Genomic DNA, 115,343 nt, shown 5'->3' with positions numbered 1-115,343 from the left:
GTTCGTCGGTGCCCTGCTCGGCCTGCAGGGCGGACGCCTCGGGGTAGTCCATGCCGTAGACGGTCGCCGGGTCCTGCGACAGGCGGTAGCGGGCGCGCAGCAGTTCGAAGAGGCGGTCGGGCCCGTCGTGGACGAGGGGGCGGAAGACGCCCACCCGGTCGACCTGGCGGGTCAGGAGTTCCATGACCCCCAGCTCGACGACCTGGCGGCCGTCGCCGCGGTCGATACCGGTCACGTACACGCTGCGCGTCACGCGTGCTCTCCGTTCCGTCTTGAGCGGGAAGTGCGAGTGTGGGGGCTCATAAAAATCGCCCACCGAGGTGAGCAGAACCCTCTTGACAATACCTCCGGCGCTGGTTAAGGCGCCCGTCAGGACAGAGGATCGGAAAGGGCGGATCGGGACGCACAGGACGGAAGCGACATCGTCCTCCGGGGCATGAAAGAATCGGACCGGCTCACCGGTCTCAACAGCGAGCAGGAGACACAGCACGATGCGCATCGGAGTTCTCACGGCAGGCGGCGACTGCCCTGGCCTGAACGCAGTGATCCGGTCGGTCGTGCACCGAGCGGTCGACAACTACGGCGACGAGGTCATCGGCTTCGAGGACGGCTACGCGGGCCTGCTCGACGGCCACTACCGCACCCTCGACCTGGACGCGGTCAGCGGCATCCTGGCCCGCGGCGGCACCATCCTCGGCTCCTCCCGCCTGGAGCGCGACCGGCTGCGCGAGGCCTGCGCGAACGCGCTCGACATCGCGCGCGACTTCGGCATCGACGCGCTGATCCCGATCGGCGGCGAGGGCACGCTCACCGCGGCGAAGATGCTGGCCGACGCGGGCCTGCCCGTCGTCGGCGTCCCGAAGACGATCGACAACGACATCTCCTCGACGGACCGCACCTTCGGTTTCGACACGGCGGTCGGGGTCGCCTCCGAGGCGATGGACCGGCTGAAGACCACCGCCGAGTCCCACCAGCGGGTGATGGTCGTCGAGGTCATGGGCCGGCACGCGGGCTGGATCGCGCTGGAGTCCGGCATGGCGGCCGGCGCGCACGGCATCTGCCTGCCCGAGCGCCCCTTCGACCCGGCCGACCTGGTCAAGATGGTCGAGGAGCGCTTCGCCCGCGGCAAGCGGTTCGCGGTCGTCTGCGTGGCCGAGGGCGCGCACCCGGTCGAGGGCTCCATGGACTACGGCAAGGGCGAGATCGACCCGTTCGGCCACGAGCGCTTCCAGGGCATCGGCACGGCGCTGGCGTACGAGCTGGAGCGCCGGCTCGGCAAGGAGGCCAAGCCGGTCATCCTCGGCCACGTCCAGCGCGGCGGCGTACCGACCGCGTACGACAGGGTGCTCGCCACCCGATTCGGCTGGCACGCGGTGGAGGCCGCGCACCGCGGTGAGTTCGGCAGGATGACGGCGCTGCGCGGGACGGACGTCGTGATGGTGCCGCTCGCGGAGGCGGTGACCGAGCTGAAGACGGTGCCGAAGGACCGGATGGACGAGGCCGAGTCGGTGTTCTAGGCGGCTGTCCCGGCGGCGCCCGCACGGTGGGGGCGCCGCTAACCGGTGTTGTTCTCCACGTTCGTCCAGAAGCGCTCGATGATCCGGTCGAGGAAGTCGCGGCCGGCGTCGCTCGACGCGCTCGCCGCCCTGCCGCCGCCCCAGTTGAGGGTGGCGGCCATCTGCCCCTGGTAGTCCTGGTGCAGCTCGTGGAGGGTGTCCTCCAGGAGACGCCGGTCCAGGGGCACGGCTTTCGCGATCGGCCGGACGTACGCCTGCCAGCGTGTGGTCACGGCACTGCGCAGGAGTTCGGCGAGCCGCGCGTCGCGTCCCGTGACGCTGACGAAGTCGGGGAGCGAGAGGTCGAGCAGCCGGGCGAGCGCGGCGGACTGGCGCTCGGTGCCGCGCCACTCGTCGTTCTCCTCCATGTGGAGATACGCCAGGAGTTCCAGGCCGACGATACGGGCGACGTCCTCCGGCGCCAGGCCGTGGGCGAGGCGGTGCTCGCGCAGGGTGCGCGGTCTGCCGATGAGTTCACCGGGGGAACACCACAACACGCCTGCCAGGGCGGTCAGTTCGAGACCGGCGGGCGCGGTGGTCCCGCGCTCCCAGCTGATCACGAGGCCCGGGGTGACATGCGAGAGCCCGTACGAGGCGCGCATGCCGTAGGCGACGTGCTCGGGTTCCATGCCGAGGGCGGTACGGAGTCTGCGGGCGGCGGGGGCGTCGAAGGGGGGAGCGGGCTGGTTCGGCGGAGCTGAAGGTCGGCGCACGGGCCACAAAGTAGGCGCGACGGGACGCGGTGACTACGGTCTGTTCGGCCAGGATCACGCATTGTAGGAACGTACGGTTCCGGCCGTGCGCGGCGTTTGGCCGGAGATCGTCCGTCGGCCGGGTGGGCGGCTGTCGAACAGGCTGACGGACCGCCTCGCGGGTCCCCGGAGAGGGGTGCGTTCTTCGCGCAACCGGCGAATGGCAAGGTAGAGCGGCATATTCGCGAGCGTCCGGCGGTGTCCGGCCGCGGGCGGTTCGCACCGGCCGGCTCCGGCGCGACGCCGCTGGTGTCGCCCACGGGGGCGGACCTCGAAGGGGCGTACGGCCGTCCGGTACGGCGATGGGGTGCCCGGGGGGCGGGAAAGCGCGGCGCGAATTGAACCCTCCGCGTCCCGCCCGTGGCCCCGGCCGGGTCCGGATCGGCTCCCCACCCCTTGACCGCGCCCCCCGACACGTCGTGCTCGCCCGCTCGTCGGGCGGCGAGGAGGGGGGGATCAGCTCGGCGGCAGGACTTCTCGCGGGCTCACCTCGTCGCGGCCGGGAGCCCGCTCAGCGGCTCGGTCCCGGGGCCCGGACCCACCGGTACACCAGCTCGGGTCTGCCCACCTGCCCGTAGAGCGGCTTCCGTTCGGCTCGGCCCGCCTCCACCAGGTGTTCCAGGTACCGCCGGGCCGTGATGCGGGAGATTCCCACCGTCTCCGCGATCCCCGCGGCCGTGTACCCCTCCGAGCGGTCCCGCAGGGTCACCGTCACCCGCTCCAGGGTCGGCGCGCTCAGTCCCTTCGGCAGGGCCGCCGGGCCCGGTGCCCGGAGGGTCGCCAGCGCCCGGTCGACCTCGTCCTGGCCGCTGGCCTCGCCCGCGGCCGCGTGGAACTCCGCGTACCGGATCAGCCGGTCGCGCAGCGTGCCGAACGTGAAGGGCTTCAGGACGTACTGGACGACGCCCAGCGACACGCCCTCCCGCACAACCGTCAGATCACGGGCCGAGGTCACGGCGATCACGTCCGCCTGATGACCCGCCGCCCGCAGCGAGCGGGCCAGCTGGAGACCGTGCACGTCCGGCAGGTGCAGATCCAGGAGCAGCAGGTCCACCGCCGTCCGCTCCAGCGCGCGGCGCGCCTCCGCGCCGGTGTGGGCCTTGCCGACCGCCACGAACCCCGGCACCCGGCCGACGTACAGCACATGGGCGTCGGCGGCGACGGGATCGTCCTCGACGACCAGAACGCGGATGGGCTGCTCGGTCGTCATACGTCGCCTCCAGAGGCATGACCGCCCACGGCGGCGCCGTCGGCCGCGCCGGGCGTCACGGCGGGTTCCGCGGTCACGAGGGTGGTGCGGCCGTCGGCCGTCCCGGCAGCCCCCGCCGACTCCGCGTCCCCGCCCAGTCCCAACCGGACCTCGAACCGCGCGCCGCCCTCTTCGGCCGACGTGACCGACAGGGTTCCGGCATGGCGGTTCACCGTCTGGCGGACCAGCGCGAGGCCCAGGCCCCGGCCGCCCGGTCCCGCCGGTTTCGTCGAGAAGCCCCGCTGGAAGACCGTCTCGGTGTGGGCCGGGTCGACGCCCGCGCCCGTGTCCGACACCCGCAGCACCAGCGAGGAGGCGTCCGCGTACGCGGTCACCGTCACCCGCGCCCGCCCGCTGCCCTGCGCCGCGTCCACCGCGTTGTCGATCAGGTTGCCGAGGATCGTGACCAGGTCCCGGGCGGGCAGCGAGGCCGGGAGCAGGCCGTCGTCCAGGCTGCTCTCCTGCGACACCACCAGCTCCACGCCCCGCTCGTTGGCCTGGGCGGTCTTGCCGAGCAGCAGGGCCGCGAGCACCGGCTCGCCCACCGCCGCGACCACCTGGTCGGTCAGGGTCTGGGCCAGTTCGAGTTCGGCGGTCGCGAAGTCCACCGCCTCCTCCGCGCGGCCCAGCTCGATCAGGGAGACAACCGTGTGCAGGCGGTTCGCCGCCTCGTGAGCCTGTGAGCGGAGCGCCTGGGTGAACCCGCGCTCGGAGTCCAACTCACCCATCAGTGACTGGAGTTCGGTCACATCGCGCAGGGTGACGACCGTGCCGCGGCGCTCTCCGCCGGACACCGGTGAGGTGTTCACCACCAGCACGCGGTCCGCCGTCAGATGCACCTCGTCCACCCTCGGCTCGGACGCCAGCAGCGCGCCCGTCAGCGGAGCCGGCAGCCCGAGGTCCGCGACGGACGTGCCCACCACGTCGTCGCTCACCCCCAGCAACTCCCGTCCACCGTCGTTGACCAGCGCCACACGGTACTGCGCGTCCAGCATCAGCAGTCCCTCGCGTACGGCGTGCAGCGCGGCCTGGTGGTAGTCGTGCATGTGGCTGAGCTCGGCCGCGTTCATGCCGTGCGTGTGGCGGCGCAGCCGGGCGTTGATCACGTACGTGCCGATCGCGCCCAGCGCGAGGGCGCCGGCCGCGACGCCGAGCAGCGCCGTCACCTGGCCCTGTACCCGCTTGCTGATCGCCTCGACCTTGATGCCGGCGCTGACCAGGCCGATGATCTGTTCGTGGTCGTCCTCGATGGGGGTGACCGCCCGGACCGACGGGCCGAGGGTGCCGGTGAACGTCTCGGTGAAGGTGTCGCCGCGCAGCGCCCGGTCGATGTTGCCGCGGAAGTGCCGGCCGATCTGGTCGGCCTCCGGGTGGGTCCAGCGGATGCCCTGCGGGTTCATGATCGTGACGAAGTCGACCTCGGTGTCCCGCTGGACCCGCAGCGCGTACGGCTGGAGGGCGGCCGTGGGATCGGGGGTGCCGATCGCCGCCCGTACGGAGGGGGCGTCCGCGACCGACCGGGCCACCGCCACCGCCTGGCGGCCCGCCGCGTCCTCGGCCTGGCTGCGGTCGCTGACGTAGGTGAACAGCGCGTACCCGGCGACGAGGACCGCTATCAGCACGGCCTGCATGGCGAAGAGCTGGCCGGCCAGGCTGCGGGGTCTCGGGACGGGGAGGCGCATGCGGTCAGTCTGCCTCCGATGTCGGCGTGAACTAAATGAACGGAAGGGTGACCGCCTTCACACACCGCGGGATAGTCACGGCATTCCCCTAAACCCCCGGACGTGAGCCGCACGCCGGTAAGGCCGACGACGTCGTCAAGGAGGGCCTCCGTGACCAGCGCAGCCGATACGGCATCCGCCGCACCCCGCGCCAAGCGGGACCGCACCCACTATCTCTACATCGCGGTGATCGTCGCGGTGGCCATCGGCATCACCGTCGGTCTGGTCGCCCCGGACTTCGCGGTGGAGCTGAAGCCCCTGGGCACGGGCTTCGTCAACCTGATCAAGATGATGATCTCGCCGATCATCTTCTGCACGATCGTGCTGGGCATCGGCTCGGTACGCAAGGCCGCCAAGGTCGGCGCGGTCGGCGGTATCGCGCTGCTGTACTTCACGATCATGTCGCTGGTCGCGCTGGGCATCGGCCTGGTGGTCGGCAACATCCTGGAGCCGGGCACCGGCCTCGCGGTGACCGACGCGATCAAGGACGTCGGCCACGCGCAGGTCGACGCCGAGGCCAAGGACACCACCGAGTTCCTGCTGGGCATCATCCCGATGACGATCGTCTCCGCCTTCACCGAGGGCGAGGTGCTGCAGACCCTGCTCGTCGCCCTGCTCGCCGGCTTCGCGCTGCAGGCCATGGGCCCGGCCGGACAGCCGGTTCTGCGCGGTGTCGAGCACATCCAGCGGCTCGTCTTCCGCATCCTCGCCATGGTGATGTGGGCCGCTCCGATTGGCGCCTTCGGCGCGATGGCCGCCGTCGTCGGCTCCGCGGGCGTCGACGCCCTCAAGAGCCTCGCCGTGCTGATGCTCGGCTTCTACGCCACCTGCTTCCTCTTCGTCTTCATCGTGCTCGGCACGCTGCTGCGCCTGATCGCGGGCCTGAACATCCTCACCCTGTTCCGGTACCTGGGCCGTGAGTTCCTGCTGATCCTGTCGACCTCCTCCTCCGAGTCCGCGCTGCCGCGGCTCATCGCGAAGATGGAGCACCTGGGCGTCAGCAAGCCGGTGGTCGGCATCACGGTCCCGACGGGCTACTCCTTCAACCTCGACGGCACCATGATCTACATGACCATGGCGTCCCTGTTCATCGCCGACGCCATGGGTACGCCGATGTCGGTCGGTGAGCAGATCCCGCTGCTGCTCTTCCTGTTCGTCGCCTCCAAGGGCGCCGCCGGTGTCACCGGTGCGGGTATGGCCACGCTGGCCGGCGGCCTTCAGTCGCACAAGCCCGCCCTGGTCGACGGCATCGGCCTGATTGTCGGCATCGACCGCTTCATGAGCGAGGCCCGCGCCCTGACGAACTTCGCGGGCAACGCCGTCGCCACCGTCCTGATCGGGACCTGGACGAAGGAGATCGACCGCGAGCGCGTCGACCAGGTGCTCGCCGGACAGATCCCCTTCGACGAGAAGACGCTCCTGGACGACGGTCAGGACGCCCCCGTCGAGGTGCCCGAGCAGGGCGGCGAGAAGGAACTCGCCCGAGCCTGACCCCCGGGCGGGCCGCGTCGGGCCCGGCCCGCCGGTCTCCACCCCGCCGGTCCCGCCCCGCCAGTCTCCGGGCGGCTGAGTACTCCCCCGTAGCTCAGCCGCCCGGTCTCCTCTCCGCACCGCACGGGTTTCCCGGGCCGCTCGCCTCTTCGGCGGGCGGCCCTTCCGCGCGTCGCCGCTGTTGCCTTGACGTCGGGGTCAAGGCTTACGTTCGTACGCATGCGAATCGGCGAGCTGGCCGCACGGGCCGGGACCACGACGCGGACGCTGCGGTACTACGAGTCCCGGGGGCTGCTGCCCGCACGGCGGGGCGGCAACGGGTACCGGACGTACGACGAGGACGACCTGAAGCTGCTGCGGCAGATCAGGACGCTGCAGGACTTCGGGTTCGACCTGGAGGAGACGCGGCCGTTCGTGGAGTGTCTGCGGGCGGGGCATCCCGAGGGCGACGCGTGTCCCGCCTCACTCGCGGTCTACCGGCGCAAGCTCGACGAGCTGGACGCGCTGATCGGGGAACTGCACGCGGTGCGGGCGAAGGTCGGCGAGCAGCTGGTGCGGGCCGAGCGGGCGCGGGACGAGCTGGCCGCCGAGGCGCTGGCTCCGGGAGGTCCGGAGCCCGGGTGTGAACTGGGAGGGCGGAAACAGTGATCAGGGCGGCCGGCGTGACCGAGGTGACGGACGCGGACTTCGAGACCGAGGTGATCGGGGCGGATATACCGGTACTGGTGGAATTCACCGCCGACTGGTGCCCACCGTGCAGACAGATGGGGCCGGTGCTCACCGCCCTCGCCGCGGAGGAGGGCGAGCGGCTCAAGGTCGTACAACTGGACGTGGACACGAATCCGACGACGACGAACGCGTACCAGGTGCTGTCGATGCCGACGTTCATGGTGTTCAGAGCCGGCGAGCCGGTGAAGTCGATGGTGGGGGCGCGGCCCAAGCGGCGGCTGCTCGAGGAGCTGTCCGACGTCCTCTGACATGACTCCGAGCCCCGCCCGGAAATAAAGAAATCCCCCGAGCAATTGCGCTCGGGGGATTTCTCTGCGTATATTTAATGGTTCGCGACTTCACGGGAGTTCAGTCGCAAAGAAGTTCAGTGACCACAGTATATCCGGGCGGGAGCGGAATTGTCAAACACCGGCTTTCCAGACAGTGAATTGCAGCGCGAGCAGGAATTCGTCGACGGGCTGTACGCCCGTGTGGACGCGCTGCGCGGCGACACCGAGGGCGCCGTCACGGACGCGCTCGCCCAGGGCAACACGCCCATGCAGGCCCGCCTGGAACGGGACATCCTGGTCGCCGAGCGGTCGGGCCTGCTCGCCGCGCTGAACGCGGTGGACGGCTCGCTCTGCTTCGGCCGCATCGACCTCACCTCGGGCGTCAGCCACCACATCGGCCGCATCGGCCTGCGCGGCGACGACACCGAGCGCACCCCGATCCTGATCGACTGGCGGGCCGACGTCGCCCGCCCCTTCTACCTCGCCACCGGCCACACCCCGATGGGCCTGCGCCGCCGCCGGCACCTCACCACCGAGGGGCGCCGGGTCACCGCCCTGCACGACGAGATCCTCGACCTCGGTGACGCCACCCGCACCGGCCACGAGGACCCGACCGGCGACGCCGTGCTGCTCGCCGCGCTCGACTCGGCGCGCACCGGCCGGATGAGCGACATCGTGCAGACCATCCAGGCCGAGCAGGACGAGATCATCCGGGCCCCGCATCGCGGGGTGCTGGTGGTGGAGGGCGGCCCGGGCACCGGCAAGACGGCCGTCGCCCTGCACCGGGCGGCCTACCTGCTGTACGAACACCGGGAGCTGCTCGCCAAGCGGGCCGTCCTGATCGTCGGTCCCAACCCCGCCTTCCTCGGCTACATCGGGGAGGTGCTGCCCTCGCTGGGCGAGACCGGCGTGCTCCTCGCGACGGTCGGCGAGCTGTTCCCCGGCGTGAAGGCGACGGCGACGGACACGCCGCGGGCGGCCGCCGTCAAGGGCCGCGCCGCCATGGCGGACGTCCTCGCCGAGGTCGTACGGGACCGGCAGGAGTTGCCCGACCCGGTGATCGCCATCGAGCACGACCGTGAGGTCCTGATGCTCGACGACGGCCTGGTGAACGTCGCCCGCGAACGCACCCGGGAGGCGCGGCTGCCGCACAACGTGGCCCGCGAGCACTTCGAGGGGCACATCCTCAACACGCTCACCGACATGGTCGCCGAACGCATCGGCACCGACCCCTACGACGGCACGAACATGCTCGACCCGAGTGACATCACCCAGATCCGCGACGAACTCGCCGAGAACCCCGAAGTCTGGTCCGCCATCGACCGGTTGTGGCCGCGGCTGACCCCGCGGCGGCTGGTCCGGGACTTCCTCGCCGCCCCCGAGGGGTACCTCGGCGAGGACGACGCGGCCGCCGTCCGCCGTCCGGTGACGCGGGCGTGGACCGTGGCGGACGTACCACTGCTGGACGAGGCGGCCGAACTGCTGGGCGAGGACGGCCGGGTGGCGCGGGCGCGCGCGGAACGCGAACGCGAGACGCAGGTCGCCTACGCGCAGGGCGTCCTCGACGTCTCCTTCGCCTCCCGCACCTACGAGTTCGACGACAAGGACGAGGAGGACTCCGAAGTCCTGTCCGCGCACCACATCATCGACGCCGACCGCTTCGCCGAGCGCCACGAGGAGGACGACCACCGCAGCGCCGCCGAGCGTGCGGCCGCCGACCGCACCTGGGCGTTCGGGCACATCATCGTCGACGAGGCGCAGGAACTGTCACCGATGGCCTGGCGGCTGCTCATGCGGCGCAGCCCGACCCGCTCGATGACCCTGGTCGGCGACCCCGCGCAGACCGCGGAGGCGGCCGGTGTGGGCTCCTGGGCGGACATCCTCGAGCCCTATGTCGGCGGCCGCTGGGAGCACACCCGCCTCGGCGTCAACTACCGCACCCCCGCCGAGATCATGGACGTGGCGGCGGCGGTGGTCCGCGCGGAGAACCCCGGCTTCGAACCGCCGAGTTCGGTGCGGTCGACGGGGGTACGGCCGTGGGTGCGCGCCACCGACGACCTGCCCGGCGCGGTGGCCAAGGCCGTCGGGGAACTGACCCCGGCCGAGGGCCGGCTCGCCGTGATCGCCCCGCGCGACCTGCACCGGAAGCTGGCCGCACGGCTGGACGGCGTGACGGCGGGCGCCGAGCCGGACCTCACCCGGACCGTCGTCCTGCTCGACCCACGGCAGGCCAAGGGGCTGGAGTTCGACTCCGTGCTCGTGGTGGAGCCGGGACGGTACGGGACCAGCGACCTGTACGTGGCGCTGACACGGGCCACGCAGCGGCTGGGGGTGCTGCACACCGGGACGTTGCCGAAGGCGCTGGCCGACGCCATGGCCTAGCGACGTGACGGTTCCGGTCACCATCACCGTCTGCGCACGGCCGGTGCGGTGAGCGTCTCGTTCGGGGAGCGGTGAGGGTTCTCGCCCCCGCCGCCCCTTCCCTTCCCGTCCCTGGGGGCTGCGCCCCCAGACCCCGCTTCGGCCCGAAGGGCCTCGTCCTCAAGCGCCGGACGGGCTTCCTCAAGCGCCGGACGGGCTGAAAGCGGCCCTTACGCCGGGCGCAGCCACACCGTCGACAGTGGGGGCAGGGTGAGCCTGATGCTGGCCGGGCGGCCGTGCCAGCCCTGCGGTTCCGGTTTTATCGGGTCGGGGTTGTGGACGTCGCTGCCGCCGTACCTGCCGGTGTCGGTGTTGAGGGCCTCGTGCCAGGCCGGGATGTCGTCGGGGACGCCGAGGCGGTAGTCGTGGCGGACGACCGGGGCGAGGTTCGACACCGCCAGCAGCGGGGTGCCTTCCGTGTCGTAGCGCAGGAACGCGAAGACGTTGTCCTCGGCGGCGTCGCCCACCACCCACTGGAAGCCGGCCGGATCGGTGTCCTGCTGCCACAGGGCCGGCGTGTGCAGATAGACGGTGTTGAGGTCGCGGACCAGGTCCCTGACGCCCCGGTGGTCCGCCTCCGCCCCGTACTCGGGGTCGAGCAGCCACCAGTCCGGGCCGCGCGCCTCGGACCACTCGGCGCCCTGGGCGAACTCCTGCCCCATGAAGAGGAGTTGCTTGCCGGGATGGGCCCACATGAACGCCAGGTACGCCCGCAGGTTGGCCCGCTGCTGCCACCAGTCGCCGGGCATCTTCGACACCAGCGAGCCCTTGCCGTGCACGACCTCGTCGTGCGAGATGGGCAGGACGTAGTTCTCGCTGTACGCGTACACCATCGAGAACGTCATCTCGCCGTGGTGGTACTTGCGGTGCACCGGCTCGTGGCTCATGTAGTCGAGCGAGTCGTGCATCCAGCCCATGTTCCACTTCAGCCCGAAGCCGAGACCTCCGAAGCCGCCCGGGCCCATGTGGTGGGTGGCACGGGTGACGCCGTCCCACGCCGTGGACTCCTCGGCGACCGTCACCACGCCCGGAACCCGCCGGTACACGGTCGCGTTCATCTCCTGAAGGAACGCCACCGCGTCCAGGTTCTCCCGGCCGCCGTGCTCGTTCGGCACCCACTGGCCCGGCTCGCGCGAGTAGTCGAGGTAGAGCATCGAGGCGACGGCGTCCACGCGCAGGCCGTCGATGTGGAACTCCTCGCACCAGTACACGGCGTTCGCGACGAGGAAGTTGCGTACCTCGCGCCGGCCGTAGTCGAACTCGAGGGTGCCCCAGTCCGGGTGGGCGGAGCGCAGCGGGTCCTCGTGCTCGTACAGCGGGCGGCCGTCGAACTCGGCGAGCGCCCAGGCGTCACGCGGGAAGTGGGCCGGCACCCAGTCCATGAGCACGCCGATGCCGGCCCGGTGGAGGGCGTCGACCAGGTACCTGAAGTCGTCGGGGTCGCCGAGCCGTGCGGTGGGGGCGTAGAACCCGGTGACCTGGTAGCCCCAGGAGCCGCCGAAGGGGTGCTCGGCGACCGGCATCAGCTCCACGTGCGTGAAGCCCAGATCCCGTACGTACGCGGGCAGTTCCTCCGCCAGCTGCCGGTACGTCAGTCCCGGCCGCCAGGAGGGCAGGTGCACCTCGTACACGGAGAAGGGCGCCTTGTGGGCCGGCCGGTCGGCGCGGCGGGCCAGCCACTCGTCGTCCTGCCACGTGTAGCGCGAGGTGTGGATCACGGAGGACGTCGCGGGCGGCACCTCCGTACGGCGCGCCATCGGGTCGGCGCGCAGGGTCTTGGAACCGTCGGGCCGGGTGATCTCGAACTTGTACAGCTCGCCCTCGCCGACGCCGGGCACGAACAGCTCCCACACACCGGTCCCGCCGAGCGAGCGCATGGGATGCCCGGTGGCGTTCCAGAAGTTGAAGGTGCCGGCCACCCGCACGCCCCGCGCGTTCGGCGCCCACACCGTGAAGCGGGTACCGGCCACGCCCTGGTGCGTCATCGGCTCGGCGCCCAGCGCCTTCCACAGCTCCTCGTGCCGGCCCTCGCCGATCAGGTGCAGGTCGAGGTCGCCGAGCGCGGGCAGGAAGCGGTACGCGTCCTCGACCTCCTGGGTCGTCTCCTCGTACGTCACGAGGAAGCGGTACTCGGGGACCGACGCGAGCGGCAGCACCCCGGAGAAGAAGCCGTCGCCGTCGTTGTCCAGCTCGTCCCGTGCGTCCCCGACGACGACGGCCACCGACAGCGCGTACGGCCGGAACGCCCGGAAGACGACCCCGCCACCCGGCGCCGGATGCGCGCCGAGCACGGAGTGCGGAGCGTGGTGCGCCCCGTCGAGCAGCCGCCAGCGGTCGCCGACGTCGAGGGCGGGGGAGAACGGGGGCGCCGCGGCGCCGGGCTCGCCGGACTCCACGACGGGCGTGGACGCGGCGGCGGCAGGGGTGGTGGCAGCGGTCGTGGCGGGTGCCTCCGCCGCCGTCACGGCCCCCGCTTCCGGAAGCGCCACAGCCGGCTCGGCTGCCGCCTTCCTCGCCACCGCCTTCCTCGTGGTCGCCTTCTTCGCGACCGTCTTCTTCACCCCGCCCTTGTCACCCGCGGTCTTCCTGGCCACCGCCTTCTTCGCGGTGGGCTCCTTCGCCGCGGACTTCTCCGGCGCCGCCTTCTTCTTCACGGCCTTCTTCGCGACGACCGTCCTGGTCTCCGGTGTGCCGGAGACAGCCGCCGTCCTGGCCACCGACTTCTTGGTCGCCTTCTTCGCGGCGGTCTTCTCCGGTGCCGTCTTCTTCGCCGCCGCCGTCTTCCCGGCCGTCTTCGCCGGGGTCTTCTTCTCCCCGGTCGCCGCCTCGACCGTCTTGCCGGCGGCCTTCTTCACGGCCCTGACGGCCGTCTCCGCGGTCTTCTCCACACGCTTCTCGACGGCCTTCTTCGCGGACCTCTTCTTCTGCTCGGCGGCCGGCTGCGCGGCTGTGCCTTCCTCGGCCGTCTTCTTCGGATCCGGACCACTGGACGGGGGGCGGGGCGTCACGGGTGGTGCCTCCTGGGCGCGGGGTGAGGTCAGGACAGGTCGGGTGAGGCGAGGCGGCGTACCGCGGACAGCGGCACCGGGAGCCAGTCTGGACGGTGCCGGGCCTCGTAGAGCACTTCGTAGACGGCCTTGTCCGTCTCGTAGGCGCGCAGCAGCACCGGGTCGGTGCGTGGATCGCGCCCGCTCACGTCCGCGTACCCGGAGCAGTACGCGGCACGGCAGGTCTCGGCCCAGCCCGGTACGGGCGCGTCCGCGGAGTGGGCCGCGTAGTCGAAGGAGCGCAGCATCCCGGCGATGTCCCGCCCGGTCGGCTGGGGCATCCGGCGCTCGGCCAGCGGCTTGGACGGCTCGCCCTCGAAGTCGATCAGGGACCACTGCCCGGCCGCCGAACGCAGGCACTGGCCGAGGTGCAGGTCGCCGTGGATGCGCTGGGCGGTCCAGGTGCGGCCCTCTTCGGCCAGGTCGGCCAGGGCGGTGAAGGCGGAGCGCAGTCCGGGGGCGTACGGCCGTAGCGCGGGCACCGCCTGTGCGGCGAGGTCGAGGCGTTCGATCATGCCGTCGACCAGCATCCGTAGCCGACCGTGGCCGAGGGTGACGGTGGGCAGTACCCGGGCGAGTGCCGTGTGCACCTCGGCGGTGGCCCGGCCGAGTTCGCGTGCCTCGGCGCCGAAGTCCTCGCCCTTGGCCAGTTCGCGCAGCGCCAGCTCCCAGCCGTCGGAGGCGCCCTGCACGAAGGGCTGCATCACCCCCAGGGTGTACGACTGTCCGGCCAGCTCCGCCCGCAGCCAGCCCGTCGGCGCGGGCACCCGCGGGCAGCCCTCCCGGGCCAGCGCCAGCGGCAGTTCCAGGTCGGGGTTGACGCCGGGCACGATCCGGCGCAGCAGCTTGAGGATGAACGTATCTCCATAGACGACCGACGAGTTGGACTGCTCGGCGGTCATCAGGCGGGGCACCAGCCCGTCGCGTATCTCCTGGTGCGGGTCCCGCTCGAAGCGCAGCCCGCCGATCCTGGCCCCGGTGCGCAGGGCCTCCAGGAGCAGTTCGGCGGGCCGGGAGTCGTGCAGGGCGTCGTACACCGTGTGTCCGGCGAACGGGCCCTTCTGTGCGTGTCCGATCAGCGCGGGCGCCAGCCGAGGTGGCAGCGCCTCGCGCTCGCCTATCAGGAGCTGGTAGCAGTCACCCGGGTGCGCGGAGCCGCCCAGCATGTCCGGCTGATGGGCACGCACCAGCAGGTGGTGCAGGCTCAGCTTTCCGCCGGCCGGCACCAGCTCCGTGGCCGCGACCAGCGAGAACTCGGTGACCGGACGTCCCTTGCCCGCGAACCAGCGCTGCCGCGGCAGCCACTCCCGCAGCAGTGGATCCAGAGACGCCAGGAGGCCGGGACTGGCGGTGGCGGTATGGATGACGGCTTCCGACATGGGCGTCGCGTCCTTTCCCCGGGGGGTCGGGGTGTTACTGATGCGGTGCCCCGGGCGGGGCGGCGGAAACCGCCCCGCCCGGGTTCGGCGGGCGTGCTACGCGGTGTCCCTGCGCAGCCGGAACCAGTAGAAGCCGTGGCCCGCGAGGGTCAGCAGGTACGGCAGGTCACCGATGGCGGGGAACCGGACCCCGCCGAACAGCTCGACCGGATGCCGCCCGTTGAACGCGCTCAGATCCAGCTCCGTCGGCTGTGCGAACCGGGAGAAGTTGTGCACGCACAGGACCAGGTCGTCCTCGTACTCGCGCAGGAAGGCGAGGACGGCGGGGTTGGAGGAGGGCAGTTCGGTGTAGGAGCCGAGGCCGAAGGCGTGGTTCTGTTTGCGGATCTCGATCATGCGCCGGGTCCAGTGCAGGAGCGAGGAGGGCGAGGACATCGAGGCCTCGACGTTGGTGACCTGGTAGCCGTAGACCGGGTCCATGATGGTGGGGAGGTAGAGCCGTCCGGGGTCGCAGGAGGAGAAGCCGGCGTTGCGGTCGGGGGTCCACTGCATGGGGGTGCGGACGGCGTCGCGGTCGCCGAGCCAGATGTTGTCGCCCATGCCGATCTCGTCGCCGTAGTACAGGATCGGCGAGCCGGGCAGGGACAGCAGCAGCGCGGTGAACAGCTCGATCTGGTTGCGGTCGTTGTCCAGCAGGGTGGCCAGCCGCCGGCGGATGCCGATGTTGGCGCGCATGCGGGGGTCCTTGGCGTACTCGGCCCACATGTAGTCGCGTTCCTCGTCGGTGACCATCTCCAGGGTCAGCTCGTCGTGGTTGCGCAGGAAGATGCCCCACTGGCAGCCGGAGGGGATGGCGGGGGTCTTGGCGAGGATCTCGGAGACGGGGTAGCGCGACTCGCGCCGTACGGCCATGAAGATGCGTGGCATGACGGGGAAGTGGAAGGCCATGTGGCACTCGTCGCCGCCGACCTCGAAGTCGCCGAAGTAGTCGACGACGTCCTCGGGCCACTGATTCGCCTCCGCCAGCACCACGGTGTCCGGGTAGGAGGCGTCGATCTCCTTCCGGACCCGCTTCAGGAAGTCGTGGGTCGCCGGAAGGTTCTCGCAGTTGGTGCCCTCCTCCTGGTAGAGGTACGGCACGGCGTCGAGCCGGAAACCGTCGATGCCGAGGTCCAGCCAGAACCGCAGCGCGGAGATCATCTCCTCCTGGACGGCCGGGTTCTCGTAGTTGAGGTCCGGCTGGTGGGAGAAGAAGCGGTGCCAGTAGTACTGCTTGCGGACCGGGTCGAAGGTCCAGTTGGAGGCCTCGGTGTCGACGAAGATGATCCGGGCGTCCGGGTACTGCTTGTCGTCGTCGGCCCACGTGTAGTAGTCGCCGTAGGGCCCGTCGGGGTCCTTCCTGGACTCCTGGAACCACGGGTGCTGGTCGCTGGTGTGGTTCATGACGAAGTCGATGATGACGCGCATGCCACGGTGGTGGGCCGCGTCGACGAACTCCACGAAGTCGGCGAGGTCGCCGAACTCGGGCAGGACGGCGGTGTAGTCCGAGACGTCGTAGCCGCCGTCCCGGAGGGGTGACTTGAAGAAGGGCGGCAGCCACAGGCAGTCGATGCCCAGCCACTGCAGGTAGTCGAGCTTGGCGGTCAGGCCCTTGAGGTCACCGACGCCGTCGCCGTTGCTGTCCTGGAAGGAGCGGACCAGGACCTCGTAGAAGACGGCGCGTTTGAACCAGTCGGGGTCGCGGTCCTTGGCGGGGGTGTCCTCGAAGGTGTCCGGGACGGGCTCGTTGAAGATCATATTGCGGGTGACCCTCCGATCTGCGGGCTGGACGGTCGCAGAACCGTGAAGACGTGAGCGGGTCGGGTACCCGGTTCGAGGCGTACATAGTTGGCCCTGCCCCAGTGATAGGTCTCACCCGTCAGCTCGTCGCGCACCGGCACCGACTCGTGCCAGTCCAGGCCGAGTTGCGGCATGTCCAACGAGACCGTGGCCTCCTGGGTGTGGTGGGGGTCGAGGTTGGCGACCACCAGAACCGTGTTCGAGCCCCGCCGCTTCGAGTACGCGATCACTGCCTCCTGGTCCACGTGATGGAAGTGCAGATCGCGCAGCTGGCGCAGGGCCGGGCTGGCCCGCCGGATGGTGTTCAGCCGGGTGATGAGGGGGGTGATGGTGCGGCCGGCGCGTTCGGCGGCGTCCCAGTCGCGGGGTTTGAGCTGGTACTTCTCGGAGTCGAGGTATTCCTCGCCGCCCTCGCGCAGCGGGGCGTTCTCGCACAGTTCGTAGCCGCTGTAGACACCCCAGGTGGGGGAGAGGGTGGCGGCCAGCACGGCCCGGACCTCGAAGGCGGGCCGGCCGCCGTGCTGGAGGTAGCCGGGCAGGATGTCGGGCGTGTTCACGAAGAAGTTCGGCCGCATGTAGGCGGCCGCCTCACCCGACAGCTCGGTCAGGTACTCGGTCAGCTCCTGCTTGCTGTTGCGCCAGGTGAAGTACGTGTACGACTGCTGGAAACCGATCTGCGCCAGCGTGTGCATCATCGCCGGCCGGGTGAACGCCTCCGCCAGGAACACCACGTCCGGATCCGCGCCGTTGATCTCCGCGATCACCCGCTCCCAGAACACCACCGGCTTGGTGTGCGGGTTGTCGACCCGGAAGATCCGCACCCCGTGCCCCATCCAGTACCGCAGCACCCGCACCGTCTCCGCGACCAGCCCGTCCATGTCGGCGTCGAAGGCGATCGGATAGATGTCCTGGTACTTCTTCGGCGGGTTCTCCGCATACGCGATGGAGCCGTCGGCACGGTGATGGAACCACTCCGGATGCTTGTGCACCCAGGGATGGTCCGGGGAACACTGCAGCGCGAAGTCCAGCGCCACCTCCAGACCCAGACCGCGGGCCCGGGAGACGAACCAGTCGAAGTCCTCGATCGTGCCCAGCCGCGGATGGACCGCGTCGTGGCCGCCCTCCGGCGAGCCGATCGCCCACGGCACCCCGACATCCTCCACACCGGCCGACAGGGTGTTGTTGCGGCCCTTGCGGAACGTCGTGCCGATCGGATGGATCGGCGGCAGGTAGACGACGTCGAAACCCATCCCGGCGATCGCCGGCAGCCGGCGGGCCGCGGTACGCAACGTGCCGTGCGGCTGCTCGAGAGTGCCCTCCGAACGCGGGAAGAACTCATACCAGGCGCCGTGCAGCGCCCGCTCCCGCTCCACCAGCAGCTCCCGCGTCTCGGAGGCACTGACATGCTCCCGCAGCGGATACCGCGCCAGCACCGCGTCCATCTCCGGCGTCAACGCCGCCGCCAGACGGGAGGCGGTGGGGCGGGCCTCGTCCCGCAGCGCGTCGACGGCGGTGAGCAGCACCGCCCGGTCGGCGCGCCCGGGGACGCCGGCTGCCGCCCGCTCGTACAGGCGCGCGCCGTCCTCCAGGACCAGGTCCGTGTCCAGTCCTGCCGGGATCTTGATCTGCGCGTGGTGGCGCCAGGTGGTGACCGGATCGCCCCAGGCCTCCACGAGGTAGGTCCAGCGGCCCGGACCGTCGACGGTGACGGTGGCACCCCAGCGGTCGGTGCCCGGGGCGAGTTCCCGCATGGGGGTCCAGGGGCCGGTCCGGCCCCGGGGATCCTTGAGTACGACGTTGGCGGCGACGGCGTCGTGCCCCTCGCGGAACACGGTCGCCGAAATCTCGAATGTCTCTCCGGTCACGGCTTTGGCCGGCCTGCGCCCGTGCTGGACGACCGGGTGGACGTCGAGGGCGGGGATGCGCCCGATGCCGGCGGTGTCGCCCGCGGAGGGTTTCTCCGGGGCCGGCGGTCCGGCGTCGACCGGGCGCACGGCGGGTGCGTCGGTGCTCGGTGTCGGGGGTGGTGACGAGTGGTGCGTGGCGGGCATGACCGCTCCTGTCCGCGTCAACGTGGGTGGGCGGATGGCTGTGGGGAGGTGGGTCCTGCGGGGGGTGTTCCGGCGGAGCACCTGGGGGGCGTACCGGGGGAGCCTTCCCACCCTATTCGGGTGAGCAATCCGGCACGTTGCTAACTACTCACGTGTATGTGTACACACGAGACCGGCCCCATTCAGGACGAAGGGGCCGGTTCCCGCGCTCTGTCCCTACGCGCCCGGCACTTGCAGGAGTTTGTCCGGCGATCCCAGCCCGCGGCCGGAAATCCTTCCGGATTCCGCCTTTCCGGCAAGGGCCCTGGACACCTGTGCGGGAGTGGCCGTGGGATGACCGGCCAGGTAGAGCGCGGCCGCGCCCGCCGCGTGCGGCGTCGCCATCGACGTACCGGAGAAGGTCGCCCGGCCGGTGTCGCTCGCGGCGGAGGCCGAGGTGATCGAGACGCCCGGGGCGAACAGGTCGACGGCGGAGCCGTAGTTCGAGAAGTCCGCCCTCGCGTCCTTCCGGTCGGTGGCGCCGACGGTGATCGCCTCCTTCACGTCCCCGGGTGAGTAGAGCGCGGCGGCCGCCCGGTCGTTGCCCGCCGCGACCGTGTAGGTGACGCCGGACGCGATGGAGGCGCGTACGGCGGCGTCCAGCTGGGTGTTGTGGAGGCCGCCCAGGCTGAGATTGGCCACGGCCGGTTTCCGCGCGTGCGCGGTGACCCAGTCGACACCCGCGATGACCTGCGCGGTCGTACCCGCGCCCGCGTCGTCCAGGACGCGGACGGCGACCACCTTCGCCTTCTTGGCGACGCCGTACCGGACACCGGCGACGGTGCCCGCGACATGCGTGCCGTGCCCGTTGCCGTCCTTGGCCGTCCCGTCCCCGTCGACGAAGTCCCAGCCGTAGCCCGCCCGGCCGGCGAAGTCACGGTGTGTGATCCGGATGCCGGTGTCGATCACGTACACCGTCACCCCCGCGCCTCCCGCCCTCGGCCAGACGTAGCTCTTGTCCAGCGGCAGACGGGGCTGGTCGACGCGGTCCAGACCCCAGGACGGCGGGTTCTTCTGCGTGCGGTCCAGGGTGACGCGCGTGTCCTGGGCGACCGAGGCGACCCGGGGGTCGGCCGCGAGCAGCTCGGCCTGTCTCTCGCTCGCCCGCACCGCGTAGCCGTTGAGCACCGTGCCGTAGGTATGGCTTATTTTCGCCCCATACTTTTCGGCGAGGCTCTTTCCGGCCGGTGACGGGGCCTTCGTTCCCCCCTTGAGCGTCACCAGGTAACTTCCGCCGACGGAACCGGGCTGTCCGGCGCCGAGTATCCGCCCCTCCGGAACGGCGTGCGCGGGCAGGGTGGTGGCCGAAAGCGCCGCGGCACAGGCCACCGCGATCAGGCCCCCCGCCCGGCGCAGACGCCGTGTTCGCGTCCGTGCCATGGTGTGTAGTCCCCTCCTCGACTCGGCGCACGACGGCCGCGGGCCGCCGGGTCCCCCCGGCCCGGCCGGTACGCCACCAGGCAGCCTCTCGTGCGGTGTGAAGCGCCACAAGAAGGCCTGCACGGACGGAATCGGCCAAATCGGCCAGGAGGGCTCACAGCGCCGACGAGCGCCGCCTGCCGCCGGGCACGGCCATGGACGGCCGGGCAGGGGCCTCCCGGCGTGCGGGACCGAGGCCGGTGCGGATGTTCGGATGCCGTGCGATCCGGGGCCCGGGACACCCGCCAGGGCGATGCGCCGTAGTTGCGGAGCCCTCCGCACCTATACCGTCGAAGGAGACGACGAGACGCACAGTGCCGTGCGTCCTCTTCCGCACGCCTGGAGAGGTTGGCAAGTGAAGGCGATCCGTCGATTCACCGTCCGTCCCGTTCTCCCCGAACCCCTCCGGCCGCTCAGCGATCTGGCCCGCAATCTGCGCTGGTCCTGGCACGCGGAGACCCGCGACCTCTTCCAGTCCGTCGATCCTGAGCGCTGGGCCGCCTCCGAGGCCGATCCCGTACGACTCCTCGGCAGCGTGCCGACCCGGCGGCTCGCCGAGCTCGCCGAGGACCGCCGCTTCCTGCGCCGCCTGAACGCGGTCGTGGACGACCTGAACGACTACGTGAGCGGCGATCGCTGGTACCAGGCCCAGCCCGCCGGGCTCCCGGCCGCCATCGCCTACTTCTCGCCCGAGTTCGGGGTCACGGCCGCCCTGCCCCAGTACTCCGGCGGCCTCGGCATCCTCGCCGGCGACCATCTGAAGGCGGCCAGCGACCTCGGCGTACCGCTGATCGGCGTCGGGCTCCTGTACCGGCACGGCTACTTCCGCCAGACCCTGTCCCGGGACGGCTGGCAGCAGGAGCACTATCCGGTCCTCGACCCCAACGAGCTGCCCGTGGCACTGCTCAAGGAGGCCGACGGCAGCCCCGCCCAGGTCTCCCTGGCGCTGCCCGGCGGCAGGCAGCTGCGGGCCAGGATCTGGCTCGCCCAGGTCGGCCGGGTCCCGCTGCTGATGCTGGACTCGGACGTCGAGGAGAACGACCTCGGCGAGCGCGGCGTGACCGACCGGCTCTACGGCGGCGGCAGCGAGCACCGGCTGCTGCAGGAGATGCTCCTCGGCATAGGAGGGGTGCGGGCCGTGCGGACGTACTGCCGGGTGACCGGCCACCCCGCGCCCGAGGTCTTCCACACCAACGAGGGACACGCCGGCTTCCTCGGCCTGGAACGCATCGCCGAGCTCTGTGACCAGGGGATGGACTTCGACTCCGGGCTGGAGGCCGTCCGGGCCGGCACCGTCTTCACCACCCACACCCCCGTGCCGGCCGGCATCGACCGCTTCGACCGCCAGCTCGTCGCCCGCCACTTCGGTTCCGACGCGGAGCTGCCGCGGATGGACGTCGGCCGCATTCTGAACCTGGGCATGGAGACCTATCCCGGCGGTGAGCCCAACCTCTTCAACATGGCCGTGATGGGCCTCAGGCTGGCCCAGCGCGCCAACGGGGTGTCCCTGTTGCACGGCCAGGTCAGCCGGGAGATGTTCGCGGGGCTCTGGCCCGGCTTCGACGCCGGCGAGGTACCGATCACCTCCGTCACCAACGGTGTGCACGCCCCGACCTGGGTCGCGCCGGAGGTCTTCCGGCTCGGCGCCCGGCAGATCGGCGCCCAGCGCACCGAGGACGCCCTGACCGTCGGCGGCTCCGACCGCTGGGACGCGGTCGCGGAGATCCCCGACCAGGACGTCTGGGAGCTTCGGCGCAACCTGCGGGAGCAGCTGGTCTCCGAGGTACGGGAGCGGCTGCGGGCCTCCTGGCGGCAGCGCGGCGCCGGCACGGCCGAGCTGGGCTGGGTCGACGGCGTGCTCGATCCCGACGTCCTCACCATCGGGTTCGCGCGCCGCGTCCCGTCGTACAAGCGGCTGACGCTGATGCTCCGCGACCGCGACCGGCTGATGGACCTGCTGCTGCACCCCGAGCGGCCGGTCCAGATCGTCGTGGCGGGCAAGGCGCACCCGGCCGACGACGGCGGCAAGCGGCTGGTGCAGGAGCTGGTCCGGTTCGCCGACGACCCGCGGGTCCGCCACCGGATCGTCTTCCTCCCCGACTACGGCATGGCGATGGCGCAGAAGCTCTACCCGGGCTGCGACATCTGGCTCAACAACCCCCTGCGTCCGCTGGAGGCGTGCGGCACCTCCGGGATGAAGGCGGCCCTGAACGGCTGCCTCAACCTCTCCGTCCTGGACGGCTGGTGGGACGAGTGGTTCCAGCCGGACTTCGGCTGGGCGATCCCGACGGCGGACGGCATCGGCACGGACCCCGACCACCGCGACGACGTCGAGGCGGCCGCGCTCTACGACCTCCTCGAACAGCGGGTGACCCCCCGCTTCTACGAGCGCGGCCAGGGAGGACTGCCCGACCGCTGGATCGAGATGGTCCGCCAGACCATCACCCTGCTCGGCCCCAAGGTGCTGGCCGGCCGCATGGTCCGCGAGTACGTCGAGCGGCTCTACGCGCCCGCGGCCCTCGCCCACCGCTCCATGGACCCCGACTCGGCCGGCGAACTCGCCGCCTGGAAGTCCCGGGTGCGCTCGGCCTGGCCCGCGGTGACCGTCGACCACGTCGAGACGTCCGCCGCCACGGCCACCGCGGAACTCGGCACCACGCTCGGCCTACGGGTGCGCGTGGGGCTCGGCGACCTCGGTCCGGACGACGTCGAGGTCCAGGCGGTCTCGGGCCGCGTCGACCCGGAGGACCGGATCGCCGACGCCTCCACCGTCCCGCTGAAACCGGCGGGCGGCACGGACGCGGAGGGCCGGTGGCTGTACGAGGGCCCCCTTTCCCTCGACCGCACGGGCCCCTACGGCTACACGGTCCGCATCCTCCCCGCCCACCGACTCCTCGCGTCGAGCGCGGAGCTGGGCCTGGTGGCGACGCCCTCGGACGAACTGACGGAGGCGCCGGGGGTGTTGCTGCGGTGAGAAGGAGCACACCGCGCTGATCCCCGGCGATCTTTGCCCGCCTTTGATGCCGGCCACATCAGGGCGGGACAAAGCCGCCGGCGACCTCGGCGCCGCGAAGTGCGCGCCGGGCCACGCGAAGGACCTACGCGACGACGCCGCGAAGAGGGCCGCCAAGGTCATCCACCGCGGCATCACGCACGACTCCGGGTGGGACAAGTTCGGCGGCATCCTGCTGGACGCCACCGAACAGTTCCAGGACTGGCCCCTCGACCGGCTGAAAGAGGTTCTGGTGATCGACCGTGCGGGGAACGTGTTCCGGGGTCAGATCTCGTTCAGGTCGGCGCACAGTTTCCGCAGGACCACCCCGCAGCGGCGGGCGTACGCCTGTTGCAGGCCGCGGGTCGCCGGGCCGCCCGCCCGGGCGTACCACTTCGCCGGGCGGCTGAACGCGGAGATCGTCAGCCAGACCGTGCCGTCGCCGGTGCGGTCGACGACGAACGACTCCTCGCCGCTCTCGGGATGGCCGGAAAGCGTGCCGTAGGCCCAGCCCGCGCGCCGGTGCTCCTCCACCGTCCACACCACGCGGCACGGTGCCTTGATCATGCCGGCGAGGGTGACGGTGACCTCGACGTCCGGGGCGGCCCGGTCCGCGCTCGTGTCGAGCCCGACGCCCAGCGCGCGATGCATCTCCCAGGTGAGGACGGCCTCGGAAGCGCGGCGGAAGACCTCCTGGCCCTCGCCGATGCGGGTGCGCACATGCAGGCGGTGGAAGCCGGGCGGGCAGAAGCCGTTCTCACGGGTCGCGCCGACGTCGGCGTACGTGAAGGACATGGGACCCAAGGGTAGGGCGGCCCCCGGAGCCGCTTTCGCTCCGGGGGCCGCCCTTGTCGACTCAGAGTGTTAGCTGACGTTGACCGCCGTCCAGGCCGCGGCGACCGCCTTGTACTCGGTGCTGGTGGAGCCGTACAGGGCGGACGCCGCGCTCAGCGTGCCCGTGCGGGCCGACTTGTAGTTGGTGGTCGACGTGAAGTACGTCGTCAGCGCCTTGTACCAGATCTGCAGTGCCTTGGCGCGGCCGATCCCGGTGACCGCGGTGCCGCTGTACGTCGGGGAGTTGTAGCTGACCCCGTTGATCGTCTTCGCGCCGCTGCCCTCGGACAGCAGGTAGAAGAAGTGGTTCGCGACGCCCGAGGAGTAGTGGACGTCCTTGTTGCCGACCGTGGAGGACCAGTAGTCCGACGAGCCGCCGTCCTTGCTGGGCTTGTCCATGTAGCGCAGCGGGGTGCCGTCGCCGTTGATGTTGATCTTCTCGCCGATGAGGTAGTCACCGACGTCGTTGGAGTTGGCCGCGGAGAACTCGACGCCCGTGCCGAAGATGTCCGAGGTGGCCTCGTTCAGACCGCCGGACTCGCCGGAGTAGTTCAGGCCCGCGGTGTTGGAGGTGACGCCGTGGCTCATCTCGTGGCCGGCCACGTCCAGCGAGGTCAGCGGGTGGGTGTTCCCGGAGCCGTCGCCGTACGTCATGCAGAAGCAGCTGTCGTCCCAGAACGCGTTGACGTACGCGTTGCCGTAGTGGACGCGGGAGTACGCGGCCACGCCGTTGTTCTTGATGCCGCTGCGGCCGAAGGTGTTCTTGTAGAAGTCCCAGGTCGCCTGAGCGCCGTAGGCGGCGTCGACGGCCGCGGTCTGGTCGGTGGTCGAGCTGGAGGCGACGCCGGTGCCCCACGCGTCGTCGGCGTCGGTGAAGAGCGTGCCCGCCGAGGAACTCGTGGTGTGCGACTTGTTGTACGTCTTGTGGCCGCCGCGGGTGCCGTCGGTCAGCTGGTACGTCGAGCCCGACAGGGTCGTGTTGAGGGTGACCGAGCCCGAGTAGAGGCTCTTGCCGGTGCCGGTCTCGACGCCCTGGTACTCGTAGAGCTTCTTGCCGGTGGCGGCGTCGGTGATGACGTGCAGCTCGTTGGGGGTGCCGTCGTCCTGGAGTCCGCCGACGACCGTCTCGTAGGCCAGGGTCGGCTTGCCGTCGCCCGCCCAGATCACCTTGCGCGGGGCCGCGTCGGCGGTGGTCTTCTCGGAGCCGGCGGCCTTCGCCGCGGTCAGCGCCTGCTTCTCCGCCTTGGCCGCGGCGACCTGCGGCTTGACCGAGGCGACCTTGACGCTCGCCTTGACGGCCTTGGTCACGCTGCGGGTCGCGCCGGACGCCGACTGGTGGACGACCAGGTCGCCGCCGAGCACCGGGAGGCCCGCGTAGGTGCGCTCGTAGCGGGTGTGGACCGCGCCGTCGGTGTCCTTGACGACGTCCTTGACGACCAGCTTCTCCTTGGCGCCGAGGCCTATCTCCTGGGCCGTCTCGGTGGCCGCGGCCTGCTGCTGCTTGACGAGCGACGTGCGTGCGGCCGCCGACAGCTGCACCGGTGCGCCGGCGAGGGCGACCGCCTTGCCGGTGGAGTCCGCCGGGGTCTGGGCGGCTGCGGTGCCGGAGGTCAGTCCGGTGGTGAGCAGGGCTCCGGCCGCGACGGCGGTGGCGATGGCCAGAGTGGTGCGCTTGTGACGCGCGTAGAGGTGATTCACGCAAACTCCTTGGTGGGGGAGTCCGACGGGCGTGGGGTTGCCTGTCGGAGCTAAGTGAAGTTGCTGTGCTGAAGCGGCGTGGGGGAAGACTGACATCGAGGGCGCGTACATGTCAGGACCCCGAAGTGATGTTGGCGCAAAATCGACTACCGGGTGAACATTGCGGGAATGTAAACGGACTTGGCCCGGGTAAAGGCGTCGTCAAGCGTCAACCAGAGATCGGCATGACCATGGCAAAGGAAAGGCGCCGCCCCGGGGAGTCGAACCACCGGGGCGGCGCCCTGTCGGGTGCCCGTGGGGCGGGTGGCCTACGCGAAGGTGAGCTTCCAGCTGTTGATGTAACCGGTGTCCTGGGCCGCCTGGTCCTGGACCCTCAACTTCCAGGTACCGTTGGCGACTTCGGAGGACGCGTTGACGGTGTACGTCTCGTTCACGTTGTCCGCCGAGTCGGAGGAGCTGAAGCTCTTCAGGCGGTACGCCGTGCCGTCCGGGGCCACCAGATCGAGGACGAGGTCACCGCGCCAGGTGTGCACGATGTCGACCGCCACCGCCAGGTTCGACGGCGCGTTGCCGGCCCGCCCGGACACGGTGACCGACGACGTCACGGCCGCCCCGTTGTCCGGAATCGATACGTCGGCGGTGTTCTCGAAGGAGGTGCCGCCACCTCCGCCGCCACCGGGACGCGACCCGACGGCCACACCCGCCCACGCGTTCTGCACCGCCGTGTACTCGGCACTCGTCGTGCCGTACAACTCGCCGGCCGCCGCGAGGGTGCCGGTGCGGGCGCCCGCGTAGTTGGTGGTGGACGTGAACTTCGTGGTGAGCGCCCGGAACCAGATCTTCTCGGCCTTGTCGCGGCCGATGCCGGTCACCGGGAGGCCGTCCGAGGTGGACGAGTTGTAGGTGACACCGTTGATCGTCTTGGTGCCGCTGCCCTCGCTGAGCAGGTAGAAGAAGTGGTTCGCCGGACCCGACGAGTAGTGCACGTCGACCGACCCGATGCCGGAGTACCAGCTGTCCTTCGACGCGCCGTCCTTGCTGGGCTTGTCCATGTAGCGCAGCGGACTGCCGTCGCCGTTGATGTCGATCTCCTCGCCGATGAGGTAGTCACCGACGTCGGAGGAGTTCGCCGCGTAGAACTCGACCGCCGTGCCGAAGATGTCGGACGTGGCCTCGTTCAGACCGCCGGACTCACCGCTGTAGTTGAGGCCCGCGGTGTTGGAGGTGACGCCGTGCGTCATCTCGTGGCCGGCCACGTCGATCGCGGTCAGCGGGTGGGTGTTGCCGGAGCCGTCGCCGTAGGTCATGCAGAAGCAGCTGTCGGACCAGAAGGCGTTGACGTAGTTGTTGCCGTAGTGGACCCGGGAGTAGGCGCCGACGCCGTCCCCGCGGATGCCGCTGCGGCCCTGCACGTTCTTGTAGTAGTCCCAGGTCAGCGCCGCGCCGTAGTGCGCGTCCGCGCCGGCGGTCTCCAGGTTGGAGGCGCTGCCGTTGCCCCACACGTCGTCGGGGCCGGAGAAGAGCGTGCCGGTGCCGGAGGTGCCGTGGTTGAGGTTGTACGTCTTGTGGCCGCCGCGCGCGCCGTCGGTCAGGTTGTACGTCGACCCCGACTGCGTGGTGCCCAGCGTGACCGAGCCGCTGTACATGGTGTTGCCGGTGCCGGTCTCGATGCCCTGGTACTCGTAGAGCTTCTTGCCGGTGGCGGCGTCGGTGACGACGTGCAGCTCGTTGGGGGTGCCGTCCTCCTGGAGCCCGCCGACGACCGTCTCGTACGCCAGCGTCGGTGTGCCGTTGCCCGCCCAGATCACCTTGCGCGGGGCGCGGTCGGTGTCCGGTGACGTGGCGCCGGCCGACCTCGCGGCGGACAGGGCCTGCTTCTCCGCCTTGGCGGCGGGCAGCGCGGCCGAGGTGGTGGCCGGCTTGATCGCGGCCCGGGTGGCCTTGCGGACGGCCCCCGTCGCGCCCGACTTCGCGGTGTCGACGACCAGGTCGCCGCCGAGCACCGGGAGGCCGGCGTAGGTGCGCTCGTAGCGGGTGTGCAGGGTGCCGTTCGCGTCCTTGACGACGTCGCGGACGACGAGCCTCTCCTTGGCGCCGAGGCCGAGGTCCTTGGCGGTGTCCGCCTTGGCCGCGTCGGCCTCGCGTATCAGCGCGGCGCGCTGGGCGGGGGTGAGCCGGACCGACTCGGCGCCGGGCCGTGCCGCGGCCGACGGTGCCTGCTCCGGGGCCGCGGCGGCGGCACCGGACTGGACGGCCGCGGCGATCAGGGCGGAGACGCCGACGAGCGCGACGGCCGCGGCGCGGCGCGTGGTGTGACGGCGTGTGGTGTGGGAGGTGCGTCTGTGGGAGGAGCTGCTACTCAACACTGACTCCTTCTGCGTGGCCGCGGATCGCGCGGCCAGGGGAGACCGGCCGGCTGATGGACCGCCCGGGCAGAACGGGGCGTTGCGCGGAACCAGGTGTGCCAGAGCTGTGGCCGCCCGACACAGCGGCGAAGCTGTGGGGTTGCTGTGAGGCGGCCGTGGGAAGAGTCGCAGGAGATTGCGCTTCCTGTCAGGAGCGCGTCAGGAAGTTGGCCGGAAACACTCCGTTGTCCGGTAGTTCATGTTCGATATGCGAACCCCCGGGATGGGAGCGCACGCGGGGCCCGACGGCTCACGCGGAGGCCGGCCGCTCGCCGTGCCACGAGTGCCACAGCGCCGCGTACGCCCCGCCCGCCGCGACCAGCTCCTCGTGCGTGCCGAGCTCGGTCAGCAGGCCGTCCTCCATCACCGCGACCCGGTCGGCGTCGTGCGCGGTGTGCAGCCGGTGGGCGATCGCGATGACCGTACGGCCTTCGAGTACGGCGGCCAGGGCGCGCTCGGTGTGACGCGCGGTCGTCGGATCGAGCAGGGCGGTGGCCTCGTCCAGAATCAGTGTGTGCGGATCGGCCAGAACCACCCGGGCGAGGGCGAGTTGCTGAGCCTGCGGACCGTCCGTACGGCAACCGCCGTCCCCCAGGCGGGTGTCGAGGCCCTCGGGCAGCTCCCGCACCCAGTCGGCGGCGCCGACCGCCTCCAGGGCCGCCCACAACTCCTCGTCCCGCGCGGCCGGTTCGGCGATCAGCAGGTTGTCGCGGACCGTGCCGAGGAAGACATGGTGCTCCTGGGTGACCAGGACGACCTGTCGGCGCAGCCGCTCCGGACCGAGGCCGACCACGGGCACCCCGCCCACCGTCACGGTGCCCTCGCTCGGCGCGTCGACCCCCGCCAGCAGCCGGCTCAGCGTGGTCTTCCCGGCGCCGGACGGCCCGACCACCGCGAGCCGCTCCCCGGGCCGCACCGTCAGGTCGACGCCGTGCAGCACCTCGCCCCCGCGGCCGTAGGTGTACCGCACGCCGGTCACGTCGATCCGGTCGTCGGCCGGGAGCGGCGCCTCGCCCGCCGTGGCCCGCGGCGCCCGGGCCAGCCCCTCCACCCGGGCGAACGAGGCGCCGCTGCTCTGCAGTTCCTCGATCCGCATCAGGATCTGGTCGAGAGGCTCGCTCAGCTGCCGCAGATACAGGGCGGCCGCCACCACCGAGCCCAGGCTCATCGCCCCCCGCTCGTGCAGCACCCCGCCGATCACCAGCACCCCCGCCACGGGAAGCAGGTACGACACCTCCACCACCGGGAAGAACACCGTACGCAGGTACAGGGTGTAGAAGCGGGTGCGCCGGGATGTCTCCAGGGCCTCCCGGCTCGCGGCGATCCGCCGGTCCTCCAGCCGCAGCGCCTCGACGGTCCGGGCGCCGGCCGCGGTCGCCGCGAGGATCTCGGCGACGTCCGAGGTCGCCGCGCCCTCGGCGAGATAGCCGTCCCGCGCCCGCCGCAGATACCAGCGCAGTACGCACCAGATCGGCACCAGGCACAGCAGTCCGACGACACCGAGCAGCGGGTCGAGCACGAAGACCGCGCCGAGCAGGAACAGGAACTCCGCGCCGTTGATGAGCAGTTGCGGCCCGGCGTCCCGCAGCGTGGTGCCCACGGTCGCCACGTCGGCGGTTCCGCGCGCGGTCAGGTCGCCGGTACCGGCCCGCTCCACGACCGACGCGGGCAGCGCCAGTGTCCGGTCGACGAACTCCTCGCGCACCCGCGCCAGCGTCCGCTCACCGAACCGGTGCCCCACGTACCGGGCCCAGCGCGCCAGCAGCAGCTGCGCCAGCGCGCACACCAGGATCCACAGCGCGAGCCGGTCCACGGCCCGCACCCCGCCCCCGGCGCGAACGTCGTCGATGATCCGCCCCAGCAGCCACGGCCCCGCCAGCCCGGCACCGGCGGCCAGCGCGTTCAGCCCCACCACGGCGGCGAAGGCCCCCCGATCGGCCCGCAACAACCGCCCGGCGGCCCGTCGGACGTCGGCCGTTCCGGCGATGGGGAGTTGGCCGGATGTGCGCTCGCTCATCGGGCGGGCTCCTCGGTGGGCGTGATGGCTTCGGCTTCCGCGTCGCGGGCCACGAGTGTTCGGTAGCCCGGTTCGGTGTGGAGGAGTTCGCGGTGGCTGCCGGTCGCCGCGACCTTGCCGTCGACCAGGTAGTGCACGAGGTCGGCGCGGTCCAGGACCAGCGGAGACGTGGAGGTGACAAGCGTCGTACGGCCGTCGCGGGCGGCCCGCAGCCGTTCCGCCACCCGCGCCTCGGTGTGCGCGTCGAGCGCCGAGGTGGGCTCGATCGCCAACAGCACCTCCGGGTCGGCCAGCAGCGCCCGGACCAGCCGTACCCGCTGCCGCTGCCCGCCGGACAGGCTGCGGCCCTGAGCGTCCACCGCCGAGTCGAGACCCTCCGGCAGACCCTGCACGATGTCGTCGGCGACGGCCGTGTGCACCGCCCGGGCCAGCTCCGGCGCGCCGCCCCGGTCCAGCCGCCCGCCGACCAGCTCGCGCAGCGTGCCCGCGAACAGGTCGGCCTCGTGGTCGGCGACCAGGATCCGTTCCCGCAGCTGCGGCAGCGCGATCTCGTCCAGCCGCACCCCGCCCCAGGTCGCCTCCGTGGGGGCGTACCGGCCGATCCGGTCGACCACGGCCGCGGAGTCCGCGGGGCGGCCGGCGGCCAGCGCGGTCAGCCGCCCCGGCAGCAGCCGCACGCCGGACTCGGGGTCGTGCAGTGCCGCGGGCTCCGCGGGCGCGTCCCGCGTGCCGCCGTCCGTCGTCGGCTCCAGCCGCAGGAACCGTACGACCCGCCGCGCGGCCACCAGACCACGGCTGATCTGGTAGCCGCATTCCACCCAGAACGCCACCGGCCCCACCAGGACCGCGACATAGCCGTACACCGACACCAGCTCGCCCACGCTGATCTCGCCCCGGGCGGCCAGCCGGGCGGCCAGCCAGGTCACCACGGCGAGGAACAGCGTCGGCAGTCCGACGCCGAGGGCCTGGACCCAGCTGGCCACCGACCCGACCCGGTACCCCTGCGCCCGCAGCCGCTGCGAGTCCTTGTGGAAGGCGTCGGCGAACAGACCCTTGCCGCCCAGGCCGTTGAGGACCCGCAGCCCGCCCGCGAGGTCGGCGATCCGCGCGGTCAGCACGCCCTGCCGCTCGCGGTACTCGGTCTCCGTGCCCTGCAACCGGGTGAGCAGCGGCCCGACCACCACGACGATCAGCGGTATGCCGAGCAGCACCACCGCGGCCAGCGACGGGGAGACCGACACCAGCAGTCCGGCGACCGCCAGATAGGCGACGATCGCGCCGACCCCGGGACCGACGACGGTCAGGGCCTGGCTGATCGTCTGCACGTCGCCCACCCCGATCGTGACCACCTCACCGGCCCCGACCCGCCGCGGCAGCGCCGCGCCCAGCCGCACCGCCTGCCCGACGACCACCTTGACCGTGCGGAAGTTGGCGTCCATCCGCACCCGGGTCATCGTGCGGTGCCGCATGATGCCCAGCCAGGCGTTGAACGCGCCCACCGCGAACAGCGCCCCGCACCACCCCGCGAGCGCGCCGAAGTCTCCGGGCTCCAGCCCCTCGTCGATCGCCCGGGCCATGAGGTACGGCGTCGCCGCCAGCAGCACCATCCAGGTACTGCCCAGCAGCGCCCCGGCGGCGGAGCGGCCGGGCTGGCACCGCACCAGCCACCACAGATACCGTCCGCCGCCCCGACAGTCGGGTGTGCCGGGATCCTCGTACGCGTCGATCAACAGATCTCCCTCGGTGGCCGGCTCACGCCAGACTGTCCTGCCAGGCCCGGTGCAGGTCCGCGAACCGGCCCGTACCCGCGACGAGTTCCTCCGGGCTGCCGTCCTCGACGATCCGCCCGTGCTCCATGACCAGGACCCGGTCGGCGATCTCGACGGTGGACAGCCGGTGCGCGATCACGACGGCCGTACGCCCGCGCAGCACCGTCGACATCGCGCGCTGCACCGCCCGTTCGCCCGGGATGTCCAGGGAGCTGGTCGCCTCGTCGAGGATCAGCACGGCCGGGTCGGCCAGCAACGCCCGTGCGAACGCGACGAGTTGGCGCTGACCGGCGGAGATGCGGCCACCCCGCTTGCGTACGTCGGTGTCGTAGCCGTCGGGCAGCGCGCTGATGAAGTCGTGCGCGCCGATCGCCTTCGCAGCCTGCTCGATCTCGTCGCGGCCGGCGTCCGGGCGGCCGATGGCGATGTTCTCGGCGACCGTGCCGGAGAACAGGAACGCCTCCTGCGTCACCATGACCACCCCGCGCCGCAGTTCCGGCACGGACAGCTCGCGCAGGTCGACGCCGTCCAGCAGGACCCGGCCCTCGGAGGCGTCGTAGAACCGGGCGAGCAGCTTGGCCAGCGTCGACTTGCCGGCCCCGGTGGAGCCGACGACCGCGACGGTCTGCCCGGCCGGGACGGTCAGGTCGAAGCGGGGCAGGACCTCGCCGCCGGTGCGGTAGGCGAACCGGACGCCGTCGAAGACGACCTCGCGGCCGGGGTGTTCCGAGGCGAGCGGCGGCAGCTGCCGGGGCGTCGACGGCTCGGGCACGGACGGCGTCTGGGCCAGCAGTCCCGCGATCTTCTCCAGCGAGGCCGCCGCCGAATGGTACGAGTTGAGGAACATGCCGAGCCGGTCGATGGGGTCGTACAGCCGGCGCAGATACAGCACCGCGGCCGCCAGTACGCCCAGCTCCAGCGTGCCGCCCGCGACCCGCCGGGCGCCCCACAGCACGATCAGCGCGACGGCCGTGTTGGCGACCAGCCGGGAGCCGGTGACATAGCGGGCCATCTCCAGGAGCGCGTCGCCGTTGGTCCGCTCGTGCCGCCGGTTCAGCACCCCGAAGTCGGCGTCGTTGACGGCCTCGCGGCGGAACGCGCGCACCGGCCGGATGCCGTTCATGGTCTCGACGAACTTGACGATGACGGCGGCGATGGCGGTGGACCGCAGCGCGTACACCTGCTCGGCGCGCCGCCGGTAGACCCGCACCAGGAGGTACAGCGGCACGAAGGAGGCCACCGCGACCGCGCCCAGCCCCAGGTCCAGCCAGAGCAGCAGGGCCGAGACGTAGACGAAGGACAGGATGACCGTGACGAGTTCCTGGAGCCCCTCGCTGAGCAGTTCGCGCAGCGACTCCACGTCGGTGGTGGAGCGGGAGATGATCCGGCCGGAGGTGTAGCGCTCGTGGAAGTCGAGGCTGAGCGCCTGCGCGTGGCGGAAGATCCGGCCGCGCAGGTCCAGCAGCACGTCCTGGTTGACGCGGGCGGAGGCGCCGATGAACGCGTACTGGAGCGCGCCGGAGACCAGCGCGCACAGCAGATAGCCGACACCCACCGCGATCAGCGGGCCGTGGTCGGCGCGGCGGAACGCGGGCACCGCGCTGTCGATGGCGTACGCCACCAGCAGCGGGCCGGCCTGCACCGCCGCCTGCTGGAGCAGCAGCAGAAGCGTCGTGCCGGCCACGCGGGCCTTCATCGGGGTGAGCAGGGAGCGCAGGAGAGCGGCGGTGGCGCCCGGGGGAGTGGGCAGGACGTCCCGGTCGAAGAGGTCACCGGACGCGCCCGGTTCCCCCGCCGGGTACTCCTCGCCCGATCCCCCTTTGCCGGACTGCCGCCCGCCGGGCTGTTCCTGGCCCGGTGCGGTGGTCGTGGGCGCCGTCATCGCTCGTCCTCCTCGGTGCCGGCCATCAGATGGGCGTACTCGGCGTTGGTACGCAGCAGTTCGTGATGGGTGCCGACGGCCGCGATCCGGCCGTCGGAGAGCAGGGCCACCCGGTCGGCGAGCAGCACGGTCGACGGACGGTGCGCCACGATGAGCGCGGTGGTGTCCGACAGGACCTCCCGCAGCGCGGCCTCGACGGCGGCCTCGGTGTGCACGTCCAGCGCGGACAGCGGGTCGTCCAGGACGAGGAACCGGGGCCGGCCGACCACGGCCCGGGCCAGCGCGAGGCGCTGCCGCTGCCCGCCGGAGAGGCTCAGCCCCTGCTCGCCGACCTGGGTGTCCGTGCCCTGGGGGAGCGCGTGCACGAAGTCGGCCTGTGCGACGGCGAGCGCCCGCTCCAGCTCAGGGGCACCGGCGCTGTCGGGGGCGCCCATCAGGACGTTCTCGCCGACGGCGGCGGAGAAGAGGGTGGGTTCCTCGAAGGCGACGGCCACCTGGGAGCGCAGCTCCTCGCGGGACATCGCCGTGATGTCCGCGCCGTCCAGCGTGATGCGCCCGGACGTCACCTCGTGCAGCCGCGGGACGAGCGCGGTGAGGGTGGTCTTGCCGCTGCCGGTGGCGCCGACGAGAGCCATGGACTCACCGGGGCGGATGTGGAGGTCCACGCGGTCCAGGACGGGGACCGTGTCCTCGGGGGCGTCGGGGTAGCGGAACCGCACGCCGTGGAAGCGCAGTCCGCCGTCCTCGGCGCCCGGACGGTCGTCCGCGGTGGTCGCCGGGTTCTCCGGCTCGGCGTCCATCACCTCGAAGTACCGCTCCGTGGCCGTGGCCGCCTCCTGGCTCATCGCCAGCAGGAAGCCGATCGAGTCCACGGGCCAGCGCAGGGCCAGCGCCGTCGACAGGAAGGCCACCAGCGTGCCCGCCGACAACTCCCCGTCGGCCACCTGCACCGCGCCCAGCACCAGCGCGGCGCCGATCGCCGCCTCCGGCAGCGTCACGATGACGCCCCAGATCGTCGCCAGCAGCTTCGCCTTGTGCAGCTCCGTGCCCCGCAGTGTCCGCGACAGCTCGCGGAACGCCCGCGCCTGGCTCCGGTGCCGGCCGAAGCCCTTGATGATCCGGATGCCGAGCACACTCTCCTCGACGACCGTCGTCAGATCCCCCACCTGGTCCTGCGCGCGCCGCGCGACCTCGGCGTACCGCCGCTCGAAGACCACGCAGGTGACGATCACCGGGATCGCCGGGCCGAGGATCACCAGTCCGAGCGTCCAGTCCTGGAGCAGCATGATGATCACGCCGACCAGGATGGTCACACCGTTGACCAGCAGGAACGTCAGCGGAAAGGCGAGGAACATCCGGACCAGCATGAGGTCGGTGGTCCCCCGGGAGAGCAACTGCCCCGAGGCCCAGCGGTCGTGGAAGGCGATCGGCAGCCGCTGCAGATGCCTGTACAGCCCGGCGCGCATCTCCGCCTCGACGTGCGACAGCGGGCGCGCCACCAGCCACCGCCGCAGCCCGAACAGCAGGGCCTCCGCGAACCCGAGCAGCAGCAGGTACAGCGCCCCCAGCCACACGCCCGCCGGATCGCCGTCGGCGACCGGGCCGTCCACCATCCACTTCAGGACGAGCGGGATCACCAGCCCGGTGCACGACGCGACTATCGCCACCACGGCCGCGGTGAACAGCCGCACCCGCACCGGCTGGACGAACGGCCACAGGCGCAGCAGAGTGCGGACAGCGGAACGGTCCTCGGCGGTTGCACGTGTAGTGGGCATCAGAAGCGAGCCTACGGATCGGCACTGACAACGCCCACCGAGTTTTGGCCTGACCGGGGTCCGCCCCCGGTCGTAGGACCCGTGCCTTCGAGGGGCACATCACCTGCGCGTTCGACAGGTCGTACGCCCGCATCAACCGATCGGCCGATGTCCTTTCGAGCGCGCCGGCGGATGTGCCGGCCCACCGCCCGGCGCGACGCTGAACCCCTGCCCGTCATCGAACAAGGTGGGGCTCGGCGGCGCCGGGACTCGCTGCCGACACCACGTGCCTTCGGCCGCCGAGGCTCCCTCAGCCCGCCACCCGCAACAACAGCACCGCCCGGGCCGGTACGGTGATCGCCGTGCCCGCCCGGTGGGTGACCGCCGGCGCCTCCGCCTGTTCCTCCCGCGAGGTGTCGACGACCACCTCGTAGCGCTCCGCCCAGGGCGGTCCGGGCAGGACGAAGCTCGTCGGCCGGTCGCCGGCGTGCAGGACGGCGAGGAAGCTGTCGTCGAGGATCGGTGTCCCCCGCTCGTCGCGGCCCGGGATGTCCCGGCCGGAGAGGTACATCCCCAGCGTGGCCGCGGGCGCGTACCAGTCCCGTTCCGTCATCTCCGTGCCCCGCGCGGTGAACCAGGCCAGGTCCCGCAGTCCGTCGGCCGAGTGCGCGCGTCCGGAGAAGAAGGCCCGGCGGCGGAGCACCGGGTGCCGGTGGCGCAGCCGGATCAGCCGGGAGGTCAGGTCGAAGAGCGCCTTCCAGCCGGGGTCCTCCAGCAGTCCCCAGTCCAGCCAGCTGATCTCGTTGTCCTGGCAGTACGCGTTGTTGCTGCCGCGCTGGGTACGCCCCAGTTCGTCGCCGGCCACCAGCATTGGTACGCCCGTCGACAGCAGCAGCGTGGTCAGCAGGTTCCGCAGCTGGCGCCGCCGCAGGGCCTGTACGCGCTCGTCGTCCGTCTCGCCCTCGGTGCCGCAGTTCCACGCCCGGTTGTCGTCCGTGCCGTCCCGGTTGCCCTCACCGTTCGCCTCGTTGTGCTTGCGCTCGTAGGACACCAGGTCGCGCAGGGTGAAACCGTCGTGCGCGGTCACGAAGTTGACCGACGCGTAGGGCCTGCGGCCGCCCCACGCGTACAGGTCGCTGGACCCCGACAGGCGGTAGCCGAGATCGCGGACGTCGGGCAGCGCGCCCCGCCAGAAGTCCCGTACGGCGTTGCGGTACCGGTCGTTCCACTCGGTCCACAGGGGCGGGAACGCGCCCACCTGGTAGCCGCCCGAGCCCACGTCCCACGGCTCGGCGATCAGCTTCACCCGGCGCAGCACCGGGTCCTGGGCGATCACCGCGAGAAAGGGGGACAGCATGTCGACGTCGTGCATGGAACGCGCCAGCGCGGCCGCCAGGTCGAAGCGGAAGCCGTCGACGCCCATCTCGGTCACCCAGTACCGCAGCGAGTCCGTGATCAGGCGCAGTACGTGCGGCTGGACGACGTGCAGGGTGTTGCCGCAGCCCGTGTAGTCCGCGTACCTCCGGGCGTCCGACTGCAACCGGTAGTAGCCCCGGTTGTCGATGCCCTTGAGGGACAGCGTGGGGCCCAGCTCACCGGCCTCCGCGGTGTGGTTGTAGACCACGTCGAGGATGACCTCGATCCCGGCCGCGTGCAGCGCGCCCACCATCCGCTTGAACTCGCCGACCTGCTGGCCGGTGGTGCCGGAGGCGGCGTAGCCGGCGTGCGGGGCGAAGTAGCCGATCGAGTTGTAGCCCCAGTAGTTCTTCAGTCCCCGGCGCAGCAGGTGGTCCTCGTGCGCGAACTGGTGCACCGGCAGCAGTTCGACGGCGGTCACGCCGAGCTTCACCAGATGCTCGATCGCGGCCGGATGGGCGAGACCGGCGTAGGTTCCGCGGAGTTCCTCGGGGATGCCCGGATGGAGTTCGGTGAACCCCTTGACGTGCAGCTCGTAGATCACCGAGTCGGCCCACGGCGTCTTGGGGCGCCGGTCGTCCGCCCAGTCGTCGTCGTCATGGACGACGACCCCCTTCGGGACGTACGGCGCCGAGTCCCGGTCGTCCCGCACGGTGTCCGCCACCTGCTGTTGGGGCCAGTCCCGCACATGCCCGTACACCTCGGGCGGCAGGCCGAAGTCGCCGTCCACCGCGCGCGCGTACGGGTCGAGAAGGAGTTTCGCCTCGTTCCAGCGGGCGCCGGTCCACGGGTCCCAGCGGCCCCGCACCCGGTAGCCGTACCGCTGTCCGGGCATCACACCCGGCACGAACCCGTGCCAGATCTCGTGCGTCAGCTCGGTCAGCCGCGCCCGCGTCTCCCGGCCCTCCTCGTCGAACAGACACAGCTCCACCGACTCCGCCCCGCCGGCCCACAGCGCGAAGTTGGTGCCCGCCACCCCGTCCGGGCCCACCCGGAAACGGGCGCCCAGCGGCATCGACGCGCCGGGCCACACCGGCACGGGCACCTTGCGGTGCGCGCCGTTCACGGCGGCGGCAGGGCGCCCGTCCCCGGCGGCGCGCCCCTCGGCCACCGCCTCCTGCTCGGCTGCGCTGGACACCTGTTCAGCCTCCCACGGCTCGTGGAACGACGTGCAAGGCGCGTACGGCGTCCCGGCCGCGGCTCCCCGTCGCGTCGTTCTCCCCACTGTTCTGCCCAGAGCTTGGGTCGCACTCACGTTTCCCCGAAGCGCACCCGGTCGTTGGGCATCGCGTGAGGCATGGACAAGGGCGCGCGCGGCGCGCGAGGGCCGCACTGGCCGCCGTACTGACATGGGCAGGACTGCTGGCCGGGGCCACCGGCTGTACTTCGGAGGGCACGAGTGCGATCGAGCAGGTGCTCGGCAAACCCCCGGCACCCGAGGACGTCATCCGGGTCACCCCCGACGACGGGAGCAGGGGCGTACGACCCGACCGGACGCTCCTGGTGCGGGTGCCCAGTGGACGTATCGAGTCGGTGAAGGTCGTCAGGTCCCAGGACGCACAGGAGTCCCCGGTGCCGGGGCACGTCTCCGAGGACGGCCTGCGCTGGGAGCCCGACGACGAGAAACTGGCCCTGGCCGCCCGGTACACGGTCGACGCGGTGGCCCTGGACGGCCGGGGCCGCCGCTCCGCCCGGCACACCACCTTCACGACGTACGTTCCCGACAAACGCTTCATCGGATACGTCACCCCGGAGAACCGCTCGACCGTCGGCACCGGAATGATCGTGTCCCTGGAGTTCAACCGGGCGATCGAGCACCGCGCCGCCGTCGAGCGGGCGATCCACGTCACCGCGAAGCCGCCGGTCGAGATCCGCCCCCACTGGTTCGGCGGCGCCCGCCTCGACTTCCGCCCCGAGCGGTACTGGAAGCCGGGTACGCAGGTCACCGTCGCCCTGCGGCTGCGGGACGTCGAGGGGGCACCCGGCGTCTACGGGGTCCAGTACAAGACGTTCTCCTTCACCGTCGGCCGCAGTCAGGTCTCCCTGGTCGACGCGGCCCGGCACACCATGGACGTCCGGCGCGACGGCGACCTCCTCGCCACCGTCCCGATCACGGCCGGCGCCCCGAAGACCACCACGTACAACGGCAGGATGGTCATCACCGAGATGCTCGAGGTGACCCGCATGAACAGCCGTACCGTCGGCTTCGGCGGCGAGTACGACATCCCGGACGTCCCGCACGCCATGCGCCTGACGGACTCCGGCACCTTCCTGCACGGCAACTACTGGGCGCCGGACGCCCCCGGGAACATCAATGTCAGCCACGGCTGCGTGGGGCTCAGGGACGTGAAGGGCGGCAGCTCGGACTCGCCCGCCGGCTGGTTCTTCGACCGCAGTCTGGTCGGCGACGTCGTCGAGGTCGTCCACAGCAATGACAAGAAGGTCGCTCCCGACAACGGCCTCGGCGGATGGAACATGGGCTGGAGCGAGTGGAAGGCGGGCAGTGCGGTGAAGTGACCGGCAGGGGGGGCGTTCTCTCCCAACTTTCCGTTGAAGTTGGGACTGAACGGTGACCTTGACCTGACACGATGCTCAAAACCCGCCGGTTAATATGCGCCGATGCGTGCGTGGAGCGCGCCGGGGCGGGCCTGACCAGGCCCGGCGAGGGGAGAAGAGTTGAACGTGCGACCGATATCGGGGGCGTCGGTTGACGCACGCGGGCGTGGCCGCAAGAAGCTGTTGGCACCGGTGGTCGGAGTGCTGCTTCTTGCGGTGACGGCGTGCGGAGGGGGTGGCGGCTCGGACTCGGGGGCCGGCGGCGCGACGGAGCAGGGCTCGTCCACCACGCAGAGCAAGCAGTCGGAGGCCGTCGTCTCCATCGCGCCCAAGGACGGTGCGAAGTCCGTCGACACCAGTGGCGCCCTGAAGGTGGGCGCCACCAAGGGCAAGCTGACCCAGGTCGAGGTCAAGGACGCCAAGGGCGGGAAGATAGCCGGGAAGATATCCGGCGACGGTGCCGGCTGGACACCGGCCACGCACCTGGCCGCCTCCACCACCTACACGGTGCACGCGATCGCCAAGGACTCGGCGGGCCGTACGGCCGCCGAGGACTCCAGCTTCACCACGCTGACGCCGCAGAACACCTTCATCGGCAACTTCACTCCCGAGGACGGCTCGAAGGTCGGCGTCGGCATGCCGTTCTCGATCCGCTTCACCCGGGGCATCACCAGCCCCGAGGACGTCGAGAAGGCCATCACGATCAGGACCGTGCCCGCCGTCGACGTCCAAGGCCACTGGTTCGGCAACGACCGCCTCGACTTCCGTCCGGAGAAGTACTGGAAGGAAGGCACCAAGGTCACCGTCGACCTCGCGCTCGACGGTGTCGAGGGCCGCGACGGCGTCTACGGCAAGCAGTCCAAGACCGTCTCCTTCACCATCGGCCGCGACCAGGTCTCGATCGTGGACGCCAAGAAGCACACGATGAAGGTCACCCAGGACGGCAAGGTCGTCAAGACCGTTCCGGTCACCACCGGCAAGCCCGGCTACGAGACCTGGAACGGCCAGATGGTCATCAGCGAGAAGCTCCGGGTGACCCGGATGAACGGCGAGACGGTCGGCTACGGCGGCGAGTACGACATCAAGGACGTGCCGGACGCGATGCGCCTGACCACCTCCGGCACCTTCATCCACGGCAACTACTGGGGCGGCGACGCCTTCGGCAACTACAACGCCAGCCACGGCTGCGTCGGCCTGCAGGACGTGCGCGGCGGCTCCGACCGCGGGCTTCCCGCGGGCTGGTTCTTCGACCACTCGATGGTCGGCGACGTGGTCGAGGTCAAGAACTCCGAGGATCAGACCGTCGCCCCGGACAACGGGCTCAACGGCTGGAACATGTCGTGGGACAAGTGGACGGCCTGACCGTCTGACGTCTCGCGGTGCGGGCACGGCCCCGGTGTGTGAGGTAGCGCACCGGGGCCGTTGGCGTTAGTGGCCGTTAACCTGCCTGCATGACCGTGAATCTCGAAGTAGCCGAGGGCGTCGGCACCCTGCGCCTCGACCGCCCGCCGATGAACGCGCTGGACGTCGCCACCCAGGACCGGCTCAAGGAGCTCGCCGAGGAGGCCACCCGGCGCGAGGACGTGCGCGCCGTGGTGATCTACGGCGGCGAGAAGGTGTTCGCGGCGGGCGCGGACATCAAGGAGATGCAGGCCATGGACCACACCGCGATGATCCTGCGGGCGAAGGCCCTGCAGGACTCGTTCACGGCGGTGGCCCGCATCCCCAAGCCGGTGGTGGCCGCCGTCACCGGCTACGCGCTGGGCGGCGGCTGCGAGCTCGCCCTGTGCGCGGACTTCCGGATCGCCGCCGACAACGCCAAGCTGGGCCAGCCGGAGATCCTGCTCGGCCTCATCCCGGGCGCCGGCGGCACGCAGCGCCTCTCCCGGCTGATCGGTCCCTCGAAGGCGAAGGACCTGATCTTCACCGGCCGGATGGTGAAGGCGGACGAGGCCCACACGCTGGGCCTGGTGGACCGGGTGGTCCCGGCCGCCGACGTCTACACGGAGGCCCACGCCTGGGCGGCCAGGCTGGCGCAGGGCCCGGCGATCGCGCTCCGGGCGGCGAAGGAGTCGATCGACACCGGCCTGGAGACGGACATCGAGACGGGCCTGGCCGTCGAACGCAACTGGTTCGCGGGCCTGTTCGCGACGGAGGACCGTGAGCGCGGGATGCGCAGCTTCGTGGATGAGGGCCCCGGCAAGGCGAAATTCCTCTGAACCCCTTGCAATTGACAGGGTGTCTGATCCGGTGGTCGATCGGGGTCCCTCGATGGGACGGTTTATGGCAGCCTTAAGGCGGCCTTAAGCCTGTCTTGTCGAGGGAGCCTGTCGATTGCCTCCAGCCGAGCCTTCTCCGCAGGCCAGAAGGGTCGTTGACGGTGCCGATGTGCCGTTGGCATATGCCGATCGACCCCATCGGAACGAGGGATTCCGGAGGGTGTATTCGGCGGGAACGGCCCCGGCGGCCGGTTCGGGCGGCCATGATGGGGGCATGGCGGGGCTGGAGGGCATCGAACAGCCGCGGGGACACAGCCGTGCGGCCGCGGCGCGCTGGTCGCCTGCGGTCGAGGACGAACACGCGCTGAAAGCACTCGAGTTGTTCGGCAATCCCACCGAGGCCGAGGTTCCGCTGCCGTCCCGCCCCGAGTCCGCGGCCACGGCCCGCCGACTGGCCCAGGTGGTGGTCCTGCGTCAGTGGGGACTCACCCCGAAGATGACGGAAGACGCCGTCTTACTGGTCTCCGAACTGGTCGGCAACGCCGTACGGCACACCGGCGCCCGCGTCTTCGGTCTCCGTATGCGCCGCCGCCGCGGCTGGATCCGCGTCGAGGTCCGCGACCCCTCCCGGGGCCTGCCCTGTCTGATGCCGGTCCAGGAGACGGACATCAGCGGGCGCGGACTGTTCCTCGTCGACAAGCTGTCCGACCGCTGGGGCGTCGACCTGCTGCCACGGGGCAAGACCACCTGGTTCGAGATGAGGGTGGCCGACCGCTAGGGCGTGCCCGCTGACCGAGTGTCCGGCCGCCACTCGGTCCAATAGCCGGTTTTCGCCCGGTACACCCCTTAAATGGTGCGGGTGACCACGACCGACCGCCGTACGGCGCTGCGCACGGGTGCCGCACTCCTCGCCGGAAGCACGCTCGCCGGATGCTCCACCGCCGGCGCCGTCGCGCACCCCGCCCGCACGTCCCCCGCGACCCCGACCGCACCCCCACCGGCCTCCGCCCCCGCCCCCCGCGCCTTCCCCGGTCAACCGGCCCAAGTCACCCACGGCCCCCGCGCCCACCCCCGCGTCGCCCTCACCTTCCACGGACACGGCGATCCGGCCATCGCCCGCGCCCTCCTCGGCGAGGCCGAACGGCAGGGCGCCCGCGTCACCGTCCTCGCCGTCGGCACCTGGCTCGACGAACACCCCGGCCTGGCCCGCCGCATCCTCGACGGCGGCCATGACCTCGGCAACCACACCCAGCGCCACCTGGGCATCAACACCATGTCCGAGGCCGAGGCCCGTGCGGAGATCACCGGTTGCGCCGAGCGGCTGCGCGGACTCACCGGGTCCATCGGCACCTGGTTCCGCCCCTCCCGCGCCGCCCGCGCCTCCCCGCTCGTCGAACGCCTCGCCCGCGACGCGGGCTACCCCCACGTCCTGTCGTACGACGTCGACTCCCTCGACTTCACTTCGCCCGGCGCCCCCGCCGTCACCCGTACCGTCCTCGGCGAGATCCGCAACGGATCCGTGGTGAGCCTGCACTTCGGCTACCCCGACACGGTCGCCGCGCTGCCCGCCGTACTCGAAGAGCTCGACCGCCGCGGACTGCGCGCGGTCACCACCACGGAGCTGCTCAGCTGATGCGACCCACCGAAACCGCGCGCGCCCTGATCCTCGCCGTCGCCTTCTCCGTCCTCGCCTCCCTCGCCGCCTGCGGCTCGGCCACACACGAGCACGGGGACCAGGTCCACGGCACCAGGGCCGGCCACGTGCCGCCCGCGCCACCGCAGCGGGCGAAGAAGAAGGCCGTCCCGGGTCTGCCCGGCATGCCGCCCGTGCTCGACCCGCAGGACGTGTACGCCGCCGACCGCCCCAACCGGCTCTCCCCGGTGGTCAAGGACTTCCCGTCGCGGATCTACGTCCCCAACACGGAGTCCGACACCGTCTCCGTCATCGACCCGAAGACGTACGAGGTCGTCGACACGATCCGCGTCGGCCGTCAGCCCCAGCACGTCGTGCCCTCCTGGGACATGAAGACGCTGTGGGTCAACAACAACCGCGGCCACACCCTCACCCCCATCGACCCGAGGACGGGGAAGGCCGGCAGGTCCGTCGACGTCCACGACCCGTACAACCTGTACTTCACGCCCAATGGCAAGTACGCCGTCGTCATGGCCTCCCTCGACCGCGAACTCGCCTTCCGGGACCCGCACACGATGAAGCTCCTGAAGACGGTCCCGGTCAGCTGCTACGGCGTCAACCACGCCGACTTCTCCCTCGACGGCCGCTACTTCATCGTCTCCTGCGAGTTCAGCGGCGAACTCCTCAAGGTCGACACGGCGCAGATGAAGGTCGTGGCGCAGCAGCGGCTCCCCTTCCGCGGCGCGATGCCTCAGGACGTCAAGATCTCTCCCGACGGCAAGCGGTTCTACGTCGCCGACATGATGGCCGACGGCATGTGGGTCCTGGACGGCGACACCTTCGCCAGGCCGGAGCTCCTGCCCACCGGCAAGGGCGCCCACGGTCTGTACGTCAGCCGCGACTCACGGGAGATGTACGTCTCCAACCGCGGCGAGGGCACCGTGTCCGTGTTCGACTTCACCCAGAACCGGCTCACCAAGAAGTGGCACCTTCCGCAGGGCGGCAGCCCCGACATGGGCGGCGTCTCCGCCGACGGCAAGATCCTGTGGCTGTCCGGCCGGTACAACTCCGAGGTCTACGCCATCGACACCCGTACCGGTGTCCAGCTCGCCCGGATCAAGGTCGGCAGCGGACCGCACGGCCTCGCGGTCTACCCGCAGCCGGGCCGCTACTCGCTGGGCCACACCGGGATCTTCCGCTGACCGGGTGCCCGCTCCGCGACCCGGGTCAGCGGGCGATGAGCAGCGCCTCCGCGCCCACCGGTGCGTAACCCGCCGCCTGGAACGCCCGCATGCTCCGGGCGTTCCCCGGCGAGATCTGGGCCCAGACCGGTTCGCCGCCGCCGAGGTGCCGCGCGGCCAGGGCCAGGGCCCGCCCCAGCCCCCGGTGCCGTACGTCCTCGTCCACCTCGACGGCGACCTCCAGCCGGCCCGCTATCCCGCGGCCCAGGACCAGCACCCCGCCCTCGGCGGCCCACACCCGGACCTCGTCACGCCGCCTGCGGGAGCTCAGCACCCGGGGATGGCCGGGATCACCGATCTCCTCCAGCGCGAGCTGCGGACCGCCCGGCAGCGGAGCGCCGACCGCCATCACGTCGATCGTGTCGGTGCGGCGCCCCGTACGTGTCACGAAGGCGTCGAGGAAGCGCGCGTTCATCGTCGCGGCGAGCGCGTCGCAGTCGGCCTCGGCCAGCGTCCGGCGCACCCACGCGGGGTCCTCGTCCGTGAAGACGACGGAGTGCGCGGTGAAGGAGAGGACGCCGGCGTCGCGGTGGGAGTGCTGGGCGACGACCGTCGTACCGCCGTCCGCCGGCGGGAAGACACCCCGGGCCGCCGCGTCGAGAATGTCCCGCAAAGTCTGCGCCATCGTGCCCCGTCCCCTCGTTCCGGCCCTCGAGTCTCCACCCACCGGAAGGCCCACACTCCCAGACATGATCGAGAACGGCACCGGACTTTTCACCAACGGGGAGCGGGCCCGGGCCGCCGGACCGACCGTGCGCACCAACCGCTACCGGTCCGACGAGGGCGCCCTGCCCCCGGTGGCCCGCTCCGCGGCCGGCTGGTCGCCCGCCACCGCGAGGTGCCGGCCGTGGTGACGGGCCGGGGGCCGGCCCGGCGCACCGTGCCGAGTTCGCCTGGGTGGTCGAGGCGCTGGAGGATCGGGCGGGCGGTTAACCTGACCTGCGTCAGTACGACAGCACGTAACGAGCAGCACGAGCAAAAAGGGGCGGATCGGTGGCGGACATCGACGAGGCACGCAAGCACTTCGAGCGGATCGACACGGACGGCGACGGCTTCATCACCGCGGCCGAGTTCAAGACCGCTCTCGCCCAGGGGGGCGACTGGAACGTCACCGAGTCGGTGGCCGAGGCGATCATCAAGAGCCGTGACCTCAACGGCGACAAGGTCCTCTCCTTCGACGAGTTCTGGTCGCACCTGAACAAGTGACGCGGACGGCAGGGGCGCCGGTCCGGCCACGGACGGGCGCCCCTTCGTCATGTCCGGGACGCACCCGTTCGCCGCACGTCCGGAATAGCGGGACCGGTCCGTCGGTTGGTGGTGCCCGTCGGCGGAGCCGCCCCGGCTCCTCGGATACGACCCGGAAACGGCGAGGCGAGTCACATGAAGATCGGCATCATCGGCGCGGGCAACATCGGCGGCAACCTCACCCGGCGGCTCACCGCCCTCGGCCACGAGGTCTCCGTCGCCAACTCCCGCGGCCCGCAGACGCTCACCGAACTCGCGAAGGAGACGGGCGCGACCCCCGTCACGGTCGGGGAGGCGGCCCGCGGCGCGGAGATCGTCGTGGTCACCGTCCCCGTGAAGGCGGTCCCCGGCCTTCCCTCGGGACTGCTCGACGGCGCGGCCGACGGCTTCGTCGTCATCGACACCGGCAACTACTACCCGCAGCAGCGGGACGGCAGGATCGCGGAGATCGAGGACGGCCTCACCGAGAGCCGCTGGGCCGAACGGCAGCTCGGCCACCCCGTGATCAAGGCGTTCAACGGCACCTACGCCCAGGACATCCTGGACCGCCCGCGCCCGGCCGGCGACCCCGACCGCGTGGCCCTCCCGGTGGCCGGCGACGACGAGGCGGCCAAGCGGAAGGTGCGCGACCTCATCGACGAGCTCGGCTTCGACACCGTGGACGCGGGTGGCCTCGACGACTCGTGGCGCCAGCAGCCCGGCACACCGGTGTACGGCCTGCGCGAGGGCGTCGAGGGCGTGACGAAGGCACTGTCCGAGGCGAGCCCGGAGCGGACCCCGGACTTCACCGCCTAGGAAACGCCCGGGAGCTGTCCCGCACGGCAGCTCCCGGCTCCGGCCGTTGTGCTGCCCCTGTCACACGATCTCCAGGGGCACGTGCGGCCCGTCCGGGAGCAGGACCTCGACCGGGTCACCCGGCCGCACGGTTCCGCCGGTGACGACGACACTCATGATTCCGGACCTGAACCGGGCCGTCCCGTCCTCGTCGCGCCCGACCATCTCCCTCATCAGGCCCTTGCCGAGGGTGTCGATCTGCGCGCAGGGATTCCGCAGCCCGGTGACCTCGACGACGGCCTCGGCGCCGAGCCGCAGCAGCGTCCCGGCCGGCAGGCCCAGCAGGTCGATCCCCCGGGTCGTGACGTTCTCCCCGAGCTGACCGGCGGCGACCTCGAAGCCGGCCTCCCGCACCTCGTCGAACAGCTCCTCGTGAATGAGGTGCACCTGCCGCAGATTCGGCTGCGAAGGGTCCCGTCTCATCCGGAACCGGTGCTTCACCGTCGTCCCGGCATGCACGTCACCCTCCACCCCGAGCCCGGCGAGCAGCATGATGCTCTCCCGGTTCGGCTTGGTGAACGAGTACGTCCCGTTGCTGCTGACCGCGGCGATCGCCCCACCCATGGCACGTGGCTCCCCTCTTGTCTACGGTTGCTCCCGACCCAGGGCCAGAGCCTAAGGGAGGCCGCCATGCCGAGGAACGCGCTGCCCCGCGTCGACGAGCACACGACGGTCGTCGCGGCGGGCGCCGACGCCGTGTGGCGCGCGGTGAGCGACACGCTGGACGCGTCCTTCGCCGGCCGGAACGCGACCGCCTACGGCCGTCTCGTCGGCTGCGCCGACCGCACGTCCTCCGGCCCCCGCCCGCTCACCGAGGGCTCGACGCTCCCCGGCTTCCGGGTCACCGCCGCGGTCCCGGGCCGCACCCTGACCCTGGAGGGCTCCCACCGCTTCTCGACGTACGCCCTGATCTTCCGCATCGAGGAGACGGCGCCCGGCCGTCACCGCCTGCGCGCCGAGACACGGGCCGCCTTCCCCGGGCCGGCGGGCGCCGTGTACCGCGTCCTCGCCATCGGCACCGGACTTCACGCCGCGGGCGTGCGCCGCCTGCTCGCGGGGGTACGGCGGCGGGCGGAGTGAGTCAGGCGTCCCCGGCCCACTTCCGCAGCGCGGCCCTGCTCGTGAAGTCGGCCACGTCCTTGTCGTGCGGGCTGTCGCTGTACTGGTGGAAGCGCCACTTCGCCTTGATGCGGGGCTCGCCGGCGGTGACGTAGTCGGCGATCCACAGACCGTCGCCGGCGTACGAGGTGGTGTCGATGTTCAGCCAGAAGTTCCTGTTCGCGTACAGGATGACCCGGTTGTCGGGCCGCAGCTCCTTCACCTTGCGGATGAAGCGGTCCTTCTCCGCGTTGCTCGCGTGGGTGCCCTCGCCGGTCGTCTCCCAGTCGACCGCGAGGATGTCGCCCGCCTTCTCGGGGGCGTGCTTGACGAAGTACTCGGCCTGGGCCGTGAGGTTGCCGGGCCAGAGGAAGTGATAGAAGCCGACGACGAGACCGGCCTCGCGGGCCCTCTTCGTCTGGGCGGAGAGCCTCGGATTGACGTACGAACGCCCCTCCGTCGCCTTGATGAAGACGAAGGAGATGTCGTCCGTGTCGTAGGAGGAGGACTGGTACGCACTCACGTCTATGCCGCGCAACATGGGGTCTCCCTGAAGTGCCGGTGGGGGAACAGGTGTTGGGCCCTGTTCGGCTCTGTTGCCCACCCTGGCATGGGTGATCCGTCCTCTACGCGGACTTGTCGCGGAAACGTGACGCTCGACGGGGCCGGCGGAACACCGGCCCGGACGTCAGCACTCGATGATGTTCACCGCCAGCCCGCCCCGGGCCGTCTCCTTGTACTTGACGCTCATGTCCGCCCCGGTCTCCTTCATCGTCTTGATGACCTTGTCCAGGGACACCATGTGCGAGCCGTCGCCGCGCATGGCCATCCGGGCGGCCGTGACCGCCTTCGCCGCGGCCATGCCGTTGCGTTCGATGCAGGGGATCTGGACCAGGCCGCCGACCGGGTCGCAGGTGAGGCCGAGGTTGTGTTCCATGCCGATCTCGGCGGCGTTCTCCACCTGTTCGGGGCTGCCGCCGAGGACTTCGGCGAGGGCGCCGGCCGCCATCGAGCAGGCCGAGCCGACCTCGCCCTGGCAGCCGACCTCGGCGCCCGAGATGGAGGCGTTCTCCTTGAACAGCATGCCGATCGCGCCGGCGGCGAGCAGGAAGCGGACCACGCCGTCCTCGTCGGCGCCCGGCACGAAGTTGATGTAGTAGTGCAGGACCGCCGGGATGATGCCGGCCGCGCCGTTGGTGGGAGCGGTCACCACCCGGCCGCCGGCCGCGTTCTCCTCGTTGACCGCCATCGCGTAGAGCGTGATCCACTCCATGGCGTGCGCCAACGGGTCGCCCTCCGCGCGGAGTTGGCGTGCCGAGACGGCGGCCCTGCGGCGCACCCGCAGCCCGCCCGGCAGGATGCCCTCACGGGACATGCCGCGCGTCACGCACGCCTGCATCACCCGCCAGATCTCCAGGAGACCGGTGCGGATCTCCTCCTCCGTGCGCCAGGCCCGCTCGTTCTCCAGCATCAGCGCGGAGATCGACAGGCCGGTCTCCTTCGTCAGGCGCAGCAGCTCGTCGCCCGTGCGGAAGGGGTACTTGAGGACCGTGTCGTCCAGTTTGATGCGGTCGGCGCCGACCGCGTCCTCGTCGACGACGAAGCCGCCGCCCACCGAGTAGTACGTCTTCGACAGCAGCTCGGCCCCCGAGGCGTCGTACGCCCACAGGGTCATGCCGTTCGCGTGGTACGGGAGCGTCTTACGGCGGTGCAGGACCAGGTCGTCGTCGAAGGAGAACGGGATCTCGTGCTCGCCCAGGAGTTGGATCCGGCCGGCTTCCTTGATCCGCTCCACCCGCTCGTCCGCGCCCTCCACGTCCACCGTCCGCGGTGAGGCGCCCTCCAGGCCGAGCAGCACCGCCTTGGGCGTGCCGTGGCCGTGGCCGGTCGCGCCGAGGGAGCCGTACAGCTCGGCGCGGGCCGAGGCGACGGAGTCCAGCAGACCCTCGTTGCGCAGCCGGCGGGCGAAGATGCGCGCCGCCCGCATCGGGCCGACCGTGTGGGAGCTGGACGGGCCGATGCCGATCGAGAACAGGTCGAAGACCGAGATGGCCACGGTGACTCCTCAAAAACGGGGGTGGAACATGGGGCGGGGCACCGCGCGCGCCGCAGCAGCATGTGCTTCCAGTGTGCGCGGTGCCCCGGTGAAACGGGACTAGCTGCCCAGCGTGGGATACAGCGGGTGCTTCTCCGCCAGGGCCGTCACCCGGGCCTTCAGGGCTGCGACGTCGTAGGACGGCTTGAGCGTCTCCGCGATCACGTCCGCGACCTCCGCGAAGTCCTCGGCCGTGAAGCCGCGGGTGGCGAGGGCCGGCGTACCGATGCGCAGCCCGGAGGTCACCATCGGCGGGCGCGGGTCGTTCGGGACGGCGTTGCGGTTGACCGTGATGCCGACCTCGTGGAGGCGGTCCTCGGCCTGCCGGCCGTCCAGCTCGGACTCGCGCAGGTCGACCAGGATCAGGTGCACGTCCGTGCCGCCGGACAGGACGTTCACGCCGGCCTCGCGGGCGTCCGGGGCGGTCAGCCGCTCGGCCAGCAGCCGTGCTCCCTCGACCGTGCGCCGCTGGCGCTCCTTGAACTCCTCGCTCGCCGCGACCTTGAAGGACACCGCCTTCGCCGCGATCACGTGCTCGAGCGGACCGCCCTGGAAGCCCGGGAAGACCGACGAGTTGAGCTTCTTGGCGAAGTCCTGCTTCGCCAGGATGATCCCGCCGCGCGGGCCGCCCAGCGTCTTGTGGGTGGTGGAGGTGACCACGTCCGCGTACTCCACCGGGTTCGGGTGGAGACCGGCCGCGACCAGGCCCGCGAAGTGCGCCATGTCGACCCACAGGTAGGCGCCGACCTCGTCCGCGATCCGGCGGAACTCCGCGAAGTCCAGCTGCCGCGGGTACGCCGACCAGCCGGCGATGATCACCTTCGGCCGGTGCTCCTTGGCGAGCTGCTCGACCTCGGCCATGTCGACCAGGCCGGAGTCCTCCACGTGGTAGGCGACCACGTTGAACTGCTTGCCGGAGAAGTTCAGCCGCATCCCGTGGGTCAGGTGGCCGCCGTGCGCCAGGTCCAGGCCGAGGATGGTGTCGCCGGGCTGGGCCAGCGCGAACAGCGCGGCCTGGTTGGCGGAGGCGCCCGAGTGCGGCTGCACGTTGGCGTACTCGGCGCCGAACAGCTCCTTGACCCGGTCGATCGCGATCTGCTCGGCGACGTCGACGTGCTCGCAGCCGCCGTAGTAGCGGCGGCCCGGGTAGCCCTCGGCGTACTTGTTGGTGAGGACCGAGCCCTGCGCCTCCATGACCGCGACCGGGGCGAAGTTCTCCGAGGCGATCATCTCGAGCGTGGACTGCTGGCGCCGCAGTTCGGCGTCGACCGCGGCGGCGATGTCCGGGTCGAGCTCGTGCAGGGGCGTGTTCAGTTGCGACGTGTGGTCGGACATGGGTCTACGACTCCTCAGCCGGCGGAAAAGGCGGTGTACTCGTCGGCCGAGAGCAGGTCGGCCGGCTCGTCCGTGACGCGTACCTTGAACAGCCATCCGCCCTCGAAGGGGGCGGAGTTCACCAGCGACGGGTCGTTGACGACGTCCTCGTTGACCTCCGTGACCTCGCCGGTCACCGGGGAGTACAGGTCGCTGACCGACTTGGTCGACTCCAGCTCACCGATGGTCTCGCCCGCGGTCACGGTGGCGCCGGCGTCGGGGAGCTGGACGAAGACCACGTCGCCGAGCGCGTTGGCCGCGTGCTCGGTGATGCCGACCGTCGCCACGCCGTCCTCGGCGGCCGACAGCCACTCGTGCTCCTTGCTGTAGCGCAGCTGCTGGGGGTTGCTCATGGCCTGAATTCTCCTGTACGCGGGGGAGTGCTGGTGAATGGGGGACTGGTGGGAGCACGTGTGAGCAGGCGCGATGTGCCCGACATCACGTGCGGACGGTTACGGCCGTGCTGATCGCGGCCGCGACGGTCACGACCGTGGCGGTGCCGGCCGTGCCGAGGACGACAGTGTCACTTCTGCCGCTTGTAGAACGGCAGAGCCACGACCTCGTAGGGCTCGTGGGTGCCCCGGATGTCCACGCCGACTCCGGGCGTGCCCGGCCGCGCGTGCGCCGCGTCGACGTACGCCATCGCGATCGGCCGGCCGAGCGTGGGGGAGGGGGCACCGGAGGTGACCTCGCCGATCACCTCGCCGCCGGCGACCACGGGGTACCCGGCGCGCGGGACACGGCGGCCCTCGGCGGCCAGGCCGACCAGGACGCGCGGCGGGTTCTCGGCCGAACGGGCGGCGGCCGCGCGCAGCGCCTCGCGCCCCACGAAGTCGCCCTCCTTCTCGAACTTCACCACCCGGCCGAGCCCGGCGTCGAAGGGGGTGAGCGAGGTCGACAGCTCGTGCCCGTACAGCGGCATGCCCGCCTCCAGGCGCAGCGTGTCCCGGCAGGACAGGCCGCAGGGGACCAGACCGGCGCCCTCGCCCGCCTTGGTCAGCGCCTGCCACAGCTCGACGGCGTGCTCCGGCTTCACGAACAGCTCGAAGCCGTCCTCACCGGTGTATCCGGTGCGCGCGATCAGCGCCGGGACACCGGCGACGGTGCCGGGCAGGCCCGCGTAGTACTTCAGGCCGTCCAGGTCGGCGTCGGTGAGCGACTTCAGGATGCCGGGGGACTCGGGGCCCTGGACGGCGAGCAGCGCGTAGCCGTCCCGGTCGTCGCGCACCTCGGCGTCGAAGCCCTCCGCCCGGCGCACCAGCGCGTCCAGCACCACCTGGGCGTTGGAGGCGTTGGCGACGACCATGTACTCCCGCTCCTGGAGCCGGTACACGATCAGGTCGTCCAGGATGCCGCCGTCCTCCTGGCAGATCATGGTGTAGCGGGCGCGGCCGACGCCGATCGTGCCCATGTTGCCGACCAGCGAGTGGTCCAGCAGGGCGACGGCCTGCGGGCCGCTGACCGTGATCTCGCCCATGTGCGAGAGGTCGAAGAGACCGGCCCTGGTGCGTACGGCGTTGTGCTCGTCGCGCTCGGAGCCGTAGCGCAACGGCATGTCCCAGCCGGCGAAGTCGGTCATCGTCGCGCCGAGCGAACGGTGCAGGGCGTCGAGCGCGGTATGGCGGGGTGCGGTACTGCTCATCGGTCGGTCGTCTCCCAGGGCATGACGGCGAGGTCGTTCCTCCCCATCTGTCATCGGAACCTGAGAGGTTCGCCATGACCCGCGAAGCGGTCGTCATGGTTTGCACCTTGGGTGGAGCCACTGTCACAGCGGCCCGCTTTTCAGATGTGCCTCGCCCGCGCGGTAACGGGGCCTGAGAGATTCAAGGGAGGGACTTGCTCCTTCGGCGCCCCAGCGACGTACTGCTGGGAACTCTCCCGCGCGGATTCAAGCGGCCGGTATGCAGTTGGCGCCGACATCATTGCACGCATCGCCCGCACGTGGGCAGACCACCTCTGTAACCGGCTTGTGGCAGTAAGCGCATGAAAACGCGAGACACCGCGTATTACCTTCTCTTTACACTCGACGGGGAGGGTACTCGTGCCCACCCCAGGGGAGGACGATCAGGGTGAAGAGGACCACTGCGTACGCCACGACCTCGGCCGTCGCGCTGCCCGAGCAGCCGTCTGCCACGGCCCGAGAGGCGTGCGGGGCACGCCCGGCACCCGTCCTCCGCGACCTGCGCGAGCGGGGCGGCCACAGCCCGCACGCGCTCCTCTTCGGGCCCCGCGATCTCGTCGTGATCACCGGACTGCCCGGCAGCGGCAAGTCCACGCTCATGCGGCGCACCGTCCGCGGACTGCGCGTCGACTCCCAGGACACCCGCGACCGCTGGGACTCCCGGATGCCGCGGTTCCTGCCGTACGCGGTCTACCGCCCACTGGTGCGGCTGGCCCACTACGCGGGGCTGCGCCGCGCCCTGCGCACCGGTGAGGGAGTGGTCGTGCACGACTGCGGCACGCAGGCCTGGGTGCGCGACTGGCTGGCCCGCGTGGCCCGCCGCCGGGGCGGCACCCTGCATCTGCTGCTCCTCGACGTCCCGCCCGGTACCGCGCTGGCGGGCCAGCGCGAGCGCGGCCGGGGTGTCTCGCGGTACGCCTTCCTGCGCCACCGCACGGCGGCCGGCCGGCTGCTGCGCTCCGCCGAGCGGGGCGATCTGCCCGTGGGCTGCGCCTCGGCGGTCCTGCTGGACCGCGACGCGGCAGACGTGCTCGCCCGAATCGGCTTCACCGGCTGACCGGGCGGACCGGGCGGACCGGGCGGTCATGTGTCCGGCGTCCGGCGTCCGGCGCCCGACGTCGCGTCGGCCCGGCCGCCCGTGCCGCCGGCCCGGCCACGGACGGGTTCCGCGGTCCGGCCGTGCGTCGCGTCGACGTCGCGTCGGCCCGGCCGCGCGTCCCGCCCCAGCAGCCGCGCGTCCCGCCGTCCGCCCCCACCCGATAGCCTTTCCAGCCACACCAGCGGTTCTCAGCAGGCGGTCAGACAGAGATGGACTTCCCAGCGGATCTCCCCGCGGACTTTCCGGCGCAGGCACACCCCCATCCGCACGGCGGATGGCCCGGCAACGAGCTGGAGGAGGTGCTCTCCGCCGCCCTCGGCATGCCCGCGGCCGGGGGACGGATCATCGAGGTGCTCGGGCGCAGTTTCGTCTGGGTGCCGCTGCCCGGCGGGGGCGGTCCGCACAGCGGCCCGCTCGACCTGCCGACCCTGGAGATCGAGGGCCAGACGTACGTGCCGGTCTTCAGCTCCGAGGAGCAGTTCCGGCAGGTCGTCGGCTCGCACCTGTCGTACACGATCGCGCCCGCCGTGGAGTTCGCGCGCGGCCTGCCGCCGCAGGTGGGCATCGCCGTCAACCCGGACGGCACGGTCGGCGTGCCGCTGCCGCCGTCCGCCGTGGCCGAGCTGTGCCGTGTCGGGCGGACCCCGCTGGACGGCCCGTCGAGCGGCGGCCGGGTCCGGCTCTTCGAACCCGACTGGCAGGACGACCCGGTGGACTTCCTGGCCGCCGCGTCGGCCGAGTTCGCCGGGACCGGCGTCGTCCGCACCGCCCGCCGCTGCCTCGCCGCGATCGAGACGGCCGACCCGGTGATGTTCGTCGGCGTCGAACTGTCCCAGTGGGAGGGCGATCCGAGGGCCCTGCCGCTGGAGGCCCTCGGCCGGGCCCTGGACCGGTTCCCGGTGGGCTGGCCGGTCAATCTGGTCCTGATGGACGTGACCCAGGACCCGGTGGCCGAATGGCTGCGCGGGCACGTCCGCCCCTTCTATCAGTACGGTCCCTAGAGCGCGCCCGAAGAGACCGCGGGCGGAACGGCGGTCGTGAACGGCGGTCGCGGAACGGCAACGAGCCGCGTGCTCCTGGGCGGTCGCTGTCGGCCGGGCCGCCTAAGCTGGTTTCATATCCGGAGTCTTCCGAAGGGGCGGTAACAGGTGAGCGCGAGCGGCACCGCCGCGGCCGGACAGGTCGAGCACATGCTGCGCCAAGTGACGCCCGGGCGTTACGACGCCTACGAGGCGCTGCTGCGCGCCCTCGCAACCCCCTCCTCCGGCCAGGTCTGGATGCTGCTCTGGCACGGCCAGGCCGGATCCCCCGACGCCCAGTACGGAAACATGGAGGTCGACGGCCACGGGTACGCCCCGTGCGTCACCTCCGCCCAGGAGTTGTCGGCCAGCGGCTGGAACCGGTCGTACGAAGTGGTCGACGGCCTCGACGTGGCCCGCACCCTCTACCCCGACCACTACGGCCTCTGGCTGAACCCGCACGCCCCCGGCGGCGGACTCGGCATCCCCTGGCTGGATCTGCGCCGGATCACGACCGGCCTGGAGCGCCAGCCCGCCGGGCCGCTCCGGCTGTCCGAGCCGGGGATCGAGATCCCGCAGTTCTACGCCCTGCTCGCGCAGAACGCCCACCGCACCCCCGCCGTCCGCGCGCTCCGGCGAGCCTGGGTGCAGCCGGCGCTCGGGTCGCCGTACCTCGCCATCGGCCTGGACGTGTACGACACCAGCCCGCCCGCGGTGGACTCGGTGCGGGCGATGATGCAGCAGTCCATCGGTGCAGTCCCGGACGGGCTGCCGGTGTCGACGGTGGCGATGTCCGACGAGTACGACCCGGTCGCGATGTGGATGCGGGCGAGCGCCCGTCCCTTCTACGACCGGGAGGCCCACGCCGCTCCGGCCCAGGCGCCGGCCGCCGGGTACGGATACCCGCCGGCGCACGGCGTCAATTACTGAACCTCGTGCCGAAGCTGTGCGGGAGAGCCCTGTCGGCTCCGGTCCGGGATAACCGGAACGCAGAAGCGCAACCAGGCCTGAACGAACCTCCGGCAGAGCTTCTCCGGCGGCATCGACGTCGTTTTCCGCGCTGCTGAGCCGTGATCCGCCGACGGGAAAGGGACCTCAGCGAGGTGCGGAAACAACAGCCGTCGACCTCAACGGCAGGCGCCCCCTCACTCCCACAGGGTGAGGGGGCGCCTGCCGTGGCCACCGATAAGCAGCCATCCATTCCGGCTACTCCGTGACGGTCCCCGTTCCGCATGCCACGGGAGTGGTGTCATTGGCTCCGTCGACAGTGCAGACCTCGACGAAGTAGGTCGTGCCCGGCGTGATGTCGTAATGGAAGTGAGCGATGGTGCCGTCGGCCCCGGTACCGTCGTAGGCGGAGGCCAACTTCGTGCCTGCGTAGTGGATTTCCCCGCGCACACCGTGTCCGTCGGCGTACTCGTCCCAAACGTAGAAGTCATCTCCGTCATCGACGAAGGTGAGCTCGCCCACCTGCCTTCCGCTGCTGTTCGTGACGGTGGCGACCGTGCCGCTGGAGGTTCCTGCTTGTGCGGCACCGGCGGCACCGACGGTGAGGAGCACGGCACACGTGCCGCCCAGAAGCATTCGAGTGACGGACTTTCGCAAGGAGACCCCCAGTTATCTATTCGATCACATGATCGATTGGTCGGCTCAATTTACTTGGCGTTTCGCCGGTGATCAAGCCCTGCCTGGATGCCGGTCAGAGTCGCCGCGCACTGGAGAACGTCGGACTGCGAATTCGACTTCGATGTTTAGTTGTTTTTCCGGTCTATGCAGGCCATATGTTGTGATGAAGTCTTCTGATGGGCAATGTCATGGATTGCCCGGCGCCCATGCCCGCCTTTCTTGCCACGTCGCCGAATTCCGGCCGTTTTGGCGCGCACGGGCCGGCGTCGGCCAGGTACACCCATGCGCTGGGGGTTCAGGTGGCCGGCCGGGGTGCTGTCCGCCGCCCGTCGCCTGGATGGGCACGACACCCGGCCCGCCCCTTCGACGGCCGTGAGGCTTATGCCGCTCGGGCTCGGACACCGGTGGCCGGGTACGGTTACTTGTCAGTCGCGGCGGATACTGGCCGAAAACCGACTTCCGCCCGCAATGGCGGGAACCGGGATTGGACGCTCATCTTCGCGCGTAGATAACGCCAGGAAATGCATTTCTGCACCTTCTGTCCGATTTATACGCGTCCGACCCTCGTTACCCACTGTCCGGATAACGGAACACCTAGGAACGCATCACGTTTGCGCATCCTTTCGCCGCCAAGTCTGGCTACAGATCGCCAAAGCGTTGAAGACTCCCGCATCAGGGGGGTTCACCCCCCTGTGTACGAGGACTGATCATGCCGCTACAGCGGCAAGTGTGGGCCGGCTACCGCCGGTTGAGAGGGGTCCCTGCCAGATGACGGCACCATTGCACGAGCCGACCGCGGAAGCGGCCCCGAGCGCGGTCGAGGAAGCGGCGGTACTGAGCTCCGACGCGAAGGCCGTACAGGGACGTTCCCTGGGACGGATCGCCTGGGAGCGCCTGAAGCGGGACAAACTCGCTCTCACGGGTGGCGTCGTCGTACTCGTCCTCATCGTGGTCGCGCTACTCGCGCCCGTGATCACCAACCTGCTCGGGCAGGACCCTGACGCCTACCACGAGAACCTGATCGACCCCCTGTTCGGCACGCCCAGGGGGTCCTTCGGCGGCATGAGCGGAGACCATCTGCTCGGCGTGGAGCCGGTCAACGGCCGCGACATCTTCGCGCGCATCCTCTACGGAGCCCAGATCTCGCTTCTGGTCGGCTTCCTGTCAGCCATCGTCGCAGTCATCCTCGGCACCATCCTCGGTATCCTGGCCGGCTTCTTCGGCGGCTGGGTCGACGCGGCCATCAGCCGTGTCATGGACGGTCTGCTGGCCTTCCCGCAACTGCTGTTCATCATCGCGCTGGTCTCCGTCATGCCGAGCGAGATGCTGGGGCTGTCGGGCACGGGCGTGCGCCTGTTCGTGATGATCCTGGTCATCGGTTTCTTCGGCTGGCCCTACATCGGACGCGTGGTGCGCGGTCAGACGCTTTCGCTGCGCGAACGGGAGTATGTCGAGGCGGCACGGTCGCTCGGCGCCGGGCGGCTCTACATCCTGTTCAAGGAACTGCTGCCCAACCTGGTCGCGCCGATCATCGTCTACACGACGATGATGATCCCCACCAACATCCTCACCGAGGCGGCACTCAGCTTCCTGGGCGTGGGCGTCAAACCGCCCACGGCCTCCTGGGGGCAGATGCTCTCGAACGCGATCGACTACTACAAGTCGGACCCCACGTACATGGTGATCCCGGGTGTAGCGATCTTCATCACCGTTCTTGCCTTCAACCTCTTCGGTGACGGCGTGCGTGACGCGCTGGATCCGAAGGGCTCCCGCTGAACTGCCGTACACAAGCGTCCCGTGGCTCTACACGGGGTCTCTCATCAAATCCGGAGGATCCGAGATCGTGACTACCCAACGCACCTCAGGGCGGCGTAAGCAGGCCGTGGCCGCTGTCGCCGCTGTCGCCGCGCTGCTGACCACAGCGGCGTGCGGCGGTGGCGGCAGCGACGACAACGGTGGTTCGAAGACCGGCGCCGCTGGTTTCGACGCCGCGAACAACAAGGTCGCTCAGGCATCCCTGGCCAAGAAGGGCGGCACGCTGAAGTTCGCGGGCGCCCAGGACGCCGACTTCTGGGACACCACGCGTGGCTACTACGGCTTCATGTGGAACTTCGCGCGCTACTACAGCCGCCAGCTCGTCACGAACAAGACGGAGCCCGGCAAGGCCGGCGCCGAGCTGACTCCGGACCTCGCCACCGGTCTCGCCAAGGTCACGGACGACGGCAAGACCTACACGTACACGCTGCGTGACGGCGTGACGTGGGAGGACGGCAAGGAGATAACCTCCAAGGACATCAAGTACGGCATCGAGCGCGTGTGGGCGCAGGATGTGCTGTCGGGCGGTCCGACGTACCTCAAGGAGGTCCTCGACCCCAAGGGCACGTACAAGGGCCCGTACAAGGACACGTCGAAGGACAAGCTGGGTCTGAAGGCGATCGACACGCCCAACGACAAGACGATCGTCTTCCACCTGCCCGAGGCCAACTCGGACTTCGAGGAGATCCTCGCGCTGGTCTCGGCCTCCCCGGTCCGTCAGGACAAGGACACCAAGGCCAAGTACACGCTGCACCCCTTCTCCTCCGGCCCGTACAAGTTCGAGTCGTACAGCCCCGGCAAGGACCTGACGCTGGTCCGCAACCCCGAGTGGAAGCAGTCCTCGGACCCGGTTCGCAAGGCGTACCCGGACAAGATCACGGTCAAGTTCTTCTCGAACGCCAACGACCTGGACGCGCGTCTGGTCGCCGGTGACTACGACCTGGACATCAACCAGACCGGCATGTCGCCGCAGGGCCGCACCACCGCCCTTCAGCAGCACAAGGGCAACCTGGACAACCCGGTCTCCGGCTACGTCCGTTACGCGGTCTTCCCGCAGAGCGTCAAGCCGTTCGACAACATCGAGTGCCGCAAGGCCGTGATCTACGGCGCCGACCACGTGTCGCTGCAGACCGCGCGCGGTGGCCCGGTCGCCGGTGGTGACATCGGCACCAACATGCTGCCCCCGACCGTCCCGGGTGCCGAGGGTCAGAGCTACGACCCGTACAACCTGAACGGTGCCGACAAGAACGGCAACATCGCCAAGGCCAAGGCCGCGCTGAAGGCCTGCGGCAAGCCGAACGGCTTCTCCACCACCATCGCCGTGCGCAACAACAAGCCGGTCGAGGTCGCCACTGCCGAGTCGCTTCAGGCATCGCTGAAGAAGGTCGGCATCAAGGTCAGCATCGACCAGTACGACGGTTCGCAGACCTCCGGCATCATCGGCAGCCCTTCGAACGTGAAGAAGAAGGGCTACGGCATCATCATCATGGGCTGGGGCGCGGACTTCGGTTCCGTCCAGGGCTTCGGTCTGCCGCTGTGGGACAGCAAGTACATCCTGCAGAGCGGTAACAACAACTACGCCCTGATCGACGACAAGAAGATCGACGGGCTGTTCGACACCTACGTCAAGACGCAGGACGACGCGGGCAAGACCCAGATCGCCAAGGACATCAACCACGCGGTGATGGACGGCGGTTACTACCTGCCCTTCGTCTTCGAGAAGTTCATCAACTGGCGCTCCAGCAACCTGGCGAACGTCTACACGTCCGACGGCTACAGCGGCATGTACGACTTCGTCAACCTCGGTCTGAAGTCCGCGAAGTAAACCCGGCACACCCGCCGAACGGCACGAAAGGCAGGTGAAGGCCGGCGCAGCGTGATCGCGGACCACCGGAAGACCTCCGGTGGTCCGCGATCCGCAGCGGGCCGAGAGCTGTGCTCGCTTACCTCATCAGGCGGCTGTTCGCCGCCGCAGTGATGCTCGTGGTCATCATCATGGTGGTCTTCGGCATCTTCTTCCTCGTCCCCAAGTGGGCGGGCGTCGACGTGGCCACGAGTTTCGTGGGCAAGCAGGCCGACCCCGCGGCCGTCGAGGCCGTGCGGGTGAAGCTGGGTCTCAGCGACCCGATCTACGCGCAGGTGTGGGAGTTCTTCAAGGGCATCTTCGCGGGTCGCACCTACGCGGCCGGCGGTGACGTCACACACTGTGCCGCCCCCTGCTTCGGTTACTCCTTCCGCAGCGAGCAGGCCGTCTGGCCGGTGCTGACCGACCGCTTCCCGGTGACCCTGGGTCTCGCGCTCGGTGCCGCTCTGCTGTGGTTGCTCCTGGGTGTCTCGGCGGGTGTGCTCTCCGCTCTCAAGCGGGGCAGCATGTGGGACCGCAGCGCGATGGTCGTCGCGCTGGCGGGCGTTTCCCTGCCCATCTACTTCACCGGCCTGCTGAGCCTGGCGATCTTCTCCTACGGGCTGGGCTGGATCAACGGGGAGTACGTTCCCCTCGAGGACAGCCTCACCGGCTGGCTCGGCGGCATGATCCTCCCCTGGATCACGCTCGCCTTCCTGTACGCGGCGATGTACGCCCGGATCACCCGCGCCACCATGCTGGAGATCCTCGGCGAGGACTACATCCGCACCGCCCGTGCCAAGGGCCTCAACGAGCCGGTCGTCATCGGCAAGCACGCCATGCGCTCCACGATGACGCCCATCCTGACCATGCTCGGCATGGACCTCGGCGCACTCATCGGCGGCGCGATCCTGACCGAGACCACGTTCAGCCTGCCCGGCCTCGGCCAGGCGGTGCTCACCGGCATCAAGAACCAGGACCTCCCCATCATCCTGGGTGTCACCCTGATCACCTCGGTCGCGGTGCTCGTCGCCAACCTCCTGGTGGACGTCATGTATGCCGTGATCGACCCCCGAGTGAGGCTCGCATGACCGAACTCAGCAAGAGCGGAGCCGCCGTGGGCGAGCCGACCGGCATCTCCCCCACACCGACCGCCTTCCTCGAAGTGCGCGACCTGAAGGTGCACTTCCCGACCGACGACGGAGTGGTCAAGTCCGTCGACGGGCTGACCTTCCAGTTGGAGAAGGGTAAAACCCTCGGCATCGTGGGCGAGTCGGGCTCCGGCAAGTCGGTGACCTCGCTCGGCATCATGGGCCTGCACACGGCCGGCCAGTACGGTAAGCGCAAGGCGCAGATCTCCGGCGAGATCTGGCTGGACGGCACCGAACTGCTCACCGCGGACCCTGACCACGTCCGCAAGCTGCGCGGCCGCGACATGGCGATGATCTTCCAGGACCCGCTGTCCGCGCTGCACCCGTACTACACGATCGGCCAGCAGATCGTGGAGGCGTACCGGATCCACAACAAGGTGGACAAGAAGACGGCGAAGCGCCGTGCCGTGGAAATGCTCGACCGCGTCGGCATCCCGCAGCCGGACAAACGGGTCGACAGCTATCCGCACGAGTTCTCCGGCGGTATGCGCCAGCGCGCCATGATCGCGATGTCGCTGGTCAACAACCCCGAGCTGCTGATCGCGGACGAGCCGACGACCGCCCTTGACGTGACCGTCCAGGCGCAGATCCTCGACCTCATCCGGGACCTGCAGACGGAGTTCGGTTCCGCGGTCATCATCATCACCCACGACTTGGGCGTCGTCGCCGAGTTGGCCGACGACATCCTGGTGATGTACGGCGGCCGCTGTGTCGAGCGCGGTCCGGCCGAGAAGGTGTTCTACGAGCCCCGCCACCCCTACACCTGGGGTCTGCTCGGCTCGATGCCGCGTCTGGACCGCGAGCAGCAGGAGCGCCTGATCCCGGTCAAGGGCTCACCGCCCTCGCTGATCAACATCCCGTCGGGATGCGCCTTCAACCCGCGCTGCCCGTACGCGGACATCCCCAAGGACAACGTCACCCGCACGGTCCGCCCCGAGTTGTCCGAGGTGGGCAGCCAGCACTGGGCCGCCTGCCACATGACTCAGGAGCAGCGGGAGCGTATCTGGACCGAAGAGATTGCGCCGAAGCTGTGAGCGAGGACAAAGCGGTGACCATCCCTGCGCAGAGCCACGGTGCCACCCTCACCAAGGACGCCGCCCCCGGCGAGACGCTTCTGAAGGTGACCGGGCTGCAGAAGCACTTCCCGATCAAGAAGGGCCTGCTCCAGCGGCAGGTCGGCGCGGTACGCGCGGTCGACGGCCTCGACTTCGAGGTCAAGGCCGGTGAGACGCTGGGCGTCGTGGGCGAGTCGGGCTGCGGTAAGTCGACCATGGGCCGGCTCATCACCAGACTGCTCGAACCGACCGCCGGACGGGTGGAGTTCGAGGGCAAGGACATCACGCACCTCGGGGTGAGCGGGATGCGCCCGCTGCGCCGTGACGTGCAGATGATCTTCCAGGATCCGTATTCCTCGCTGAACCCCCGTCACACCATCGGCACGATCGTCGGCGCTCCCTTCAAGCTGCAGAACGTCTCGCCCGAGGGCGGCGTCAAGAAGGAAGTGCAGCGGCTGCTGTCGGTCGTGGGCCTCAACCCCGAGCACTACAACCGCTACCCGCACGAGTTCTCCGGCGGTCAGCGCCAGCGCATCGGTATCGCCCGCGCGCTCGCGCTCAACCCGAAGCTGGTGGTCGCGGACGAGCCGGTGTCGGCTCTGGACGTCTCGATCCAGGCGCAGGTCGTCAACCTTCTCGACGACCTCCAGCAGGAACTGGGTCTGACCTACGTGATCATCGCGCACGACCTGTCGGTCGTCCGGCACGTCTCGGACCGGATCGCGGTGATGTATCTCGGTAAGATCGTCGAGCTGGCCGACCGCGAGTCCCTGTACAAGGCGCCGATGCACCCGTACACCAAGGCGTTGATGTCGGCGGTTCCGATCCCTGACCCGCGCCGCAGGGCGGCCAAGAGCGAGCGCATCCTGCTCACGGGTGACGTGCCCTCGCCGATCTCCCCGCCGAGCGGCTGCCGCTTCCACACCCGGTGCTGGAAGGCGACGGCGGTCTGCAAGACCACCGAACCGCCGCTTGTGGAGCTGAAGCCCGGTCAGCAGGTCGCCTGCCACCATCCGGAGAACTTCGAGGACCAGGCTCCGCAGGAGACCGTCCTCCTCTCCGTGGCCAAGCAGGCGGCGGAGCTGGTGCCGGACGCGGTGCTGGAGGAGTCGGCGGAGACGTCGGCCGCGGTGGCCGCCGAGGTCGGGGCCGTGTCCACCGGCGAGGAGGCGGCTGTGGAGCCCGCCGCGACCTCCGTCTCCAAGGAGCCGGAAGCCGCGGACGAGAAGTCCACGGCAGCCGACCAGGAGTCCCCGGCGGCAGCCGACCAGGAGTCAACTGACAAGTAGCGCATGACAAGTTGGTAAAGTCATGCACATGCCCGAACGGGAGAGCGCAGAGTCGGCCGTGTCCGTCTGATCGACCCGATCAACACGAACACGCTCGAAGGGACGGCTCATGAAACTCTCCCGTTCGGCACGCTTAGGGGCCCTCGCGACCGCGACGGCCTCTTTCTTCGTCATCGCCGCCTCCTCCGCACCCACCCCCGGGGCCGACGGCATCGGTGACCCCTATTTCCCCCGGCTCGGCAACGGCGGCTTCGACGCCCGCCACTACGCGCTGGACCTGGCGTACAACCCGGACACCGACCGTCTGGACGGCCGTACGACACTCACGGCTCGCGCCACCCGGAGCCTGTCCTCGTTCGACCTCGACCTCCAACAGTTGACGGTCACGAGGGTCGAGGTGAACGGCAGACGGGCCCACTTCACGCGTGACGGCGACGAGATCCGCGTCACCCCGCGCGACGCCCTGCGCAAGGGCCGGACCTTCACGGTCACCGTCACCTACGGCGGAGTCCCCGAGCCGCTCGGCGGCCCCATCGTCTTCGGCTCCGACTACGGCTGGATGAAGACCCCCGACGGCGTCTTCGTCGCCTGTGAACCCAACGCCGCCTCCACCTGGTTCCCGTCCAGCGACCACCCCGCCGACAAGGCCACCTACGACATCCGGATCAAGGCGCCCAAGGGTCTGACCGCCGTCTCCAACGGACGGCTGATATCGACGTACGACAAGGGCCGTTCGACGTACACCCACTGGCGCGAGACCAAGCCGATGGCGACCTACCTGGCGACCGCGACCATCGGAAAGTTCGACGTGAAGACGGGCACCACCCCCGGCGGGACGCCGATCTACGTCGCCGTCGACCCGGTGCTCGCGGGCAGCAACAACGTCGACGTGTACGCCGTGACGGCCGAGGCCACCGACTACTGGTCGCAGGTCTTCGGTCCCTACCCGTTCGAGGAGACCGGGGCGATCGTCGACGACATGCCGCAGGCCGGGTTCTCGCTGGAGGTGCAGTCGAAGCCGGTCTACTCCGCGGTGCGCAACGAGACGACGATCGTGCACGAACTGGCCCACCAGTGGTTCGGCGACTCCGTCTCGGTGGCGCACTGGAGGGACATCTGGCTCAACGAGGGCTTCGCCACCTACGCGCAGTGGCTGTGGGCCGAGCACAAGGGCACCCGCTCGGCCCACGACTCGTTCCTCGCCGGGTACAACTCCCGCCCCGCCGACAACGCCTTCTGGCAGGTCACGGTCGGCGACCCACAGCGCGACACCATGTTCGCCTCCGCCGTCTACCAGCGCGGCGCGATGACCCTCCAGGCACTGCGCGAGCGCATCGGCGACCCCGCCTTCTTCAGGCTCCTGCCCGCCTGGACGAAACTGCACCGCTACGGCAACGCGGACACCGACGACTTCATCCGGCTCGCGGAGAAGACCTCCGGACGGCAGCTCGACGACCTCTTCCAGACCTGGCTGTTCACCACAGGTAAACCTGCCCTCTAACCCTTGCATCGCAAGGTGCACACCCGATCCTGGGTAAGAATGTAGGGGTGTTCCAGCAACTGTTCAGTCCCTCCGTCCAGCACACGCTCGACCTCGTCGGCATCTTCGTGTTCGCCATCTCAGGCGCGCTGCTGGCCGTCCGCAAGAACTTCGACGTCTTCGGCATCGCCGTCCTCGCCGAGGTCACCGCGCTGGGCGGAGGGCTCTTCCGGGACCTGATCATCGGAGCGGTGCCACCCGCCGCCTTCACGGACCTCGGGTACTTCATCACCCCGCTGCTCGCCGCCCTGCTCGTGTTCTTCCTCCATCCGCAGGTGGAGCGCACCCAGGCCGCGGTCAACGTCTTCGACGCGGCCGGCCTCGGCCTGTTCTGCGTCACCGGGACGGTGAAGGCGTACGACTACGGGCTCAACCTCACCGCCTCGGCCGCCCTCGGCCTCGCCACCGCGGTCGGCGGCGGTGTGCTGCGGGACGTGCTCGCCAACGAGGTGCCCTCCCTGCTGCGCTGGGACCGCGACCTGTACGCGGTCCCGGCGATCGTCGGCGCCACCCTGGTCGCGCTGTGCATCCGGTACGACGCCCTCACCCCGTTCACCAGCGGTCTCGCGGTCGTCACCGCCTTCGCCCTGCGGTTGCTCGCGATGCGGTTCCACTGGCGAGCGCCGCGCGCGTGGAACCGCCGCTCGACGGTACGGGAGGAGTAGCGCCGCGCGGGGCCGGGCGCTCGCCCAGCTCCTGGGTCAGCCAGCGGAAGGCCGGGACCACCTGCGGCCGCCACAGCGCCATGGTGTGACCGCCCGCGCTCTTCGGGATGTACACGACATGCACCGTCGTCGGCGCCTTCGCGGACGCTTCGAGGGCCACGCCCGCCTCGTAGCCGTCGTGCGGCTGGCCGGAGAGGTAGAGGGCGATCCGGGGCGGGACGATCGCCTTCCGCAGCAGCAGGTAGGGGTTGTTCCCGTCCCGGAGGGCAGGGTTCTGCGCGGCGAGCGAGGCGCGTTCACCGATCGGGTCGTTGTAGCCGGACAGGCTGATCGCGGCCCGGTACCGGTCGGGGTGGGCGACGGCCAGCTTCGTCGCGCAGTGTCCGCCCGCCGAGTACCCGGCGACCGCCCAGCCCGTCGGCGCGGCCTCGGCCCGGAAGTTGTCCATGACCATCCGCGGCACGTCGATGCTGAGCCAGCTGTCGGCGTTCACCGTGGCCGGGATGTTGGCGCAGCCCGTGTCCACGCCGGCCAGCAGGTTGGTGCGCGGCGCGACCAGGATGAACGGGGCGACCCGGCCGTCGCGCATCAGCGGCAGCAACTGCTCGTGCGCCTTCAGCGACCCGAACCACGCCTTCGCCGATCCGGGGTAGCCCGGCAGCAGCTCCACCACCGGGAACCTGTGGTGGCGGTAGGCGGGCTCCCGGTACTGCGGCGGCAGCCAGACGTACACCTCGGCGTTCACACCCGACACCCGGCCCCTGAGCTGGGTGACGCGCACTCCGCCGGCCGCTCCCATACCGGGTCCGCCGGCCGGGGTGAACCGCTGCGCCACCCTGGGCAGCCGTCTCAGCGCGATGCCGCCGGTGCCGTCGGCCCCCAGGTTCGCGGCCTCCTGCACATGGTTGCCCGTGCCGAGGAGGTCCGCCCAGTTGTCGTAGAGGCTGTTCTGGTTGTTGACCAGCACGAACACCAGCGCCACCGCCGTGCCCTGGGCGAACAGCAGCATCAGCGCCCGGGCCGCGGCGCGCAGGGTTCTGGGGCCCCGCAGCCGTGACCACACGGCGAACGGCAGCACCAGGGCGACGACGGCCAGTGCGACGAGGGTGTAGAGAAACGGCGTCCCGGTGAGGCTCATGTCCCTACAGAGGCAGGGCCAGGGCCTCTGGTTTACGGACGAGCAGGGACACTTACCGAGATATTGCCCTGGCCTCACCCAAGCAAAGCTACCGCTTAGTATTTTCTTGTTGTAGCGTTCAGGCATGCCAGAAGCAGCCTCCGCGGCGGTCACCCGTGCCACGATCGGCGACAGCGAGTTCGACCGGGACACCGCGGTCACCCCACGCGAACCCGGCGTCTACGACACCGACCTCTCGGCCGGCTGGACGATCATCAGCGCCGTCAACGGCGGCTACCTGCTGGCCGTCCTGGGCCGCGCTCTGGCGCACGCCCTGCCGCACTCCGACCCGTTCACCGTCTCGGCGCACTACCTGACCGCGTCCCAGCCAGGCCCGGCCGTCGTCCGCACCGACGTCGTCCGCACCGGACGGACCCTGTCTACCGGCCAGGCCTCCCTCTTCCAGTACGACGACCAGGGCCGCGAGATCGAACGCATCCGCGTCCTCGCCTCCTACGGCGACCTGGACGCGCTGCCCGAGGACGTCCGCACGACGGCCCGGCCGCCGGCGATCCCGCCCATGGAGCAGTGCTTCGGCCCGGAGGACGGGCCCGCCCCCGTGGACGGCAGTTCCGCCATCACCGACCGGCTGATGCTCAAGCTCGACCCGTCGACGCTGGGCTGGGCACTCGGCTCTCCCTCCGGCAAGGGGGAGATGCGCGCCTGGTTCGGGCTGGCCGACGGCCGCGACCCCGACCCGCTCTCCCTGCTGCTCGCGGTCGACGCGCTGCCGCCGACCGCCTTCGAGCTGGGCCTGACCGGATGGGTGCCCACGGTCGAGCTGACCGTCCACGTCCGCTGCCGCCCGGCGCCGGGCCCGCTGCGGGTGTCGATCACCACCCGCAACCTCGCCGGCGGCTTCCTGGAGGAGGACGCCGAGGTCTGGGACAGCGCGGACCGACTGGTCGCGCAGTCCAGGCAGCTGGCCCGGGTCCGGCTCGGCTGAGCGCCGTACGCGCCGGCAGTCCGCCGTCGACGGCGGTTCGTGTCACGGAGCTGTACCAGTGAGTAGGGGTGGGGGGAGTGGTTCCCCCGCAGGTCGGGGAGGTGCGTATAGCCGCGCTTTGCCTTACGCACAGCCGGCCGACAGGGCGGCCCCAAGTCACCCCTAAGCGCCATTGGTTGAGTGCCCGCCTCAGGGTCCCCTCATCCGATGTGGAGTTGTTTCTCATGATGCGTGCGCGTCTCGTCCCCGCCGTCGCCCTGCTGGCACTGTCCCCGCTGCTTTTGACGGCCTGCGGCGGGGACGACTCGTCGTCCTCGACCAGCGGCAACTCCGGTGGGCAGAGCTGCCAGGCGCCCTCCGGCATGCCGAGCGGCAACGCCTCGGGACGGCCCGGCGGAGCGCCGTCGGGGGCACCCTCGGGAGCGCCGACGGGCGCCCCGTCCGGTGTGCCGTCCGGCATGCCGAGCGGTGGGTCCGGCGGCGGACAGGGCGGCCCCGGCGGAGGTCAGGGTGGCGGCTGTGGCGGCGGGCCCGGCGGCGGCCGGAGTCAGCAGGCCCAACAGGGCTGAGCCGGGAACTCCGGGGTTCTGTGCGGCTGGTGGGCCACGGCTGGTGGCGGCGCGCTCGAGATCGGGCGCGCCGTCGTTGTGTCTCGTGACGGGTGTCGTACGTGCCCGTGGTTGTGTCGCGTGCCGGGGGTCGTACGTGCCCGTCGTTGTGTCGCGTGCCGGGTGTCGTACGCCCCGGCCGTGGTCCGGGGTCGTCAGGTGAGCCAGTGGCTGCGGCCGAGGCTGATCAGCCGCATCTGCTGGGTGGCGCGCCGCGTGACCTGCTCCCGCCGCTCCTCCGGGGCCTCCAGCGTCTCCAGGAACAGTGAGGCCGTGATCAGCATCTGATCCACGTACAGGTGGGCCAGCATGAGGAGGTCGTCGTCGTTCCAGCCGGCCGACTCGGGGTCCTTGGCGAGCTCGGTCCTCACCTCCTCGGCGAACCGGGTGAGTTGCTCCCGGATGGCCTCGCGCACCGACTGGACACCGCCGTGGCGTTCGCGGGCGATGAAACGGACGTGGGCGGGGTACGCGTCCACGTGACCGGCGATCAACTCGATGGCACGGGCGATGCGTTCGCCGCTGTCGCCCGCCGTGGACACCGTCGTCCGGATCATCGGGTGCAGACTCCCCAGCGCCTCCTCGACCAGGGCCACGCCGAGGTCCTCGGTGGAACGGAAGTGCCGGTAGAAGGCCGTCGGGGCGACCCCGACGGCGCGTGTGACCTCGCGCAGGCCCAGGCTGCTCAGACTCTGCTCCTCCAGAAGCGTCAACGCCGCGTCCAGGAGCGACTGCCGGGTCTTCTGCTTCTGGGCCTGCCGGATGCCGAGGGTGTGACTCATGCCATGCAGTTAACAACTGTTCTCCGGAATTGAAAAGCCGTGCGGCGCGCTAGACTTCAGAGTCAGTGAACAAGTGTTACTACAACCGTTCACCCAAACGTAACGAGAAGCATCTCGCACGCATCTCGGAGGGGGATCTCATCCCATGCTGTTCCTCGTCGCCGCACTTCTGCTGCTCGGCGTCGTGATGGGCACCGTCGCCCACGCGTCGCTCACCTTCACCGTCGTCGCCGCCGCCGTCATCGCCGCCTGGCTCGGCATCTTCGCGCTCCGCGAGCGCCACGGCCGCCGGCGTCACACCTCGACCCACTGAACGTCGACCCACTTCGTCGGGAGCTGACTGACATGCAACTCACCGCATCGGCCACGAGCCGCACCGGTACCCGCGACGCCGACGGCATGGCCGTCGCGTCCTTCGTCCTCGGCCTGCTGGGCCTCCTCGTGCTCAACGTCTTCCTCGGCCCGATGGCCATCGCGCTGGCCGGTGTGGCCCTGTGGCGAGGCACGGCCCGCCGCGGCCGCGCGTACCTGGGTCTGGGCCTGGGCGTGGCGGACCTGCTGGTCCTGGCGGCCTTCATGCAGACGGACGGCTCGATCTCGTGGAGCCTGTGAAAGACCCGAGCCGCGCGAGGCGTGACTCCTTCCGGGGTCATGAACCGCGCAAGGCGTGACTCCTTCCAGGGTCATGAACCGCGCGAGGCCTGACTCCTTCTCGGGGCACGAGCCGCGCGAGGTGCGAGACGGCGGTACGCGGCCGGGGACGAGCCGCACCACCGTCGCACCCACGCTCCGGGCGGACCTGGCACCGAGAGCCGCCGGTCTTCCGGGCGGGCCTGGCACCGAGAGCCACCGGTCTTCCGGGCGGGCCTGGCGCCGAGTCCTGCGACCCGGTCCCCGTAGAATCGGGTCACCATGGCATACCTCGACCACGCCGCGACCACCCCGATGCTTCCCGAGGCAGTCGAGGCACTCGCCGCGCACCTGAGTGTCACCGGCAACGCCTCCTCTCTGCACGCATCCGGCCGACAGGCCCGCCGCACGGTCGAGGAGGCCCGCGAGACCCTCGCCGAATCCCTCGGCGCGCGCCCCAGCGAGGTCGTCCTCACCTCCGGCGGCACCGAGGCCGACAACCTCGCCGTCAAGGGCCTGTACTGGTCCCGCCGCGACGCCGACCCGGCCCGCACCCGGGTGCTGTCCAGTCCCGTCGAGCACCACGCCGTCCTCGACGCCGTGCACTGGCTCGGCGAACACGAGGGCGCCACCGTCGAGTACCTCCCGGTCGACGGGTACGGCAGGGTCCACCCCGAGGCGCTGCGCGAGGCCATCGCCCGCAACCCCGACGACGTGGCCCTGGCCACCGTGATGTGGGCCAACAACGAGATCGGCACCGTCCTGCCGGTCCGCGAACTGGCCGACGTCGCCGCCGAGTTCGGCATCCCGCTGCACGCCGACGCGGTCCAGGCCTACGGCCAGGTCCCGGTCGACTTCGCGGCCTCCGGCCTCGCCGCGATGACGGTGTCCGGGCACAAGATCGGCGGCCCCTACGGCATCGGCGCCCTCATCCTCGGGCGCGAGCACACCCCCGTACCCGTACTGCACGGTGGCGGCCAGGAACGGCACGTCCGCTCCGGCACCCTCGACGTCCCCGCTATCGCTTCCTTCGCGGTCGCCGGACGGCTGGCCGCCGAGCAGCGCGAATGGTTCACACGAGAGATCGGCGCCCTGCGCGACAGCCTGGTCGAGGCGGTCCGTACGGCGGTGCCCGACGCGATCCTCGGCGGCGACCCGTCGCCCGGCGGCCGCCTCCCGGCCAACGCCCACTTCACCTTCCCCGGCTGCGAAGGCGACTCGCTGCTCCTCCTGCTCGACGCCCAGGGCATCGAGTGCTCCACGGGCTCCGCCTGCACCGCCGGCGTCGCACAGCCCAGCCATGTCCTCCTGGCCACCGGCACGGACCCGGACCTGGCCCGAGGCACCCTCCGCTTCTCCCTCGGCCACACCTCCACGGAGGCCGACGTCGAGGCGGTCGGCAAGGCGATCGGCCCGGCCGTGGAGCGGGCACGGGCGGCGGGGCTGACGTAGGGCCGGTCGTTCGGATCCGGCCGCGGCCTGTCGCCCTGCCGACCGCGGCACCGGCGGTAGGCCCTAGCTCTCCGTCACCATGAGGGAGGCCATCATGCCCTCGTCCTCGTGTTGCAGCAGGTGGCAGTGGAGCATGTACATGTAGGTGTCGTCGGCGAAGTCGGTGAACTCCATGGCGATCTTGATCGAGCCGCCGCCGACGACCTCGAACGTGTCGTACCAGCCGAGTTCGACCCCCTTGGGATCCGCCCCGTTGATCGAGACCAGCTGGTAGGGCACGTCGTGCAGGTGGAACGAGTGTTCCAGCTGGGAGGCGTTGGTGATCGTCCAGATCTCCTTGGCGCCCAGTGTGGTGCTGATCATGGTCATGCCGGACATGGTGAGCCCGGCCTGGCCGTTGATCTTCATCGTCGCGCCCGTGTTGCTGAGCGTGATGGTGCGCGCCGTGAAGTCGGAGGTGTCGTACCGGTCGATGGTGTTGAGACTGCTCGGCAGGTCGTCCGGGGTGTCGCTGCCGCCCGCGGCGACGGTCAGGAAGTCGTACGTGCCGGAGCCGCCGCGGATCCAGCCGGTCGTGATGACCACCTGGAGGGTGACGTCCTCGCTGACGTCCATGACGAACTCGGCGCGGGCGCCGGCCACCAGCCGGATGGTGTCCACCTCCGTCGCCTCGGTCAGGTAGCCCTGGTCGGTGGCGATCTGGGTCAGCGTGCCACCGTCGCTGCGCTGGAGGGTGATGATGTCCGACGGCGAGGCGTTGAGCGCGCGGAAGCGGTTACGGGTCTTGGTGGCGCTGAAGGTGAGCGTGGTGTCGTCGACGTTGGTGCCGTTCACCAGGACCGGAAAGCTGAGACCGCTGGTGAGGTAGCCGGCCTGGTCGTACTTGATGTCGCCGGCGCTGTCGACCGCCAGGCACTGGAAGACGAGCGGGATGTCGTCGACGCCGTAGTCGCTCGGCAGGGCGGCGGAGGCGGTGGAGTCGTCCTCCACGATGATCATTCCGGCCAGGCCGTGGGTGGCCTGCTCGGCCGTGGTGCCCAGGGCGTGCGGGTGGTACCAGAGCGTTTTCGCCTCGTCCTTGACGGTGAACGTCGGTGACCAGGTCGTGCCGGACGAGAAGGCGTTCTGCGGGCCGCCGTCCATCTTCGGCGGGACGTGTGCGCCGTGGAAGTGGACGGTGGTGTCCTCGGAGAGGCTGTTGGTGATGTTCACCAGGACGGTGTCGCCGTTGGTCCACTTCATGGTGGGGCCGAGGAACGACTGGTTGTAGCCCGCCGTGGTGCTGGTGACACCGCTGAGAACCTCGCTGGTCCCGCTCTTGGCCTCCAGGGTGAAGGTGGTGGTGCCGTCGGTGGTCGTGCCCTCCAGGAGGTCCGGCACGGTGAGGGTGGCGGTGCTCGTCGCGGCGCCGGCCTTGTTGCCGCCCGCGTCGGTCAGCAGCGAGAAGGTCGCCCCGGCCGCTCCCACCGCCGCCAGGCCGACCCCGGCCATACCGCCGAGGAACGTGCGCCGGTGCAGGCCCTTGCCCCTGCCCGCCCCGCGCCTGCCGTGGTCCCGCTTCTCCGCCCGGCCCTTGCTGTGCTCGCGTTTGCCGGCCTCGCTCTCGCCGAGACCGCCGCTGTTCCCGCCCGCTCCTGAGCCCGGCTCAGTGATGTGTGTCATGGTGCCGGATATTTGACCTGAGGGCTGTGTGAAGACTGGGCCCGGGGTAGGAGGAAGCCGCGCCGGCTGTGAAAGTCGGGGGCGCCGGAACGCTTCTCAACGCCCCATGAAGATGGCCGGGTTGAGGTGCCGCAGGTCACATCCCGGGCGGGGGACGCATCGGGCGCCGGGCCGGCCGGGATCTTTCACAGCCCTGCCGTCATGTGACCCATGTCACGCGGTCGCCCGCTGTGCCCGCCGAACGAGTCCTGTGTACCGGTCCCAGTCCCAGTGCCGCCCGGGGTCGGTGTGGTCCGTCCCCGGCACCTCCACGTGCCCGATGATGTGCTTCCGGTCGACCGGGATGCCGTACCGCCCGCATATCCCCGCGGTCAGCCGCGCGGAGGCCGCGTACATCGCGTCGGTGAAGTCCTTCGGCCGGTCCACGAAACCCTCGTGCTCTATGCCGACGCTGCGCTCGTTGTACTCCCGGTTGCCCGCGTGGAACGCCACGTCCAGCTCGCGGATCATCTGGGTGATGCGCCCGTCCTTGTGGACGATGTAGTGGGCCGCGGCCCCGTGGCCGGGATCCTGGAAGGCTTTGACCGCGCTCGCGAGACTCCCCTGGGTGACATGGATGACCACCCGGTCTATGGCGTAGTCGTCCGGCCGGTCCGCCAGCCGCCAGTTCGCCGACGAGGCCGCCACCCACGCGGCACCCCGGAAGTCCACAGCGCCCTCCACCCGCGACTTCTCCACGCCGGGCAGCCGCCACCACAGGTGCGCCAGCTCGTCGCGCGCGAGCACGGCCGTGCCGACGGCGGCCGCGGCCCCGCCGATGAGCAGAGCGCGCCGCCCGATGTGCCGGTCCGTGTCGCGATGTGAGTCCCCCATGTGATCGAGAACGGATACTCGCGGGTCCTGGTTCCCGCGCCCCCTTACCCTTGAAGGGCTATGACTGACACCCCGCAGCTTTCCCGTCCGCTTCGCGTGCTCGCCGCCATGTCGGGCGGCGTCGACTCGGCCGTCGCCGCCGCCCGCGCCGCCGAGGCGGGCCACGACGTGACCGGCGTCCACCTCGCGCTGTCCGCGAACCCGCAGTCGTTCCGCACGGGCGCGCGCGGCTGTTGCACCATCGAGGACTCGCGCGACGCCCGCCGCGCCGCGGACGTCATCGGCATCCCGTTCTACGTGTGGGACCTCGCCGACCGCTTCCGCGAGGACGTCGTCGAGGACTTCGTCGCCGAGTACGAGGCGGGGCGCACCCCCAACCCGTGCCTGCGCTGCAACGAGAAGATCAAGTTCGCCGCCCTGCTCGACAAGGCGCTCGCCCTGGGCTTCGACGCGGTCTGCACGGGCCACTACGCCCAGGTGATCGTGCGCGAGGACGGCAGCCGCGAGCTGCACCGCGCCTCCGACATGGCGAAGGACCAGTCCTACGTCCTCGGCGTCCTGGACGAGAGGCAGCTCGCCCACGCGCTGTTCCCGCTCGGCGACACGCTCACGACGAAGGACGAGATCCGCGCGGAGGCCGAGCGCCGGGGTCTCGCCGTCGCCAAGAAGCCCGACTCGCACGACATCTGCTTCATCGCCGACGGCGACACCCAGGGCTTCCTGGCGAACCGGCTCGGCAAGGCCGAGGGCGACATCGTCGACGAGTCCGGCACCAGGATCGGCACCCACGAGGGCGCGTACGGCTTCACCATCGGCCAGCGCAAGGGCCTGCGCATCGGCACCCCGGCCGCCGACGGCAAGCCGCGCTACGTCCTCGACATCTCCCCGGTGGACAACACGGTGACGGTCGGCCCGGCGGCCGCCCTGGACGTCAGCGCGCTGACGGCGGTCAGGCCGCGCTGGTGCGGAACCGCCCCCACCGGCCCGGGCACGTACACGGCCCAGCTCCGCGCCCACGGCGGCGAGACGGAGGTCACCGCCGAACTGGTCGACGGCACCCTCGAGGTGTCGTTCACCGAGCCGGTCCGCGGCGTGGCCCCCGGCCAGGCGATCGTCCTGTACGACGGCACCCGCGTGCTCGGCTCGGCGACGATCGCCACGACCACGCGGGCGACGGCGGGAGTGGCCTGAGCGGTCGTGGGTCGTGGGCGGTCCAGAGGCCTTGAGTGGCCGTGGGGCGTGAGCGGACTCGTGGCGTGAGCGGTCTCGTGGCGTGAGCGGTCGTGGGTGGGCGGTCCAGGGGCCTGAGCGGGCCCAGGGCCTGCACGGTCCCTGGGACCGTGCGGCCTCGGTGGAGTCCGGCGCGCGGTTCGGCGGCGCCCGAAGGGGCGCGGGCGCCGCACGACCGGCCACCAAACAACCGCACCGCCGCCGGCCCACGGGACTTCCGGCGGAGCGCTCAGGCGGTGAAGAACTCGGCGGAGCGCTCAGGCGGTGAAGAACTCCGCCAGCACGGGCGCCAGAGCGGCGGGCTCCACCATGTGGGTCTGACCGTCCAGCGTGCGATACGTGCCCTCGGGCGCCGCGGCCGCGACGTCCTCGGCCGCCTCCCGCAGCCAGCCGGGGCTGGCCCCGCCCGCCAGCGCCAGAACCGGAACGCCGATCGAGGCCAGCCGGTCGCGGGGCACCAGACCGTCGCCCATCACGGCGTCGTCGTAGGCGAGGCTCGGGGCGATCGCCTCCAGGCCGGCCCACAGGGGGGACTGGCGGGCGCCCGCGATCATCTCCTCGGCCAGTCCGGTCAGCCGCAGGAACAGCTCGACCGCGTCGCCGCGCCGGCCCTGCGCGAGTGCCGCGGTCAGGTTCTCGGTGTACTCGGCACGTCCCTCCGCGCCGCCGCCCCCGTGGTCGGCGAACGGCGGCTCGTACACGGCCACGGCACGGACCGGCAGCCCACTGGCCGCCGCCTCCAGGGCCAGCGCGCCGCCCGACGAGATGCCGTAGAGCGCGGCGTCGCCGCCCGCGGCCTCGATGATCGCCGCGAGGTCCTCCACCTCACGGGCGACCGCGTACGGCGTCGTGTCACCGCTGCCGCCGCGGCCCCGCCTGTCGTAGGCCACGACGCTGAAGCGGTCCGCGAGGAGCGGGGCCAGGGGCGCGACCGTGGCGCCCGTCGACATCGCGCCGCTCACGAGGACGACCGCCGGGCCCTGTCCGGTGCGTTCATACGCGAGGGACGTGCCGTCGCGCGAAAGGGTCTTCTTGTCCATGCCTGGGGAGACTGCCGTACCCCCACGCGATTAATCGGTCACGACACTTCCACTTCGTAGAAGCACAGGTGGTCCTTGATCTCGGCGACGTCGGGCTTGGGGTCCGGGTACCCCCACACGAGGTCGGCCGCGTCCGGCAGCGACCAGTAGGAGGCGGTGCCCTTGAACGGGCAGTACGTGTGGGTCTCGGAGGGGGCCAGCAGTTCGAGTCGTACGTCCTCGACGGGGAGGTAGTGCCGCACGGGTGAGCCCGTCTCCCGCAGGACGAGGGGCCGGTCGCTCTCCGCCAGCACCCGGTCGCCGTGGACGACCCTCACATGCTGCGTGCCGTGCTCGATGGTGATCGTGTGTCCTTGGGCCATACCGGAAGAGCGCCGGGAGGCCCGCGGTTTCTTCCCGCGTACGGTGACTTCATGCGAATCTGCGTCTTCCTCTCCGCCGCCGACCTCGACGACCGCTACACGCGCCCCGCGCGGGAGTTCGCGAAACTGCTGGGCAAGGGCGGCCACACCCTCGTGTGGGGCGGTTCGGACGTCGGGCTGATGAAGGTGGTCGCCGACGGTGTGCAGGAGGCCGGCGGCCGGCTGCTGGGCGTGTCGGTGGGCTTCCTGGCCGCCAAGGCGCGCGCGGGTGCCGACGAGATGGTGATCGCGGGCGATCTGGCCGAGCGGAAGCGGCTGTTGCTGGAGAAGGCAGACGCGGTCGTGATCATGGTCGGTGGCACGGGAACGCTCGACGAGGCGACCGAGATCCTGGAGCTGAAGAAACACGGCCACACCGACAAGCCGGTCGTACTCCTCAACACCGCCGGCTTCTACGACGGCCTGAAGGAGCAGTTCCGCCGTATGGAGGACGAGGGGTTCCTGCCCCGACCGCTGACCGACCTGGTGTTCTTCGCGGAGGAGCCGGTGGGGGCACTGGCCTACCTGGAGGAGAGCCAGGGCGTCGAGTGAGCCGCGGGTGATGCGAGCATGGCGGGCATGGCTACACATGTGATCACCGGGGCGGGTTCCGGCATCGGCGCGGCCCTCGCCCGCCGCCTGCACGCGCGCGGGGACGACCTCGTGCTGCACGCGCGCGACGCGGGTCGCGCGAAGGAGCTGGCGGCCCGGTTCCCCGGCGCGAGGACGCTCGTCGGGGACCTGGCCGACCCCGACAAGCTGAGCTGGGCCTTCTCGCACCAGTCGCTCCCGGACCGGGTGGACTGCCTGTTCCACGTCGCCGGGGTCGTCGACCTGGGCCCGGTCGGCGAGCTGACCCCCAAGTCCTGGCGCCACCAGCTCAATGTCAACCTGATCGCCCCCGCCGAACTGACCCGCCACTTCCTGCCCCCACTCCGCACCGCCCGCGGCCACGTCGTGTTCGTGAACTCCGGCGCCGGACTGAGCGCCCACGCCGACTGGTCGGCGTACGCGGCCTCGAAGCACGGCCTGAAGGCCCTGGCGGACTCCCTGCGTCAGGAGGAGCACGGCAACGGCGTCCGCGTCACGTCCGTCTACCCCGGCCGCACCGCGAGCCCCATGCAGGCCAAGGTCCACCAGCAGGAGGGCAAGGAGTACGACGCCTCGAAGTGGATCGATCCCGAGTCGGTCGCCACGACGATCCTGACGGCCGTCGACCTGCCCGGGGACGCGGAGATCAACGACCTGACGGTGCGGCCGGGACGGTGACGGACCAGCCTCTCCGGCGTCCGCGGAGCGACGGTCACCGGGCGGGTCCCCGGGCCCCGAAACCTACGTAGGCTTCCCACGTGAACGCACACCTCAGTTTCGGCCGGGCCACAGGCATCGGCTCCATGCCCGGGGGCGACGCCCGCGAAGCCGTCAAGACCGTCACCGGGTCCGTCGAGGACTTCCCCTTCCTTCCCGAACTGCCCGCCAGGGGACCCGGCGCGGACATGATCGGGCGGACCGCCGGGATGCTCGTCGAGCTGTACGCGCGCGTGGAGCCCAGCGGCTGGCGGATCGGCGACCGCCCGGGCCGGGACACCAAGCGGGCCCGCTCGTGGCTCGGCGAGGACCTCGACGCCCTGGAGGAGTTCACCCAGGGCTACGAGGGCCCGCTCAAGGTGCAGGCAGTCGGCCCCTGGACCCTGGCCGCCGCGCTGGAGCTGCGCAACGGCGAGGTCGCCCTGTCCGACGTCGGCGCCTACCGCGACCTGGCCGGCTCGCTCGCCGAGGGGCTGCGGCTGCACCTGGAGGAGGTCCGGCGGAGGCTGCCCGGGGCTCAGGTGGTGCTCCAGCTCGACGAGCCCTCCCTCGTGGCCGTGCTGCGGGGCCAGGTGAGGTCCGCGAGCGGCTACCGCACCCACCGCGCCGTGGACCGGCAGGTCGTCGAGGACACGCTCCGGGACGTCGTCGGGGTCAACGGCGGCGGGCCGGTCGTGGTCCACTCGTGCGCACCGGACGTTCCGTTCGCCCTGCTGCGCCGGGCGGGCGCGGCGGCGGTCTCCTTCGACTTCTCCCTTCTCACCGAGCGTGACGACGACGCGATCGGTGAGGCGGTGGAGGGCGGCACCCGGCTGCTCGCCGGTGTCGTGCCCGGCACGGACGGCGCGTTGTCAGACCCGGCCGGTAGCGTCATGGGTGTCAGGACGCTGTGGCGCAGGCTGGGGCTGTCTCCGGGGCTTCTCGCGGAGGCGGTGACCCTCACCCCGGCGTGCGGACTCGCGGGAGCTTCCCCGCAGTACGCGCGACGGGCACTCGCCCACTGCGTCCGGGCGGCGAGATCCCTCGCGGACAACCCAGAGTAACGGGAGGACAACACGGTGGCCGGCGACAAGCAAGCGGAGACGACGGTGCCCGCCGAGGCACGGGAGAAGCACGCGCAGCTCGCTGAGCAGATCGAGGAGCACCGTTTCCGGTACTACGTGAAGGACGCCCCGGTCGTCAGCGACGCGGAGTTCGACACGCTCCTGCGCTCCCTGGAGGCGCTGGAGGAGGAGCATCCCGAGCTGCGTACCCCCGACTCGCCCACCCAGAAGGTGGCGGGGGCCTACGCGACGGAGTTCACCTCCGTCGAGCACCCCTCGCGCATGCTCTCCCTCGACAACGCCTTCAGCGACGAGGAGCTGGTCACCTGGGCCGACCGCGTCGCCAAGGACGTGGGCGCCTCCGGCTACCACCTCCTGTGCGAGCTGAAGGTCGACGGTCTCGCCGTCAACCTCACCTACGAGCACGGCCGCCTCACGCGCGCGGCGACCCGCGGCGACGGCCGCACCGGCGAGGACATCACTCCCAACGTCCGCACCATCGCGGAGATCCCGGAACGGCTGCACGGCGACCGCGTCCCGGACCGCGTGGAGATCCGCGGCGAGGTCTACTTCCCGATGGCCAAGTTCGAGGGGCTCAACGCCCGCCTGGTCGAGGCCGGCGACAAGCCCTTCGCCAACCCGCGCAACGCGGCGGCCGGTTCGCTGCGCCAGAAGGACCCCCGCGTCACCGCCGGCCGCCCCCTGCACATGGTCGTCCACGGCATCGGTGTCCTGGAGGGCTTCGCCGGCCTCACCCGTCTCTCCCAGGCGTACGACCTGCTGAAGACCTGGGGCCTGCCCACCTCACCGCACAACAAGGTGGTCGACGACCTCGACGGGGTACGGCAGTTCATCGCGCACTACGGCGAGAACCGCCACTCGGTGGACCACGAGATCGACGGCGTGGTGGTCAAGCTCGACGAGATCCCGCTCCAGGGACGCCTCGGCTCCACCTCCCGCGCGCCGCGCTGGGCGATCGCGTACAAGTACGCGCCCGAGGAGGTCAACACCAAGCTCATCAACATCCGGGTGGGCGTGGGGCGCACGGGCCGGGTCACGCCGTACGCGCAGGTCGAACCCGTCACGGTCGCGGGCTCGGAGGTCGAGTTCGCCACCCTGCACAACCAGGACGTCGTCAAGGCCAAGGGCGTCCTCATCGGGGACACGGTGGTGCTGCGCAAGGCCGGTGAGGTCATCCCGGAGATCCTCGGACCGGTCGTCGACCTGCGCGACGGCAGCGAGCGGGAGTTCGTGATGCCGTCCGAGTGCCCCGAGTGCGGCACACCGCTGGCCCCCTCCAAGGAGGGCGACGTCGACCTGCGCTGCCCCAACGCCCGTGCCTGCCGGGCCCAGCTGAGGGAGCGCCTGTTCTATCTCGCGGGCCGTAAGTCGCTCGACATCGAGCACTTCGGGTACGTCGCCGCCGCGGCCCTGACCAGCCCGCTGGAGCCCGCCGAACCACCGCTGAGGAACGAGGGCGACCTGTTCGACCTCACCGTCGAGCAGTTGCTGCCCATCAAGGCGTACGTCCTCGACCAGGACAGCGGTCTGCCCAAGCGCGACCCGAAGACCGGTGAGGAGAAGGTCGCCACGGTCTTCGCCAACCAGCTGGGCGAGCCGAAGAAGAACGCGCTTGCGATGCTGGACACCATCGCCGAGGCCAAGAAGCGTCCGCTCGCGCGCGTTCTCACCGGCCTGTCGATCCGTCATGTCGGCCCGGTGGCGGCCGAGGCGCTGGCCCGCGAGTTCCGGTCGATCGAGCGCATCGAGCAGGCCTCGGAGGAGGAGCTGGTCGCGGTCGACGGGGTGGGCGGGATCGTCGCGAAGGCGGTCAAGGAATGGTTCGCCGAGGACTGGCACCGCGAGATCATCCGAAAGTGGAAGGCCGCCGGTGTCCGCATGGAGGACGAGGGCTCCGGCGAGACGGAGGGCCCGCGGCCGCTCGAAGGCATGACTCTCGTGGTCACCGGCACTCTCGAGCACTTCACGCGCGATGCCGCCAAGGAGGCGCTGCAGAGCCGGGGCGCGAAAGTAACCGGATCGGTTTCGAAGAAGACCTCATTCGTCGTTGTGGGTGACAACCCTGGTTCCAAATATGACAAGGCAATGCAGCTCAAGGTTCCTGTTCTGAACGAGGACGGCTTCCAGGTCCTGCTGGAACAAGGGCCGGAGGCAGCGGCCGAAGTCGCGCTTCCGACCGAGGAGTAGCGGTTGAAGGCCACTCGATCGGCGCATACCAGATGCATAGGGGTGGCAGGGGCGCATTCGGGCAACCGTCGACGACCGCTGCCCGTGGAAGCCTTCTGCGGCCTACTGTTGAGGAATGCGCCCGCCGTGCCCAGCTGCGGTTGGGGCATCCCCTGCTCCTCAGGAGCAGGGGAAGGGTTTTCCAACGCGGCGCCGTTGAGGGATGTCGGGCATCGGGCCGCGTGGCGTGGGCACCGCCGGTTGTGAGAGGGACGGGAATGGAACCGACCGAGAGCGCCGCCCCGGACTCATGGCCGCGCGTGCGCCGGATGGCCGGCGCACTGCGCGAGAGCCGGTGGACCGGGCGGCCTTCGGAACGCCCGGGCGTCGAGCGGCGCACCACCGGACGGCACCCCGTCGTGGACGGGCGCGGTGCCGCGCAGCTCGCCGCCGAGCACAGCCACGGACTTCCTGGCGCCGAGCACGAACGGCACGTCTCCTGGCCCGTGCTGCCCGCGGCCGTCGTCGCGGCGGCCGGCTTCGTACTGGGCGCCGGCTTCTACCGCGGCTTCCGCGGAGACCACGCGCTCTTCCCGTCCGGCACGGTGGGCTGGTCCCTGGCCGTGCTCACCGGCGTCATCGTCGGCCACCTGGTGGCGCTCGGCCGCGCCCGCTGGTGGGGCGGCACCGGCTCCGGCGCCGCCCTCACCCTCGCCGGCCTGCTGCTGTACGGCTGGATGCCCGCCGGCATGGTCAGCCTCACCGTCGTCGTCCTGGTGGGCATAGCCAGGCGCCACCGCTGGCGGCAGGGCGTTCTGCACGGCGCGGTGGACATCCTCGGCGTCGGCGCCGGCGCCCTGGTGCTGGCCTCCTTCGGCCGCGTGCCGTCCGTCGAGCGCCCCTGGAACCCCGAGACCTGGACCCTCTACACGGCCCCCGAGGTGGTGCTGGTCGCGGTCGCCTATCTCGCGGTGACCCGCGTCCTGCTCTGGTACCTGTACGCACCGCGCGGCGGCCTGCCCACCGTGGCCCGCACCGCCCTGGTCAGACAGGGACTGGTCGCGCTCGCGCTGCTCGGGATCGCCCCGCTGATCTGCGTGGTCGCCGTCGCCATGCCGCTCCTGCTGCCGCTGTTCGCCATCCCCCTCATCGCCCTCGACTCCACCCTCTGGATAGCCAGGGCCCGGGCGGAGGAGCAACTGCGCGACCCGCTGACCGGGCTGCCCAACCGGCAGTGGCTGCTGGAACGCATCTGGACCGCGCTGGACGACGCCGAACGCATCGGCGCCCGCTCCGCCCTGATGGTCATAGACCTGGACCGCTTCCGCTCGGTCAACGACACGCTGGGCCATCTCGCCGGTGACCGGCTGCTCCTGCAGATAGCGGACCGGCTGCGCCTGGCGCTGCCGCGCGGGGCGGAGGCCGCGCGGCTCGGCGGTGACGAGTTCGCGGTCTTACTGCCGGTCGCCGACTCGACGACGTCCGCGACCCGGATCGCCCGCAGTCTGGTGGGGGCGCTCAGCTCCCCGCTCGACCTCGACGGTCTGACTCTCGTCCTGGAGGCCAGCGCCGGAGTGGCCGTCTTCCCCGACCACGCCCTCGACGCCGAAGGGCTGCTCAGGCGGGCGGATGTGGCGATGTACCAGGCGAAGCGGGACCGTACGGGCGTCGAGGTCTACGAGTCCAAGCGCGACTCGAACACCCCGGACCGGCTCGGACTGCTCGGCGACCTGCGCCGGGCCCTGGACGCGCACGAGGTCCAGCTGCACTACCAGCCGAAGGTCCGCTTCGACGGTCAGGTCGCCGGCCTGGAGGCACTGGTGCGCTGGGTGCATCCCGAGCGCGGGAAGGTGCCGCCGGACGAGTTCATAGCGATCGCCGAGTCCTCGGGGCTGATGCCCCATCTCACCGAGTACGTGCTGGACACGGCGCTGGCACAGGTGGCCCGGTGGCGGGCCCAGGGCCTGTTCGTGCCGGTCGCGGTCAACGTCTCCCCGCGTGACGTCCACACCCCCGGGTTCGCGGGTTCGGTGGCCGCCCGGCTCGCCCGCCACGGAGTTCCGGCGGGGTCCCTGCAGCTGGAGATAACGGAACACGTGCTGCTGGAGGACCCGCAGCGGGCCGCCGACACGCTGGCCGGGCTGACCGGGCACGGCGTGAAGATGTCCCTGGACGACTTCGGGACGGGCTACTCCTCGCTGGTGCATCTGCGCCGGCTCCCGGTCAGCGAACTCAAGATCGACCGCTCGTTCGTCGCGCGGCTGGCCGTCGACACCGAGGACGCGGAGATCGTCCGCTGCACGGTCGACCTCGCGCACTCGCTGGGCCTGCTCGTGGTGGCCGAGGGCGTCGAGGACGACGAGACCTGGGAGCGGCTGCGCGACCTGGGCTGCGACGCCGTACAGGGCTGGCTGGTGGCGGCCGCGATGCCGCCGGAGGAGGCCACGGCGTGGCTGCTGGCACGGGGGTCGCGCGGCTGGCAGCGCCCGCGGGCGGCCCTGCCGGCCGTGGCGACCGACGACTGACTCCGCCCGCGGCACGTCCGCCTCGGCGAGGGCCGGTCCGGAGAGCCTCCCCTCCGGGCGCGGGAGCCGTTTAGCAGGCAAGGCCCGCCGCCCCATAGGATTGGGCCCACACCACACACACTCACCCCAGAGGAACGCCGCATGCCTGGCATCACGCGCGAGGAGGTCGCCCACCTCGCCCGGCTGGCGCGTCTGGAGCTGAAGCCCGAAGAGCTCGACCACTTCGCGGGACAGCTGGACGACATCATCGGCGCGGTAGCCCGCGTCAGCGAGGTCGCCGACCAAGACGTACCGCCGACCTCCCACCCGCTGCCGCTGACGAACGTCATGCGCGCGGACGAGGTCCGTCCCTCGCTCACCCCCGAGCAGGCGCTCTCCGGCGCCCCGGCCCAGGAGCAGCAGCGTTTCAAGGTGCCGCAGATCCTGGGGGAGGACTAACACCACCATGACGGACATCATCAAGCTCACCGCCGCCGAGATCGCCGCGAAGGTCGCCTCCGGCGAACTCACGGCCGTCGAGGTCACCGAGGCCCACCTGGCCCGGATCGAGGCCGTCGACGAGAAGGTGCACGCCTTCCTGCACGTCGACCGCGAGGGCGCCCTCGCGCAGGCGCGCGCCGTCGACGAGAAGCGGGCCCGGGGCGAGAAGCTCGGCCCGCTGGCCGGCGTACCGCTGGCGCTCAAGGACATCTTCACCACCGAGGGCATCCCGACGACCGTCGGTTCGAAGATCCTCGAGGGCTGGATCCCGCCGTACGACGCGACCCTCACCAAGCGGCTGAAGGCCGCCGACGTCGTCATCCTCGGCAAGACCAACATGGACGAGTTCGCCATGGGGTCCTCCACCGAGAACAGCGCGTACGGCCCGACCGGCAACCCCTGGGACCTCACCCGGATCCCCGGCGGCTCCGGCGGCGGTTCGTCCGCCGCGCTCGCCTCCTACCAGGCCCCGCTGGCCATCGGCACCGACACCGGCGGTTCCATCCGCCAGCCGGCCGCCGTCACCGGCACGGTCGGCGTGAAGCCGACGTACGGCGCGGTCTCCCGCTACGGCATGGTCGCCTTCTCCTCCTCCCTCGACCAGGGCGGCCCCTGCGCGCGCACGGTCCTGGACGCGGCGCTGCTGCACGAGGTCATCGCCGGGCACGACCCGCTCGACTCGACGTCGATCGACGCCCCGGTCCCGCCGGTCGTCGAGGCCGCCCGCAACGGCAGCGTCGCCGGGATGCGGGTCGGCGTCGTCAAGCAGTTCCGCGGCGAGGGCTACCAGGCCGGCGTCATCCAGCGGTTCGACGAGGCCGTCGCCCTCCTGAAGGAACTGGGCGCGGAGATCGTCGAGCTGGACTGCCCGTCCTTCGACCTGGCCCTGTCGGCGTACTACCTGATCGCGCCGTCGGAGTGCTCGTCCAACCTCGCCCGCTTCGACGGCCTGCGCTACGGCCTGCGGGTCGGCGACGACGGCACGCACTCCGCCGAGGAGGTCACCTCCCTCACCCGCGAGGCCGGCTTCGGCCCCGAGGTCAAGCGCCGCATCATGCTGGGCACCTACGCCCTGTCCAGCGGCTACTACGACGCGTACTACGGCAGCGCCCAGAAGGTCCGCACGCTCATCAAGCAGGAGTTCGACGCGTCCTTCGAGAAGGTCGACGTGATCGTCTCCCCGACGACGCCGACCACCGCCTTCCCGATCGGCGAGCGCGCCGACGACCCGATGGCGATGTACCTCGCGGACCTCTGCACCATCCCGACCAACCTGGCGGGCAACGCGGCCATGTCGCTGCCCTGCGGTCTCGCGCCGGAGGACAACCTCCCCGTCGGTCTCCAGATCATCGCTCCGGTGCTGAAGGACGACCGTCTTTACAAGGTGGGTGCCGCCGTCGAGGCCGCCTTCGTGGAAAAGTGGGGTCACCCGCTGATCGAGGAGGCTCCGTCGCTGTGAGCAAGGCACTGTCCAAGGCCAAGGGATTCAAGAAGTCGAAGTCCGGCCTGTACCTGTCCATGGCCACCACCGCGTTCGGCGCGGTCGCCGTCGCCAAGCAGGCCAAGCTGGCCCGCACCGACAACGACACCCTGCGCCTGATCGACGCGGCCGTGTCCGCCGCCGCCATCGCCACCGGCCTCGCCATCCTCTACCGCGAGCTGAAGCGGCTGGGCGACGACGACGTCCTGCTGGGCTGAGAGGGAAGTTTCACCGTGACCACCACGACCGACCTGGTGTCGTACGAGGACGCGCTGGCGTCGTACGACCCCGTCATGGGCCTCGAGGTCCATGTCGAACTCGGCACCAGGACCAAGATGTTCTGCGGCTGCTCCACCGAACTGGGTGCCGAGCCCAACTCGCAGACCTGCCCGACCTGCCTCGGCATGCCCGGCGCGCTCCCGGTCGTCAACGCGATCGGCATCGAGTCCGCGATCAAGATCGGTCTCGCGCTGAACTGCGAGATCGCCGAGTGGTGCCGCTTCGCCCGGAAGAACTACTTCTATCCGGACATGCCGAAGAACTTCCAGACCTCCCAGTACGACGAGCCGATCGCCTTCAACGGCTACCTCGACGTACAGCTGGAGGACGGCGAGACCTTCCGCGTGCAGATCGAGCGCGCCCACATGGAGGAGGACACCGGCAAGTCGCTGCACGTCGGCGGCGCCACCGGCCGTATCCACGGCGCGTCCCACTCCCTGCTGGACTACAACCGCGCCGGCATCCCGCTCATCGAGATCGTCACCAAGCCGATCGAGGGAGCCGGCGAGCGCGCCCCCGAGGTCGCGCGGGCGTACGTCCGTGAGCTGCGCGAACTCATCAAGGCGCTCGGCGTCTCCGAGGCCCGGATGGAGCAGGGCCAGATGCGCTGCGACGTGAACCTGTCGCTGCGCCCGCACGGCCGGGAGAAGTTCGGCACCCGGTCCGAGACGAAGAACGTGAACTCGCTGCGGTCCGTGGAGCGCGCGGCCCGCTTCGAGATCCAGCGGCACGCCGCCGTGCTGAACGACGGCGGCACGATCATCCAGGAGACCCGCCACTTCCACGAGGACACGGGGTCCACCACCTCGGGCCGCGTGAAGGAAGAGGCCGAGGACTACCGCTACTTCCCCGAGCCGGACCTGGTGCCGGTGGCCCCCTCCCGCGAGTGGGTCGAGGAACTGCGCGCCGGGCTCCCGGAAATGCCGCTGGCCCGCCGCAACCGGCTGCTCGGGGAGTGGGGCATCAGCGCCACCGAGATGCAGGCGATCCTCAACGCCGGCGCCCTGGACACGATCGTCGCCACGATCGAGGCCGGTGCGGACGCCGCCTCCGCCCGCAAGTGGTGGATGGGTGAACTCGCCCGCAGCGCCAACGAGTCCGGCCGGTCGCTGGACGAGCTGGCCATCACGCCGGAGCAGGTCGCCCGGGTCACCGCGCTGGTGACGTCCGGCGACCTGAACGACAAGCTGGCCCGTCAGGTCATCGAAGGCGTCCTCGCCGGCGAGGGCACCCCGGACGAGGTCGTCGACAAGCGCGGTCTGAAGGTCGTCTCCGACGAGGGGGCGCTGGGCGCCGCCGTCGAGGAGGCCATCGCCGGCAACCCGGGCGTCGCGGACAAGATCCGTGGCGGCAAGGTGGCGGCGGCCGGCGCCCTGGTCGGCGCGGTCATGAAGGCCACGCGCGGCCAGGCCGACGCGGCCCGGGTCAAGGAACTCATCCTGGAGAAGCTGGGCGTCAGCGAGGGCTGAGCCCGACCGTGGAACACCACCCGTGGGGGGAGGCGCCGAATGCGGCGCATCCCCCCACGGGTGTCCTCAGAGGCGGCGGCCGACCACCCGCGCGAAGCCCAGCGAACGGCCCCGGTCGGCGCGCATCAGCTCCACCGACTCACGGGCCATGCCCGCCATGAACTCGCTGGGGCTCTCCTCGGCGCACACCTCGCTCCACAGCAGCCAGTCCTTCCAGCCGTCCGGCTGCCAGTCGGCGGCCTCGACCTCGACGGCCCCGCCGCGCGTCCAGTGGCGCCGCCACCATGCGGGGGAGTGGAAGGCCCAGAAGCCCGGGTCCCAGAACGGCTTGAGGTGCTCCGGCGGCTCGTCCCCGGCCTGCTCCTCCCGCAGCGAGGGCACGACGACACCGATCCGCCCGCCGGGCTTCAACAGCCGGGTCAGTGTGGGCAGATACAGGTCGGCCGTACCGAAGTACTGGTACGCGTCGACGGAGACGATCGCGTCGAAGGTGCCCTCGCCGAAGGGCAGGTCGTGTGCCTCGGCGAACACGGGCAGGACACGGTCGGCGAGGCCCGCCTCGGCGATCCGTACCGCGTTCTCCTCCGGCTTGACCCACAGGTCGGCGGCGGTGACCTGGACGCCGTACTCCCGGGCGAGGAACACGGAGGTCATGGCGCGCCCGCAGCCCAGGTCGAGCACCCGCGCGCCGGGGCGCAGGCGGTCCAGGCCGAGAGCGGGGGCCAGCCACTCCAGCAGCCACAGCGCGTGCGGGCCCATCTGGTTCTCGATGGTCCAGCGGGCGTCGTAGCGGTTGCTGCGCGGGTGGCGGGGGTGCGTCAGACGGCTGGCGAGCTCGTCGTCCGAGCTCTTCGACGGCGTCGGTGTGCTCGACGCGTCAATCGGTGTACCGGTCGGTGTGTTGTCGGTCATCGGTGAACGGGCTCCTGGATTCCTGCGTAGGGGAAAGTGATGCACAGAAGCTCGGTCGGACCTTCAAACAACGCACCTGCTTCGTTCGGCGGCGATGTGCCGGAAACGGCGGACGCCGGGACGCTAGCAGTGCGCCGCGCTGCCCCGCACCCGCTTTCTCGGCCGGAGGCGCTACGCTCGCCCGCCATGAGTGGACGCGGTGATTCCGAGATACCGGACGTCGAGGTGTCCGACGTCGGGGATCCGGCCGAGGACGCGCGGCGTGCCCGCTGGCTCGCGGCGGGCACCGGCGCGCTGCTGGCGCTCGCCGGGCTGGCCGCGTCGGCGCTGCGCTTCGCCGGTTCCGCGCCGGCACTCGTGCCGGCCGCCTACGCGGTCGGCGCCCTCGCGTGCGCGCTCGGCTCGGTGCTCGGGTCCCGGGGGCGTACCCGGCGGGCGCTGTGGCTGCTGGTCGCCGGGGCGATGGTGATGGCGCTGGGCGACCAGTTCGACTGAGGTGACAGAGTGACCGTTACTGTCCTGTGATCTTCCTCCCACTCCTGTGAACAACGGCACGAACGCGTCCATCAGCCGCTTGCGCCTGCAAGAGTGGCAATGCATTGCTCATGCGTTCTTTGCGGGCTGTTCAGTTCACGCACGACTGTTCCCGGACAAAGATCCACAAATTCACTCCGGGAGCACGTTTCGTGGCAGCCCTCGCACGCTGGTGTGTCCAGCGCCGCCTCGTCGCCGTACTGCTGTGGCTCCTCGCCTTCGGCGGGCTGACCGCGGCCGCCGTCGTGACCGGCTCCGCGTACTCCAACGACTACGAGGTCCCCGGCACCGAGTCGGGCCGCGCCACCCAGCTGCTGCGGGAGAGCTTCCCGGCCCTGGCCGGTGACAGCGACACCGTCGTCTGGCACACCACGTCCGGCACCGTCCGGGCCGCCGCCGTCGAACAGACGATGACCCGGGCCCTGGAGCGGATCGCCGACCTGCCCGGAGTGGCCGCCGTGACCAGCCCCTACGACGACCGGAGCGCCGGCGCCGTCAGCGGGAACGGGCGTACGGCGTACGCCACCGTCACCTTCGAGGACCGGGTCGAGGACATCGACCCGGCCGAGGCGCGGGCCGTGGTCGACACGGCCAGGGCCGCCCGGACGGACGGGCTGCGGGTGGAGCTCGGCGGCAGTGCCGTCGCGCTCACCGAGCCGTCCGGCGGGCACGTGGCCGAGGTCGTCGGTGTGGCCGTCGCCGCGGTCGTCCTGTTCCTCGCCTTCGGCTCGCTCGCCGCCTCGCTGCTGCCCATCGCCACCGCGCTGGTGAGCGTCGGTACCGCCTACGCCGCGATCGTGCTCCTCGGACACGCCATGACCGTCGCCGACTTCGCCCCGATGCTCGGCTTGCTGATCGGCCTCGGTGTCGGTATCGACTACGCGCTGTTCATCGTCACCCGGCACCGGCGCGGGCTGAAACGCGGACTCACCGTCGCCGAGGCCGCCACGAACGCCGTGACCACCACCGGGCGCGCGGTCGTGTTCGCGGGTGCCACCGTTTGCATCGCCCTGCTGGGGATGCTGATCCTGCGGCTGAGCTTCCTCAACGGCGTCGCCGTCGCGGCCTCGCTGACCGTGGTGCTGACCGTCGCCGCCTCCGTGACCCTGCTGCCCGCCCTGCTCTCCTTCATCGGCCCGCGCGCCCTGAGCAGACGGGAGCGGAGACGGCTGGCGGAGCACGGCCCCCAGCCCGAACTGCCGACCGGGCTCGCCGCCCGCTGGTCGGCGTTCGTGGAGCGCCACCCCAAGGTGCTCGGTGCCGTCGCCCTCGCCGTCATCACCGTCCTCGCCCTGCCCACGCTCTCTCTCCGGCTGGGCACCTCCGACCAGGGCAACGACCCCACGTCCTCGACCACCCGCCAGGCCTACGACCTGCTCGCCGGGAACCCCTCCGGCTCGGGCGCGGACGAGCGCGGCGGAGGCTTCGGGCCCGGCGTGAACGGCCCCCTCACCCTCGTCACCAGGGTCGCCGGCGCCGAGGACAAGCTCATGCTCGACAACCTCGACGCCACCATCCGCACCACCGAGGGCGTCGCGTCGGTGACGCCGGTGACCTACGACACCGGTGGCGACACGGCGTACTTCACCATCGTCCCGGACTCGGCACCGCAGTCGCAGCGGACCAGCGACCTCGTCGACCGGCTGCGCACCGAGGTGCTGCCCCGCGCCGAGACCGGCACCTCGCTCGACATCCACGTCGGCGGCGTGACAGCCGGCTACGACGACTTCGCCGACGTCATCGTCGCCAAACTGCCCCTGTTCGTCGGCGTCGTCATCGGCCTCGGCTGTCTGCTGCTCCTGCTCGCCTTCCGGTCCGTCGGCATCCCGCTCAAGGCCGCCGCGATGAACGTCGCCGCCGTCGCGGCCGCCTTCGGCGTCGTCGTCGCGATCTTCCAGTGGGGATGGGGCGGCGAACTGCTCGGACTGGGCCGGGCCGGGCCGATAGAGCCCTTCCTGCCCGTGATCATGGTCTCGGTGCTCTTCGGGCTCTCCATGGACTACCAGGTCTTCCTGGTCAGCCGCATGTACGAGGAGTGGCTGGAGACCGGCGACAACCGGCGGGCCGTCCGGGTCGGCCTCGCCGAGACCAGCCGGGTGATCAACTCCGCCGCGGTCATCATGATCTCCGTCTTCCTGGCCTTCGTGCTCAGCGGCGACCGCGTGATCGCCATGTTCGGCATCGCGCTCGCCGCCGCCGTCGCCCTGGACGCCTTCGTCCTGCGCACGCTGCTGGTCCCGGCGCTCATGCACCTGCTCGGCGGCGCCAACTGGTGGCTGCCCCGCCGGCTCGACCGGTACCTGCCCCGCATCAGCATCGAACCTCCCGAGTGCCGTGCCGCCCATGAGAGGCTGGCCGCTGCGACGGACGCCGAGGTGGCGGACGTACTGGCGAAGGAGCGGCAGCGGGATGTACGCGATATCCCTGGGTGACGACGGAGCCGAACTGCGCCCCCTGGAGCCGTGGCACGCCGAGGAGTTCCTGGCGCACCTGGAGCGGGGCAGGGACTTCATCAACCAGTACATCCCGTTCGGGGAGAGCGCCGTCGACGTGACGTCCGCGCGGGACGCGCTCCAGCGGTACGCCGACATGCGCGCCGCCGACACCGCCTCCCTGCACGGGCTGTGGCTGGAGGGCAAGCTCGTGGGCGGCGTGCTCTTCCTCAACTTCGACGCGGCGAACGGCAACTGCGAGGTCGGCTGCTGGCTGGAACCCGCCGGCACCGGGCGCGGACTGGTCACGCGCGCGATGCGGGTGCTGATCGACTTCGCCGTCGAGCGGCGCGGGATCCACCGGGTCGAGTGGGTGGCCTCCGCCGGCAACCGGCCGAGTCTGAACGTGGCCCGGCGGCTGGGCATGACCCAGGACGGGGTACGGCGCGAGAGCTACCCCCACCGCGGCGTACGGCACGACCTCGAGGTGTGGTCGATCCTCGCCCCCGAGTGGCGTGCGGCACGCGCGGGTGCCGCGCACAGCGGTCGTTAAGGAACCTCTCAGACTCCGTCCGTACGGTGCGGGGCATGGGAACCAAGACAGTGGACGAGACCGGCGCCGAGGCGACGACCGACAAGGAGAAGGTGGAGGTCACCAAGACCGACGAGGCCACGCGGACCGGGGCCCAGGCCGGCGTCCCGGCAGACGGTGAGACCTCGGCCGACGCCGTCGAGGCGGACGCCGTCGAGGACGACGACACCGAGGACGGCATCGTCCTGGAGGCCGTGGACCCGACCGGCGACCAGTCCTCCGGTGTCGGCCAGGGCGCCGCAGCCGTCGTCTCCGCCGCGCTGGGCCTCGTCTCGCTCACCGGTGGCTGGATCGCGACCGTCGCCGCCGCCCGCGAGACCCTCGTCGGACAGCTCAGGACCTCCTCGAGCGCGAGCGTCTCCACCCAGGTCAAGGAGATCTACGGCGACGCCTGGCACACCACCGCGCTGTGGGGCGGCCTGTTCGCGCTGGCCGCGCTGATCGTCGGCGTCGTCGTGCTGGCCCGCCCCGCGTTCGGCGCCCCCGGCAGGCCGCAGGCCGCGTGGATCAAGTCGGTCGCCTGGGGAGGCGTCGCGCTCGGCGTCATCGGCCTGCTGCTGGCCGTCCTCAAGTACACCGACATCCTGCTCGGACTGCCGTCCGCCACCTGAATCACCACAGGTCCTGAGGGGTCTTAGGGCGTTCGTAGGCACCTTACGGACGCTCCTGAGGCCCCTCACGCATGCCTAAGGCCCCCCACGCCGCCGAAGATGCGGAACTCTCCCGATGTGGCGGACCCCCCTGGCGGACGAAGGTTGAGGCATCGCACAGAGCGAAGCCGAAAAACCGCCTCTTCCAAGGGACTTGCCATGTACGAGTACGAGATCCAGCAGCTGCGTTCCGCCGAACTGATCCGCCGGGCCGCGCACGAGCGGCTGGCCCGCGAGGTCGTCCGCGGCCGTCGCGCCGCCCGCCGCGAGGCAGCCCGCCACGACGCCGAGGGTGAGGTGCATACCACCCGCTCCCGCCGGCACCGGTCGCCGCGCACCGCGTGAACACCGGGGCACGGCAGGACGGCCGTACCACGCCGGCCTCCGGCCACGGTCCGCTGCTCCTCCCCGCGGCGGCCGCGGCGGCCGTCCTGGCGAAAACCGGTGCACCGCTGTCGGAGGCCCGTGCCATGCTCGGGCCCGTGGAAACCAGATCCGTCAGTCCGGTGTTCGTCGGCCGCACCGACGAGCTGCACGCGCTGAACGACGCGCTCGCCCGCGCCACCGCGGGCGAGCCGCAGGCGCTGCTGCTCGGCGGCGAGGCCGGGGTCGGCAAGACCCGCCTCGTCGAGGAGTTCGCCACCGCCGCCTGCCGGCAGGGCGCAGTCGTCGCGCTCGGCGGCTGCGTCGAGATCGGCGCCGACGGACTGCCCTTCGCGCCCTTCTCCACCGCGCTGCGCGCCCTGCGCCGCGAACTGCCCCGGGAACTCGCCGCCGCGGCCGCCGGCCAGGACGAGGAACTGGCCCGCCTGCTGCCCGAACTCGGTGAGCCGGCCACGGCCCGCGGCACCCGCCGGGACGACGAGGAAGGCATGGCCCGCCTCTTCGAACTCACCGCCCGCCTGCTGGAACGCGTCGCCGCCGACCGTACGGTCGTCGTCGCCCTGGAGGACCTGCACTGGGCCGACGCCTCCACCCGCCACCTCCTCGCCTACCTCTTCCGCACCCTGCGCACCGGCCGCCTCGTCATCCTCGCCACCTACCGCGCCGACGACATCCACCGCCGCCATCCGCTGCGCCCGCTGCTCGCCGAACTCGACCGGCTGCGCACCGTTCGCCGCGTCGAACTCGGCCGCTTCAACCGCGCCGAGGTCGGGCGTCAGATCGCCGGCATCCTCGCCCGCGAACCCGACCCGACCGATGTCGACGACATCTTCGAACGCTCCGACGGCAACGCCTTCTTCGTGGAGGAGCTCGCCGTCGCCGTCCACGAAGGCTGCTGCACCGGCCTCACCGACTCCCTGCGCGACCTGCTCCTCGTGCGCGTGGAAAGCCTGCCCGAAAGCGCCCAGCGGGTCGCCCGGATCGTCGCCGAGGGAGGCTCCACCGTCGAGTACCGGCTGCTCGCCGACGTGGCCCGGCTCGCCGAGGACGACCTCATCGAGGCGCTGCGGGCCGCCGTCAACGCCCACATCCTCCTCGCCACGCCCGGCGGCGACGGCTACCGCTTCCGTCACTCGCTGGTCCGCGAGGCCGTCAGCGACGACCTCCTGCCCGGCGAACGCTCCCGCCTGAACCGCCGCTACGCCGAAGCCCTGGAAGCCGACCCCACGCTCGTCCCCGCCGACGAACGTGTCATGCGCCTGGCCAGCTACTGGTACCACGCCCACGACGCCGCCAAGGCCCTGCCCGCCGTCCTGGACGCCTCCGTCGCCGCCCGCCGCCGCCACGCCTACAGCGAGCAACTGCGGCTGCTGGAACGGGCGATGGAACTGTGGGACGCCGCCCCCGAGGAGGTGCGGGCGCGGCTGCGTCCCGCGGGCTACACCGAGGTCTACCCGCCCAGCGGCTGCGACCCGGAGACCACCCCGCTCGGCTACCTCGACCTCCTGGCGGAGGCCGCCGTCGCCGGGCGGCTGTGCGGGGAGCGCGAACGCGCCTTCAAGATCACCAAGCGGGCGCTGCGGCTCCTGGAGGACGAGGACGACCCGCTGCGCGCGGCCTGGTTCTGGGTGCAGCGCTCCCGGCTGGTCCAGGCCCGGACCCACGGCGGCGACGGCTGGGCGGAGCTGTCCACCGCGCAGGAACTGGTGCGCGGCATGCCGCCGTCCGAGGTGCACGCCGAGGTGCTGGGCTCCGTCGCCAGCTGGTCGATGATGCACGCGCCCGGTCCCGAGGCCCTCTCCTCCGCCGAGCGTGCCGTGGAGTACGCCCAGATGGTGGGCGCCCACGAGATCGAGCTCAACGCCCGCATCACGATGGGCGTCCTCATGGTCGACGCGGGCGATGTCGAAGCGGGCCTCGCGCAGATGTACGAGGTCAAGCAGCGGGCCCTCGAGGCCGACAGCCCGTTCGTCCTCGGCCGCGCCTATGTGAACCTGCCGGCGGAACTCCAGGCGGTCGGCCGCTCCCGGGAGGCGGTCGCACTCCTCGAGGAAGGCGCCGCGGGCACCCGGAAGTTCGGCCTGCTGGACTCCGAGGCCTGGGTGTGGGGCAACCTCTCCGAGTCGCTCCACTCACTCGGCCGCTGGGACGAGGCCGTCGAGGCCGCGGAGACCGCCCTACGGCTCGGACGGGACGCCAGGCCGCACACCGGGAGCGCACTGAGCCTGGCCCAGGTCGCGCTGGACCGAGGCGAGGTGGCCGAGGCCGCCCGCCATGTGACCTACGTACGGGCGCAGTTCGCCGCCCACGGCCCCGCCCCCGCGCAGTCGATACCGCTGGCCTGCCTCGCCATCGGCGTCGCCGCCGGTGAAGGCCGACTCCTCGACGTCCGCGCGGAACTCACCCGCGCCCTCGACGCCGGATTCCCCACCGGCACCCAGCGCTACGCCTGGCCGCTGCTGCTGGCCGCGGCCACCGCGGAGGCGGACGCCCCGCCCCTGCCCGCCCTGACCGAGGGACGCGCAGCCGTCCTCGAACGGATCTCCGAAGCAGCCCGAAAGACCACCACCGGCGCCCCGATCTGGCTCGCCCACGACAAGTGGGTCCGCGCCGAGCTCCACCGCGCCGAGGGCCGGGCGACCGCCCACACCTGGACGGAGGTGGTCGCGGCCTTCGAGGAACTCGAGAACCCGTACGACCTCGCCCGCGTCCGCCATCGCCTGGCAGAGGCCCTGCTCGCGGCAGGCGGCGACGAGGAACGCGACCGGGCCACCGAGCTGCTGCGTCTCTCGCATGCCGTCGCCGGCCACCTGGGTGCCCGCCCGCTCGTCGACTCCGTCACGCTGCTCGCCCAGCGCGCCCGCCTCGCCCTCACCGGCGCCCCGCGGCGGTCGGCGGTTCCCGCCGATCCGGTCGCGGCCCTCGGGCTCACGAGCCGGGAACGCGACGTGCTGCGCCTGGTCGCGGCCGGCCGCACCAACCGCCAGATCGCCGAGGAACTGTTCATCTCCCCGAAGACGGCGAGCGTCCACGTGTCGAACATCCTCGGCAAGCTCGGCGTCTCGGGCAGAGGAGAGGCCGCGGCGGTGGCCCACCGGCTGGGACTGTTCCCGCCGGACGTCCTCAAGGCCCCGTCGGCGGGCTGAGGCGTACGCTGTCAGGGACCGGCAGGGGAGGCGCCGTGTTCAACATGTTCGAGGAACTGTTCGCACCCGGTCGCAAGCACACCCACGACGAACAGAAGCGGCTGGAACTGACCCGGGAGGACGTCGGAGACGGCGACCCGGGGCGCGGCCCGATAGACCTCACCTCGGGAAAGGTCGTCGTACGACTGCCCTCGAAGGACCCGGCCGATGAGCCCGCGGCAGGCGCCGGGAGCGAGGCCGAGGACTGAGGCCAGGGGGAAGGGGAGTGGTGCGGGCTTCGAGCCGGCAGCCGATCCCGCGCCCGGGAGCCGCGGCCGGAGTCATCGCCTGCACAGGCCCTAGTGCCGCGGCAGGCAACGTTTGCCCGTCAAGGAGCGGCGTCCGGTGCGTGCTCTCGGTGTGCCGGCCGGAAGTCCTCGTACTGGATGTCCATGGGCTTTCGGCCGGTGCGGCGAGAGGGCGTGCCGGGCGTCGCGACGGGGCGAACGTTGCCTGTTGCGGCACTAGGTCACCCGCAGCTCCAGTATCCGGTCGTCCCCGTCCTCCGGGCTCCCCCGTCCGTCCGTGTTGCTGGTCGTGACCCACAGCCGGTCGCCGCCGGCCGACACCACGGTGCGCAGCCGGCCGTACTCGCCCTCGAGGAAGGACTGCGGGTCCGCCGAGGTCGCCGTGCCCTTCAGCGGGACGCGCCACAGGCGCTGGCCCTTCAGACCGGCCATCCAGACGGAGCCCTCGGCGTAGGCGATGCCGCTGGGGGAGGCGTCGTCGGTGTGCCACTGGGCTGTCGGGTTGTGGTACTTGGCATCGCCGGACCTGCCCTCGGCGTCCGGCCAGCCGTAGTCGTCGCCCGGCTTGATCGCGTTCAGCTCGTCCCAGGTGTCCTGGCCGAACTCCGAGGCGAACAGGCGCTGTTTGTCGTCCCAGGCGAGACCCTGCACATTGCGGTGGCCGTAGGAGTACACGGGGGAGTCGGGGAAGGGGTTGCCCGGGGCCGGCTCGCCCTCGGGGGTCAGACGGAGGATCTTGCCGCCGAGGGACTTCTTGTCCTGGGCCAGACCACGGTCACCGCTCTCGCCCGTGCCCGCGTACAGCATCTTGTCGGGGCCGAAGGCGATTCGGCCGCCGTTGTGGATGAAGCCCTTCGGGATGCCCTTGAAGACCGTGTCCGGGGCGCCCAGTTGCTCGCCGGCCGGCTTCTCGTCCTCGTACAGCACGCGGACGACGCGGTTGTCCGAGGCCGAGGTGAAGTAGGCGTAGATCATGCGGTCCGAGGCGAAGTCGGGGGACAGGGCGATGCCCAGCAGACCGCCTTCCCCGGCCGCGGACACCCCCGGCACCTGGCCGAGCTCGGTCTTCCGGCCCGTCTTCTCGTCGATCCGGGTGATCGTGCCCTCGTCGCGGGAGGAGACGAGGAGGCCGCCGGCGGGGAGGGGGGCCAGGCCCCAGGGGGTCTTGAGGTTCTCGGCGACGGTGCGGACCACCTTCACCGAGCCCTTCGCGGGAGGTGTCGCCTCGGCGGCGCGCTGCGAGGACGGCGACCGCGAACCCGCGTCGCTCGACGACGCGCTCCCGCCGCCTGCCGATGGGTCGCCCGCTCCTGTGTCACCGGCGGAACAGCCGGCCGTGAGCAGGAGCGCGGCCGTGGCCATGACGGCCGACACAGCTCGACGTTGCACGATCGGGTCCCTTCGACGCGGCGGGTTCTCCTTTTCATACACCGCTCGCGCCCCACGGGTTCCCGATCAACGAATCCCGAATCGTCGAGGCCTGAATCGGAGGCCCGCATCGCCGAGGCCCGGTTGCAGCGACCGACCCGGTACCGGAACCCCACTCAGTCCCAGGATCCCCGTGCCCGCGGCAGCTCCGCCAGCTCCCTCAGGTCCTCCGCCGTCAGACGCAGTCCGGTCGCGCCCGCGTTCTCCGTCACCCACCGCTCCCGCTTGGCGCCCGGCACCGGAACCACGTGCCGGCCCTGCGCCAGGACCCACGCCAGGGCGACCTGGGCGGGTGTGACGGTCTCGCCGTGGCGGCGGGCCACCCGGCGCAGGCCGACCACGATCGGCTGGTTCGCGGCCATCATCTCCGCGGTGAAGCGGGGATGGCGGGCGCGCACGTCGTCCGGTTCGAAGCCCTCGCCGGGGGTCAGCGTGCCGGTCAGGAAGCCGTTGCCGAGCGGCATCGCCGCCAGGAAACCGACACCCCGCGCCTCGCACCAGGGCAGCAGCCCCTCCAGCGCCTCCGGTGACCACACCGACAGCTCCGCCTGCACCGCGCTCACCGGGAAGACCTGCTGCACCCGGCGCAACTGCCGGATCGTCGCGTCGTGCAGCCGGCCCCCGGAGCGGCGGCCGCCCCGCGCCCCCACCGCGCAGAGCCCCAACGCCCGTACCTTTCCGGCCCGGACGAGTTCCCCCATCGCCCCCCAGGTCTCCTCGACCGGAACCTCCGGGTCCGCCCGGTGCAGCTGGTAGAGGTCGATCACATCCGTCTGCAGGCGCCGCAGCGAGGCGTCGCACGCCCGCCGCACGTAACCCGGGCGGCCGTTGGCCACCACATGCTGCTCACCCACCAGCAGACCGACCTTGGTCGACACGAAGGCGTCCCGGCGCCGTTCCCTCAGCACCCGCCCCACCAGCAGCTCGTTGGTGAACGGGCCGTACATGTCGGCCGTGTCGAGGAGCGTCGAGCCCGAGTCCAGCGCCCGGTGCACGGCCCTGAGTGACTGCTCGCCCCGTTGCCGCGACCCGCTGTAGGCCCAGCTCATCGGCATGCACCCGAGTCCGACGGCTCCCACCGCGAGCGCCGCCGCGCCGATCGTCCTGCGCTCCACCTGCTCGTGACCCTCCCTCTCCTGACCCACCAACCTAACCTCTGCGTCGACGTGTGCCTGACATAGCCTCCACACCATGAGTACTGACGTGTGGCTCCCCATCCCGCCGGACGAGATCGAAGGGCTGCCGGAAGGCCCGGACTACCGTTTCTGGGACGGGGGCGAGAGCTTCCCGGCGGACCCGGCCGACTGCGCTTTCTACGTGGTCCCCTACATGAAGCCCGCCGAGGTCGGACGGCGGCCCCTGCCCGCGATGAGTTCCCTGGAGGTCGTGCAGACGCTGTCGGCCGGCACCGACCACGTGGAACCGGGCCTGGCGGGTCTGCATCCCGGCGTGCGGCTGTGCAACGCGCGCGGAGTGCACGAGGCGAGCACCGCCGAGCTCACGCTCACCCTGATCCTCGCCTCGCTGCGGGGCGTCCCGGACTTCGTCCGGGCCCAGGACCGCGGGGAATGGCTCGGCGGATTCAGGCCCGCCCTCGCGGACCGCAACGTCCTCATCGTCGGCTACGGCTCGATCGGATCCGCCATCGAGGACCGGCTCGCGCCCTTCGAGCTCGCGCGGGTGGCGCGCGTCGCGCGCTCAGGGCGCACCTCGGCGCGCGGACCGGTGCACCCACTCACCGACCTGCCCGCCCTGCTGCCGGAGGCGGACGTGGTCATCCTGTCCACGCCCCTCACCGAGACCACCCGCCACCTGGCCGACGCCGACTTCCTGGCCCGGATGAAGGACGGCGCGCTGCTGGTCAACGTGGCCCGCGGCCCGGTCGTCGACACCAAGGCGCTGCTCGCCGAGCTGGAGACCGGCCGCCTCACCGCCGCCCTCGACGTGACGGACCCGGAGCCGCTGCCTCCGGGGCATCCCCTGTGGCAGGCGCCGGGCGTGCTCGTCAGCCCCCATGTCGGGGGGCCGACCTCCGCCTTCCTGCCGCGTGCGAAGCGCCTGTTGGTGGACCAGTTGGGCCGGTTCGTGAACCGGGAACCCCTGCGCAACGTGATCCGTACGACGGGCACAGCGGGTGGGTGACGACAGCGGGACGAGCGTCGTGCGCGCGGTCCACGGAGCGCGCGCAACCGGCGCGTAACCCGTTTCCGGTACCCTCCGCAACCCTCTGGATGCTGTGCGTATGCACGACCTCTTCGGCCGTCACGGAGCGTAGAGGAACTATGTCCCTGAGTGACGAGACTGGTGTATCGTCCCGACAGGGGCTGCGCCGTGCACCGTTCGGCGCCGGGGATGGACATTTCAGACTGTGAGGGGGGCGACGGGCGATGCACGGCCTATGGACGAACGATCCGACGCGGCGAGGCCGCCGACGACCCTGGCGCACGACCGTGCGCAGGCGCGGTCACCACAGCAGCCATCCCGACGGCCGGCAGACCGGTCACGGCAGTCGGCAGAGTCCGCACCACCGTCACCACAGCAGCCGCAGGAGGCAGGCGCACCCGGCGCACCGGGACCCCCGGGACCCGGGAGCGGCGCGGACCTGGAGGGCCCGGTGAGCTCGCCCCCGCCCCCCACGACCACGCTCCCCGGAGCGCTGCGGGCACAGCCCTCGCCGAGTGCGCCGAGGACGCGGCTTCCGCGTCCGCCGGTCCCCGACAGCGGCACGAGCCTGGTGCAGCAACTCGTCCTGGCCCTGGTCTGCGCGGGATACGCCGTCGGTTCCGCGCTCGGCTGGGGTTCCAGCGAAGTCGCTCTGGTCATGGGCGACTTCGGGCTGAGCGCCGCGGCCGGCGCGGCCGCCGTGTCCTGCTTCCTCTACGCCCGTAGCCGCCGCATCCGCTTCCGACCCGCCTGGCTGCTGTTCGCGCTGTCCTCGGCGATGGCCGCCCTCGGCAACCTGGTCTGGGGATGGTACGAGGTCGTCCTGGGACGGCCCGTGCCCAGCCCCAGCTACGCCGACCTGTTCTTCCTGTGCTTCGCCCCGCCCGCCATCGTGGGTCTGCTCGTGCTGGCCAAGCGTCCGGTGACGAAGGCGGGCTGGGGCTGCCTCGCCCTGGACGCCTGGCTGATCGGCGGCTCGCTGCTCACGCTCGCCTGGAGCCTGGCCCTCGCGCAGGCGGCGAAGTCCGAGGGGCCGAGCGTGGCGCACACCGCGCTCTCGCTCGCCTACCCGCTGCTGGACATCGCCCTGGTCAGCATGGTCCTCGCGCTGCACTTCCGGCGCGCACCCGGCAACCGTACGGCCGTGAACACCGCGATCGGGGCCTTGGCCCTCACCGTGATGTGCGACGCCCTGTTCACCTCGCCGCTGCTGCACAACAACTACCGCTCGGGCCAGCTCCTCGACGCGGGCTGGTTCGCCGGCTCGCTGCTCCTCGCGTACGCCCCCTGGGCCGCCCCGCGCAAGGGCGGCGCGGTCGACGACGGGCACACGCGTGTGGTGCGCGAGCACCTGCCCGGGCAGCGCACCGGGCCGCCCCACCCCGCACCACCGCAGGGCGGCGATCACAGCCGGTATCCGGCCACCCGGCCCATCACCGGTTCGCTGGCCGCGCTCACGCCGTACCTCGCCGCCGCCGTCTGCACGCTGGGCATCCTCTACAACGTCCTCAACGGCAACAGCGTGGACCGCGTGGTGCTGCTGACGGGCGGCACGGTCGTGCTCGCCCTCGTGGTGCGCCAGGGCATCATGCTGCTCGACAACATCACCCTCACCCAGGAACTGGCGCAGAAGGAGAACCACTTCCGCTCCCTGGTGCAGGGCTCCAGCGACGTCATCATGATCGCCGCCCCCAACGGCATCCTCCGGTACGTCTCCCCGGCGGCCGCCGGGGTCTACGGCCGCCCCGCGGAGGAGCTCGTCGGCACCGAGCTGGCCGGCCTCATCCACCCGGAGGACCTGGGCTGCGTGGTGCACGAGGTGCGCCGCTTCCTCGCCGCCAGCCCCCAGGGGGAACCCACCACGCGCATCGAGTGCCGCTTCCGGTCCGGCGACGGCGGCTGGCTCAACGTCGAGTCGACCGTCAACCGTCACCACGGCGGCCTCATCTTCAACAGCCGGGACGTGACCGAGAGAGTGCGGTTGCAGGCGCAGCTCCAGCACAACGCCGAGCACGACCCGCTCACCGACCTGCCCAACCGCGCCCTGTTCACCCGGCGGGTCCAGCAGGCACTGTCGGGCCGCCGTTCCTCCGACCGCGGCACGGCCGTCCTCTTCATCGACCTGGACGGCTTCAAGGCCGTCAACGACACGATCGGACACCAGGCCGGGGACGAGCTGCTCGTCCAAGCCGCCCGCAGACTGCAGGACGCCGTGCGGTACGGCGATACCGCCTCCCGGCTCGGCGGCGACGAGTTCGCGGCCCTGATCGTCGGGGACGGCACCCGCGACCGCAGCGCCCGCGAACGCCACATCCAGGAGCTCGCCGACCGCCTCAGGATCACGCTTTCGCAGCCCTACATCATCGACGGCAACGATGTCCGGGTAGCGGCGTCCATCGGGGTCGCCTTCGCCGAACCCGGCCTCGGTGCGGGCGAGTTGCTCCGCAACGCCGACCTCGCCATGTACCGCGCCAAGGCGGGCGGCAAGGGCCGGGTCGAGCTGTACGCCCCACAGATGCAGCAGGACGTCGTACGCAAGGCGGAGCTGGCGAGCCGCCTGCGGGTCGCCCTGCACGACGGCGAGTTCGCGCTGCTGCACCAGCCGGTGGTGTGTCTGGAGGACGGCCGGATCACGGCGGTCACCGCCCAGGCGCGGTGGCGCTCGTCCCAGGGCGTGCTGTTCACCCCGGCCGAGTTCCTGCGCGTGGCCGAGGACAGCGACAAGACCGCCGAGCTGGGGCGCTGGATGCTGGAGGAGGCCGTCGAGCAGGCCGCCGAACGCGCCGCGGCCGGAGTCGCCGTTCCGGTGGCCGTCCGGATGAACGCCCGCCGGCTGCTCGACCGGTCGATGCCGCCGGCCTCGATCGAGGCCCTGCTGACCCGGCACGGGCTGCCGTCCGGGTCCCTGGTGATCGAGCTGTCCGACACCGACCCCCGGGTCTCGCTGGACGAGCTGGAGCGCCGGCTGAGCGCCCTGCGCAGGCTCGGCGTCCGGATCTCGCTCGACGGCTTCGGCAGCGGGTACGCGGCGATCACGGCCCTGCGCAGACTCCCCGTCGACGCGCTGAAACTCGACCGCGGCCTGGTGGAGGGCGTCGTCGAGTCCGCGCGGCTGCACAAGATCACCAGCGGGCTGCTGCGGATCGCCGCCGACCTCGGACTGCAGTCCGTGGCCGACGGCGTGGACCTCCCGGAGCAGGTCGTGGCGCTGCGCGCGATGGGCTGCACGCACGGACAGGGCATGGCCTTCTCCGGGCCGCTGGACGAGTACCGGCTGCGCCGGGCGCTCGGTTCCGGCCACTATCCGGTGCCGAACGGACCGGCCGAACCCGCGTTCGCGGGTGGCACGAGAGAGCCGAAGGAGTGTGTCGGCGTCGACGGTGCGACCGCGCGGAGGCCCGAGGGGTTGAGCACGGTCGTGGCCTCGACCCCGACGGTGGCGCCCCGGAGGTGAACGAGCCACGGAAAGCGGTCCGGGGGTGTACACCGGTGGTGTGCCCGCCGGGCCGGTGGGGGAACTGCCCCGCGCTCACATGATGAGACTCCCGTCCCACCCACTTGACACGTGGTGCGTGCCGGAGAGAGGGTCTGTGCCATGCGCACCCGAATTCTCGTACTTGGAAAGCGCGTCGGCTGACGCTGGTGACGTCCGGACGGACCCGGAACTCCCAGCGACCACCTCCCGGCGCGCTCCCCTCGCTTGCCTCACGGCACGAGGGGTTTTTTGTTGCACAGGCACCTGCCGTACAACAGTCGTAGACCGCACAAACTTCGCAAAAAACCCTCAGCATCGAGAAGAGAATGCCGATGACCGAGCAGGCCACCGGGGCCCATCAGCCGCAGCCGCGGCCCCGATCCGGAGGACAGTCCGCGCCCGAGCGCGTCACGGGTGCGCAGTCCCTCATCCGCTCTCTCGAGGAGGTCGGGGCCGACACGGTGTTCGGCATCCCCGGCGGTGCCATCCTTCCGGCGTACGACCCGCTGATGGACTCCACCCGGGTCCGCCACGTCCTGGTCCGCCACGAGCAGGGCGCCGGCCACGCGGCCACCGGATACGCGCAGGCCACCGGCAGGGTCGGTGTCTGCATGGCGACCTCGGGACCCGGCGCCACCAACCTGGTCACCCCGATCGCCGACGCCCACATGGACTCCGTGCCGATGGTCGCGATCACCGGCCAGGTCGCCTCCAAGGCGATCGGCACGGACGCCTTCCAGGAAGCGGACATCGTCGGCATCACGATGCCGATCACCAAGCACAACTTCCTCGTCACCAAGGCCGAGGACATCCCGCGGGTGATCGCGCAGGCGTTCCACATCGCCTCCACCGGCCGCCCGGGCCCGGTCCTGGTCGACATCGCCAAGGACGCCCTCCAGGCCCAGACCACCTTCACCTGGCCGCCGGTCATGGACCTGCCCGGCTACCGCCCGGTGACCAAGCCGCACGCCAAGCAGATCCGCGAGGCCGCCAAGCTGATCACCTCGGCGAAGAGGCCCGTCCTGTACGTCGGCGGCGGTGTGCTGAAGGCACAGGCCACCGCCGAGCTGAAGGTCCTCGCCGAACTCACCGGAGCGCCCGTCACCACCACCCTGATGGCGCTCGGCGCATTCCCCGACAGTCACGAGCTGCACGTGGGAATGCCGGGCATGCACGGTGCGGTCACCGCCGTCACCGCGCTGCAGAAGGCCGACCTGATCGTCGCCCTCGGAGCCCGCTTCGACGACCGCGTCACCGGCAAGCTGGACAGCTTCGCCCCGTACGCCAAGATCGTCCACGCCGACATCGACCCGGCCGAGATCGGCAAGAACCGCGCCGCCGACGTGCCGATCGTCGGGGACGCCCGGGAGGTCATCGCCGACCTGGTCCAGGCCGTGCAGAAGGAGCACAGCGAGGGCCACCGGGGCGACTACACCGCCTGGTGGAGGGACCTCAACCGGTGGCGCGAGACGTACCCGCTCGGCTACGAGCAGCCGGACAACGGCTCGCTGTCGCCGCAGCAGGTCATCGAGCGCATCGGGCAGCTCGCGCCCGAGGGCACGATCTTCGCCGCGGGCGTCGGCCAGCACCAGATGTGGGCCGCGCACTACATCCAGTACGAGCGGCCCGCGACCTGGCTGAACTCCGGCGGTGCCGGAACGATGGGCTACGCGGTCCCGGCCGCGATGGGCGCCAAGGCCGGAGCGCCGGACCAGACCGTCTGGGCGGTCGACGGCGACGGCTGCTTCCAGATGACCAACCAGGAACTCACCACCTGCGCCCTGAACAACATCCCGATCAAGGTCGCCATCATCAACAACGGCGCCCTCGGGATGGTCCGCCAGTGGCAGACCCTCTTCTACAACCAGCGCTACTCCAACACCGTGCTGCACTCCGGCCCCGGGGCCAGTGGCAAGGAGCCGAGCGCCGGCACCCGCGTCCCCGACTTCGTGAAGCTGTCGGAGGCGATGGGCTGTTACGCCATCCGCTGCGAGTCCCCGGACGACCTCGACAAGGTCATCGAAGAGGCGAACTCGATCAACGACCGCCCGGTCGTCGTGGACTTCATCGTCCACGAGGACGCGATGGTGTGGCCGATGGTCGCGGCCGGTACCTCCAACGACGAGGTCATGGCCGCCCGGGACGTCCGCCCGAACTTCGGCGACAACGAAGACGACTGAGCGAGAGAGACGAACGAGAAATGTCCAAGCACACGCTCTCCGTCCTGGTGGAGAACACCCCGGGCATCCTGGCCCGGATCGCCGCCCTCTTCTCCCGCCGCGGCTTCAACATCGACTCGCTCGCCGTCGGTGTCACCGAGCACCCCGACATCTCCCGCATCACCATCGTGGTGAGTGTCGACGACCTGCCGCTCGAGCAGGTGACGAAGCAGCTCAACAAGCTCGTCAACGTGCTGAAGATCGTCGAGCTGGAGCCGGGTGCGGCCGTTCAGCGTGAACTCGTTCTGGTGAAGGTGCGTGCCGACAACGAGACGCGCTCGCAGATCATCGAGATCGTCCAGCTGTTCCGCGCCAAGACCGTCGACGTCTCCCCGGAGGCCGTCACCATCGAGGCCACCGGCGGCAGCGACAAGCTGGAGGCCATGCTCAAGATGCTGGAGCCGTTCGGCATCAAGGAGCTCGTCCAGTCCGGCACGATCGCGATCGGACGCGGTGCCCGGTCGATCACGGACCGGTCGCTGCGCGCCCTCGACCGTTCGGCATAACGACGGATCCGGGCGGCCGACACCGGCCGCCCGTATACCGAGACCCCGAATCCTCCCTTCCGCCCGCCGTCATACGGTGGGACGCAACACCTGCACCCCAAGGAGAGAACCCAAAGTGGCCGAGCTGTTCTACGACGCCGACGCCGACCTGTCCATCATCCAGGGCCGCAAGGTCGCGGTCATCGGTTACGGCAGCCAGGGCCACGCCCACGCCCTGTCGCTGCGCGACTCGGGTGTCGACGTCCGCGTGGGTCTGCACGAGGGCTCCAAGTCCAAGGCGAAGGCCGAGGAGCAGGGCCTGCGCGTGGCGACCCCGGCCGAGGCCGCCGCCGAGGCCGACGTCATCATGATCCTCATCCCGGACCCGATCCAGGCCCAGGTCTACGAGGAGTCCATCGCCCCGAACCTGAAGGACGGCGACGCGCTGTTCTTCGCCCACGGCTTCAACATCCGCTTCGGCTTCATCAAGCCGCCGGCCGGTGTGGACGTCGCCCTGGTCGCCCCGAAGGGCCCGGGCCACCTGGTGCGCCGCCAGTACGAGGAGGGTCGCGGTGTTCCCGCGATCGCGGCCGTGGAGCAGGACTCCACCGGCAACGCCTTCGAGCTGGCCCTGTCGTACGCCAAGGCCATCGGCGGTACCCGCGCCGGCGTCATCAAGACGACCTTCACCGAGGAGACCGAGACCGACCTGTTCGGTGAGCAGGCCGTGCTGTGCGGTGGCACCTCGGCGCTGGTGAAGGCCGGCTTCGAGACCCTGGTCGAGGCGGGCTACCAGCCGGAGATCGCCTACTTCGAGTGCCTGCACGAGCTGAAGCTGATCGTCGACCTCATGTACGAGGGCGGCCTGGAGAAGATGCGCTGGTCCGTCTCCGAGACCGCCGAGTGGGGCGACTACGTCACCGGCCCGCGCATCATCACCGACGCCACCAAGGCCGAGATGAAGCAGGTCCTCGCCGAGATCCAGGACGGCACGTTCGCCCAGAACTGGATGGACGAGTACCACGGCGGTCTGAAGAAGTACAACGAGTACAAGACGCAGGACGAGAACCACCTGCTGGAGACCACCGGCAAGGAGCTGCGCAAGCTCATGTCGTGGGTCAACGACGAGGAGTGACCCCGCCGGTCCGGCCGTGGTCCCGGGTGTCCCCGGTGCCGCGGCCGGACCTCGGGGCTTCGCCCCGGACCCCGCTCCTCCGACGCCGGAGGGGCCGATTCGGGTGTTGGCCGCCGTGTACAGCCACGTCCGGGTGATCCTTCCGCAGTGGCGCGGGACGACTTCCGCCGCGCCACTACACTGCCGTACTACATACGCGTCAGGCCCACAGCGTCGTGCGTCTTCCACGCGGCTAGCACCCTCCACCGCCTGCGGCCGTCGGGACGGCCGTCCGCATGCATGGGACTTGTGAGGACTCACGTGAGCTCGAAACCTGTCGTACTCATCGCTGAAGAGCTGTCGCCTGCGACTGTCGACGCCCTCGGCCCCGACTTCGAGATCCGCCACTGCAACGGCGCCGACCGGGCCGAGCTGCTGCCCGCCATCGCCGACGTGGACGCGATCCTGGTCCGCTCCGCCACCAAGGTCGACGCGGAGGCCATCGCCGCCGCGCACAAACTCAAGGTCGTCGCACGAGCCGGCGTCGGCCTGGACAACGTGGACGTCTCCGCCGCCACCAAGGCCGGCGTGATGGTCGTCAACGCACCCACCTCGAACATCGTGACCGCCGCCGAGCTGGCCTGCGGTCTCCTGCTCGCCACCGCCCGCCACATTCCGCAGGCCAACACCGCGCTGAAGAACGGCGAGTGGAAGCGCAGCAAGTACACGGGTGTCGAGCTGGCGGAGAAGACCCTCGGTGTCGTCGGCCTCGGCCGCATCGGCGCGCTGGTCGCCCAGCGCATGTCGGCCTTCGGCATGAAGGTCGTCGCCTACGACCCCTACGTCCAGCCGGCCAGGGCCGCGCAGATGGGCGTGAAGGTGTTGTCGCTGGACGAGCTGCTCGAGGCCTCCGACTTCATCACCGTGCACCTGCCGAAGACCCCGGAGACGGTCGGTCTCATCGGCGACGAGGCGCTGCACAAGGTCAGGCCGTCGGTGCGGATCGTCAACGCCGCGCGCGGCGGCATCGTCGACGAGGAGGCGCTGTACTCGGCGCTCAAGGAGGGCCGCGTCGCCGGTGCCGGCCTCGACGTGTACGCGAAGGAGCCCTGCACGGACTCCCCGCTCTTCGAGCTCGACCAGGTCGTCTGCACCCCGCACCTCGGCGCCTCCACCGACGAGGCCCAGGAGAAGGCGGGCATCGCCGTCGCCAGGTCGGTGCGCCTCGCGCTCGCCGGCGAACTGGTGCCGGACGCGGTCAACGTCCAGGGCGGGGTCATCGCCGAGGACGTGAAGCCGGGCCTGCCGCTCGCCGAGCGTCTCGGCCGGATCTTCACGGCCCTCGCGGGCGAGGTCGCGGTCCGTCTCGACGTCGAGGTGTACGGCGAGATCACCCAGCACGACGTGAAGGTGCTGGAGCTCAGCGCCCTCAAGGGCGTCTTCGAGGACGTGGTCGACGAGACCGTGTCGTACGTCAACGCCCCGCTGTTCGCGCAGGAGCGCGGCGTCGAGGTGCGGCTGACCACCAGCTCGGAGTCCGCCGACCACCGCAACGTCGTCATCGTGCGCGGCACGCTGAGCAGCGGCGAGGAGGTGTCGGTCTCGGGCACGCTGGCGGGCCCGAAGCACCTGCAGAAGATCGTCGCGGTCGGCGAGTACGACGTCGACCTCGCGCTCGCCGACCACATGGTGGTGCTGCGCTACGAGGACCGTCCCGGCGTCGTCGGCACCGTGGGCCGCATCTTCGGCGAGGCGGGCATCAACATCGCCGGCATGCAGGTCGCCCGCGCGGCGGCGGGCGGCGAGGCGCTGGCCGTCCTGACGGTCGACGACACAGTGGAGGCGGGTGTGCTGGCCGAGGTCTCGGAGGAGATCGGGGCGACGTTCGCCCGTTCGGTGAACCTCGTCTGAGGTGACCGTGCCCGGGGGCTGCCGCCCCCGGACCACCGCTTCGGCCTGAACGGCCTCGTCCCCGAACCCCGGACCGGTCGAAACGACGCCGGGTGAGCTGAGGAGTCCTCAGCTCACCCGGCGTTCGTGTGTTCCCTACCTCTCGCCCGCGGTGACCTTGCGCAGCGTCAGCGCCGCCAGGGCCGCCGCTCCGGCCAGCAGTACCGCTCCCGCGATCGCCGCCGCCCGCATCCCGTCGGTGAACGCCTCCCGGGCCACCACGGCCAGGGCGTCTCCCGCGCGCCCCGGCAGTTGTCCGGCGACCGCCAGGGCGCCGCCCAGCGTCTCGTGCGCCGGCGCCGGTGCCGAGGCCGGGATGTCGTGGCGGTAGACCGCGGTGCCGATGGAGCCGAGCACGGCCATCCCGAGGGCGCCGCCGAACTCCGTGCCCGTCTCCAGCAGGGAGGACGCGGCGCCCGCCCGTTCGACCGGGGCGCTGCCCAGGGCGAGGTCCGTCATCTGGGAGAGGACCATCACGATGCCCGAGGCGAGGACACCGCACGCGGCCAGCACCAGCCACATCGAGTCGGTACCCGCCTGGGACAGCAGGCCGTAGCCGCATGCGGCGACGACGAAGCCGGCGGTGACGACGTGGGCGCGGTCGACGCCCTTCTGGACGAGTGCGGTCGCCATCGGGGCCGCCATGCCGATCGGCACCGAGGGGAGCAGCGCCCACAGGGCCGCCTCCATCGCGCTCTTGTCCAGCACCGACTGGAGGTACTGCGTGGTGAAGAACGCCGAACCCAGCATCCCGAAGGCGGAGACGAGGTTCAGGGCGACGGCGGGGGCGAAGCCGGGGCCGCGGAACAGGGCCGGGGAGATCATCGGGGAGTCCGCTGTGCGCTGGCGGTGGACGAAGAGGGCTGCGAAGACCAGGCCGAGCGTGATCGAGACGACGTACTGGGGGTGCCAGCCCCGGGAGGTGATCTCCTTCAGGCCGTAGATCACGGGCAGTACGGCGGCCATCGACAGCGGGACGCTCGGCCAGTCGAACCGGCCGGGCTCGGGGTCCTTCGACTCGGGGAGCAGCACGGGGCCGATGACCAGCAGCAGGGCCATGGCGGGCAGGTTGACCAGGAAGACCGAGCCCCACCAGAAGTACTGGACCAGTACGCCGCTCAGCACCGAGCCGAGCGCGATGCCGGCCGTCATCACGCCGGACCACAGGCCGATGGCCCTGGCGCGCTGGGCGGGGTCCGTGAACATCGTGCGGACCAGCGCCATCGTCGACGGCATCAGGGTCGCGCCGCCTATCCCGAGCACCGCCCGGGCCGCGATCAGGGTCTCGGCGCTGTTCGCGTAGGCGGCCACCAGCGAGGCGGTGCCGAACGCGGCCGCGCCGATCAGCAGCAGCCTGCGCCGGCCGATGCGGTCACCGAGCGAGCCCATCGTCATCAGCAGGCCGGCCAGTACGAACGCGTAGATGTCGAAGATCCACAACTGTTGGGTGCCGCTGGGCTCCAGGTCCGCGCTGATCGCCGGGATGGCGAAGTACAGGACCGAGACGTCCATGGAGACAAGGAGCAGCGGGAGCATCAGCACGCCGAGAGCGGTCCATTCACGTCGCCCGGCTCGGACGGCCGGGGCCGGGGTGGTGCTGGTCGAGTTCGTCATGCCGTGAATGTACGGGCGTCCTAAACGCTTGTCTAGGACGTGCGTATAAAACGTTCGTGTAAATCACTCGTCTAGGACGGTTGTATGAATCGGGGTAGGCTGCCCGGCATGGGACATCGCGAGGATCTGCTCGAAGGCGCCAAGCGCTGCCTGCTGGAGAAGGGCTTCCTGCGTACGACGGCGCGCGACATCGTCAAGGAGTCGGGGACCAACCTGGCGTCGATCGGCTACCACTACGGATCGAAGGACGCGCTGCTCGTGCAGGCGTACGTCTCGCTCATCGAGGGGATGGGGGACAGCTTCGACCCGGGCTGGGGCGCGGGTGGTGAGACGACGGCGCCCGCGCGGTCGCTGGAGCGGTTCCAGGAGGTCTGGGCGAACATCATCCGGTCGTTCCCGCAGTCGCGCCCCGTGTGGCTGCTGAGCTTCGAACTCATCCTCCAGGGCGACCGCATCCCCGAGGTGCGCAAACTCCTGGCGGAGGCCCAGGAGGAGGGCCGGTCGGGCATCGTGCCGCTGTTCATCGGCATCCCGGAGGCGGACCTCGACAAGGAGACCGTCGACACCGAGGGCCGTCTCTACCAGACCCTCCTGCAGGGCCTCATGGTCCAGTGGGTCTTCGACCCGGGCACGGCGACCGACGCCGAACGCCTCACCGAGGGACTGCGCCGACTGATCGCGGGAGCCGCGGAGAACTGACGGGCCGCCGACGGAAGGGCGGAGTGAACTACAGCCGGGCCGCCTTCAGTGCCATGTGCAGCAGCAGCCGGTCCTCGCCGTCGTCCAGGTCCAGGCCCGTCAGCCGTTCCACGCGGGAGAGGCGGTAGTACAGCGTCTGGCGGTGGATGCCGAGCTCCGCCGCCGTACGGCCCGCCTGGCCCGCGCAGTCGAGGTAGACCTCGGCGGTACGGGCGAGTTCACGGTGGGCCGGGGCGAGCAGAGGCCGTACGGAGGGATCCTGGGCGGCCTCCGGTGGCAGCGCCGTGAGCAGGCGGAACGGGCCGATGGACACCCACTCCGCGACCGGGCCGAACCGGGGCTCCGACAGGGCGGCCCGGGCCGCGGCCGACGCCTCCCGCCAGGCCGCGCCGAGCCCCGCGAGCCCGAGGCGGCCGGCGGCGACTCCGGCGGCGACGGTGACTGACGCGCCCGGGCCGACGGGACCCGCACCGGTCCCGCGCGCCCGCTCCAGCAGCCGCGTCGCCGCCGACACCGCCGGGGTCGGGACGTCCGTCGAGCGCAGTCTCACCAGCAGTGCCAGGCTCTGGCCGGCCGCTCCCCACGGCACCGTGCACAGCGCCGTCGCACCCGGCACCGTACGGACCGACGGGGCGTCGTCCGGGTCCGCCGACGGCCAGGGCGCCACGCACACCACCGTGTGCGGGCCGTCCGCGCGTGCCCCCAGGGCCGTGCGGAGTTCGGCGATCGCCATGTCGCGCTGCCAGTCGCGTTCCGGCGTCAGGACAGCCCGCAGCTCGCGGGTGAGGTCGGCCCCGTGCTGGGCCTCGTCGACGAGCAGTGCGCCGATACGAGTGGTCACCTCCATCGCCGCGGTCAGCTGACCGGCGCTCGGCCCCGGGTCGTCGTCCAGGAGCCAGACGTAACCGAGGGCGACCCCGCGATGCCGTACGGGCAGACAGATCCGCCCTCGGTAGACCCCCGCCTCCGGGGTGGGCGGGATGCGGACCGGGCCGGTGGCGCGGGTGATGCCGAAGCCCTCGAACCAGGACCGGATCGCCGCCGTCGAGCGGCGGGTCAGGATCGAGCGGGTGCGGACCGGGTCCAGGGCGGACGCGTCGAGGTCGCCCTCGCTGTCGTAGGCACCGAAGGCGATCAGCTCGAAGTCCCGGTTCTCCAGGGTCGCGGGGGCACCGAGCAGCTCCGAGATCTCGTCGACCAGCTCCTGGTAGTCAGCCTTCGATTCCGACGTCACCCGGGCATTCTCCCGCATTTCCCGTAGCTCTTCATACATCTGTCTGAGATCGGTGGCACGGATGCGTGACAGCTGTCGATGGCCGACGATCGGAGGGATCCTTAGGTTTCACGGTGGTTCTCCGTGCCGTTCCCGAACCCTCGGGACCGGCCTCGTATGGGTTGGTATGTGGAGGTGCCCCGTGCTGGGTCCCGTGATTCTCGCCGCGTCGCGCAGCGGCCGGCTGCGACGCCTGATCTCGGCGGCCCCGGTCACCAGGCAGGTGGTCGACCGGTTCATCCCCGGCGAGAGCGTCGACGAGATCGTCCCGATCATCAGGGACCTCACCGACCGGGGCCTGGAACTGACGATGGACGTCGTCGGCGAGGACATCACCCGTCCCGAGCAGGCCGCCGCCGCCCGTGACGCCTACCTGGCGCTCGTGGACCGGCTCAGGGAACTGGAGCTGGGCACCCGCGCCGAGATGTCGGTCAAGCTGTCCCTGTTCGGGCAGTCCCTGGAGGGCGGTCACGAACTGGCGCTCGCCAACGTCCGGCCCGTCGTCGAGGCGGCCGCCGCCATCGGGACGACCGTCACCCTCGACGCCGAGGACCACACCACCCTCGACTCGATGTTCACCATCCACGAGGAGCTGCGGAAGGACTTCCCGCAGACCGGCTGTGTCATCCAGGCCTACCTCTTCCGTACCGAGGCCGACGCCCGCCGCCTCGCCGCGAGCGGCAGCCGCGTCCGGCTGGTGAAGGGCGCGTACAAGGAGCCCGCCGAGGTCGCGTTCCAGCAGAAGCGGGAGATCGACAAGGCGTACGTCCGGATCCTGCGGATCCTGATGGAGGGCGACGGCTACCCGATGATCGGCTCCCACGACCCGCGCCTCATCTCCATCGCCCAGGAACTCGCCCGGCGCGCCGGACGCAAGCTCGACGAGTACGAGTTCCAGATGCTGTACGGCATCCGCGGCGAGGAGCACCTGCGGCTCGCCGCCGAGGGCCACCGTATGCGCGTCTACACCGCCTACGGCACCGACTGGTACGGCTACTTCATGAGGCGGCTCGCGGAGAAGCCCGCCAACCTGCGGTTCTTCGTACGCAGCATGATCACCAAGGGCTGAGCCCGAGAACACCGCTCAAGAAGGAGTAACGGAAGATATGGACGCTGTGACCCAGGTCCCCACCCCCGTCAACGAGCCGGTGCACGGCTACGCCCCCGGCTCGCCCGAGCGCGCCCGTCTCGAGGTGAAGCTCAAGGAGCTGGCCGAGAACCCGATCGAGCTGCCGATGACCATCGGCGGCGCGAAGCGGCTCGGTGGCGGTGAGCGCTTCGAGGTCGTGCAGCCGCACAACCACAAGGCCGTCATCGGCACCGGCGCGCACGCCACCCGGCAGGACGCGCAGGACGCCATCGACGCGGCCCTCGCCGCCGCGCCCGCCTGGCGCGCGATGGCCTTCGACGACCGTGCCGCGATCATCCTGCGCGCCGCCGAACTGCTCGCCGGTCCCTGGCGCGAGACGCTGGCCGCCTCCACCATGCTCGGCCAGTCGAAGACCGCCCAGCAGGCCGAGATCGACTGTCCCTGTGAGCTGGTCGACTTCTGGCGCTTCAACGTCAAGTACGCCCGTGACCTGCTCGCCGAGCAGCCCCCGGCCAACTCCCCGGGCGTCTGGAACCGTCTCGACCACCGCCCGCTCGAGGGCTTCGTCTACGCGATCACGCCGTTCAACTTCACGGCGATCGCGGGCAACCTGCCCACCGCGCCGGCGCTGATGGGCAACGTCGTGGTGTGGAAGCCGTCGCCGACCCAGACGCACGCCGCCGTGCTGCTGATGCAGCTGCTGGAGGAGGCCGGCCTGCCCAAGGGTGTCATCAACCTCGTCACCGGCGACGGCATCGAGGTCTCCGAGGTCGCGCTGGAGCACCGGGACCTCGCGGCCATCCACTTCACCGGCTCGACGAAGACCTTCCAGTACCTGTGGAAGACGGTCGGCGCCAACATCGAGAAGTACCGCTCCTACCCGCGGCTGGTCGGTGAGACCGGCGGCAAGGACTTCGTCGTCGCCCACCCGAGCGCCGACCCCGCGATCCTCAAGACCGCCCTGACCCGCGGTGCCTTCGAGTACCAGGGCCAGAAGTGCTCGGCGACCTCCCGGGCGTACGTCCCCGCGTCGATCTGGAACGGCGGTTTCCGCGAGGAGTTCGCCGCCGAGGTCGACTACCTCACCATGGGTGACGTCACCGACCTGTCGAACTTCGTCGGGGCGGTCATCGACGAGCGCGCCTTCGCCAAGAACAAGGCCGCCATCGACCGCGCGAAGTCGGACCCGGCCTGCACGATCGTCGCGGGCGGTTCCTACGACGACTCGGTCGGCTACTTCGTCCGCCCGACCGTCGTGGAGTGCACCGACCCGGAGAACGAGGTCTTCACGACCGAGTACTTCGGCCCGTTCCTCGCCGTGCACGTCTACGAGGACGACCGCTACGACGAGATGCTGGCCCAGATGGAGTCCGTCTCGGACTACGCCCTGACGGGCTCGGTGATCGCGGGCGACCGGGCGGCGGCCGCGTACACGATGGAGAAGCTGCGCTACGCGGCCGGCAACTTCTACATCAACGACAAGTCGACCGGCGCCGTCGTCGGCCAGCAGCCCTTCG

General features: G+C 71.0%; 93 protein-coding genes and 1 riboswitch (2 of these 94 running past the window's edge). Of the genes, 57 read left to right on the top strand and 36 right to left on the bottom strand.

The window, feature by feature from the left end; translation table 11 throughout:
- Positions 1 to 253, bottom strand: the start of a protein-coding gene (gene pta / locus OG985_RS16405; RefSeq protein ID WP_371669077.1) for a phosphate acetyltransferase. The gene continues 1,838 nt to the left of window position 1, outside the view; 253 of the gene's 2,091 nt are visible here — the first part of the coding sequence; its start codon is at positions 251 to 253; its stop codon lies off the left edge, out of view.
- A gap of 238 nt (positions 254 to 491) precedes the next feature.
- Between pta and OG985_RS16400 the strand changes: the two genes are divergently transcribed.
- Positions 492 to 1,517 carry an ATP-dependent 6-phosphofructokinase gene (locus tag OG985_RS16400; protein ID WP_371669076.1) on the top strand — a complete coding sequence of 342 codons (1,026 nt, stop codon included), beginning with the start codon at positions 492 to 494 and terminating at the stop codon, positions 1,515 to 1,517.
- 38 nt (positions 1,518 to 1,555) lie between these two features.
- On the opposite strand, the gene OG985_RS16395 is transcribed toward OG985_RS16400, so the two are convergent.
- The 3 genes from OG985_RS16395 to OG985_RS16385 all read right to left on the bottom strand — a co-directional run bounded on the left by OG985_RS16395 (position 1,556) and on the right by OG985_RS16385 (position 5,239).
- Entirely contained in the window at positions 1,556 to 2,269 is a 714-nt protein-coding gene (locus tag OG985_RS16395) for an XRE family transcriptional regulator (RefSeq protein ID WP_371669075.1), read from the bottom strand.
- Between the two features lie 550 nt (positions 2,270 to 2,819).
- Positions 2,820 to 3,518 carry a response regulator gene (locus OG985_RS16390; RefSeq protein WP_371669074.1) on the bottom strand — a complete coding sequence of 233 codons (699 nt, stop codon included), beginning with the start codon at positions 3,516 to 3,518 and terminating at the stop codon, positions 2,820 to 2,822.
- The gene (locus OG985_RS16385) at positions 3,515 to 5,239 is read right to left on the bottom strand and encodes an ATP-binding protein (protein WP_371669073.1); all 1,725 of its coding nucleotides are present in this window, start codon (positions 5,237 to 5,239) and stop codon (positions 3,515 to 3,517) included. The genes OG985_RS16390 and OG985_RS16385 overlap by 4 nt, the downstream gene beginning before the upstream one ends.
- 150 nt (positions 5,240 to 5,389) lie before the next feature.
- On the opposite strand from OG985_RS16385, the gene OG985_RS16380 reads away from it, so the two are divergent.
- The 4 genes from OG985_RS16380 (at position 5,390) to OG985_RS16365 (ending at position 10,149) form a co-directional block, all read left to right on the top strand.
- Positions 5,390 to 6,769 (top strand): cation:dicarboxylate symporter family transporter, encoded by a 1,380-nt coding sequence (locus OG985_RS16380; RefSeq protein WP_371669072.1) that lies wholly within the window; start codon positions 5,390 to 5,392, stop codon positions 6,767 to 6,769.
- Positions 6,770 to 6,988: 219 nt separating this feature from the next.
- A complete protein-coding gene (locus OG985_RS16375; protein WP_371669071.1) occupies positions 6,989 to 7,417 on the top strand; it encodes a MerR family transcriptional regulator in 429 nt (142 codons plus the stop codon).
- Between the two features lie 14 nt (positions 7,418 to 7,431).
- Positions 7,432 to 7,746 (top strand): thioredoxin family protein, encoded by a 315-nt coding sequence (locus OG985_RS16370; RefSeq protein ID WP_371669070.1) that lies wholly within the window; start codon positions 7,432 to 7,434, stop codon positions 7,744 to 7,746.
- 150 nt (positions 7,747 to 7,896) lie between these two features.
- Entirely contained in the window at positions 7,897 to 10,149 is a 2,253-nt protein-coding gene (locus OG985_RS16365) for a UvrD-helicase domain-containing protein (protein ID WP_371669069.1), read from the top strand.
- Positions 10,150 to 10,358: 209 nt separating this feature from the next.
- On the opposite strand, the gene glgB is transcribed toward OG985_RS16365, so the two are convergent.
- From glgB to OG985_RS16340, 5 genes are all read right to left on the bottom strand, one after another.
- Positions 10,359 to 13,196: a 1,4-alpha-glucan branching enzyme gene (gene glgB / locus OG985_RS16360; RefSeq protein ID WP_371669068.1), complete on the bottom strand. Its 2,838-nt coding sequence runs from the start codon at positions 13,194 to 13,196 to the stop codon at positions 10,359 to 10,361.
- A gap of 29 nt (positions 13,197 to 13,225) precedes the next feature.
- Entirely contained in the window at positions 13,226 to 14,614 is a 1,389-nt protein-coding gene (locus tag OG985_RS16355; RefSeq protein ID WP_371669067.1) for a maltokinase, read from the bottom strand.
- A 96-nt stretch (positions 14,615 to 14,710) separates the two neighbouring features.
- Positions 14,711 to 16,411: a maltose alpha-D-glucosyltransferase gene (treS, locus tag OG985_RS16350; RefSeq protein ID WP_371669066.1), complete on the bottom strand. Its 1,701-nt coding sequence runs from the start codon at positions 16,409 to 16,411 to the stop codon at positions 14,711 to 14,713.
- Positions 16,408 to 18,504, bottom strand: a complete 2,097-nt coding sequence (locus tag OG985_RS16345; protein ID WP_371669065.1) for an alpha-1,4-glucan--maltose-1-phosphate maltosyltransferase — start codon at positions 18,502 to 18,504, stop codon at positions 16,408 to 16,410. Before OG985_RS16345 ends, treS begins: the two co-directional genes overlap by 4 nt.
- 216 nt (positions 18,505 to 18,720) lie before the next feature.
- A complete protein-coding gene (locus OG985_RS16340; protein WP_371669064.1) occupies positions 18,721 to 19,923 on the bottom strand; it encodes a S8 family peptidase in 1,203 nt (400 codons plus the stop codon).
- Between the two features lie 394 nt (positions 19,924 to 20,317).
- On the opposite strand from OG985_RS16340, the gene OG985_RS16335 reads away from it, so the two are divergent.
- On the top strand, positions 20,318 to 22,936 hold the full coding sequence (locus OG985_RS16335; RefSeq protein WP_371669063.1) for a glycosyltransferase family 1 protein: 2,619 nt from the start codon (positions 20,318 to 20,320) through the stop codon (positions 22,934 to 22,936).
- Between the two features lie 303 nt (positions 22,937 to 23,239).
- Here OG985_RS16335 and OG985_RS16330 read toward each other — a convergent pair whose 3' ends face one another.
- The 8 genes from OG985_RS16330 to glgX form a co-directional block, all read right to left on the bottom strand.
- The gene (locus OG985_RS16330; protein WP_371669062.1) at positions 23,240 to 23,749 is read right to left on the bottom strand and encodes a DUF1990 domain-containing protein; all 510 of its coding nucleotides are present in this window, start codon (positions 23,747 to 23,749) and stop codon (positions 23,240 to 23,242) included.
- Between the two features lie 69 nt (positions 23,750 to 23,818).
- Entirely contained in the window at positions 23,819 to 25,486 is a 1,668-nt protein-coding gene (locus tag OG985_RS16325) for a M4 family metallopeptidase (protein ID WP_371669061.1), read from the bottom strand.
- 308 nt (positions 25,487 to 25,794) lie between these two features.
- Entirely contained in the window at positions 25,795 to 27,849 is a 2,055-nt protein-coding gene (locus OG985_RS16320; RefSeq protein ID WP_371669060.1) for a M4 family metallopeptidase, read from the bottom strand.
- Between the two features lie 292 nt (positions 27,850 to 28,141).
- On the bottom strand, positions 28,142 to 29,908 hold the full coding sequence (locus OG985_RS16315; protein WP_371669059.1) for an ABC transporter ATP-binding protein: 1,767 nt from the start codon (positions 29,906 to 29,908) through the stop codon (positions 28,142 to 28,144).
- On the bottom strand, positions 29,905 to 31,638 hold the full coding sequence (locus OG985_RS16310; protein ID WP_371669058.1) for an ABC transporter ATP-binding protein: 1,734 nt from the start codon (positions 31,636 to 31,638) through the stop codon (positions 29,905 to 29,907). The genes OG985_RS16315 and OG985_RS16310 overlap by 4 nt, the downstream gene beginning before the upstream one ends.
- Positions 31,639 to 31,660: 22 nt before the next feature.
- The gene (locus OG985_RS16305; protein ID WP_371669057.1) at positions 31,661 to 33,559 is read right to left on the bottom strand and encodes an ABC transporter ATP-binding protein; all 1,899 of its coding nucleotides are present in this window, start codon (positions 33,557 to 33,559) and stop codon (positions 31,661 to 31,663) included.
- Positions 33,556 to 35,334, bottom strand: coding sequence for an ABC transporter ATP-binding protein (locus OG985_RS16300; RefSeq protein ID WP_371669056.1), 1,779 nt, complete (start codon positions 35,332 to 35,334; stop codon positions 33,556 to 33,558). Before OG985_RS16300 ends, OG985_RS16305 begins: the two co-directional genes overlap by 4 nt.
- A gap of 289 nt (positions 35,335 to 35,623) precedes the next feature.
- Entirely contained in the window at positions 35,624 to 37,867 is a 2,244-nt protein-coding gene (gene glgX / locus OG985_RS16295; RefSeq protein WP_371669055.1) for a glycogen debranching protein GlgX, read from the bottom strand.
- Between the two features lie 152 nt (positions 37,868 to 38,019).
- Between glgX and OG985_RS16290 the strand changes: the two genes are divergently transcribed.
- The 6 genes from OG985_RS16290 to OG985_RS16265 all read left to right on the top strand — a co-directional run bounded on the left by OG985_RS16290 (position 38,020) and on the right by OG985_RS16265 (position 44,339).
- Positions 38,020 to 39,246 (top strand): Ig-like domain-containing protein, encoded by a 1,227-nt coding sequence (locus OG985_RS16290; protein WP_371669054.1) that lies wholly within the window; start codon positions 38,020 to 38,022, stop codon positions 39,244 to 39,246.
- Between the two features lie 159 nt (positions 39,247 to 39,405).
- Positions 39,406 to 40,647: an Ig-like domain-containing protein gene (locus OG985_RS16285; RefSeq protein WP_371669053.1), complete on the top strand. Its 1,242-nt coding sequence runs from the start codon at positions 39,406 to 39,408 to the stop codon at positions 40,645 to 40,647.
- Between the two features lie 89 nt (positions 40,648 to 40,736).
- Complete coding sequence (locus OG985_RS16280) at positions 40,737 to 41,504, top strand: enoyl-CoA hydratase/isomerase family protein (protein WP_371669052.1); 768 nt, start codon at positions 40,737 to 40,739, stop codon at positions 41,502 to 41,504.
- 274 nt (positions 41,505 to 41,778) lie between these two features.
- Complete coding sequence (locus OG985_RS16275) at positions 41,779 to 42,282, top strand: ATP-binding protein (RefSeq protein ID WP_371669051.1); 504 nt, start codon at positions 41,779 to 41,781, stop codon at positions 42,280 to 42,282.
- A gap of 72 nt (positions 42,283 to 42,354) precedes the next feature.
- Positions 42,355 to 43,137, top strand: a complete 783-nt coding sequence (locus OG985_RS16270) for a polysaccharide deacetylase family protein (RefSeq protein WP_371669050.1) — start codon at positions 42,355 to 42,357, stop codon at positions 43,135 to 43,137.
- Complete coding sequence (locus OG985_RS16265; RefSeq protein ID WP_371669049.1) at positions 43,137 to 44,339, top strand: YncE family protein; 1,203 nt, start codon at positions 43,137 to 43,139, stop codon at positions 44,337 to 44,339. Before OG985_RS16270 ends, OG985_RS16265 begins: the two co-directional genes overlap by 1 nt.
- A gap of 25 nt (positions 44,340 to 44,364) precedes the next feature.
- Here OG985_RS16265 and OG985_RS16260 read toward each other — a convergent pair whose 3' ends face one another.
- Positions 44,365 to 45,003, bottom strand: coding sequence for a GNAT family N-acetyltransferase (locus OG985_RS16260; protein WP_371669048.1), 639 nt, complete (start codon positions 45,001 to 45,003; stop codon positions 44,365 to 44,367).
- A gap of 64 nt (positions 45,004 to 45,067) precedes the next feature.
- Between OG985_RS16260 and OG985_RS16255 the strand changes: the two genes are divergently transcribed.
- From OG985_RS16255 to OG985_RS16245, 3 genes are all read left to right on the top strand, one after another.
- Entirely contained in the window at positions 45,068 to 45,232 is a 165-nt protein-coding gene (locus OG985_RS16255) for a hypothetical protein (RefSeq protein WP_371669047.1), read from the top strand.
- Positions 45,233 to 45,371: 139 nt separating this feature from the next.
- Complete coding sequence (locus OG985_RS16250; RefSeq protein ID WP_371669046.1) at positions 45,372 to 45,584, top strand: EF-hand domain-containing protein; 213 nt, start codon at positions 45,372 to 45,374, stop codon at positions 45,582 to 45,584.
- Positions 45,585 to 45,758: 174 nt separating this feature from the next.
- Complete coding sequence (locus OG985_RS16245; RefSeq protein WP_371669045.1) at positions 45,759 to 46,418, top strand: NADPH-dependent F420 reductase; 660 nt, start codon at positions 45,759 to 45,761, stop codon at positions 46,416 to 46,418.
- A gap of 60 nt (positions 46,419 to 46,478) precedes the next feature.
- Here the strand turns inward: OG985_RS16245 and OG985_RS16240 are convergent, their stop codons facing one another.
- Positions 46,479 to 47,021, bottom strand: a complete 543-nt coding sequence (locus OG985_RS16240; protein ID WP_371669044.1) for an MOSC domain-containing protein — start codon at positions 47,019 to 47,021, stop codon at positions 46,479 to 46,481.
- A 66-nt stretch (positions 47,022 to 47,087) separates the two neighbouring features.
- Between OG985_RS16240 and OG985_RS16235 the strand changes: the two genes are divergently transcribed.
- The gene (locus OG985_RS16235; RefSeq protein ID WP_371669043.1) at positions 47,088 to 47,537 is read left to right on the top strand and encodes a hypothetical protein; all 450 of its coding nucleotides are present in this window, start codon (positions 47,088 to 47,090) and stop codon (positions 47,535 to 47,537) included.
- Between the two features lies 1 nt (position 47,538).
- On the opposite strand, the gene OG985_RS16230 is transcribed toward OG985_RS16235, so the two are convergent.
- From OG985_RS16230 to gcvT, 5 genes are all read right to left on the bottom strand, one after another.
- Positions 47,539 to 48,096 carry a glycoside hydrolase family 25 protein gene (locus OG985_RS16230; protein ID WP_371669042.1) on the bottom strand — a complete coding sequence of 186 codons (558 nt, stop codon included), beginning with the start codon at positions 48,094 to 48,096 and terminating at the stop codon, positions 47,539 to 47,541.
- Between the two features lie 147 nt (positions 48,097 to 48,243).
- A complete protein-coding gene (locus OG985_RS16225; protein ID WP_371669041.1) occupies positions 48,244 to 49,611 on the bottom strand; it encodes an L-serine ammonia-lyase in 1,368 nt (455 codons plus the stop codon).
- A 99-nt stretch (positions 49,612 to 49,710) separates the two neighbouring features.
- Positions 49,711 to 50,985 (bottom strand): serine hydroxymethyltransferase, encoded by a 1,275-nt coding sequence (glyA, locus tag OG985_RS16220; protein WP_371669040.1) that lies wholly within the window; start codon positions 50,983 to 50,985, stop codon positions 49,711 to 49,713.
- Between the two features lie 14 nt (positions 50,986 to 50,999).
- Entirely contained in the window at positions 51,000 to 51,377 is a 378-nt protein-coding gene (gcvH, locus tag OG985_RS16215; RefSeq protein ID WP_371669039.1) for a glycine cleavage system protein GcvH, read from the bottom strand.
- 170 nt (positions 51,378 to 51,547) lie between these two features.
- Complete coding sequence (gcvT, locus tag OG985_RS16210; RefSeq protein WP_371669038.1) at positions 51,548 to 52,666, bottom strand: glycine cleavage system aminomethyltransferase GcvT; 1,119 nt, start codon at positions 52,664 to 52,666, stop codon at positions 51,548 to 51,550.
- 150 nt (positions 52,667 to 52,816) lie between these two features.
- Positions 52,817 to 52,915, bottom strand: a riboswitch (glycine riboswitch).
- A 178-nt stretch (positions 52,916 to 53,093) separates the two neighbouring features.
- Here gcvT and OG985_RS16205 point away from each other — a divergent pair.
- The 3 genes from OG985_RS16205 to OG985_RS16195 all read left to right on the top strand — a co-directional run bounded on the left by OG985_RS16205 (position 53,094) and on the right by OG985_RS16195 (position 55,753).
- Positions 53,094 to 53,762, top strand: a complete 669-nt coding sequence (locus tag OG985_RS16205) for an AAA family ATPase (protein WP_371669037.1) — start codon at positions 53,094 to 53,096, stop codon at positions 53,760 to 53,762.
- A gap of 251 nt (positions 53,763 to 54,013) precedes the next feature.
- Positions 54,014 to 54,805 carry an enhanced serine sensitivity protein SseB gene (locus OG985_RS16200; protein ID WP_371669036.1) on the top strand — a complete coding sequence of 264 codons (792 nt, stop codon included), beginning with the start codon at positions 54,014 to 54,016 and terminating at the stop codon, positions 54,803 to 54,805.
- 147 nt (positions 54,806 to 54,952) lie between these two features.
- The gene (locus tag OG985_RS16195; protein WP_371669035.1) at positions 54,953 to 55,753 is read left to right on the top strand and encodes an enhanced serine sensitivity protein SseB C-terminal domain-containing protein; all 801 of its coding nucleotides are present in this window, start codon (positions 54,953 to 54,955) and stop codon (positions 55,751 to 55,753) included.
- Positions 55,754 to 56,029: 276 nt separating this feature from the next.
- On the opposite strand, the gene OG985_RS16190 is transcribed toward OG985_RS16195, so the two are convergent.
- On the bottom strand, positions 56,030 to 56,407 hold the full coding sequence (locus tag OG985_RS16190) for a hypothetical protein (RefSeq protein WP_371669034.1): 378 nt from the start codon (positions 56,405 to 56,407) through the stop codon (positions 56,030 to 56,032).
- A gap of 810 nt (positions 56,408 to 57,217) precedes the next feature.
- Here OG985_RS16190 and OG985_RS16185 point away from each other — a divergent pair.
- The 7 genes from OG985_RS16185 to OG985_RS16155 all read left to right on the top strand — a co-directional run bounded on the left by OG985_RS16185 (position 57,218) and on the right by OG985_RS16155 (position 65,807).
- On the top strand, positions 57,218 to 58,225 hold the full coding sequence (locus OG985_RS16185) for an ABC transporter permease (RefSeq protein ID WP_371669033.1): 1,008 nt from the start codon (positions 57,218 to 57,220) through the stop codon (positions 58,223 to 58,225).
- A 67-nt stretch (positions 58,226 to 58,292) separates the two neighbouring features.
- Positions 58,293 to 60,089, top strand: coding sequence for an ABC transporter substrate-binding protein (locus OG985_RS16180; RefSeq protein ID WP_371669032.1), 1,797 nt, complete (start codon positions 58,293 to 58,295; stop codon positions 60,087 to 60,089).
- 110 nt (positions 60,090 to 60,199) lie between these two features.
- The gene (locus tag OG985_RS16175; protein WP_371669031.1) at positions 60,200 to 61,198 is read left to right on the top strand and encodes an ABC transporter permease; all 999 of its coding nucleotides are present in this window, start codon (positions 60,200 to 60,202) and stop codon (positions 61,196 to 61,198) included.
- Positions 61,195 to 62,292, top strand: coding sequence for an ABC transporter ATP-binding protein (locus OG985_RS16170; protein WP_371669030.1), 1,098 nt, complete (start codon positions 61,195 to 61,197; stop codon positions 62,290 to 62,292). The genes OG985_RS16175 and OG985_RS16170 overlap by 4 nt, the downstream gene beginning before the upstream one ends.
- A gap of 14 nt (positions 62,293 to 62,306) precedes the next feature.
- Positions 62,307 to 63,602, top strand: coding sequence for an ABC transporter ATP-binding protein (locus OG985_RS16165; protein WP_371669029.1), 1,296 nt, complete (start codon positions 62,307 to 62,309; stop codon positions 63,600 to 63,602).
- Between the two features lie 109 nt (positions 63,603 to 63,711).
- Positions 63,712 to 65,103: a M1 family metallopeptidase gene (locus OG985_RS16160; protein ID WP_371669028.1), complete on the top strand. Its 1,392-nt coding sequence runs from the start codon at positions 63,712 to 63,714 to the stop codon at positions 65,101 to 65,103.
- Positions 65,104 to 65,150: 47 nt separating this feature from the next.
- Positions 65,151 to 65,807 (top strand): trimeric intracellular cation channel family protein, encoded by a 657-nt coding sequence (locus OG985_RS16155; protein ID WP_371669027.1) that lies wholly within the window; start codon positions 65,151 to 65,153, stop codon positions 65,805 to 65,807.
- On the opposite strand, the gene OG985_RS16150 is transcribed toward OG985_RS16155, so the two are convergent.
- The gene (locus OG985_RS16150) at positions 65,716 to 66,945 is read right to left on the bottom strand and encodes an alpha/beta hydrolase (RefSeq protein WP_371669026.1); all 1,230 of its coding nucleotides are present in this window, start codon (positions 66,943 to 66,945) and stop codon (positions 65,716 to 65,718) included. The genes OG985_RS16155 and OG985_RS16150 overlap by 92 nt on opposite strands.
- A 124-nt stretch (positions 66,946 to 67,069) precedes the next feature.
- Here OG985_RS16150 and OG985_RS16145 point away from each other — a divergent pair, with 124 nt between their 5' ends.
- Both OG985_RS16145 and OG985_RS16140 read left to right on the top strand, forming a co-directional pair.
- A complete protein-coding gene (locus OG985_RS16145) occupies positions 67,070 to 67,930 on the top strand; it encodes a thioesterase family protein (protein ID WP_371669025.1) in 861 nt (286 codons plus the stop codon).
- 224 nt (positions 67,931 to 68,154) lie between these two features.
- Positions 68,155 to 68,499 (top strand): hypothetical protein, encoded by a 345-nt coding sequence (locus OG985_RS16140; RefSeq protein ID WP_371669024.1) that lies wholly within the window; start codon positions 68,155 to 68,157, stop codon positions 68,497 to 68,499.
- Between the two features lie 194 nt (positions 68,500 to 68,693).
- Here OG985_RS16140 and OG985_RS16135 read toward each other — a convergent pair whose 3' ends face one another.
- Positions 68,694 to 69,320, bottom strand: a complete 627-nt coding sequence (locus OG985_RS16135) for a TetR family transcriptional regulator (protein WP_371669023.1) — start codon at positions 69,318 to 69,320, stop codon at positions 68,694 to 68,696.
- A 145-nt stretch (positions 69,321 to 69,465) separates the two neighbouring features.
- On the opposite strand from OG985_RS16135, the gene OG985_RS16130 reads away from it, so the two are divergent.
- The 3 genes from OG985_RS16130 to OG985_RS16120 all read left to right on the top strand — a co-directional run bounded on the left by OG985_RS16130 (position 69,466) and on the right by OG985_RS16120 (position 71,402).
- Positions 69,466 to 69,633: a hypothetical protein gene (locus OG985_RS16130; RefSeq protein ID WP_371669022.1), complete on the top strand. Its 168-nt coding sequence runs from the start codon at positions 69,466 to 69,468 to the stop codon at positions 69,631 to 69,633.
- 32 nt (positions 69,634 to 69,665) lie between these two features.
- Positions 69,666 to 69,932 carry a DUF4190 domain-containing protein gene (locus OG985_RS16125; protein ID WP_371669021.1) on the top strand — a complete coding sequence of 89 codons (267 nt, stop codon included), beginning with the start codon at positions 69,666 to 69,668 and terminating at the stop codon, positions 69,930 to 69,932.
- Between the two features lie 300 nt (positions 69,933 to 70,232).
- The gene (locus OG985_RS16120) at positions 70,233 to 71,402 is read left to right on the top strand and encodes a cysteine desulfurase family protein (protein WP_371669020.1); all 1,170 of its coding nucleotides are present in this window, start codon (positions 70,233 to 70,235) and stop codon (positions 71,400 to 71,402) included.
- Positions 71,403 to 71,465: 63 nt separating this feature from the next.
- Here OG985_RS16120 and OG985_RS16115 read toward each other — a convergent pair whose 3' ends face one another.
- Both OG985_RS16115 and OG985_RS16110 read right to left on the bottom strand, forming a co-directional pair.
- Positions 71,466 to 73,064 carry a multicopper oxidase family protein gene (locus OG985_RS16115; protein ID WP_371669019.1) on the bottom strand — a complete coding sequence of 533 codons (1,599 nt, stop codon included), beginning with the start codon at positions 73,062 to 73,064 and terminating at the stop codon, positions 71,466 to 71,468.
- Positions 73,065 to 73,277: 213 nt separating this feature from the next.
- Positions 73,278 to 73,937, bottom strand: a complete 660-nt coding sequence (locus tag OG985_RS16110; protein ID WP_371669018.1) for an N-acetylmuramoyl-L-alanine amidase — start codon at positions 73,935 to 73,937, stop codon at positions 73,278 to 73,280.
- Positions 73,938 to 73,997: 60 nt separating this feature from the next.
- On the opposite strand from OG985_RS16110, the gene mnmA reads away from it, so the two are divergent.
- Entirely contained in the window at positions 73,998 to 75,128 is a 1,131-nt protein-coding gene (gene mnmA / locus OG985_RS16105; protein WP_371669017.1) for a tRNA 2-thiouridine(34) synthase MnmA, read from the top strand.
- 296 nt (positions 75,129 to 75,424) lie between these two features.
- Here mnmA and OG985_RS16100 read toward each other — a convergent pair whose 3' ends face one another.
- Both OG985_RS16100 and OG985_RS16095 read right to left on the bottom strand, forming a co-directional pair.
- Entirely contained in the window at positions 75,425 to 76,207 is a 783-nt protein-coding gene (locus tag OG985_RS16100) for an alpha/beta fold hydrolase (protein ID WP_371669016.1), read from the bottom strand.
- A gap of 38 nt (positions 76,208 to 76,245) precedes the next feature.
- Positions 76,246 to 76,569 carry a DUF427 domain-containing protein gene (locus OG985_RS16095; protein WP_371669015.1) on the bottom strand — a complete coding sequence of 108 codons (324 nt, stop codon included), beginning with the start codon at positions 76,567 to 76,569 and terminating at the stop codon, positions 76,246 to 76,248.
- 51 nt (positions 76,570 to 76,620) lie between these two features.
- Here OG985_RS16095 and OG985_RS16090 point away from each other — a divergent pair, with 51 nt between their 5' ends.
- From OG985_RS16090 to gatB, 9 genes are all read left to right on the top strand, one after another.
- Positions 76,621 to 77,160 carry a TIGR00730 family Rossman fold protein gene (locus tag OG985_RS16090; RefSeq protein WP_371669014.1) on the top strand — a complete coding sequence of 180 codons (540 nt, stop codon included), beginning with the start codon at positions 76,621 to 76,623 and terminating at the stop codon, positions 77,158 to 77,160.
- Positions 77,161 to 77,178: 18 nt separating this feature from the next.
- Positions 77,179 to 77,877, top strand: coding sequence for an SDR family oxidoreductase (locus tag OG985_RS16085; RefSeq protein ID WP_371669013.1), 699 nt, complete (start codon positions 77,179 to 77,181; stop codon positions 77,875 to 77,877).
- Between the two features lie 125 nt (positions 77,878 to 78,002).
- Positions 78,003 to 78,959 carry a methionine synthase gene (locus OG985_RS16080; protein WP_371674388.1) on the top strand — a complete coding sequence of 319 codons (957 nt, stop codon included), beginning with the start codon at positions 78,003 to 78,005 and terminating at the stop codon, positions 78,957 to 78,959.
- A gap of 15 nt (positions 78,960 to 78,974) precedes the next feature.
- On the top strand, positions 78,975 to 81,167 hold the full coding sequence (gene ligA / locus OG985_RS16075) for an NAD-dependent DNA ligase LigA (protein ID WP_371669012.1): 2,193 nt from the start codon (positions 78,975 to 78,977) through the stop codon (positions 81,165 to 81,167).
- Between the two features lie 257 nt (positions 81,168 to 81,424).
- A complete protein-coding gene (locus OG985_RS16070; protein WP_371669011.1) occupies positions 81,425 to 83,671 on the top strand; it encodes a putative bifunctional diguanylate cyclase/phosphodiesterase in 2,247 nt (748 codons plus the stop codon).
- A 141-nt stretch (positions 83,672 to 83,812) separates the two neighbouring features.
- Positions 83,813 to 84,109, top strand: a complete 297-nt coding sequence (gene gatC, locus OG985_RS16065) for an Asp-tRNA(Asn)/Glu-tRNA(Gln) amidotransferase subunit GatC (protein WP_018531282.1) — start codon at positions 83,813 to 83,815, stop codon at positions 84,107 to 84,109.
- A 7-nt stretch (positions 84,110 to 84,116) separates the two neighbouring features.
- Positions 84,117 to 85,610 carry an Asp-tRNA(Asn)/Glu-tRNA(Gln) amidotransferase subunit GatA gene (gene gatA, locus OG985_RS16060; RefSeq protein ID WP_371669010.1) on the top strand — a complete coding sequence of 498 codons (1,494 nt, stop codon included), beginning with the start codon at positions 84,117 to 84,119 and terminating at the stop codon, positions 85,608 to 85,610.
- On the top strand, positions 85,607 to 85,849 hold the full coding sequence (locus OG985_RS16055; protein ID WP_356042466.1) for a hypothetical protein: 243 nt from the start codon (positions 85,607 to 85,609) through the stop codon (positions 85,847 to 85,849). Before gatA ends, OG985_RS16055 begins: the two co-directional genes overlap by 4 nt.
- A 15-nt stretch (positions 85,850 to 85,864) precedes the next feature.
- Positions 85,865 to 87,379 carry an Asp-tRNA(Asn)/Glu-tRNA(Gln) amidotransferase subunit GatB gene (gene gatB / locus OG985_RS16050; protein WP_371669009.1) on the top strand — a complete coding sequence of 505 codons (1,515 nt, stop codon included), beginning with the start codon at positions 85,865 to 85,867 and terminating at the stop codon, positions 87,377 to 87,379.
- 66 nt (positions 87,380 to 87,445) lie between these two features.
- Here the strand turns inward: gatB and OG985_RS16045 are convergent, their stop codons facing one another.
- Positions 87,446 to 88,291 carry a cyclopropane-fatty-acyl-phospholipid synthase family protein gene (locus OG985_RS16045; RefSeq protein ID WP_371669008.1) on the bottom strand — a complete coding sequence of 282 codons (846 nt, stop codon included), beginning with the start codon at positions 88,289 to 88,291 and terminating at the stop codon, positions 87,446 to 87,448.
- 186 nt (positions 88,292 to 88,477) lie between these two features.
- Between OG985_RS16045 and OG985_RS16040 the strand changes: the two genes are divergently transcribed.
- The 7 genes from OG985_RS16040 to OG985_RS16010 all read left to right on the top strand — a co-directional run bounded on the left by OG985_RS16040 (position 88,478) and on the right by OG985_RS16010 (position 96,277).
- On the top strand, positions 88,478 to 88,786 hold the full coding sequence (locus OG985_RS16040) for a hypothetical protein (protein ID WP_371669007.1): 309 nt from the start codon (positions 88,478 to 88,480) through the stop codon (positions 88,784 to 88,786).
- A gap of 191 nt (positions 88,787 to 88,977) precedes the next feature.
- On the top strand, positions 88,978 to 91,257 hold the full coding sequence (locus OG985_RS16035) for an MMPL family transporter (RefSeq protein ID WP_371669006.1): 2,280 nt from the start codon (positions 88,978 to 88,980) through the stop codon (positions 91,255 to 91,257).
- A complete protein-coding gene (locus tag OG985_RS16030) occupies positions 91,235 to 91,810 on the top strand; it encodes a GNAT family N-acetyltransferase (RefSeq protein WP_371669005.1) in 576 nt (191 codons plus the stop codon). Before OG985_RS16035 ends, OG985_RS16030 begins: the two co-directional genes overlap by 23 nt.
- Before the next feature lie 35 nt (positions 91,811 to 91,845).
- Positions 91,846 to 92,460, top strand: a complete 615-nt coding sequence (locus OG985_RS16025) for a hypothetical protein (protein WP_371669004.1) — start codon at positions 91,846 to 91,848, stop codon at positions 92,458 to 92,460.
- A 198-nt stretch (positions 92,461 to 92,658) separates the two neighbouring features.
- Positions 92,659 to 92,844, top strand: a complete 186-nt coding sequence (locus OG985_RS16020; RefSeq protein ID WP_371669003.1) for a hypothetical protein — start codon at positions 92,659 to 92,661, stop codon at positions 92,842 to 92,844.
- Between the two features lie 125 nt (positions 92,845 to 92,969).
- Positions 92,970 to 96,029 (top strand): AAA family ATPase, encoded by a 3,060-nt coding sequence (locus OG985_RS16015; protein ID WP_371674387.1) that lies wholly within the window; start codon positions 92,970 to 92,972, stop codon positions 96,027 to 96,029.
- A 44-nt stretch (positions 96,030 to 96,073) separates the two neighbouring features.
- Entirely contained in the window at positions 96,074 to 96,277 is a 204-nt protein-coding gene (locus OG985_RS16010) for a DUF6191 domain-containing protein (RefSeq protein WP_371674386.1), read from the top strand.
- A gap of 255 nt (positions 96,278 to 96,532) precedes the next feature.
- Here the strand turns inward: OG985_RS16010 and OG985_RS16005 are convergent, their stop codons facing one another.
- Both OG985_RS16005 and OG985_RS16000 read right to left on the bottom strand, forming a co-directional pair.
- A complete protein-coding gene (locus OG985_RS16005) occupies positions 96,533 to 97,678 on the bottom strand; it encodes a sorbosone dehydrogenase family protein (protein ID WP_371674385.1) in 1,146 nt (381 codons plus the stop codon).
- A 182-nt stretch (positions 97,679 to 97,860) separates the two neighbouring features.
- Positions 97,861 to 98,859 (bottom strand): aldo/keto reductase, encoded by a 999-nt coding sequence (locus OG985_RS16000; protein ID WP_371674384.1) that lies wholly within the window; start codon positions 98,857 to 98,859, stop codon positions 97,861 to 97,863.
- 76 nt (positions 98,860 to 98,935) lie between these two features.
- On the opposite strand from OG985_RS16000, the gene OG985_RS15995 reads away from it, so the two are divergent.
- The 6 genes from OG985_RS15995 to serA all read left to right on the top strand — a co-directional run bounded on the left by OG985_RS15995 (position 98,936) and on the right by serA (position 109,111).
- The gene (locus tag OG985_RS15995; protein ID WP_371669002.1) at positions 98,936 to 99,886 is read left to right on the top strand and encodes a 2-hydroxyacid dehydrogenase; all 951 of its coding nucleotides are present in this window, start codon (positions 98,936 to 98,938) and stop codon (positions 99,884 to 99,886) included.
- 472 nt (positions 99,887 to 100,358) lie between these two features.
- Complete coding sequence (locus OG985_RS15990; protein ID WP_371669001.1) at positions 100,359 to 103,361, top strand: putative bifunctional diguanylate cyclase/phosphodiesterase; 3,003 nt, start codon at positions 100,359 to 100,361, stop codon at positions 103,359 to 103,361.
- Between the two features lie 347 nt (positions 103,362 to 103,708).
- Positions 103,709 to 105,562 (top strand): acetolactate synthase large subunit, encoded by a 1,854-nt coding sequence (locus OG985_RS15985; RefSeq protein WP_371669000.1) that lies wholly within the window; start codon positions 103,709 to 103,711, stop codon positions 105,560 to 105,562.
- A 20-nt stretch (positions 105,563 to 105,582) separates the two neighbouring features.
- A complete protein-coding gene (ilvN, locus tag OG985_RS15980; RefSeq protein ID WP_371668999.1) occupies positions 105,583 to 106,107 on the top strand; it encodes an acetolactate synthase small subunit in 525 nt (174 codons plus the stop codon).
- Positions 106,108 to 106,222: 115 nt separating this feature from the next.
- The gene (gene ilvC, locus OG985_RS15975) at positions 106,223 to 107,221 is read left to right on the top strand and encodes a ketol-acid reductoisomerase (RefSeq protein WP_371668998.1); all 999 of its coding nucleotides are present in this window, start codon (positions 106,223 to 106,225) and stop codon (positions 107,219 to 107,221) included.
- 300 nt (positions 107,222 to 107,521) lie between these two features.
- Positions 107,522 to 109,111: a phosphoglycerate dehydrogenase gene (gene serA / locus OG985_RS15970; protein WP_371668997.1), complete on the top strand. Its 1,590-nt coding sequence runs from the start codon at positions 107,522 to 107,524 to the stop codon at positions 109,109 to 109,111.
- 135 nt (positions 109,112 to 109,246) lie between these two features.
- On the opposite strand, the gene OG985_RS15965 is transcribed toward serA, so the two are convergent.
- Positions 109,247 to 110,764 (bottom strand): MFS transporter, encoded by a 1,518-nt coding sequence (locus OG985_RS15965; RefSeq protein ID WP_371668996.1) that lies wholly within the window; start codon positions 110,762 to 110,764, stop codon positions 109,247 to 109,249.
- A gap of 108 nt (positions 110,765 to 110,872) precedes the next feature.
- Between OG985_RS15965 and OG985_RS15960 the strand changes: the two genes are divergently transcribed.
- Complete coding sequence (locus tag OG985_RS15960; protein WP_371668995.1) at positions 110,873 to 111,463, top strand: TetR/AcrR family transcriptional regulator; 591 nt, start codon at positions 110,873 to 110,875, stop codon at positions 111,461 to 111,463.
- A gap of 28 nt (positions 111,464 to 111,491) precedes the next feature.
- Here the strand turns inward: OG985_RS15960 and OG985_RS15955 are convergent, their stop codons facing one another.
- Positions 111,492 to 112,715 carry a PucR family transcriptional regulator gene (locus OG985_RS15955; RefSeq protein ID WP_371668994.1) on the bottom strand — a complete coding sequence of 408 codons (1,224 nt, stop codon included), beginning with the start codon at positions 112,713 to 112,715 and terminating at the stop codon, positions 111,492 to 111,494.
- A 163-nt stretch (positions 112,716 to 112,878) separates the two neighbouring features.
- Between OG985_RS15955 and OG985_RS15950 the strand changes: the two genes are divergently transcribed.
- Both OG985_RS15950 and pruA read left to right on the top strand, forming a co-directional pair.
- Complete coding sequence (locus tag OG985_RS15950; protein WP_371668993.1) at positions 112,879 to 113,805, top strand: proline dehydrogenase family protein; 927 nt, start codon at positions 112,879 to 112,881, stop codon at positions 113,803 to 113,805.
- 37 nt (positions 113,806 to 113,842) lie between these two features.
- Positions 113,843 to 115,343, top strand: partial view of an L-glutamate gamma-semialdehyde dehydrogenase gene (gene pruA, locus OG985_RS15945; RefSeq protein ID WP_371668992.1) — the 5' portion only. 131 nt of this gene lie beyond the right edge of the window; only the first 1,501 of its 1,632 coding nucleotides appear in the window; it begins with the start codon at positions 113,843 to 113,845; its stop codon lies beyond the right edge, outside the window.

The organism is Streptomyces sp. NBC_00289, from assembly GCF_041435115.1.
GTDB lineage: Bacteria > Actinomycetota > Actinomycetes > Streptomycetales > Streptomycetaceae > Streptomyces.
The sequence above is the reverse complement of the archived record's forward strand: the minus strand, read 5'-3'. Positions and strand labels throughout refer to the sequence as shown.

Bases quoted from the DNA above. Each gene is read 5' to 3' on its own strand.
- OG985_RS16355 (WP_371669067.1), bottom strand. From the start codon at position 14,614: ATGTCGGAAGCCGTCATCCATACCGCCACCGCCAGTCCCGGCCTCCTG.
- OG985_RS16170 (WP_371669030.1), top strand. From the start codon at position 61,195: ATGACCGAACTCAGCAAGAGCGGAGCCGCCGTGGGCGAGCCGACCGGC.
- OG985_RS16145 (WP_371669025.1), top strand. From the start codon at position 67,070: ATGCCAGAAGCAGCCTCCGCGGCGGTCACCCGTGCCACGATCGGCGAC.
- OG985_RS16385 (WP_371669073.1), bottom strand. From the start codon at position 5,239: ATGCGCCTCCCCGTCCCGAGACCCCGCAGCCTGGCCGGCCAGCTCTTC.
- OG985_RS16100 (WP_371669016.1), bottom strand. From the start codon at position 76,207: ATGGACAAGAAGACCCTTTCGCGCGACGGCACGTCCCTCGCGTATGAA.
- OG985_RS16275 (WP_371669051.1), top strand. From the start codon at position 41,779: ATGGCGGGGCTGGAGGGCATCGAACAGCCGCGGGGACACAGCCGTGCG.
- OG985_RS16340 (WP_371669064.1), bottom strand. From the start codon at position 19,923: ATGGCACGGACGCGAACACGGCGTCTGCGCCGGGCGGGGGGCCTGATC.
- OG985_RS16345 (WP_371669065.1), bottom strand. From the start codon at position 18,504: ATGCCCGCCACGCACCACTCGTCACCACCCCCGACACCGAGCACCGAC.
- glyA (WP_371669040.1), bottom strand. From the start codon at position 50,985: ATGTCCGACCACACGTCGCAACTGAACACGCCCCTGCACGAGCTCGAC.
- gatC (WP_018531282.1), top strand. From the start codon at position 83,813: ATGCCTGGCATCACGCGCGAGGAGGTCGCCCACCTCGCCCGGCTGGCG.
- OG985_RS16125 (WP_371669021.1), top strand. From the start codon at position 69,666: ATGCAACTCACCGCATCGGCCACGAGCCGCACCGGTACCCGCGACGCC.
- OG985_RS16255 (WP_371669047.1), top strand. From the start codon at position 45,068: ATGATCGAGAACGGCACCGGACTTTTCACCAACGGGGAGCGGGCCCGG.
- OG985_RS16005 (WP_371674385.1), bottom strand. From the start codon at position 97,678: ATGGCCACGGCCGCGCTCCTGCTCACGGCCGGCTGTTCCGCCGGTGAC.
- OG985_RS15965 (WP_371668996.1), bottom strand. From the start codon at position 110,764: ATGACGAACTCGACCAGCACCACCCCGGCCCCGGCCGTCCGAGCCGGG.
- OG985_RS16130 (WP_371669022.1), top strand. From the start codon at position 69,466: ATGCTGTTCCTCGTCGCCGCACTTCTGCTGCTCGGCGTCGTGATGGGC.
- OG985_RS16230 (WP_371669042.1), bottom strand. From the start codon at position 48,096: ATGTTGCGCGGCATAGACGTGAGTGCGTACCAGTCCTCCTCCTACGAC.
- OG985_RS15955 (WP_371668994.1), bottom strand. From the start codon at position 112,715: ATGCGGGAGAATGCCCGGGTGACGTCGGAATCGAAGGCTGACTACCAG.
- OG985_RS16025 (WP_371669004.1), top strand. From the start codon at position 91,846: ATGGGAACCAAGACAGTGGACGAGACCGGCGCCGAGGCGACGACCGAC.
- OG985_RS16400 (WP_371669076.1), top strand. From the start codon at position 492: ATGCGCATCGGAGTTCTCACGGCAGGCGGCGACTGCCCTGGCCTGAAC.
- OG985_RS16190 (WP_371669034.1), bottom strand. From the start codon at position 56,407: ATGCTTCTGGGCGGCACGTGTGCCGTGCTCCTCACCGTCGGTGCCGCC.
- OG985_RS16330 (WP_371669062.1), bottom strand. From the start codon at position 23,749: ATGTCCTTCACGTACGCCGACGTCGGCGCGACCCGTGAGAACGGCTTC.
- OG985_RS16265 (WP_371669049.1), top strand. From the start codon at position 43,137: ATGCGACCCACCGAAACCGCGCGCGCCCTGATCCTCGCCGTCGCCTTC.
- OG985_RS16390 (WP_371669074.1), bottom strand. From the start codon at position 3,518: ATGACGACCGAGCAGCCCATCCGCGTTCTGGTCGTCGAGGACGATCCC.
- OG985_RS16045 (WP_371669008.1), bottom strand. From the start codon at position 88,291: ATGACCGACAACACACCGACCGGTACACCGATTGACGCGTCGAGCACA.
- OG985_RS16015 (WP_371674387.1), top strand. From the start codon at position 92,970: ATGCTCGGGCCCGTGGAAACCAGATCCGTCAGTCCGGTGTTCGTCGGC.
- gcvT (WP_371669038.1), bottom strand. From the start codon at position 52,666: ATGAGCAGTACCGCACCCCGCCATACCGCGCTCGACGCCCTGCACCGT.
- OG985_RS15985 (WP_371669000.1), top strand. From the start codon at position 103,709: ATGCCGATGACCGAGCAGGCCACCGGGGCCCATCAGCCGCAGCCGCGG.
- OG985_RS16260 (WP_371669048.1), bottom strand. From the start codon at position 45,003: ATGGCGCAGACTTTGCGGGACATTCTCGACGCGGCGGCCCGGGGTGTC.
- OG985_RS16270 (WP_371669050.1), top strand. From the start codon at position 42,355: ATGGTGCGGGTGACCACGACCGACCGCCGTACGGCGCTGCGCACGGGT.
- OG985_RS16090 (WP_371669014.1), top strand. From the start codon at position 76,621: ATGCGAATCTGCGTCTTCCTCTCCGCCGCCGACCTCGACGACCGCTAC.
- OG985_RS16080 (WP_371674388.1), top strand. From the start codon at position 78,003: ATGCCCGGGGGCGACGCCCGCGAAGCCGTCAAGACCGTCACCGGGTCC.
- gcvH (WP_371669039.1), bottom strand. From the start codon at position 51,377: ATGAGCAACCCCCAGCAGCTGCGCTACAGCAAGGAGCACGAGTGGCTG.
- OG985_RS16185 (WP_371669033.1), top strand. From the start codon at position 57,218: ATGACGGCACCATTGCACGAGCCGACCGCGGAAGCGGCCCCGAGCGCG.
- OG985_RS16030 (WP_371669005.1), top strand. From the start codon at position 91,235: ATGTACGCGATATCCCTGGGTGACGACGGAGCCGAACTGCGCCCCCTG.
- OG985_RS16040 (WP_371669007.1), top strand. From the start codon at position 88,478: ATGAGTGGACGCGGTGATTCCGAGATACCGGACGTCGAGGTGTCCGAC.
- OG985_RS16135 (WP_371669023.1), bottom strand. From the start codon at position 69,320: ATGAGTCACACCCTCGGCATCCGGCAGGCCCAGAAGCAGAAGACCCGG.
- OG985_RS16020 (WP_371669003.1), top strand. From the start codon at position 92,659: ATGTACGAGTACGAGATCCAGCAGCTGCGTTCCGCCGAACTGATCCGC.
- OG985_RS16110 (WP_371669018.1), bottom strand. From the start codon at position 73,937: ATGGGGGACTCACATCGCGACACGGACCGGCACATCGGGCGGCGCGCT.
- OG985_RS16095 (WP_371669015.1), bottom strand. From the start codon at position 76,569: ATGGCCCAAGGACACACGATCACCATCGAGCACGGCACGCAGCATGTG.
- OG985_RS15960 (WP_371668995.1), top strand. From the start codon at position 110,873: ATGGGACATCGCGAGGATCTGCTCGAAGGCGCCAAGCGCTGCCTGCTG.
- OG985_RS15995 (WP_371669002.1), top strand. From the start codon at position 98,936: ATGAGTACTGACGTGTGGCTCCCCATCCCGCCGGACGAGATCGAAGGG.
- OG985_RS16280 (WP_371669052.1), top strand. From the start codon at position 40,737: ATGACCGTGAATCTCGAAGTAGCCGAGGGCGTCGGCACCCTGCGCCTC.
- OG985_RS16235 (WP_371669043.1), top strand. From the start codon at position 47,088: ATGCCGAGGAACGCGCTGCCCCGCGTCGACGAGCACACGACGGTCGTC.
- OG985_RS16240 (WP_371669044.1), bottom strand. From the start codon at position 47,021: ATGGGTGGGGCGATCGCCGCGGTCAGCAGCAACGGGACGTACTCGTTC.
- OG985_RS16200 (WP_371669036.1), top strand. From the start codon at position 54,014: ATGGACTTCCCAGCGGATCTCCCCGCGGACTTTCCGGCGCAGGCACAC.
- OG985_RS16315 (WP_371669059.1), bottom strand. From the start codon at position 29,908: ATGAGCGAGCGCACATCCGGCCAACTCCCCATCGCCGGAACGGCCGAC.
- OG985_RS16140 (WP_371669024.1), top strand. From the start codon at position 68,155: ATGATGCGTGCGCGTCTCGTCCCCGCCGTCGCCCTGCTGGCACTGTCC.
- OG985_RS16245 (WP_371669045.1), top strand. From the start codon at position 45,759: ATGAAGATCGGCATCATCGGCGCGGGCAACATCGGCGGCAACCTCACC.
- OG985_RS16115 (WP_371669019.1), bottom strand. From the start codon at position 73,064: ATGACACACATCACTGAGCCGGGCTCAGGAGCGGGCGGGAACAGCGGC.
- OG985_RS16300 (WP_371669056.1), bottom strand. From the start codon at position 35,334: ATGCCCACTACACGTGCAACCGCCGAGGACCGTTCCGCTGTCCGCACT.
- treS (WP_371669066.1), bottom strand. From the start codon at position 16,411: ATGATCTTCAACGAGCCCGTCCCGGACACCTTCGAGGACACCCCCGCC.
- OG985_RS16150 (WP_371669026.1), bottom strand. From the start codon at position 66,945: ATGAGCCTCACCGGGACGCCGTTTCTCTACACCCTCGTCGCACTGGCC.
- mnmA (WP_371669017.1), top strand. From the start codon at position 73,998: ATGACTGACACCCCGCAGCTTTCCCGTCCGCTTCGCGTGCTCGCCGCC.
- OG985_RS16120 (WP_371669020.1), top strand. From the start codon at position 70,233: ATGGCATACCTCGACCACGCCGCGACCACCCCGATGCTTCCCGAGGCA.
- OG985_RS16085 (WP_371669013.1), top strand. From the start codon at position 77,179: ATGGCGGGCATGGCTACACATGTGATCACCGGGGCGGGTTCCGGCATC.
- OG985_RS16160 (WP_371669028.1), top strand. From the start codon at position 63,712: ATGAAACTCTCCCGTTCGGCACGCTTAGGGGCCCTCGCGACCGCGACG.
- gatA (WP_371669010.1), top strand. From the start codon at position 84,117: ATGACGGACATCATCAAGCTCACCGCCGCCGAGATCGCCGCGAAGGTC.
- OG985_RS16070 (WP_371669011.1), top strand. From the start codon at position 81,425: ATGGAACCGACCGAGAGCGCCGCCCCGGACTCATGGCCGCGCGTGCGC.
- OG985_RS16375 (WP_371669071.1), top strand. From the start codon at position 6,989: ATGCGAATCGGCGAGCTGGCCGCACGGGCCGGGACCACGACGCGGACG.
- OG985_RS16010 (WP_371674386.1), top strand. From the start codon at position 96,074: ATGTTCGAGGAACTGTTCGCACCCGGTCGCAAGCACACCCACGACGAA.
- ilvN (WP_371668999.1), top strand. From the start codon at position 105,583: ATGTCCAAGCACACGCTCTCCGTCCTGGTGGAGAACACCCCGGGCATC.
- OG985_RS16305 (WP_371669057.1), bottom strand. From the start codon at position 33,559: ATGACGGCGCCCACGACCACCGCACCGGGCCAGGAACAGCCCGGCGGG.